Source organism: Verrucosispora sp. WMMD573, from assembly GCF_027497175.1.
GTDB lineage: Bacteria > Actinomycetota > Actinomycetes > Mycobacteriales > Micromonosporaceae > Micromonospora.
In genome coordinates this window covers 915338-1028899 of sequence record NZ_CP114901.1, presented here as the reverse complement: position 1 = coordinate 1028899, position 113562 = coordinate 915338, and the positions used below count along the sequence as shown (strand labels likewise).

The window sequence follows — 113562 nt, the reverse complement described above, 5'->3', positions numbered from 1 at the left end:
GGCATGGGTGGCGGCCACGACGAACGCGAGCAGACCCTGAACCAGCTCCTCGTCGAGATGGACGGCTTCGACGTCAAGGGCGGCGTCATCCTGATCGCCGCCACCAACCGGCCGGACATCCTCGACCCGGCGCTGCTGCGTCCGGGCCGGTTCGACCGGCAGATCCCGGTCGACGCGCCCGACATGGAGGGCCGCAAGGCCATCCTGCGGGTGCACGCCAAGGGCAAGCCGTTCACGCCCGACGTCGACCTCGACTCGGTCGCCAAGCGGACGCCGGGCTTCAGCGGCGCCGACCTCGCCAACGTGATCAACGAGGCGGCCCTGCTGACCGCCCGGAAGGACCAGCGGGCCATCTCCAACGACTCGCTTGAGGAGTCGATCGACCGGGTGATCGCCGGCCCGCAGCGGCGTACCCGGGTGATGAGTGACCAGGAGAAGAAGATCACCGCGTACCACGAGGGTGGTCACGCACTTGTCGCCTGGGCGCTGCCGCACGCCGCGCCGGTGCACAAGGTGACGATCCTGTCCCGGGGTCGCTCGCTGGGCCACACCCTGGTGCTGCCCACGGAGGACAAGTACACCCAGACTCGCGCCGAGATGGTCGACACCCTGGCGTACGCGCTGGGGGGCCGGGCGGCCGAGGAACTCGTCTTCCACGAGCCCACCACCGGCGCCGGCAACGACATCGAGAAGGCCACCCAGCTGGCCCGGGCAATGATCACGCAGTACGGAATGAGTTCCAAGCTCGGCGCGATCAAGTACGGCACCAGCGGCGACGAGCCGTTCCTCGGCCGCAACATGGGCCACGAGCGGGACTACTCCGACGCGGTCGCCGCCGAGATCGACGGCGAGATGCGGGCACTGATCGAACTGGCCCACGACGAGGCCTGGGAGATCCTGGTCGAGTACCGGGACGTGCTGGACAACATCGTGCTCGAGCTGATGGAGAAGGAGACGCTCTCCACCGCCGACATGGCCCGGATCTGTGCCCGGGTGGTCAAGCGGCCGCCGATGGCCCCGTACAACGGCTTCGGCAAGCGGCAGCCCTCCACCGAGCCGCCCGTACTCACCCCGGCGGAGAAGGACGCGCTGAAGGTGCAGGCGGAAGCCGACGGCGCAGAGGCGACCGTGGGTGGCGGCAGCTCCAACAACTCCTCGGACGGTTCGCACTGAGCACCGACGACACGGCGGCCAGTTCCCCGCAGGGGGGACTGGCCGCCTCCGCGACCGAACCCGACACCGACCGCCTCGACTACATCGCCGCGCGGCTGATCAACGGCCGGCTCACCGGTCGTCCCGTCGAGGACACCATGGACCTCGGCCGGATCGAGAAGGCCGTCCGCGAGATCCTCATCGCGGTCGGGGAGGATCCCGACCGTGACGGACTCCAGCAGACCCCGGCCCGGGTCGCCCGGGCGTACGCGGAACTCTTCGCCGGCCTGCGCGTCGATCCGGCCACGGTGCTCACCACCACCTTCGAGGCCAACCACGAGGAACTGGTGCTGGTCCGGGACATCGACGTGATGAGCCTCTGCGAGCATCACCTGCTGCCGTTCCGGGGCAGTGCCCACATCGGCTACATCCCCGGCCCCGACGGCCGGATCACCGGCCTGTCCAAGTTGGCCCGGCTGGTCGAGGTCTTCGCCCGGCGGCCCCAGGTGCAGGAGCGGCTCACCTCGCAGATCGCGGACCTGCTGATGACGCGGCTGGAGCCGCGCGGCGTGGTCGTCGTGCTCGAATGCGAACACATGTGCATGGCGATGCGAGGCATCCAGAAATCCGGTGCCAAGACGATCACGTCCGCGGTGCGGGGCACCCTGCAACACGACGCCAAGTCCCGGGCCGAGGCGATGGCTCTGATCATCCCCCGCTGACCGGCGGTCAATCGTTCAGGACGACAGCATCCCCAGCACGACTCCCGCGTTGGCCACCACCGCGGGGATTAGGCAGACCAGCGCGCCGAACCGGGGCGTACGGTCCACCCGCCCTCCCGGCCCGGGCGGAAAGCAACGGCCCACCGCGAACCATCCCAGGGCGAACGCGACCGCCGGCGCCGGCAGCCCCATCAGCACCGCGAACGCGGTCACCGCACCGGTGCCGGCCAGCAGATACACCATCACCAGCAGCACCGGAACGAACAGCCCCAGCGGCCCGTACACCAGGAGGTTGCGGGCGCGGGACGGCCAGTGCGCGACCCGGGACAGACCACGTGCGGCGAGCGTGTCGTCCGCTCCGACCGCCCACCGGCGAGCATCCCGCAACGCGGTCAACACCGCCGCCGGGCCGCCGTTCATCGATCGGGTCGCCTCCGCCACCTCCGGAGGTGTCGGCACCAGCGAGATCGCTGGCACACCCAGTGCACGCAGCCGGCTCTCCTGCGGCGCCAGCCGGGTGCGTACGCCCGCGAGTTCCTCCCGGGCGGCCTGGACCGCGCGGGCCTGCTCGCCCGCAGCGGTCGCCGCGCCCCGGCGTACCCCGTCGAGCTGCCGGGCCGCGGCGAGATAGTCCGCCCACGCGGCCCGGACCGGATCCCCCGGTGCGCCGGCCGGGCGCTGTCGAACCGGCTCGGCAGCGGTGACCGGCGAGTGATCGAGAGTCATCCGGGCTCTCCCTGCACGCCGCCGGGCACGTCGTATGGAACCAGCACCACGCCGCGCTCTGCCGGCCCGTCCCAGAGCACCACCCGGTCGGGCCGGGGTCGCCACTCCACCGAGCGGCCGAAGACCGGCGTGAGCTGAGCCCCCGGCACCCCTGCCACCGCCACGGCGGTCAGTTTGTCCACCGTCTCGCCCGGTTCCATAAGCGTCGCGAACGACGGCACCGTGCGCCACCAGCCGAGCAGATGCTGCCCGGCCGGGGGCCCGTCGCGCAGCAGGGCCCGCAGTCTGGCCGGTGGCAGTTGCTCGGGCGGCGCCACATCCAGCCCGAAGACAACCAGGTACGCCGGCTCACCGGAGTCCGCCACGGCGATCAGCCCGGCGAGATCCACCCGGTCGACGTCATGACGTTCGGCCAACTCCGCGACGAGAGCGTCGGCCAGGTGTCCAGCCTCCGCGTCCGGCACGGCGACCACGAACCGCGCCGTACCCGCCGGGTGGTGGGCCGCCGTGCTGTGCGCGGCCGTCGCCAGGAGGCGACACGCGGCAGGCCGTGGTCCGAGAACCGCGAGGTTGCGACCCGCCGCCGGGCCGAACGGCACGGCGGCGGTGCTACGCGCGACATCCACCGCCCGCCCGAGCAACGCGGCCGGGGTCGTCGACTTGCCTGCGACGGCTGCCCGATAACGGGGATCGTTGTGCAGCAGCGGGCGCGCATACCCGGCGAAGACGACGGGCGGTGCCGCGTCCGGCGGGCGGGCCGTCCAGATCCGGTGGCGCAGCGCCGCCACCGTCTCCGGCTCGTCTGCCGGGTCGGGGTACCGGACCATCCGCTCATGACCTCGGATCGCTCCGCGGGGACCGCCGAGACCGCCGGCGGTGTTCACCACCGCGCTGCCCACCGGCAGGCCGGCTGCTGCGTCGTTGGTGGGTGCCAGCACCGCCCCGCCGCCCGGCAGCGCCACCCGCACCGGGAACTGCCCCAGCAGCGAATCCCGCTGCCCGCCGTCCGATCGGGTGCCCAGGCCGAGGTCGCCCTCGCCGGCCAGCACCAGATGCACACCGTACGTCCGCCCGGTCCTGGCCAACGCGTCCAGCCTTACGGCCACCTCGGCGGACAGGCGGTCCCGCTCGGCGAAGAGCACCGGCAGGCTCTCCAGCACACAGACCACCCGAGGCAGCGGGCGATGTTCTCGCAACTCGGCGAAGCGCTGCCCACCCGCGCGGGCGGACGCCTCCGCGCGCCGGTGCACCTCGGCCGTCAACTGGTCCAACAGATCCAGTACGTACTCCCGGTCGGCGGCCATCGCGGCCGCCCGGACCTGCGGGACCCAGGTCCGGTCCCGCTCCGTCTGCAGGAACTCCGCAAAGGACTCGCCGTCGCCGAGGTCCACCAGGTACAGCGACAACTCGTCCGGGGCGTAGCGCGCGACGAGTCCGAGCAACGCGGTGGTGAGGAAGGTGGACCGGCAGCCCCGCGACCGGCCGCTCACCAGCCAGTGCGGGGTCAGCTCGGTGAAGCCGAGCGAGACCGGCCGCCCACCCGCATCGCCGACGGTGCTGCTGAGCCCGTCGGACCCGGTCCCCTGCCACAGATCTTCCGGGGGCGGCAGCAGGTGCGCCAGGGAGAGCCGGCTGCCGGCCTCGATCTGGGCCGCGATCCGGCGGCACACCCCATCGAGCAACTCGGCCGACGGATCAGGGTCGACGAAGACCGGAGAGTTCAGCCCTCCGTCGGTGCCGCCACCGGCGAACGCCGCGCCCGGCGGATCGCCGAGCAACGCGTAGGCCGTCCGCATCGCCATCGGCGTAGCCCTGGGCAGTGCGGCCCGGCCGGTCGGCGGCCACCCCGCCACCACCAGGTGCAGCCCGGCCTCCGGCCCCCGCTCGGCAAGCGCCTCGATCCGTGCGAGGTCACCCGGCCGGTGCGGTTCGGGCAGCGTGGCCAGCACCAGCAGCAGCGCGCGGTCGTGCCGGCGCGGACCGGAGGCGTCCGGCGCCACCCACCGCTCCGCCTCCGCCAGCACGGCCTCCAGACCTTCGGCGTCCGTGGCCGGCGGGGCAAGCACCCCGGCGTCACCGAGCGCCGCGAACGGCGCCAGCGCGACACCCGTGGCGTCCACCGCCCGTACCAGCAGCGCCCCGGCCGGTGTCGCCGCCAGCATCCGCAGCAGTACGGATCGCAGCAGCCCGGCGACCCGTGCATCGTGCGCGTCGGTGTCCACCACGAGGTGGCCGCTGCCGAACACCGGCACCAGAGCCGGGAAACGCGCGTCGTCCAACGGGGCGGCGGTGCCCACCCGAACGAACGGCGGTGGCCCCTCCCCGGCGGGATGAGCCGGTTCGACCGCGTCCAGGGTGGACCCGGCCCAGCCGGGGGCGAGGACGGTGGCCGCCTCGCGCAGCCGCTCGGCCAGTGCATACTGGCGGCGCTGGTCGGCCGGCACGGGACGGGTCTCGTCGAGAACATTCGTCGCCGCCGTGACCGTCGCGGCGGCCCGGCGGTGCAGCGCGGCGGCGCGGAGCGTCCGCGCCTTCGGACCGCCCACCGTGTCCACCCCCTTCGCCCGAGGTCGGCACCCACTCTCCGGGCAGGAACGACGGTATCCCAGCGATGGCTCCACCTCCGGGATGCGCGTCGGCGCTGCGCCGGTGTTGTCAGGGATCTCACCCATCGGCAGGGTTCGGTCACGATCTGCCAAATCTGGGGCATTGGGTCCGGGGCCGCCAGCCGATAGCCTCAGGGGGTGGAATCAGTGCCGCCCCCCGCCGGTTCCCAGGTCTCCCGCGTACCGGCGCAGAGGACACCGCCGGAGGAACTGGCACCGCCCGCGGTCGCGCCGGCTCCGCGTCAGCCCCGGCGACGACTGCGTACGGTACTGACCGTGGTCGCCGGGGTGGTCGCGGTGCTCTGCCTGACCGGCGGGGTCGTCGGCTATTTCGTCTACGACCGCGCCACCACCCCCGACCGCAGCGCCCCGACGATCGTGGTTGACAGCTACCTGCGAGCTTTCCTCGTTGACCGCAACGATGTACGAGCCAAACTCTTCACGTGCGAAGGCGGCAGCGACTTAAAGCAGCTCGACGCGTTTAGATCCGATCTTGCGGCTCGCGAGGAGCAGTTTGGCACGAACATGTCGATCAGCTGGGGGAATGTGCTGGCGGAACAACGTGGCAAGGAGGCGGAGGTGCGAGTCGAACTGGTGCTATCAGCTCGAATCGATGGAATTAGGCAATACGACCGGCAACCATGGACATTTACTGCACGGCTGGGCGAGGACTGGCGGGTCTGCTCAGCCACGGCCGGCTGACCTCACTCCACCCAGAGCACGTGGACCGGCACCTCCAGGGTGGTCGGTGACTGGCCGCGCCAGGCCCAGCGGTACCACTCCATCTCGGGTGTCACCCGTACGCAGATGTCGCCCTCGGCGCCCGAGTAGGTCTCGGTGACGGCGCGCAGATCGCGGTGCTCGACCGAACCGGCCATGTGCACGACCCGCCGCCCGGCGACGGAATCTGTCTCGAAGACCGGCGTAGGTGCCGGGTGGGCCGGGGCGTCCAGCGACACGAGTCGCAGGCCGCCGTCCGTCGTCGGCGTGCTCGCTCGGCCGACCGTCTCGACCCAGACGCGTTCGACCGGCACCAACGGGGCGAACACCTCGACCTGGTCGGACTCGGCGCGATACCAGTCGTGTTCCGGGATGACCGGGACGTAGGTGCGGCTGTTCTGCACCACCCGTTCGTCGGCCCGCAGGTCGGCCCGCCATCCCAGACCGGGCAGTCCGACCAGCACCCGCCGTCCGCGCAGTTCGACGCTTCCGGCGGCGGGGACGATCTGGATCGGACGGGGCGGCTGAGGAGCCCAGTCGGGCTGGTCGGCGAACGGGTCCGGAAGCGGTTCGGTCATGACGGCCCGTCGTTCACCCGGCACCCTTCAACGGCGCGCCCCTCGACCGCATGAACGGAACCGGGTCGATGGCGCCCCGACTGCTCCGATCGCCGTCGACGTGCACCTCGAAGTGCAGGTGCGGTCCGGAGGAGTTGCCGCTGCTGCCCACATCGCCGATCACGTCACCGGCCCGCACCGTGTCGCCCACGGCGACCAGGGGACGATTCACCAGATGACAGTAGCGGGTGATGACGCCCTGGGCGTGCAGCACGTCGACGAACCAGCCGCAGCCCCCCTTGCCGGGCCAGCCGTCCTCGTCACAGCTGAGCCGTCCTCTCCGGTCGGGGTCACAGCGAGAGACCAGCACCCGGCCGGTCGCCGCAACCCTGATATCGGTGCCCTTCGGCGCGGCGATGTCCACACCGTTGTGCCCAGGCCGACTGCGGGTCTGGAATCCGGAGCCGACGCCGCCCGGGACGGGTGCGGTCCAACCGGAGGCGGCGATCTCGCCGCCCGCTGCGGCGTCACAGACCTCCTGTCCCGCGATCAGCGCGGTTCGTGCCGCGCCCCCGGCCAGCGCGTCCACGATGCGGGCGGCGAGTTCCTCGTGCTTGGCGTACGCGTCCGGAAAGGCGCTGATCTGAACTCGTTGGGCGGCCACGGTCAGCGGCAGCTTCTCCCAGTCGGCTACGTCGACCAACTTCTCGTAGAACTTGCGGGACGCGTACTCCGGGTTCATCCGCTGGGCGACCGTGCCCCACGAGGGTCGTTGCTGGAAGAGACCGACGGAGTCGTGGTCGGCCCCGATCCCCTCGTTCGGGATGTCTCGTGACTCGCCGACCGTGCTGTTGGCCAGGTTGAGCAGCCGCGACTCCTGCATGGCTGTCGCCACCGCGATCACCCAGCCGCGCGGCGGCACCTTCATCTCCTGGCCGACCTTGATGATCACTGCGGCGTTGCGCAGCTGGCGTTCCCCGTACTCGGCGAAGCGCGGCATCTTGCCCGTGACATCGACGTCGAAATCGCCTGTGCACTCCATGCTGGCCGGGGTCAGCTGCTCGGCGGCGTCGCCACCGAGCTCGGTGAGGAAGAACGCGCCCGCGCCACCGGTGCAGCAGAGCAGCACCAGCGCCGCGGTGAGCGCGGCGGCGAGGGCACCGGCCCGGACCGGTCGGCGGGAAGAAATCTGCTCACTCATCCCGGCTCCAGTCCACCACGTCCACCAACCATCGTCCGTCGGGTGCCAGCAGTTCGAGCCGGAGTTGCCCGCCGTCGAGCGGGATCGTCGCCTCCACGAAGGTCTCACCGCGGGGGCGGAGGGTCACCTCGCCGGTGACCGCGGTGGCGGGCACTTCGTTCGGGTCGGCGCCGGAGAGCTTCTCGGCGAGACTGGTGGTCGAGAGTGGGCGCAGCGCGTCGTGCCAGCCCTCGGCGGTCTGGCCCGGGCGGCCGAGCCAGGCGGCGGCGAAGCGTTCGGCGACCAGTTCCGGTGCCGGTTGGCCCGGCCGGGTGACCGGGGACGGCGTGGTGGTCGTGGAGATCGCGCCGTCGTCCCCGGTGGTCGGGTGCACCGTGCTGATCGGGTCGGCCGGCCGGTTGCTCAGCCCGGTCGACGGGTCGGTGGGACCGGCCACCAACCTGGCCGCCCCGACCACCCCGAGTACCAGTACGGCGATGCCGAGTGCCACCCCAAGCCGGGACCGCAGCAGCCTCAGGAACAGGAACTCGATCGCGCGGCGCACGACGGTCACCGCGCCTCGGAGCGGACCCGCGGCGCCGGCTTCTCGGGAGCCCGTTCGGCCGAACCGGGACGGTAGATGACGTAGGAGGGGTTCTCGTCCGGCACGTCCGGCTCCGTCCAGGAGGCCGGCTGCCGGCGACGGGGCTTGGGCGCGACCGACCCCTTGGCGGGTCGCTCCCGGTTCTGGTCGTCGGTGCCGCCGGATTCGCGGTCGTCCGGCCGCTTCACGGCCGCGGGTGCGCCGCTGGGGACCGGGTCCGGACGAGCCTCCGGACGCACCTTCGGCGGCTCCGGTGCGATTGCCCGGCGTCGTCCGACGGTGGGCTCGGCGGTGCCGCCGGGCTCGGCGACGTCGAGGCGGGCAGCGGTGCGCATGTCCCGGAAGAATCGGCGGTGCCAGGAGCCCGCCGAGCTGACCGCCTCGCTGTTGTCCTTGCCGCCGAGTTGGGTGATCCGGCGGTAGGGGCGCAGCAGCAGCCAGCCGACCACCCCGCAGAGCCAGACCAGCACCACCTGCAGCCAGCCGGGGAGGGTCGCCGTGCTCATGATGAGGTCGACCGCGAAGAGGTAGATGGCGGCGCCGGTGCCGAAGATCGCGATGTTGAACAGCGCCGCCACCACCGCGTTGCCCAGCCGCCGCAGGCCGGCGCTGGCCGGACGGAGCAGGCCGATGGTGCCCAGGATCGGCGCCGCGATCACCGCCCACCGGAAGATCAGAAATCCGAGCAGCACCAGCAGCGACGCGGTCAGATCGAACATCGCGAAGAGCAGGGCGGCGAGCACCGCGATGAACCCGGCACCCACGCGGTCCATGTCCCGGACGCCCTGCAGGTACTCGTAGGCCTCCGGATCCTCCCGCTCGACCTGCGCGGCGACAGTCATCCACTGCTGCTTCTTGGCACTGATGGTGGCTTCGCGGAGTTCTGGACTGGTCCGGATCTTCTCGGCTTCGTCCCAGGACAGCGACTTGGCGTCGTAGAGCGCCTCGCCGTACTTCTTGGCGGTTTCGCTGTCGGCCGAGCCGAGCGCGCCGCGCAGCCAGTTCCGGTAGAGCATCGCCTCGGCGGCCGTGTCGCTGGCCCGAACCGCCGGCGGGCGCTTGTCCGTGCAGGCGTCCGGGTTCGGCATCGCGCACCGGCCCGGCGGCACGTCCTTGGCGGCCGGGCCCACGGCGTCGTGCACGACGCCCAGCGTGGAGACGAGGGCGCCGTCGGCCAGGTTCGCGGACTTGACCGGCCAGGCGGCCAGCGCGGTGACCGCCACCATCACCACCAACGCCCAGCCCGCCGTGGTCATCGCGCTGCTCATGTCGGACTGGCGCGAGCGCCAGAGCAGGTAGAGCCCGACCACGCAGAGGGTGACGATGCCGAAGACGCTGAACACCTTCTGGTAGATCGCTTTGGTGGCCTGGTCCACCAGCGGGTCGGCCCAGCCCCACATGGTGCCCGGCTCCCACGCGCGTTCGCGCAGGGCGTTCGAGGCACCGATGATCGCCGTCGCCATCATGAACTCGCCGTTGGCGATGGTGTTGGTGAACTTGTAGTCCGGGTGCAGCAGGGTGGTCGCGCACCCAGATTCGATCTTGTAGGTGCTGTAGCTGTAGCCGGCGTAGCCGTAATTCGTGTAGTAGCCCTTCGGACCTCTTAACTTCGATGCCTCCGGACGGGAGGCGAACCAGCCGGCGATGCCGGAGTCGGGGGCAGTCGGGGTCGGAGGGTTGAGGCAGGTCGCCTCCGATTCCGCCACCTGCTGAAGCTTGGCGACGCAGGCGCGGAAATCGACCTGCCATTCCTCGGTCGAGCAGAGTTCGGCGGCAGCGGCCTGGTACGCCACCGGAGCCGCGTACGCCGGTGTGGCGGTGAGCCCGGGCCAGCTGATCGTGGCTGCGGCGAGGACGCCGAGTGCCAGGAGGAGCGCCGTGATCCGTGCCCGGGCCCTCGCCATGTCACGCCTCCATGTCTGGCAGCACGGTCGGCAGCACCCCTGCGGCGGCGGCGATGGCGGCGGGGGTGGTGTCGAGGTGGTCCAGTAGGCCATCCACGTAGGAGACGTCGACCCGGACCTTCTGGACCCGGCCGTCGACGTCGCGCATCACGAACTCCCGGAAACCGAGCCGGCTGGCGGAGGTCGCGTCGGCGGTGGAGAGAGAGGCGAGGGTGGCCTCGTAGCCGTCGTCGACCGGCACCCGCAGCAGCCGCAGCGCCTCGGAGGCGATCTCGGCGTCCTCGGCGATCCGGCCGACGAAGACGGTGGAGACGAGGTTCTGTACGTCGAGACCGAGGATGTCACGTGGGTTCTGCGAGGCGACCAGCGCGGCGAGGTTCCACTTGCGGGAGTCGCGGGCGAGTCGGACGAGGAATGACCGGCCGGAACGCCACCCCTCCATGAAGTGCGCCTCGTCCAGGCCGACCAGCTTTCGGGAGGCCATCGAGCCGCCGTAGCACCGGCGGACCGCCAGCCGATGCGCGGTGTGCAGCATCGGTAGGGCGAGCGCCTCCTCGGCCGACCAGTACTCGCGTTCGATCTTCAGGTCGGGCAGCCGCAGGCCGGCCATGGTGATCACGGTGAGCGCGGCGTCCGGCCCGAGCAGACCCTCCGGCGGGCGGCCGAAGAAGAGCATCGCCAGCGGCATCTCGGCGGTGTCGAGCAGCAGGTTGGCCAGTTCCCGGCCGGCGTGGTCATCCAGCTGGCCGAGACAGGTGACCACGTCGTCCAGCGTGGAGGTCTCCTCGGCCGGGACCTGGCGTACGGCGTGCCGGAACAGGGTGGCGGTGGAGGACTCCCGGGCCACCTGCGGTGGCACCAGCATCATGCAGATGTCCTGTACCAGCATCCGGCGTTCGGCCCGCGCGTTGGAGACCGCGATCTCGAACTCCCGGTCACCGGCGGCGCCGGTGGCGAACTCGGTGCGCAGCGGGGTCGGGATCAGCGCGTACGGCGCCAGCGTGCCGTGTTCGGAGCCGGTCAGGTTCAGCACCCGCGAGTATGGCCGGAGCTCCGGCATCGCACAGAGCCGGGCCAGCGGGCCGGAGGGGTCGAGCAGGGTCACCTGAACGCCGCGGCGAGCGGCCAGATAGCCCAGCGCGCCGAGCAGCGTGGACTTGCCGCCGCCCGGCTCGGCCACGAAGACCGCCAGACCGGATCGCTCCCGCACCTCCATGGGAAAGTGCAGGTCGAGGAAGACCGGGCGGCGGCAGGTGCCGGCGGTACGCCCGATCAGGTCGCCACGTCGGTCACCCACCGTGGAGGCGGCCTGTGGCAGCGCCGCCGCGAGCAGGTTGACGGGCATCCTGCGTACGTAGCCGGTGTTGGCGATCGGCTCGCCGGGGATGAACTCGCGGGCCAGCCAGTCCTGGTTCTTCGGGTGTTGCAGGGAGATGCGCAGCTCGCGGGAGTAGAGCTGGATGAGCCGGCGGGCCCGTTCCAGGCACTCCTCCCGGGTACGGCCGCCGACTGCGATCCGGTGCCAGCCGTGGGCGCGGGCGGAGTCGACCGGCAGCCCGGTGGTCATCTCGTCGCCGATGACCAGGGCCCGCTTGGCGAGTCGCTCCAACTCGGGTGGGGCGTCGATGCCGTGTTCCGCGTAGTCCAGCTGCTGTGACCGGATCATCCGGAGCCGGTGTTCCAGGTTGCGGAAGGAGTCGCCGGAACCGAGGATGTCGACCCGGGTGGAGAGTTCCATCGGCCAGGGCAGTCGCTCATGGAAGTGCAGCCAGGGCTCGTGTCGCTCGGGGATCTCGAGCGGTTCCATCCGACCCACGGCGAGCACCGCCACGTGTCGTTCCTCGCCGGTCATCCGGTGGACCAGCTTGACCGTGGAGCCGTACGGCGTGCGGTAGCGCTCGACCTGTTCGGTGAGCGCGAGCAGGTCACCGCGTTCCCAGCGTCCGTCGGTGATGGGCGAGAGCGTGCCGGGAGGCGCCATGCAGAGCGCCACCGACCGGTAGAGCAGCCATTCCAGTTCGTGCGCGGTGACCCGCCGTCCGCGCATGCCGAAGGCGCCGAGCACCTCGTCGAACTGTTCGACGGTACGACCGAGCTTGCGCCGCTCGCCATCGGCGACGCCGCGGCCGAAGGTGCGCAGCAGCCGCTCGGTGAGCGAGTCACCGAGGGACCGGCGGGCGAAGGTGACGCCGAGGTAGGTCTGGCCCTCGGCGTGATTGACCGAGAGCAGGTGTCGTTGGGCGGCGACCAGGTGCTCGGCCCAGCCGGGTGTGCCGGAGACGTCGGGCAGCGGCGCGGCGGTGTTGGCGTCGATGGTGCGGGCCCACTCGTCAGCCGGGAAGGGTCGGGTGGTCCGGCGCAGGTGCAGCCGGAAGCCGGCCAGGCCGGCGTACTGCTCGGAGATGGCCGCGAGCAACGCCTCGCGCTCGGCGTCGGGGCGGAAGGCCCAGCGCACCTCGGGCAACCAGTACCAGGCGGTGACCGTGTTGGGGGTGAAGGTCAGGTGGCCGGCGATCTCGGTGATGGCCAGTTCGACCGCGGGATCCCGATCGCCGAACTTGATCTTCGGTGGCCGGACGCGGACCGGCTTGACCGGCCGGTCCCGGTGGTCGACGGACCGCTGCCGGGGTGCCGGGCGGTTGGTCGGGGGCGCGATCCGGCGTGGCGTCCGGGTCTCGGCGTCGGCGGAGGCCGGATCGTTGTCGCGGACGCGGCGGTCCTCCCGGACCGGACGCTCGTTTCCGGTGGGACGGTCGTCGGCGGGTGGCCGGGCGTTCGGCAGCCGATCTCCGGGGGTTGGCGTCACCCGGGCGGGGGCCGGCGGCAGGCTCGTGGCTGCCACCGCATCGTCGACAACGTGGACGGGCGACGCGGCCGGCGGGGATCCGGGCGGTCGCGGGGGTGCCGGAGCCGCCCGCTGAGCTGCCGGTGCGGGCCCGGCGGCGGGCGGCGGCGCGGGGTGCGGCTGCTGCGGCAGGGCCCGCGCGGGGAGCCCGTTGCCCCGCTGGGCGGAACCGCCGCGAGGGTATGCGCCACCGAAGAGATCGAGGAACGGAGAGTCGATGTCGGCGCCGTCCCGGCTGGCCGGGGCCGGGTCGGCCGGAACCGCCCGGCGCTGCGGCGGGCGAGGTGCCTGGAACACGCCGACGCTGCCGTGACCCGGGGTCGTGGCGAGCGCCGGATCCAGCGAGGTCTCGTCCCGCTCGTCGGATTCCGGGTAGTCGAACGAACGCGCACGGTTACCGTGTGGTGCGGCCGGACGTCCGGCCGGGGATCCCGGCGTGGCGGAGCGGCTCATGCGATCGCCCTGCCCGTGTCCTCGTTCGGCCCGTACGGCGTGCAGCCGGTCATGCCAGTTCCTCCCGGATTCTGATCCTGCTGCCGACCAGGCGCGGATCGCGCTGCTCGGCGGCCGGCTCCCGGGTGCGTCGCCAGTCGGTCAGCGCGGTACGGATCACCATGCGCGCCGGACGGTCCGGGTCGACGTACCGGAAGACGAACGAGGTGGTCACGATGGCGAGGGCGATCTCCCACGCGGGAAAGAGCTCGACCTGCAGCGTGAACAGCCAGTGGATGAACATGTAGAGGGGAACGAGCAGCATGAACAGCCCGTACTGGGCGTACGGCAGGTGGACCGGAAGGGTGTAGCCGGGCGGGCCGAGATAGACCAGGCGAGCCCGGTAGATGTCGTCGTCGGTGCGCAGCCGCATCTCGTGCCCGCGCCTATTCGAAGATCAGGTTGATCAGGAAGTCGCCGATGAAGAAGAGGGTGGCAGCTCCGGCGATGAAGGCCAGCCCGACGATCGCGATGGCCGAACTGGTCAGCACCTTGGAGATCTCGCCTCGGCTGGCGCGGCCGATGAAGATGACGCCCAGCACGGCCAGCAGGATCGGAGCGATCTTGCTGGCGAAGAAGGTGACGACGCCTTCGGTGTCGATCCCCTTCGGCTCCTCGGCGGCGAACGGAATCGACGACGCCAGGGTGGAGAGCAGGTGGGCGGCGCTGGTGGACGCCGTTTCCATCAGCTCGATGGCGATCACTGAAACCTCCCCAAGTCGCGGCCGGCGGTGCCGCGGTGGTGCAGTAGGCAAGCCTGGCGGGATCGGTGCTCAATGTGCGCAGCGCCCGAGACCCTGCGTACGACAACCGCCACAAAGGGTGGCGATTTTTGGGCGGGTTGTCCCGTTTCGGCCCTCCCTCCAACCGTCGCCATCTCGATGCTGGGCAATTTCACAGCGTACGGGCCGCCCCCCTTTGCGACAAGCCGCGAAGATACTGCCCGAACCGGCCCGGACGACCGATCGTACACCTGTTCCAATTGCCATGTCAGGGGTGCCGATGGGGCGGTCTGCGACGGGCTGCGGTACCGGTACCGTCCTACTCGTGACCGATCTGGTGCGGGCCCCGGCCCCGGTGGTGATGGGCGTCCTGAACGTCACGCCCGACTCTTTCTCCGACGGCGGACGCTACGCCGACGTCGGGGCCGCTGTCGCACACGGCGTCCGGCTACGAGCCGAAGGAGCGGGGTTGGTGGACGTCGGTGGTGAGTCGACCAGACCCGGCGCCGATCGGGTCGACGCGGAGACCGAGGCCGCTCGCGTGGTACCGGTGATCCGGGAACTCGCCTCGGCCGGTGTCCCGGTCAGCATCGACACCACCCGCGCCCGGGTGGCCGTGGCGGCGCTGCACGCCGGCGCGGTCGTTGTCAACGACGTCTCGGGAGGGCTCGCCGACACCGACATGGCCCGGGTGGTCAGCGACGCCGGCTGCCCCTGGGTGCTGATGCACTGGCGCGGCCACTCCCGCCGGATGAGTGAGCTGGCCAGCTACGGCGACGTGGTGGCCGACGTCCGTGCCGAACTCGGCCAGCGGGTGGACGCGGCGCTTGCCGCCGGAGTCGACCCGGATCGCATCATCATCGATCCGGGCCTCGGCTTCGCCAAGAACGCGGCCCACAACTGGCAGCTCAGCGCCCGGCTGCCCGAACTCGTCGAACTCGGCTATCCCCTGCTGTTCGGTGCGAGCCGCAAGTCCTATCTGGGACAACTGCTGGCCGGCCCGGACGGCCTGCCCCGACCAACCGACGGGCGGGCGGCGGCCACCGTGGCCACCAGCCTGCTCGCGGTCGCCGCGGGCGCCTGGGGGGTGCGCGTGCACGAGGTACGCGCCACCGTCGACGCCCTCGCCGTCTGGCAGGCCACCGGCCGTCCCCGGCTGGCGGCCGCGCCGGCCGCCGACACCGTCTCGTCGACCGACGCCGGGCCGGGGGTACGTGACGTCGGGCGGCCGGGCCCCGTCGGGGAGCCGGCAGTGGAGGGGCGGGGACGACGATGACCGACCGGATCGAGCTGACCGGCCTGCGGGCGCACGGCCGGCACGGGATGTACGACTTCGAACGCGCCAACGGTCAGGAGTTCGTCGTCGACGCGGTGCTCGAACTCGATCTGGGCCCGGCCGCCCGGTCCGACGACGTGCGGGACACCGTGCACTACGGCGAGCTGGCCGAACAGCTGGTCGAGGTGATCACCGGCGAGCCGGTCAATCTGATCGAGACCCTCGCCGTTCGGCTGATCGAGGTCTGCCTGGCGGATCCGCGGGTGTCCGGCGTGACGGTGACGGTGCACAAGCCCGAGGCGCCGGTTCCGCACGCCTTCACCGACGTGGCCGTGACGATGCGCCGGACGCGTACCCGATGACCCGTGCCGTGCTTTCCCTCGGCAGCAACCTCGGTGACCGGCTGGGTCACCTGCGCACCGCGCTGACCGTCCTCGGTGACAGTGTGCTGGTGGTCTCCGGGGTCTATGAGACCCCGCCGTGGGGCGACACCGACCAGCCGGCGTACCTGAATGCCGTGCTGCTGGCTGCGGACCCGGACGCCGGACCCTACGACTGGTTGGCGCGGGCGCGGGCCGCGGAGGCCGCCGCCGGCCGGATCCGGGACCCGGAGCGGCGCCTCGGTCCCCGCACGCTCGACGTCGACATCGTGGCGGTGTGGACCGACGACGACCGCCCGGTGTTGAGCGCCGACCCCGAGCTGACGCTGCCGCATCCCCGGGCACATCTGCGGGCCTTCGTGCTGCGACCGTGGATCGACATCCAGCCCTACGGCCAACTGCCGGGGCATGGTTCGTTGACCGACCTGCTCACCACCGGCCCGCTCGCCGTCGAGGTGCCGGAACTGAGCCCCCGGCCCGATCTGAGGTTAGAGTCGACGGCATGAGCGAGCGCACCGAGGGGACCATCAGGCTCAGCGCGACGGTTTCTCCTGGCGGCGCGACGTGCAGCGGGGTGCCGGCATGAGCGTGTCCCCGCCGCCGGACGGGTCGCGGATGGGGCCCACCCGCATCTCGACGTTGGTGGTGGCTGCCCTCGCCGCCGCCGCGGTCGCCTGGTTGTTGATCAGCGGCATCTACTACGAGCGGCTGCCGCCGCTGCCCTGGTTGCCGGTGGTGACGTTGGCCGGGCTGGCCGTGCTGGAGGCGTACGCCGCGATCAACACCCGGGGTCGGATCGACCGCCGACCGGGCCGCGACCCGGTCAATCCGTTGGTGGTGGCTCGGTTCGTCGTGCTGGCCAAGGCGTCCGCGCTGGTCGGTGCCATCTTCGCCGGAGGGTACGCGGGGCTGACAGGTTGGTTGTTCGTACAGCCGACGCGGGCGGCCGCCGACGACCGCCCGGCTGCCATCGCCGGCCTGCTGGCCGCGACCGCCCTGGTGGCCGCTGCGCTCTGGCTGGAGCGGGCGTGTCGCGTTCCGGAGCGGCCCGACGACGAGCAGGAGCCGGACGACTGGGAGAGCCACCCGGGCCACCGCTAGCCTGGTGCGGCGTCCGACGCCACCGGCCGTCGGTCGGGTCCGACGCCTCCGGCTAGCGTTGCTGGACACCGCACACGGCCCTGGTGCACGAGACCCGCCCGGTCGGCAAGCTCCGCACGACGCGGTCCGGGTCGTCGATCACCCGCCCGGGCAGGGGGTTACGTCCGCTCTCGCGCGCGGGTACGGTGCCTGCGACCGAAGCGCCGCTGGTCCGCCCCTGCGTCGGTGGAGTCCGGGCGACCGCTGGGAGGCAGGAATCATGGGGTACGACGAGCCGGGCCGTGATGGACCGCCGGAGCCCACTTCGGCCGGTCCCGCGACCGGGGCGGAGGCCGTTGTCGACGATCCCGACGCCGAGCCGGGCCGGGACCGTTTCGGCGTCTACATCGTCTGGGAGACGCTACTGCTGCTCGGCTTCGGCGCACTGGTCTACCTGGTGTGGCGGGAGGATCCGGCCCTGCTGCGCGGCAGCGGACTGCGGGACCTCATCGTCGACGTGGTCGGCCTGGGTCTGCTCGCCCTGGCCGTCGGGCTGACGCTGCGTACCGCCGCGGTGAACCTCGCTGTCGGGCCGGTGGCCGTGGCGGCCGGGCTGCACTTCGCCGAACAGGGTGACCGCGGGCTGCTCGGCACGGTCGGCACGACCACCGCGGTGGCCGCGATCGGTGGACTGTTGCTCGGACTGGTGGTCGCGCTGCTGCACGTGCCCGGTTGGGCGGCGAGCCTCGGCGGTGCGGCCGGTGTCGTCGTCTACATCGAGCAGCGCTCCGCGCCCGTACTGGTGCAGGGGGATTACGACCCGCAGGGGACCGCCGGACAACTCTTCGTGGGTTTCGCCGCGATCGCGGTGTTCGGTGGCCTCTTCGGAGCGGTGAGCCCGATCCGTCGGCTGGTCGGCCGGTTCCGTCCGGTCGCCGACCCGGCTCGGCGGCGGGGAGCGCCGGCCGCTCTCGTGGTCACCACTGGATACGTCTTCTCCACCGTGCTCGCGAGCCTCGGCGGAGTGCTGGTCGCCGCGGAGGAGGGGACGGTGACACCGGCGGCGGGGTTGGACTGGACGGTGCTGGCGGTGGGCGCGACGCTGCTCGCCGGCACCAGCGCGTTCGGGCTGCGCGGCGGCGTCTTCGGAACGCTGCTGACGGCCGGCGCGATCGGGCTGTTCCTGGCGTACGCGGGTGCGCGCGGCTGGACGGTCAGCTACTGGGCGATCGGTGGTGCGGCGCTGGCCGTCGGGCTCATCGTCACGCGCCTGGTCGAGAGGTACGGAGCTCCGCTGCCGGTCCTCGGAGCACTGCCCCCGCCGCCCAGCGAACCGGCCACCGGGGCGGGATGGAGTGTGACGCAGCCGCAACCGGTCGGTGACTGGCCGCCCGTGCTGCCGGCGCAACCCACCGTGAGCGGCACCGACCCGTGGGGGGCCCGGCGTTGGGAGACGGGCCCGCCAGCCTGGGAGGCCGACGACCGGTGACGGTTCGGCACCTCGTCGGCGCGCCGAGCGTGATCTCGACGGTTAGGCTCGGCACATGACCGACACATCATCGATCTCCGGCGGCCGGTCGTTCGAGGAGTTGGACGTCCTCTCCACCGAGGAGCTGCGTGAACGGGCGTTCACCCTTGCTCGGGAGCGCCGCGACGTACGGTTCTTCTGGTCGGTGCTGCGGCACCTGCCGAATGCGGACGAGGCTGCCGCGCTGGACGGCGCGCCCAACTCGGTGGGGCCGACGGTCGATGAGGCGGTGGCTCTCTGGCGCGAGATGACCGGGCACGGCTACGAGGAGTCGGCACCGCTGTTGCGCGCCGCGTTCATCGACTACCTGATGAAGCACTAGGCGTCATCAAAAGCGCGTACCACCATAAATGACGCCTCACGTTTGCCTGCGTCGATCCGCTGGGAAATAGCGGGGCCATGGCTCTCACCAATCGTTACAAGTCCGCACCGGGCGCCGGCACGCTCGCCGCGCTCATCCTGGTCCTGGTCTTCGGTAGTCCCTGGTACGTCGACTGGGCCAGGGACAACACCGATCCGGACAGCGCCGGCGGGTGGTTCCTCAGACTGCTCGCCTGGCCGGCCTGGCGATTCGACTCCTCCGACTCCATCCAGGAGATCTTCGCCGACGACCTGAGGGCGATCCTCGTGGTCGTCCTCACCTTCCTCTTCCTCTACCTGCTGCCGGGCTCCCAGCTCGCCCGTGCCCGGGGCACCATCAGCCAGTTCTTCGCCGGCTGGGCGGCGTTCGTCTTCGCCGGGGCCTTCGCGGCCCTGTTCACCACGCTGATCCGGACCAACCCGTCGCTGTTGGGCGCCTTCCAGGCCGCGGGGGACGGCGCGGAGTACGGCCTTTTCGTCGGCTGGATCATCGGCATCGCCACCCTGGGCGGGTACCGGGGCCGGCGCTGACCGTACGGCCGGGTCCGTCATGCCGACGGACCCGGCCGACCTTCGGTGCCTGACGTCAGACCCCGCGCCGCCCACCGGTCGGCCGGCGACGCCGACGTGGCACTCAGCCGGCCGGCTCCGTCAGTGTCAGGATGCGTTCCCGGCTGAGCGTCCCGACCGGTTGCCCGTCCTCGGTGACCACGGCCTGGCCGCCGGCGGAAGTGAGCAGCAAGGCCAGTGCGTCGTACGCCGACCCGCCCAGCGGCACCGCCGGCAGGCCCGCACCGCCGTCGACCGGCAGCGGACCGAGCACCTCCCGGGTCACCGGGGTGACGGCCAGCCGGCGGATGCCACGGTCGGCCCCGACGAACTCGCGGACGAAACCGGTGGCGGGAGCGCCGAGCAGCGTCGCCGGGTTGTCGTACTGCTCCAACCGGCCGCCCTCGGAGAGCACCGCGATCCGGTCACCGAGCCGGACGGCCTCGTCCAGGTCATGGGTGACCAGGACGATGGTCTTGCGTACCTCCGCCTGTAACCGCAGGAACTCCTCCTGAAGCCGGGTACGCACGATCGGGTCCACGGCGGAGAAGGGCTCGTCCATCAGCAGCACCACCGGGTCGGCGGCGAGGGCCCGGGCCACGCCGACCCGCTGCCGCTGGCCGCCGGAGAGTTCGTGGGGGTAACGGCGGCCGAACTGGGCCGGATCGAGACCGACAAGTTCCAGCAGTTCCTCGACCCGGCGCTTGACGGAGCCGGTGGCCCAGCCGAGCAGCCTGGGCACGGTGGCGACGTTGGCGGCCACCGTCTGATGCGGGAAGAGCCCGACGTTCTGGATGACGTAGCCGATCTTGCGGCGCAGTTTCACCGGGTCGACCCGGGTGACGTCGGAGCCGCCGAGCAGTATCCGGCCGGCGGTTGGCTCGATCAGCCGGTTGATCATCCGCAGCACGGTCGACTTGCCACAGCCGGACGGGCCGATCAGCACGACCAGTTCGCCCTCGTCGACATGCAGGCTGAGCTCCCGCACCGCCTCGGTGCCATCCAGGTAGCGCTTGCCGATGCCGTCGAGGGTGATCGACGCGGCACGTCGATCACCCTCGGCTCCCGGGGTAAGTTCCACGTATGTCCTTCCGCCTGAGCTACCGGGCTGATCCGGGTAACCCGTGGTTCTCCTGGCAGTACGTGCGGGACAACTCCGAAACGGTGCTCAACGCCCTGCGTGAGCACACCACGCTGACCCTCCGGGCGGTGCTCATCGCCGCGTTGATCGCCGTCCCGCTGGCGGTGGTGGCTTACTGGTTCCGGCCGCTCACCGGGCCGATTCTCGCACTGACCGGGGTGCTCTACACGGTTCCCTCCCTGGCCCTGTTCGCATTCGTCGCACCCTATCTGGGCATCGGCGTCGCGACCGTGCTGAGCGTGGTGGTGCTGTACGCGCTGCTGGTGATCGTCCGTAACACCGTGGCCGGGCTCAACCAGGTGCCGGCGGAGGTCCGCGAGGCGGCCGAGGGCATGGGTTACGGCCGCTGGGGACGACTGTGGCGGATCGAGTTGCCGCTCGCCCTACCCGGCATCCTGACCGGGCTGCGGTTGGCCACGGTGTCCACGGTCGCCCTGGTGACCGTCGGTGTGGTGATCGGGCGGGGCGGGCTCGGGCAGATCATCTTCGCCGGTTTCCAGAACAACCTCTACAAGGCCCAGATCATGACCGGCACGCTGCTCTGCGTCCTGCTGGCGCTGGTGCTCGACCTGCTTCTGGTGGGGGCCGGTCGGCTGCTCACCCCATGGCTTCGCGGGCGCACCGGATGAGCGCCGCGACGAATCCGGTGTCCCAGGCGGTGGTCTGGCTCAACGACCCGCTGAACTGGACGAACCCGGGCGGCATCCTGGACCGGCTCGGCGAGCACGTAAGCATCTCGGCCGCCGCGGTGCTGGTCGGCTGCCTGGTGGCCTGGCCGCTGGGTCTGTGGCTGGGACACACCGGCCGGGGCGGCGGGCTGGTGGTACTCGTCTCCAACCTGACCCTGGCGGTGCCCACGCTGGCCCTGCTCACCATCCTCCCGCTGACCTTCCTCGGCTTCGGCCGGCCGGCGGTGGTGGTGGCGCTGGCCGTGTTCGCCGTGCCGCCGCTGTTGGCGAACGCGTACACGGGGGTGCGGCAGGTCGATCCGCAGACCCGGGAGGCGGCCCGTGGCATGGGCATGACCGGAGCGCAGGTGTTACGTCGGGTGGAACTGCCGCTCGCGGTGCCCTACCTCGCGGCCGGGTTTCGCACCGCCGCCGTCCAGGTGGTCGCCACCGCAGCGCTCGCGACCTTCGTCAACGGGGGTGGCCTGGGCGAGATCATCCGGTTCGGTTTCGGCCTGAGCATCGCGGTCGGTGGTGGCCAGATCCTGGCCGGCGGGCTACTGGTCGCCGGGCTCGCGGTCAGCGTCGAACTGCTCTTCGCGTTTGTCGAACGGCTGGTCACTCCCCGCCCGCTGCGCCGCGCCCGGCGTCGTGCCGGGCGACGCGCGGCGGACGCCGTCGCCGGCTCCTGACCAGGAGAATCCACGTTCGAAGAGCACGGCACGGAACATTGGGCCCACCGTGCCGGACGGGCGATCGACGCTGTCGGTGGAGCTGCCGGCCCGCGCCCGATGACCCCAATGGGTGACGTTCCGGTGACGAACGCCTCCTCGGGTTGTCGGGGGGTGGCATCAGGATGTTGGGTGGTAACGCGGGCGGCCGGAGGGCGGACGCCCGTCGGACACGCGGCCGGCCCGAACGGGCCGCGCCGGGACACGGAAGGCGGGCTGATGCGCGCAGGTAGAAGACTGTCCATCGCGGTCGTGGGGGCTGTCGCGGCGGCGGTGGTCCTGGCGGGTTGCGGCGACGCCGGTTCGTCCGGCACCGATGCGCCCGAGCAGGGTGCCTCGGGCGAGGGTTGTGCGCCGGTGGCCGGTGAGCAGTTGATCGCACTCGAAGACGACAAGTCACTGCAGAACGCCGACAACATCATTCCGGCGGTCAACAGCGAGGTGGCGACCCCGCAGCTGATCGCCGCGCTCGACAAGGTCTCCGCAGCGCTCGACACGCCGAAGCTGGTACAGCTCAACAAGGCGGTCGACGTGGACCGCAAGAGCGCCCAGGCTGCGGCCAAGGAGTTCGCCGACGCCAACTCGCTGACCGACGGTGTGGAGCAGGGACCGGGCGGGCAGATCACGGTGGGGGCGGGCAACTTCACCGAGAGCGAGATCATCGCCGAGCTCTACAAGATCCAGCTGGCCGCCGCGGGCTACCAGGTCACCGTGCAGCAGATCGGTAACCGGGAGTTGTACGAGCCGGCGCTGGAGAAGGGCGAGATCCAGGTCGTCCCCGAGTACGCGGCCACCCTCGCCGAGTTCCTCAACGGCAAGGTGAACAGCGGTGGCCAGCCGGTCTCCTCGCCGGACGTCGAGAAGACCGTCACCGCGCTGCGCGACCTGGGCGAGAAGGTGGGTCTGACCTTCGGCGCGCCGGCAGCGGCTCAGACCCAGAACGCCTTCGCGGTGACCCAGGAGTTCTCCGAGAAGTACGGCGTGCGGACCCTCTCCGAGCTGGCCGAGAAGTGCTCGGGTACGGCGACGGTGCTGGGTGGCCCGCCGGAGTGCCAGGAGCGCCCGTTCTGCAAGCCCGGCCTGGAGCAGACCTACGGGTTGACGGTCGGGTCGTTCTCCTCGCTCGACGGCGGCGGCCCGCTGACCAAGACGGGCCTGCGCAACGGCACGATCAGCGTCGGCCTGGTCTTCTCGACCGACGCGGCGTACGCGCAGAACTGAGCAGCCGCGCCACCCGCGATGGCGCCCCGGCCGAGTCGGCCGGGGCGCCTTACCGTTTGCCGGCGTCTACCGCTCGGCGGTTCTCGCAACGGAGACCTGCCGTCAAGCCGTTCCCACGTGACGCAACTCTCGGTAGGCTGCGGACCCATGCCCGCCCCGGTGCCCGCCGATACGCGCAAGCTGCTCACCGTGCTCTTCTGGGGCGGTGTGGCCCTGGCTCCCGTCGCGGTGCTGATCCTGTTGGTCGCTGACGGCAACGGGCCCCTTCGGTTCGCCGCGGTGCTGGCCATCCTGGCCGTGGTGCTGATCGGGCTCTCCATCACGCTGCGTGTCGACGGCGGCGGACAGCACGCCGAGGAACTTCGGGCGGAGGTCGACGGGCTGCGGCGGGAGTTACGCGGTGAGATCGTCGCTGCCGCCCAGCGCGGCAACCAGGCGCTCGACGAGGTCCAGCGGGTGCACGAGGCGTTGGCCGGGGTGCGTCGGCGGATCGACGCGGGTGGCGCCGAGACGGTGACGAACGACGAGCCGTCCGGCCCCGGGCGGGCCCGGGTGCAGACCCCGGAGGCCCCGCCACGGCAGCCCGAACGACCGGCCGCGCAGGCCGGGGTCTATGGCGCCGCCCAGCCCGGTCACGGCCCGGTCGGTGGGTACGGCGGGGAACGTTCCCGGCCCGGCAACGATCGACCGGCCAGCGGCTCAGCCGGTGTCTACGGTTCGCCGACCCGTCCGGAACAGGACAGCCGACCGGACGAGGCGGGGCGGAGGCCGCTCGGGGTGGTCCGGCACACCGAGACGGTGCATGTGACCACCCGGCACACCATCGTGGGCGAGTCCGGCGGCCGGTATGGCGGATACGCGTCGGCGTGGTCGGGAGGGCAGCCCGGGGAGCACGGGCAGGGGCGCGGCAGTGACCGGGACGACCACTCGTGGTCCGACGGCGAGGACCGTTCCCGCCGGGACGACGGCCGCCGCTGGTCCGGTGCGGAGCGGCAGGACGGACGTTCGTGGTCCGGGGCGGCCCAGGAGGAGGAGCGCCCCTGGTCCGGTTCGCCCCACGACGATGAACGCTCCTGGTCCCCACCGCAGGAGCAGGGTCGCTGGTCCGCCGCACACGACGACTGGTCCACCGCCCGCGACGGCGGCTCCGGCTATCCGCACGCGCCCGCGGCGGACCGGGACGGCGGCGACTGGGGCCCGCGCGATGACCGGGGCTGGGACGCGGGTGACCAGCACTGGGAGACCCCTGCCGACCCGGTGCCGACGGCCCGGGGACACCGGGCGGACGACACCGGGGAGTACTGGGCGCAGTTGCGGGCCGGGGACCGGTGGGCGGCGGTACGCGACGACGACCGGGGCCGCGAGCTGCGCGTCGGCGAGCGCCGGGCCGAGCTGCACGCCGATCCGGCCGGCACCGAATACCGGATGGAGGACCGCTGGGCGAGCGTCCGTCGCGACGAGTCACGCCGGGAGGCGGCGAGCGACGACGCGTGGCGGGACGGCTGGGGTGAGCCGGCGAGCCGTCCGGCGCTTCCCGCCGGTGGGGTGCCGGTGCCGCAGGAGTGGCGACCGCCCCGTCAGCGCGGTCACCAGCCTGAGCAAGCGAGCGGCTACCAGCCCGAGCCGGCGTACGGGTACCAGCCCGAACCCCCGCGCGCACCGCGTGCGGGCGGGGAGCAGTACGGCCGCCGGCACCGCGTGGAGGAGCCCGACCACGGCCCGGCCGCGTACGAGAGCGGCGCTGGCCGCTGGCGCTGACCCCGGGACTCGCCGCCACCCGTCGGTGGCGCCGGGAAGGGGCCGTCACTTGTCGATGTCGCCGACCACGAAGAACATCGAGCCGAGGATGGCGATCAGATCCGGCACCAGACAGCCGGGCAGCAGGGTGGCCAGGGCCTGCACGTTGGCGTACGAGGCGGTACGCAACTTGAGTCGCCACGGCGTCTTCTCGCCCCGGGAGACCAGGTAGTACCCGTTGATGCCGAGTGGGTTCTCCGTCCAGGCGTAGGTGTGTCCCTCCGGTGCCTTGAGCACCTTCGGCAGCCTGGTGTTGATCGGTCCGGTGAGCCGGTCGACCCGGTCCAGGCACTGCTCCGCCAGATCGAGCGAGGTGTAAACCTGGTCGAGCAGCACCTCGAAGCGGGCGTGGCAGTCGCCGGCCGTCTTCGTCACCACCGGCACGTCGAGCTGGTCGTAGGCCAGATACGGCTCGTCCCGGCGCAGGTCCAGGTCGAGCCCGGAGGCCCGGGCGACCGGACCGGAGGCACCGAACGCCGCCGCGTCGGCCGCCGACAGCACCCCCACGCCGACGGTACGGGCCAGGAAGATCTCGTTCCTGCGGATCAGGTTGTCCAGGTCCGGCATCCGGCGGCGTACCTCACCGATGGCGACCCGGGCCCGTCCGGTCCAGCCGGCCGGCACCTCCTCCTTCAGGCCGCCGACCCGGTTGAACATGTAGTGGATCCGCCCGCCGGAGACCTCCTCCAGCACCGTCTGGAGCGTCTCCCGTTCTCGGAAGGCGTAGAACATCGGAGTGATCGCCCCGATCTCGAGTGGATACGAACCGAGGAACATCAGGTGGTTGAGTACCCGGTTCAACTCGGCGAGCGCCATCCGCAGCCAGGTGGCCCGCTCGGGCACCTCCATGCCCATCAGCCGTTCCACCGCGAGCACCACGCCCAGCTCGTTGGCGAACGCCGAGAGCCAGTCGTGCCGGTTGGCCAGCACGATGATCTGCCGGTAATCGCGTACCTCGAACAGCTTCTCGGCACCCCGGTGCATGTAACCGACGACCGGTTCGGCGGCGAGCACCCGCTCGCCGTCGAGCACGAGCTTGAGTCGTAGCACGCCGTGCGTGGAGGGGTGCTGCGGTCCGATGTTCAGCACCATGTCCGCGCCGAGCTGCTCGCCGCCGGTGCCGGCCACCAGCCCGGCGCCGGTGCCAACGGTCAGCTCGCGCAGCTCTCCCGTGGTCATGCCCGCCATCGTGCCATGAACCGCCGGGACTGGCGGTGGTCGCCCATCAGCCGCGCCGCCCGTCGGCACCGTCGGTCAGGGCCGCGAGAGACGGCAGCTGATCGGCGCGCAGTCCCACCGGCTGCCACAGCCACCAGTGGCCGCCGAGGCCGGCCGGGTCGGTCAACTCGGCCGCCGCCGACGCGGTGGCCAGCGCCCGCAGGTAGCCGGCCGGGTCGCTGGAGGCCAGGCTCAACGCCGGTCGTCCGCCGTCGGCCCCGAGCGCTCGCAACGCCTCCCGCTGCGAGGTCAGCACGTACGCGCACCGGGCGACCCGCGCACCGGAGGAGGCGACCGAGTCCATGGCGACGTGTGCGGTGACGTCGCAGGAGCCGTCCGGCACCGGCGGCACCTGCCGCCCAGCCCGGTACCCGGTGAGCGTCCCGTCGATCGGCCGCTCCGCACGCAGGTGTCCATAGTCCACCGCCAACGCCAGCCCCCGGTCGACGCGCCTCAGGGCGTCAGCCCATGCCTCGTCCCTGGTCCGCCCGATCTCCGCCCGCCCCATTGGCGGTATGCGGTCCGTGGGAGTGCGCTCTGTGGGCGTGCCGTCCGTGGGGGTTTCCGGGCAGCCCGGCCGGCTCCGGGCGGTCAGGCTTGATCCCTGCGCCGGCCGGGCTGCCCGGAAACGCGACGTGGTCGGGCCCGAACCGTCCGTTTCGGTGTGCGGAGGGAGGTTCGGGTCGTCGGTGGGATTCTGCGTGCCGGGGGGCTGGTGGGTCTGGGAGGGCCACCAAGTGGTCAGCCAGTCTGTGTCGTCTCGACTGATCGGTTCGCCTGTCGTTTCGGTGCCGGTGGTGGGGTCGACGAGGAGGTAGTGCCAGTTGTGGTCGGTGCGGGTGGCGAGGTCGAGGGGGACGTTGTCGAGCCACTCGGTGGCCAGCAGCAGGCCGGTGATGGCGGTGGGGGTCTCGTTCGTCCAGGCGATCTGGTCTGGGAGATCGGCAGGGCGCGGGGCGAGTTCGACGGCGGTGAACCGTACCCGCCGAGCCAGCGGAACCGGCGCGGACGGCAACGACTCGACGGATCCGGATGAGGTGTCAGCCGGCGTGGTACCGGCGGCGGCTGTGGTGGTCCGGGCGGGCTCCCCGGAAACCCCAACGGTGACCGCCGCGGAGAGAGCGCTGAGGAGTTCACCCCGCCCCGCCCCTACATCCACCACGTCGAACGGGTCGGGGAAGCCCAGCGTGGCGTCGAGCTGGTGGATCAGGCGGAGCAGCGCCGAGGTGAAGATCGGGGAAGCGTGGACGCTGGTCCGGAAATGGGCTGCGGGTCCGGTGCCGGAGACGAAGAAGCCTGCGGGTCCGTAGAGCGCTTGCCGCATCGCCTCCCGCCAGCGCATCGACATGGGGCCCTCCTCACACCGGTGAACGATTTCACACATCCTTGTTTCAGATCCGCGTCAGCGACGCATACTTGCCCCGACCGGTACCCGTCTCGAGGACTGGATCGTGACATGAGCGCACCGCTGCGCACCGACTCGGCCGCCCGTCGGCGGCCCGCGACCGTGGCATCGGCCCAGGTCGCCACCACTTCCGTGCTCACCGTCGGCGTCCTCGGCGCCGGGCGGGTGGGTGCCACCCTGGGCGCCGCGCTGGCCGCTGCGGGTCATCGGGTGGTCGCCGCCAGCGGGGCGTCCGGTGCCTCCCGGGCCCGCCTGGCACTGCTGCTGCCGACCGTCCCGCGCCGCTCCGCCACCGAGGTCGCTCGGGCTGCCATCGACCTGCTCCTGGTCGCCGTGCCGGACGACGCGTTGGCCGAGGTGGTGACCGGTCTGGCTGCCGCCGGCGCGCTGTGCCCCGGCCAGGTGATCGCGCACACGTCGGGGGCGCACGGCCTGGCGGTGCTGGCGCCGGCCAGCGCGGCTGGCGCCCGTCCGCTGGCGTTGCATCCCGCGATGACCTTCGCCGGTACGCCCGACGACCTCGGCCGACTGCCCGGCGTCTCGTACGGGGTGACCGCGCCGGCCGACCTGCGCCCGCTGGCGGCCCGGCTGGTGGTCGACCTCGGCGGGGTGCCCGAGTGGATCGCCGAGGCGGACCGACCGCTGTACCACGCGGCGCTGGCACACGGCGCCAACCACCTGGTGACCCTGGTCAACGAGGCGGCCGACCGGCTGCGTGACGCCGGGGTGGGTCAGCCCGAGAAGGTGCTCGCCCCGTTGCTGCACGCGGCGCTGGAGAACGCGTTGCGCCTCGGTGACGACGCGTTGACCGGCCCGGTCTCCCGTGGCGACGCCGGCACGGTGCGGCGGCACCTGGCGCGGCTCGCCGCCACCGCGCCAGAGTCGGTCGAGCCCTACCTCGTGCTGGCGCGCCGCACCGCCGATCGGGCCGTCGCGGCTGGTCGGCTGCGTCCGGGCGACGCGGCGTCACTGTTCGGCGTCCTGGACGACCACCGGAGCGGGGTGGCGGCGTGATCATCGGCGAGGGACAGGTGTCGAGCGAGGTGGATCACGTGACGGAGCTGGTGCACACCCGCGCCGACCTGGCCAGGGCGCGAGCCGCCCGGACCGGGACGGTGGGAGTGGTGATGACCATGGGCGCGCTGCACGAGGGGCACGAGACGCTGCTGCGGGAGGCCCGGGCACGCGCCGACCACGTTATCGTGACGATCTTCGTGAATCCGCTGCAGTTCGGGCCGAACGAGGACTTCGACCGCTATCCGCGTACTCTCGAATCTGATCTTGAAGTCTGCCGGCGGGCCGGTGCCGACCTGGTCTTCGCTCCCTCCCTGGAGGAGATGTACCCCGGCGGCGAGCCGGCGGTCCGGGTCAATCCGGGGCCGCTCGGTGAGGATCTGGAGGGGGCGAGCAGACCCGGCTTCTTCCACGGTGTGCTCACCGTGGTGCTGAAGCTGCTCCAACTCACCCGCGCGGACCTGACCTTCTTCGGTGAGAAGGACTACCAGCAGTTGACCCTGGTCCGGCGGATGTGCCGGGACCTGGACGTGCCGGTCGAGGTGATCGGGGTACCCACGGTCCGGGAGCCGGACGGCCTCGCCCTGTCCAGCCGCAACCGCTACCTCTCGCCGGCCGAGCGCTCGGTGGCGCTGAACCTGTCCCGGGCGTTGCGGGCCGGCGCGGAGGCTGCCGCGGTCGGTCGTGACGCCGCGGCGGTGCTGACCGCCGCGCACGTCGCCTTCGGTGCCGGCGAGTCCGGAGCACGGCTCGACTACCTGGTGCTCACCGATCCGGATCTGGAGCCCGGGCCGGTGCGCGGCCCGGCCCGACTGCTCGTGGCGGCCTGGGTGGGCACCACCCGACTGATCGACAACGCTCCGATCCGACTCGACCCGGCTTCCTGACCACACGTACCCGCGAAAGGCGTCCCGATGTTCCGCACGATGCTCAAGTCCAAGATCCACAGGGCCACGGTGACCCAGGCGGATCTGCACTACGTCGGCTCGGTGACCGTCGACGAGGATCTGCTCGACGCGGCCGACCTGCTTCCAGGTGAGCAGGTGGCGATCGTCGACATCACCAACGGGGCCCGGCTGGAGACGTACGTCATCCCGGGCCGGCGGGGCAGCGGCGTGATCGGCATCAACGGTGCCGCAGCCCGCCTGGTGCAGCCGGGTGACCTGGTCATCCTCATCTCGTACGGGCAGATGGACGATGCCGAGGCTCGCACGTACCGCCCCCGGGTGGTGCACGTGGACGCGGACAACAGGGTCGTCGACCTCGGTGCCGACCCGTCGACCGCCGCGCCCGGCACCGCCGGCACCCCGGTGCCGAACCCGCTGTCGGTGTAGCGGGTCCGCTCGGCGGCCGGGATCCGTCGCGCGGGCGGGCCTTTCGGACCGGCGGCGACAATCGCGCCGCGATTCCGGTCTGTCACCGGAAGGTCATTTCTGGTTACCCTGAAGGCGCCGTCGGGGGACGGCCGCTGACTGGGGGAGGCGGCGCCATGCAGCATGCGACGAGGACCCTGGTCGCGGCCTTCATCGCGGCGGCGTTGCTGGCCGGTTGCGGGTCGACAGGTGGGCTGGACGGCAACCTGGTGGACGACTGGGCCGCCCTGCCGCCGCCCGGGCCCTTCACCCCGGTCGCCGGGGTCTGTCACGAGGCCGACTTCGCCGAGGTGGTGCCGCTGGGCGCGTACGCCCCGGTGGACTGCGCCGCGCCGCACCGGGTCGAGACGGTGCACGTCGGCGCCTTTCCCACCCGGGACGAACCGCCGGCCACCGGCTCGGCGGAACTGCGTACCGCCTTCGCCGAGTGTGACAACCGGGCCAACGGCTACGTCGGTGACAACTGGCGGGCCGGGCGGCTCCGGTTGGCGGTCGCGGTGCCGTCCGGGCCGGGCTGGGCGGCCGGTTCGCGCTGGTACCGCTGCGACCTGATGGAGGTAGACACGGTGGAGGCGGGTGCCAAGGTCGTGCTGCGGACCGGCTCGCTGCGCGACGTGCTACGGACGACGTCGCCGCTGCGACTGGGGTGTCAGCAGACGCGCACCGGCGGTGGCGGTGTGGTGCAGACCCTGGTTCCGGTGCCGTGCACCGAGCGCCACGACGCCGAGTTCGCCGGGGTCTGGCCCGCCCCGGACCGCGCGTATCCGACCCGCAGCGCGCAGTGGGCGCCCTTCTACACGGGCTGCCGCTCGGTCCTCGCCCGCTTCGCCGGTCTGCCGGCCGACGAGGACCTGGCCTTCCGTACCGACGTGGTGGTGCGTCCGCCCAGCGCCGGTCGGTGGCGGGTGGGCGACCGGGGGATCCGCTGTTACCTGTGGCTCAGCGACCGCCGGGTGACCGGGACGCTCAAGGGGGCCGGCCCGGCTGAGCTTCCGGTCCGGACGAAGTAGCCGGAACCACTCGTCCCGCCCCCGCCACACGAGGCGAAAGCCATTCGGGTTGACTGTGGGCATGGACCTACCGACCGTCGGCCTGCCGGCGCTGCCGAGCCGGCTGGCCGCCCCGGCGCCCGGCTGGGTGGAGACCACCGACGTGATCGTGGTCGGCTCCGGGGTGGCCGGGCTGACCGCCGCGCTGCATCTGCGCGAGGCGGGCCTGCACGTCACCGTGGTCACCAAGGTCGACATCGACGAGGGATCGACCCGGTGGGCGCAGGGCGGCATCGCCGCGGTGCTCGACCCCGCCGACACCCCGGCCATGCACGCCTCCGACACCGAGATCGCCGGCGTTGGCCTGTGCGACCCGGCGGCGGTCCGCGTACTGGTGGAGGAGGGGCCGACCCGGCTGCGGGAACTGATGCGCCTCGGTGCCGAGTTCGACCGCAACGCCGACGGCTCGTTGATGCTCACCCGGGAGGGCGGGCACCGCGCCGACCGGATCGTGCATGCGGGAGGCGACGCGACGGGTGCGGAGGTGCAGCGGGCGCTGCACGAGGCGGTACGCCGCGACCCGTGGATCAGGCTCGTCGAGCACGCGCTGGTGCTGGATCTGCTCCGGGCCCCCGGCGACGGCCCGGGCGGGCTGGGCGCGGCGTGCGGGATGACGCTGCACGTGCTCGGCGAGGGCAGCGAGGACGGTGTCGGTGCCCTGCTGGCCCGCGCGGTCGTGCTGGCCACCGGCGGCATGGGGCAGATCTTCGCGGCCACCACCAACCCGGCGGTCTCCACCGGCGACGGGGTCGCCCTGGCCATGCGGGCCGGTGCGGCGGTCACCGATGTGGAGTTCGTGCAGTTCCATCCGACCGCGCTGATCGTGCCGGAGCACTCCCGGGTGCCCGGTGCCGGCCACGCTCAGCAGCCGCTGGTCTCCGAGGCGTTGCGGGGCGAGGGCGCGTACCTGGTGGACGCCGACGGTAAACGCTTCATGCTGGGCCAGCACGAACTTGCCGAACTGGCGCCACGGGACGTGGTCGCCAAGGGCATCCACCGGGTGCTGCGGGCCACCGGTGCCGACCACGTCCACCTCGACGCCCGTCATCTCGGCGGTGATTTCCTGGCCCGCCGGTTTCCCACGATCGTCGCATCGTGCCTGGCCATCGGCGTCGACCCGGGAACCGACCTGATCCCGGTGGCGCCGGCCGCGCACTACGCCTCCGGTGGGGTCCGCACCGACCTGCACGGCCGGACCTCGATTCCCGGTCTGTACGCCTGCGGCGAGGTCGCCTGCACCGGTGTGCACGGCGCGAACCGGCTGGCCAGCAACTCGCTGCTGGAAGGGCTGGTCTTCTCCCGACGGATCGCCGACGACATCGCCGCCGGTCTGCCCGAGCAGGCCCGCCCGGCGGACACCGGGGCGTGGCACGGCGAGGGCGGCTGGGTGCTGCCCGCCGGTGCGACGCCGGTGTTGCAACGGGCGATGACCCGGGGCGCCGGCGTGCTCCGCTCGGCCGCGACACTCACCGCGACCGCCGCCGAACTTGTCGAGTTGGGCGCCGCTCGCGGCACGCCGCGTACCGCGGACTGGGAGGCGACGAACCTGCTCACGGTGGCCGCCACGCTTGTCGCTGCGGCGTACGCCCGCCGGGAGACCCGGGGTTGCCACTGGCGGGAGGACTTCCCGGTGGCCGACGAGCGGTGGCACGGCCACCTGGTCGGCGCCGTCGGCGGACAGGGACGGTTGACCACCCGGTGGGAGGAGACGCGATGACCAGCGAGACGGTGCGGCTGCTGCGCGCAGCCGGGCTGGACCCGGACCAGGTGCGCCGGATCGTCGAGAACGCGCTGATCGAGGATCTCGGCCCGGACGGGCTCGACGTGACCAGCGTGGCCACCATCCCGGCGACCCAGACGGACACCGCCGACGTGGTGGCCCGCGCCGATGGTGTGGTGGCCGGGCTGGCGGTCGCCGCCGCCGTGTTCGAACTGGCCGCGCAGGCCACCGGGATCGGGCGTGCCGTCGAGGTGTCGCTAGTGGCCCGCGACGGTGAGCGGGTGGCGCGGGGGGACGTGCTGGCCACGGTGACCGGCCCCACCCGGGTGCTGCTCACCGCCGAGCGGACCGCCCTCAACCTGCTCAGCCGGATGTCCGGGGTGGCCACCCACACCCGGGCCTGGGCGGACGCGCTGGCCGGCAGCAAGGCGATGGTCCTGGACACCCGCAAGACCACCCCGGGACTGCGGACCCTGGAGAAGTACGCGGTCCGGGCCGGCGGCGGCACGAACAAGCGGATGGGCCTGCACGACGTCGCCATGGTCAAGGACAACCACAAGCTCGCGGCGGGCGGCGTCGCCGCCGCGTACCTGCGGGTCCGGGAGGCGTTCCCGGACGTGCCGGTGCAGGTGGAGGTGGACACCCTCGCCGAGGCGATGGAGGCGGTCGAGGCCGGCGTCGACTTTCTTCTGCTGGACAACATGTCCCCGGTCGTGCTCGCCGAGGTGGTCGCCGCCGTCGGCGACCGGGCCGAGTTGGAAGCGACCGGCGGGCTGACCCTCGCCGACGCGGCGGCGGTGGGCGCCACCGGCGTCGACTACCTCTCGGTCGGCGCGCTCACCCACTCCTCACCGATCCTGGACATCGCCCTGGACCTGCGCACCGGGTGAACCCGTCTAGGCTGCGTGCGTGCTGCTCTGCATCGACATCGGGAACACCAACACCGTGCTGGCGACCTTTGACGGCGACAAGCTGGTGCACTCCTGGCGGATCAAGACCGACGCCCGCTCGACCGCCGACGAGCTGGGGCTGATGTTCCGGGGGCTGCTCGCCGGTGACGCCGTCGAGATCACCGGGGTAGCGGCCTGCTCGACGGTCCCGGCGGCCCTGCGCTCGCTGCGGACCATGCTCACCCGCTACTACAGTGAGCTGCCGAGCGTCATCGTCGAGCCCGGCGTACGTACCGGGGTGCAGCTCGCCATCGACAATCCGAAGGAGGTCGGCGCGGACCGGGTGGTGAACACGCTGGCCGCGTACACTCTCTACGGCGGCCCGTCCATCGTCGTCGACTTCGGCACCACCACCAACTTCGACGTGATCAGCGGCCGAGGCGAGTTCCTCGGCGGTGCGTTCGCCCCGGGCATCGAGATCTCCTTCGACGCGCTCGCCGCCCGCGCCGCCCAGCTGCGCAAGGTCGAGGCGACCCGGCCCCGCTCGGTGATCGGCAAGAACACCGTCGAGTGCCTACAGGCGGGCCTCTACTTCGGCTTCGCCGGTCAGGTGGACCGGATCGTGGAGCGGATGGCCGCCGAGCTGGGCGAGCTGAAGGCGGTGATCGCGACCGGCGGGCTGGCCTCGCTGGTGCTGAACGAATGCCGGACGATCACGCATCACGAACCGATGATCACGTTGATCGGGTTGCGCATGGTGTACGAGCGGAACCTCTGACGCTTGGGGCTGGCGTTGTGGTTGCGGTGGGGCTTTCCGGCGGTGGTTGCGGTGGTTTCCGGCGTGGTCGCAGTGGGGTTTCCGGGCAGCCCGACCGGCTTCGGGCGGCGGTCGTATAGGGCGGCGGCGGTGCCGAAGGAGAGGGCCTGGGTGGGGCCGGTCATGACCGGCAGGCTATCCAGTAACGGTCCCCGGGGCGTTTGAGTACGCTCGGGGCTTGACCCCGCCCGAATTCTCCCGCTGAGGAAGCGTGCCGTGACCCAACAGAGCCCCGTGCCAGTCGACCCCGCCGACGACCTTCCCGAGCAGATGAAGGTCCGCCGGGAGAAGCGGGACCGGATGCTCGCCGACGGTGTGCCGCCCTATCCGGTCGGCTACCCGCGCACCAGCACGCTGAGCCAGCTGCGCGAGCGATACGCGGAGCTGCCCACGGACACCGCCACCGGCGACCGGGTCTCGGTCACCGGCCGGGTGATTTTCGTGCGGAACACCGGCAAGCTCTGTTTCGCCACCCTGCGTGACGGCGACGGCACCGAACTCCAGGCCATGCTGTCGCTGGACCGGGTCGGCGCGGATCGGCTGGAGGCATGGAAGCGTTTGGTCGATCTCGGCGACCACGTCGGGGTCACCGGAGAGGTGATCACCAGCCGCCGGGGTGAGTTGTCGGTGCTGGCCGAGCAGTGGGCGGTCACCGCCAAGGCGTTGCGCCCGCTGCCGGTGGCGCACAAGCCGCTCAGCGAGGAGGCCCGCGTCCGGCAGCGCTACGTCGATCTGGTCGTCCGGCCGCAGGCGCGGCAGATGGTGCGTACCCGAGCGGCGGCGTTGCGCAGCCTGCGCGATTCGTTGCACGGCGAGGGTTACCTGGAGGTGGAAACCCCGATGTTGCAGTTGCTGCATGGGGGTGCGGCGGCCCGACCGTTCGTGACCCACAGCAATGCACTCAACACCGATCTGTATCTGCGAATCGCGCCGGAACTGTTTTTGAAGCGCGCCGTCGTCGGCGGCGTCGAGCGGGTCTTCGAGATCAACCGCAACTTCCGTAATGAGGGTATCGACTCTTCGCACTCGCCCGAGTTCGCCATGCTGGAGGCGTACGAGGCGTACGGCGACTACAACACGATGGCCGAGTTGACCCGCAATCTCGTCCAGCGGGCGGCGATCGCGGTCTCCGGATCGACGGTGGTCACCCACGCTGACGGTCGGGAGTTCGACCTCGGCGGCGAGTGGCGTTCGGTCACCCTCTTCGGCGTGCTTTCCGAGGCGCTCGGTGAGGAGGTCACGGTGCACACCGACCGGGCGCGCCTGGTCGAGTACGCCGACAAGGTGGGCCTGGCCGTCGACCCGAAGTGGGGGCCGGGCAAGCTCGTCGAGGAACTGTTCGAGGAACTCGTCGTACCCGGTCTGGAGGCGCCCACCTTCGTGCGGGACTACCCGGAGGAGACGAGTCCGCTGACCCGCTCCCATCGCAGCGAGCCGGGCCTGGCGGAGAAGTGGGACCTGTACGTGCTCGGTTTCGAGCTGGGCACCGCGTACTCCGAGCTGGTCGACCCGGTGGTGCAGCGGGAACGTCTGATGGCCCAGGCGCAGCTGGCCGCCCGGGGCGACGACGAGGCGATGCGACTGGACGAGGACTTTCTCCGGGCGATGGAGTACGGAATGCCGCCGGCCGGTGGCATGGGAATGGGAATCGACCGCCTCCTGATGGCGCTGACCGGCCTGGGAATTCGGGAAACCATCCTCTTCCCCTTGGTTCGCGCCGAGTAGTCGTACGAAAACTTACCGCCTCGTTACCGCATCCTATTGACGCGGCAAGCATCTGACGGGTTATTGTGCTTGTGCAGTTGGCAGGATCAGCCCTGCTCGAAAGGAATGTGGCATGGCCAAGCAGATCATTCACAAGCTGGTCGATGACCTGGACGGCGGGGACGCGGACGAGACCGTCAAGTTCGCGCTCGACGGTGTTCAGTACGAGATCGACCTGTCAGGTTCGAACGCAGAGAAATTGCGCGAGGTATTCGCCCAGTACATCGCCCACGGCACCAAGGTCGGTCGCGGCGGTGTGGTCGTCGGTGGTCGGGCCGCCCGTGGTCGCGGTGGCGCCACCGCCGACCGTGAGCAGAACAAGGCCATCCGGGCCTGGGCCCGCAAGGCCGGCAAGGACATCTCGGACCGGGGCCGCATCCCCCAGGAGATCGTCGACGAGTACCACTCGAAGGCCGGTCACTGAGACCAGTTGCCACGAGCGGCCACGACGCCGGCCCGGAGAGCTTCTCCGGGCCGGCGTCGGCGTCGGCGGGACTATTCGGGGTGGGTCGCGCGTTGTCCACAACCGGTGGATGTCTTGTCCACAACCTGTGGATGGCGCCGTGGCGGTGCCGTCCCCGGGCCGGGGCGCCCCCGTGCGGCGTTCCCGGAGGTCCCGGCCACCGGGCCGAATTTCGCTCTGCGCGTACACAGACCACGCCCGGAACACCCGTTGAGCGTGGAGGGTTGTGCAAAACGACGCGTACCGGGCCTACGACGCAGACACACGAGGTCAGCCGAGTCGGCTCGCGGCGATAGAGTAATGAGGCGCGGACGCCCGTCCCGGGCGCTCGCGTATCCGGCCCCGCCGAGAGTCTTGACCACCAAGATCGAGTGCGCACGGCACGTGAGGAGCACGAGGGCATGTTCGAGCGGTTCACCGACCGAGCGCGACGGGTTGTCGTCCTGGCCCAGGAAGAGGCCCGGATGCTCAATCACAACTACATCGGTACGGAGCACATCCTGTTGGGTCTGATCCATGAGGGTGAGGGCGTTGCGGCGAAGGCTCTGGAGAGTTTGGGGATCTCTCTGGAGGGCGTCCGTCAGCAGGTGGAGGAGATCATTGGGCAGGGTCAGCAGGCGCCGAGCGGGCATATTCCGTTCACGCCGCGGGCCAAGAAGGTGTTGGAGTTGTCGCTGCGGGAGGCGTTGCAGCTCGGCCACAACTACATCGGTACGGAGCACATCCTGTTGGGCCTGATCCGTGAGGGTGAGGGTGTCGCTGCTCAGGTTTTGGTGAAGCTGGGCGCGGATCTGAACCGGGTTCGTCAGCAGGTGATTCAGTTGCTTTCCGGTTACCAGGGTAAGGAGCCGGCCGCGGCTGGTGCCGCGCCGGGTGAGGCTGCGCCGTCGACCAGTTTGGTGTTGGATCAGTTCGGTCGGAACCTGACCCAGGCTGCTCGGGAGGGCAAGCTGGATCCGGTGATCGGGCGGGAGAAGGAGATCGAGCGGGTGATGCAGGTGCTCTCCCGCCGTACGAAGAACAACCCGGTGTTGATCGGTGAGCCGGGTGTTGGTAAGACGGCTGTGGTGGAGGGTCTGTCTCAGAAGATCATCAAGGGTGAGGTGCCGGAGACGCTCAAGGACAAGCAGTTGTACACGCTTGACCTGGGTGCGTTGGTGGCTGGCTCTCGGTACCGCGGTGATTTCGAGGAGCGTTTGAAGAAGGTGCTCAAGGAGATCCGTACCCGTGGTGACATCATCCTGTTCATTGATGAGATCCACACTTTGGTGGGTGCGGGTGCGGCCGAGGGTGCGATCGACGCCGCGAGTATCTTGAAGCCGATGTTGGCTCGTGGTGAGCTGCAGACCATTGGCGCGACGACGCTCGATGAGTACCGCAAGCATCTGGAGAAGGATGCCGCGTTGGAGCGGCGTTTCCAGCCGATCCAGGTGGGTGAGCCGTCGTTGGCGCACACCATCGAGATTCTCAAGGGTCTGCGGGACCGTTACGAGGCGCATCACCGTGTCTCGATCACCGACGCTGCTCTGGTCGCGGCCGCGACCCTGGCTGATCGGTACATCTCGGATCGGTTCCTGCCGGACAAGGCGATCGACCTGATCGATGAGGCGGGCGCCCGGATGCGGATCCGTCGGATGACCGCGCCGCCGGATCTGCGGGACTTCGATGAGCGGATCGCGCAGGTGCGTCGGGACAAGGAGTCCGCGATCGACGCGCAGGACTTCGAGCGGGCGGCGCAGTTGCGCGACACCGAGAAGCAGTTGTTGGGTCAGAAGGCGCAGCGGGAGAAGGAGTGGAAGGCCGGGGACCTCGACGTCGTCAGTGAGGTCGATGACGAGCAGATCGCCGAGGTGCTCGGCAACTGGACGGGTATCCCGGTCTACAAGCTGACCGAGGAGGAGACCTCGCGTCTGCTGCGTATGGAGGACGAGCTCCACAAGCGCGTCATCGGTCAGGAGGACGCGGTCAAGGCCGTGTCGAAGGCGATCCGGCGTACCCGGGCCGGGTTGAAGGACCCGAAGCGGCCGTCGGGGTCGTTCATCTTCGCCGGCCCGTCCGGCGTGGGTAAGACCGAGCTGTCCAAGGCCCTCGCCGAGTTCCTGTTCGGGTCCGAGGACGCCCTCATCCAGCTGGACATGTCCGAGTTCCACGACCGGTACACGGTGTCCCGGCTCGTCGGCGCCCCGCCCGGCTACGTCGGCTACGACGAGGGTGGGCAGCTGACCGAGAAGGTACGTCGTCGGCCGTTCAGCGTGGTCCTGTTCGACGAGATCGAGAAGGCCCACCCGGACGTGTTCAACACGCTGCTGCAGATCCTGGAAGACGGTCGACTCACCGACGGTCAGGGCCGCATCGTGGACTTCAAGAACACGGTCATCATCCTGACCACCAACCTGGGCACCCGCGACGTCGCCAAAGCGGTGTCGCTGGGCTTCCAGGCCTCGGAGGACTCGGAGTCCAACTACGACCGCATGAAGCAGAAGGTCAACGACGAACTCAAGCAGCACTTCCGACCCGAGTTCCTCAACCGCATCGACGACACCATCGTCTTCCACCAACTGCGTCAGGCCGAGATCCTGTCGATCGTCGACATCATGATCTCCCGCATCGAAACCCAACTACGCAACAAGGACATGGGCCTGGAACTGACCGACAACGCGAAGAAGTACCTCGCCGCGAAGGGCTTCGACCCAGTACTAGGAGCACGTCCACTACGCCGCACCATCCAGCGCGACATCGAGGACAACCTGTCCGAACGGATCCTGTTCAACGAACTCACCCCCGGCCAGATCGTGGTCGTGGACTGCGAAGGCGACCCCAACGACATCGACAAATCCAAGCTCGTCTTCAAGGGCTCCGACCGCCCGGTGGAGGTGCCGGACGCCGTGCCGGCCGACCTCGGCGGCAGGACGGCTCCCGCAGGCGCTGACGAGTAAGGTCGTCAGCCGAAGCAACGGCGGCCCGGTGGCGAATGCCACCGGGCCGCCGCCGTCTGTGGGGTCGAGGGCGTGAGCGGGCCACTGCAAGCCGTTTGTCCGCTTTGGGGCGGATTGTCGTGACGGTGGTCACGGTTTGCCGGGGCATGGACCGGTCCGGAGAGCCGTTGTACCGGGAGTAACCGCGACGGCCGCCCGGTCGGCCAACCCGCAGATGATCGGGGACCGAGGCCGTCGCAGACCTGGAGCAGGCGCGCGCGTGCCGCTCCCATCCGACGCGGTATCGCATCCTCCCATCTCCTGGTGTCGTGTCGATCCCCCGAGACGGAAGGCAACGATCATGACTAGTCCGATCCGCAAGGCTGCCCTGACCGCCGCCGGTGCCGTCTGCGCCGGCGGGATGATCGCCGGTCCGGTGAGCGCGGCCGCCGCCCCGCCGAGTTCCGACCCGCTGGCCGCCGTGACCGAGCGGGGGCACGGCAAGGGTGAGCGGCAGTTGAAGCTGCGCTACGAAGCCCAGCCGAATTTCTATTACTGCGGCCCGGCCGCGGTGCGCAACACCCTGAGCATTCTGAACAAGGACGTCTCCCAGGACGACCTGGCCCGCGAGATGGGCACCACTGAGCAGGGCACCGACTCGGCCTTCCTGATCACCGAGGCCCTCAACCGGAAGGCCGGCAAGGACGTCTACCGCACGGTGGAGATCCCCGGTCAGGCCGCCAGCCGGGGCGAGACCGACCGGCTGCGGGAAGACGTCGTCCGCGCAGTCGACGACGGCCGAGGCGTGGTGGCGAACGTCGTGGGTACCGCCACCGACCTCGACGGTGGCAGCCACACCTTCGATGGCGGGCACTACATCGCGGTGACCGGCTACCGCGACGGTGGCGACCAGATGAAGATCGCCGACTCGGCCGACGCCGCCCGAGCCGAGTACTGGATCAGCACCGACGCGCTGGCCGACTGGATCGCCAGCCGTGGCTATTCCGCCTGATCCACCCGCAGAGATCGAATGTTGAGGGCCGGTCCCGTTCGGGGCCGGCCCTCAGCCGGTCGCCGTTTTGGCGGCCCGTCGACGGTGACCGGTACTCAGCCAGGCACCGGTGCCGGCGGGCCGTCGCCGATCAACCGGAACGATGTTTCACCGACCGGCTCCACCAGGCCGTCGTCGACGAGTCCGGCGAGGGCCCGAGCGCGCTGCACGTCGTCCGCCCACACCTGGTCCAGGCGTTGGTGCGGCACCGGGCTGGTGGCCTCCCGGAGCACCCCCAGCAGCAGGCCGCGTACCTGGCGGTCGGTGCCCGCGTACCGCTGGGGACGGCGGGTCGGACCGGCTGGAGCGGGGCGTCCCGAGGCCCGCCAGGCGCAGGTCGACTCGACCGGGCACGCCTCGCAGCGGGGCGACCGGGCGGTGCAGACCACCGCCCCCAACTCCATGATGGCGGCGCTGGCCAGGGCCGCCTCGGCTGGTTCGGTTGGCAGCAGTTCCTCGGTGGCGACCAGATCGGCGGGGCGGGTGGTCGGACCGGCATCCGGTTCTCCGGCCACCGCCCGACAGACCACCCGACGTACGTTCGTGTCGACCACCGGGTGACGCTGGCCGTACGCGAAGGCGGCGACCGCCCGGGCGGTGTACGTGCCGACCCCGGGCAGGGCGAGCAGATGCTCCAGCCGGTCCGGCACCGCACCGCCGTGCCGTTCCACGATGGCGACCGCGCACTCGTGCAGCCGGACCGCCCGGCGGGGATAGCCGAGCCGTCCCCACATGCGGATCGCCTCGGCGGGGCCGGACCCGGCCAGGGCGGCCGGCGTCGGCCAGCGCTCCAGCCACGCCTGCCAGGCGGGCAGCACCCGGACGACCGGCGTCTGCTGGAGCATGACCTCGCTGACCAGGATCGCCCAGGGACTCGTCGCGGGCCGGCGCCAAGGCAGGTCCCGCGCGTGCTGCTCGTACCACCGGCTGACCCGGCCGGCGAAAGTGGGTTCTGTCATCGCGTCGCCGATGATGTCACGCGCGCCGATCCCGTCGTTCGGACGGTCGGGCGGGCCGACGCCGACGGCGCGCGACGGTCGGGCAGAATGCCCGGATGAACGAGCTTGCGATCACCGTCATCGGCCGGGACCGGCCCGGCATCGTGGCTGACGTCGCCGAGGTGCTCGCCCGGCTCGGCGCCAACCTCACCGACAGCACAATGACCCGTCTGCGGGGACACTTCGCGATGACCCTGATCTGCGTCGGCCCGGCCGCCGCCGAGGTCGAGACCGCGCTGGCGCCGCTGGCCGCCGACGGTCAACTGCTGGCGACGGTACGCGCGGTGACGCCCGACGGCGAGGCTTCGCCGGCCGGCGAACCATACGTGATGGCGGTGCACGGTGCCGACCGGATGGGCATCGTGGCGGCGATGACCCGGGCGCTGGCCGAGGCCGGCGGCAACGTCACCGACCTGAGCACCCGCCTGGCGGGGACGCTCTACGTGGTGGTGGCCGAGGTGGAACTGCCCATCGGCACCGCCGACGCGCTCGGCGGCCGGCTGGCAGAGGCAGCCGCCGGTCTCGGCGTCGAGGTGACCCTCCGGCCCGCCGAACCGGATGTGCTGTGAGCGGCGCACCGGACGTATCGAAGTCGGACCCGCAGGCCGACGCGTATGTGGGTCTCGGTGACTGGGTCCCCGAGGCGCTGGGCACCGGCCGGGTCATCCCGGTGGTCTCCGCCCCGGATCCGGTGCTCAGCCGGCCGGGCGGGCAAATCGATCCGACCGCCGAGGAGACCGTGCGGCTGGCCGCCGACCTGATCGCCACCATGCGGGTGTCGCCCGGCTGCGTGGGCCTGGCCGCGCCGCAGGTCGGGGTGAGCGCCCAGATCTTCGCGGTGGACGTCACCGGGCATCCCAAGACCGTCACCGGGCACGGCGTCTTCGTGCTGTGCAACGCCCGGGTCGTCGAGGCCACCCGGTGGAAGGCGGGTCGGGAAGGGTGCATGTCGGTGCCGGACCTGACCGGTGACGTGAAGCGCGCGAGCCGGCTGGTGGTGGAGGGGGCGCTGCCCGGCAGCGGTGAGACCGTACGCCTGGTGACGGACGGTTTCGAGGCGCGTGCCCTGCAACACGAGATCGACCACTGTGCTGGCCTGCTCTTTCTGGACCGGGTGGCCGGCGCGCACGCGATCTACCAGCGGAAGAACTACCTCTGATTCGACCCGTACGGTCGCACTGAGTGACCGTCGCCGGGCGTACTGTCGTGAATGGAGGGTCGGAGCGGATGGGACGGGGGAGCCACGGCGCGTCGCTGCCGTCCGCCGCACGCACCGCCGCTACGGTGGGGACATCATGCGTCTGACGGTCGGCCCCCTGCCTCCCACCGTGTACTGGCGGCGTCGCGCCGTCGTGCTCGGTGCGGTGCTGCTGTTCCTGATTGTCCTGTTCTACTCGTGTAACGGGCCTACCGGAGGCAACGACGCGACCGGCGACGGCCAGCCCGACTCGGGCGTGGCGACCGGCACGCCGAATCCGACCGGTTCGGTGCTGACACCACAGACGGGCTCGCCGCCGTCAGGTGATGCCGGGGCCGACCCCGCCGATCCAGGGGACGGGGCCGACCCATCCGCCCCGGGGAACGAGCCGAGCCTCAGCAACGATCCGCCAGCGGTCGATCCGGTCGCGGACGCGGGCAACTGCGCGGACGCCGAACTCTCGGTGACCGCTGCGGCGCTGCCGACGCAGGCCGCCTCCGGAGCCCACGTCGACCTGAACCTGAAGGTCCGTAACAGGTCCGACCGGACGTGCAGCCGGGACGTCGGCGCGACCGCGCAGGAGCTGTACATCAAGTCCGGTGCCGAGGTGGTCTGGTCCTCGGACACCTGTGGCACGGCCGCCGGTTCGGACGTGCAGTCCTTCACTCCCGGCTTCGAACGCTCCTACCAGGTCAACTGGAACGGCAGGGACAGCAGCCGGTGCGCCGACGGCGTGGCGAACGGACCGGCCGTGCCCGCCGGGACGTACGAGGTCTTCGCCCGGGTGGGCACCAAGCTGAGTCAGCCCGCGAAACTGATCCTCAGGTAGGTCGGCGCTGGGGCCGCTCGGCCGGGCCTTGGCCCGGCTGCGGCGCGCCTCAGACGTAGCGTTCCAGGATGGATGCCTCGGCCAGCCGCGACAGCCCTTCGCGTACGCCCCGGGCCCGGGCGTCACCGACGCCGTCGACCGCTTGCAGATCCTCCACCGTGGCACCGAGCAGCCGTTGCAGGCTGCCGAAGTGCACCACCAGCCGGTCGACCACGGCCACCGGAAGTCGGGGCACCTTGGCCAGCAGCCGGAAGCCGCGCGGGCTGACCGCCGCGTCCAGCGCGTCCGAGGCGGCCGGGTAGCCGATCGCCTTGGCGACCGAGACCAGATCGATCAGCTCGGTGGCGCTGAGCAGATCCAGCTCGACCAGCGCCTCGTCCAGGGTCCGGGGTTTGCGGCCGATGGGCAGGTAGTCCCGGATGACCAGGGTGCGGTCGGCGTCGACGCCGGCCATCAACTCGTCCAGCTGAAGGGCGAGCAACCGCCCGTCGGTGCCCAGCTCGACCACGTAGCCGGCGATCTCGTCGGCGATCCGGCGGACCATCTCCAGCCGCTGCACCACGGCCACCGCGTCGCGCACGGTGACCAAGTCCTCGATCTCCAGGGCGGACAGGGTGCCGGAGACCTCGTCGAGGCGGAGTTTGTACCGCTCCAAGGTGGCCAGCGCCTGGTTCGCGCGGGAGAGGATCGCCGCCGAGTCGTCAAGCACATGTCGCTGACCGTTGACGTAGAGGCTGATGATGCGCATGGACTGGCTGACCGAGATGACCGGGTAGCCGGTCTGCCGGGCGACCCGCTCCGCGGTGCGGTGCCGGGTGCCGGACTCCTCGGTCGGGATGGTCGGATCGGGCATCAGGTGGACCGCCGCCCGGACGATCCGGGTGCCGTCGCTGGAGAGCACGACTGCGCCGTCCATCTTGCACAGCTCCCGGACCCGGGTCGCGGAGAACTCGACGTCCAGCGGGAAGCCACCCGTGCAGAGCCCTTCGACCACCTTGTCGTAGCCCAGGACGATAAGCGCGCCCGTCCGACCCCGCAGGATCCGCTCCAACCCGTCACGGAGTGCGGTGCCCGGTGCCATCAGGGCAAGGTTGGCGCGCAGCGGGTCGCCGACGACGCCGCCCCCGGTGACGCTCACGCTGATGGGGCGGGCGGGCGAGCCCACGGCAGCGGTGCGGGCATGGGGCGTCGCGCCAGCTGGCTTGGTGGTATCGCGGTCGATCGGCACGGGCACAGTCTACGGACTGCCGTGCGGTGGGTGCTCTCGCGGTTACTGTGATGTGTCACGATTCGGCCCGCCCTGCCCGACCCGACCGGTGGACGATTCACTCCGCCGACGCCCGCGCGGCGGCCTGCAACGCCGAGCGGACATCGGTGACCTCGATCACGCGCATCTGCTCCGGACCGGCGCCGGTGCTGGTGGGCCCGCAGCCGGGCGGCACGAGGGCCAGCCGGAAGCCGAGCCGGGCGGCCTCGGCCAAGCGGCGCGGCACCGCGCCCACCCGGCGTACCTCGCCGGTGAGGCCGACCTCGCCGATCGCCACCAGGTGTGGTGCGATCGCCAGGTTGAGCCCTCCGGAGGCGACGGCGAGGGCGACCGCGAGGTCGGCCGCCGGCTCCACCACCCGGATGCCGCCGACGGTTGCCGCGAAGACCTCCCGGTCGTGCAGCGTGAGCCGCTCGGTACGGCGCTGGAGCACCGCCAGCACCATCGCCAGCCGGGCGGAGTCCAGCCCGGAGACGGTACGCCGGGGCGAGCCGGCCACGGTGGCACCGATCAGCGCCTGCACCTCGGTGAGCAGTGCCCGCCGACCCTCCATCGCCACCGTCACGCAGGTGCCCGGGACCGGCTCGGAGTAACGGGTCAGGAACAGCCCGGAGGGGTCGGCGAGGCTGCTGATGCCGCCCTCGTGCATCTCGAAGCAGCCGACCTCGTCGGCGGCGCCGAACCGGTTCTTGACCCCGCGCACCATCCGCAGCGACGAGTGCTTGTCGCCTTCGAAATGCAGCACCACGTCGACCAGGTGCTCAAGCACCCGAGGGCCGGCGACCTGGCCGTCCTTGGTCACGTGGCCGACCAGCACGGTGGCGACCCCGCGTTCCTTGGCGACCGCGACCAGGGCGGCGGTGACCGCCCGGACCTGGGTCACCCCGCCCGGTACGCCCTCGGTGCCCGTGGTGGAGATGGTCTGCACCGAGTCGAGCACGAGCAGGCCGGGCTTGACCGCGTCCAGATGACCGAGCACCGCCGCGAGGTCGCTCTCGGCGGCCAGGAAGAGCTGGTCGTGCAGGGTGCCCATGCGCTCCGCCCGCAGCCGCACCTGGCTCACCGACTCCTCACCGCTGACCACCAGCGACGGACTGCCCGCTCCGGCGGCCCACTGCTGGGCGACGTCGAGCAGCAGAGTCGACTTGCCCACCCCCGGCTCACCGGCGAGCAGCACCACGGCACCGGGGACCAGGCCGCCGCCGAGGACGCGGTCCAACTCGCCGACCCCGGTGGGTCGGGCCCGGGCCGGTGCCGCGCTGATGGTGGCGATGGGCCGGGCCGGCTCGGCGGGCATCCGGGAACTCACCACCCGACCCGAGACGGTCGGACCGGTGATCGTGCATTCGACCACCGAGCCCCATTCGCCGCACTCGGGACAGCGGCCCACCCACTTCGGCGGCTGATGCCCGCAGGCGTCGCACTCGTACGCGGGTCGCGGCTCGCGGGTGGCGGTGCGGCCGCGCGAGCCGGTGCCCGCCCGGGACGGGGTCGATCGGGAGATGCTCACCCGACCGACGCTAACCCCCGGGTACGACGACGGCACCGTCGGCATGGCCGCACCACGCCGACGGTGCCGTCGGGACGTTACCTGGACCGGCTCGGTCTGCGTGGCCGGTCCGCCGTGCTCAGTGGCCGCCTTCGCCCTCGTACTCGGTGTGCCGCTCGATGACCGGTGACGGCTGCGGCAGCGGCGTGAGCGGCACGGCGATCGGCGCCGGGCTGGTGACCGTCTCGCCGCCGAAGTCGAAGGTCAGCGTGACGCTCTGGCCGGCGAGCAGGGTCTCGTTCAGCCCGAGCAGCTGAAGCACCTGCTCACCCTCGGTGTTCAGCTGCACGTAGCTCAGCGGAGGGATCTCGATCCGCGCCGGGCCGGAGGTAGGTGACTCGGTGGGGCTGGGTGACGGGGAGTCGCCCGGCGAGGGGGAGTTGTCCGGCGAGGGGGAACCCTCGGGAGACTGCTCCGGCGTGGGGGAGGTGGTCGGCGACGGCGAGCCGGTGGGTGACGGGCTGGTCGCGGCGGCGACCGTGGTGAGCACCACCTCTCGGGCGTCCGACGAGGTGACCGTCACCGTGACCGGATCCGGCGAGTCGTTGTAGAGGACGACATTGAGCAGCGCGTTGTCGCCAGCCTGATAGCCCTCGACACCAGGGTAGTCCAGCGCGGCCGCGCGTACGGCGTACCGCCCGTCGCCGGTCTGGAGGTTGACGCCCTGGATCGACGGCACCTTGTTGGCCGTCTCGGAGATCTGGCCGGCGCCGCATCCGGACAGCAGCAGCCCGGCTGCCGCCGCGATCCCGGGCAGCAGCACGGCAGCCCGCCGGGAACCCCTGATCGAGCGCCTCACGTCGGTCCTCCTCGTCACGATCACATCCGGTTTGCCCGCCGGAACCGCTGGCCATGCCCGCGCAGACCGAACTCCAGGGTAGTTGGAGCTGATCGTGGCCCGCACGCCGACCCGGTGCGGCCAGCCATCGGGGTGGAACTCAGACCAACCGACCGTTCGTGACCAGCAGTACGACGTCGATCAGGGCGACCAGCAGCACCGCCCGGAAGGCGGCCACCGGCCGGGCGCCGGCGTGCTCGCCGGTCCGGCCCGCGTACCAGGCCACGGTGAAGATCACGACGGTGGCGCCGACCGCCGCGAGGCCCACGCCCGTCGGCGGCCCGGGCGGCCCGAGCACCAGCGTGACGGTCGCCGCGATCAACAGCCCGACGGCGGCCGCCCGACTGCCCGGGGCGCCGAGCCGGTGCGGCAGCCCACGGACCCCGGTCCGGGCGTCGTCGGCGAAGTCGGGCAGCACGTTGGCGAAGTGGGCACCCGCGCCGAGCAGGGCCGCCGCGACCACCAGCCAGGCCGGGGGCGGCGGGGCGTCGGGCAGTGCCAGCACCACGAAGGCGGGCAGGGCGCCGAAGGAGATCGCGTACGGCAGCACCGAGATCGGGGTGGACTTCAGCGGCCAGTCGTAGAGCAGCGCCGAGACCAGAGCGACGGTGGCGCAGATCGCCGCCGTCGGGTTGGTGGTCAGGGCAAACGCGACGGTCGCGGCGGCGGCCACGGCGGCGGCCACCGCGACGGTACGCCGGCTCAGCATGCCGGAGGCCAACGGCTTGTCGGTACGCCCGACCGCGGCATCGCGGTCCACGTCGAGCAGGTCGTTGGTCCACCCGACGGTGAACTGGCTGGCAGCCACGGTGAGCACCACCGCGACGACGCCGCCGGGTGGGTGCCCGACACCGACGGCGAGCAGACCAGCCACTGTGGTGACCGCCGCGGTCGGCTCCGGATGGCTCGCTCTGACCAGCCCTAACACCGTCGACGACATAACGGAAGTCTGGTCGTTACCGGGGAGTCGTGCCACGCTCGTTGCCATGCGTGACGCCGGCCGCGTGCTGCCCCGCAACGATCCGCGCCAGTACGACGACCTGGCGGACGAGTGGTGGCGGCCAGACGGCGTCTTCGCCATGCTGCACTGGCTGGCCCGGGCGCGGGCCGCGCTGGTGCCCCCGGCGACGCGACCGGGCGCGCTCCTGGTCGACCTGGGCTGCGGGGCGGGGCTGCTCGCCCCACACCTGACCGGGAAGGGCTACCGACACGTCGGCGTGGACCTGACCCGCTCCGCACTGGCGCAGGCGGCGGCGCACGGCGTGACGGCGGTCAACGGCGACGCCACGGCGGTACCGCTGGCGGACGGCTGCGCCGATGTGGTCGCCGCCGGCGAGTTGCTGGAGCACGTCCCGGACTGGCGTGCGGCGGTGGCCGAGGCGTGTCGCCTGCTGCGCCCCGGCGGCCTGCTGGTGCTGGACACCCTCAACGACACGGCGCTGGCCCGGTTGGTCGCCGTCCGAATCGCCGAACGTCTGCCCACCGTGCCGCGTGGTATCCACGATCCGCGGTTGTTCGTGGACGATCGCGAACTGGTCGCCGAGTGCGCCCGACGCGGTGTCGACCTGCGGGTCCGTGGTGTCCGGCCGGCGGTGCCGGGGTTGCTGCGGTGGCTGTTCCGGCAGGCGACGGGTGCCGCGACGCCGGCCGGTCAGGTACCGCGCATCGTGCCGACCGGGTCGAGGGCGGTGCTCTACCAGGGCCATGGGGTACGCGACGGATAGCTGATCCAGGTGAGGGTATGGCAATGGCCGAAGAGGGGGTTCCATCCATGACCGAGCGCAGTGGAGTGGCGGCGGCCCGGCGGCTGGCGCCCCGGCTGGCGGCGCGGGCCGCCACGCACGACCGGGACGGCTCGTTTCCCGTCGACGACTTCACCGACCTGCGCGAGGCGGGACTGTTCGGGCTGATGGTCCCCGCCGAGCTGGGTGGCGCCGGCGCCACCTTCGCGGCGTACGCGGCCGTCGCCACCGAACTGGCCCGGGGCAACGGTGCCACCGCGCTGGTGTTCAACATGCACGCCTCGGTCACCGGGGCACTCGGTGCGGTCACCGAGGAACTGGTCGAGGCGCTCGGCGTACCGGCGGAGGCGCTGGCCGCCCGCGACCGCCTGCTGCGGGCGGCGGCCGACGGTGCGTGGTACGCGGTCGCGATGAGCGAGCGCGGCGCGGGTGCCCGGCTGTCCCAGCTCGCCACGGTCTACGAGCCGGTCGACGGCGGCTGGCGGATCAAGGGCAGCAAGACCTTCTGTTCCGGTGCCGGTCATGCCGACGGCTACCTGGTGGCGGCCCGCAACGCCGCCGACCCGTCAGTGGTCTCGCAGTTCCTGGTTCCGGCCGGGGAGGGTCTTACCGTCGAGCCGACCTGGGACGCCCTCGGCATGCGCGCCACCGCCTCGCACGACCTGCACCTCGATGTGACAGTCGACAGCGACCGGCTGCTCGGCGGGGTCGAAGGGCTGGCCCTGGTGGTGGCCCAGCTCATGCCGCACTGGCTGGTGGCCAGCTACGCGGCCGTGTACGTGGGGGTGGCCCGGGCGGCGATCGATGCGGCCGTGGAACATCTCAACGCCCGCAACCTCGCCGGGCTGCCGGCGGTACGCGCCCGCCTGGGTCGCGCCGACGCCGCCGTGGCGGCGGCGGAGCTGGTGGTCGCCGAGGCGGCCCGGCGGGTGGACGAGGTACCGGGCGACGCGGAGACCAACCGGTGGGTGTGGCGGGCCAAGTTGCTGGCCGGCACCACCGCGGCGGACGTGGCCGCGTCCATGCTGGAGGCGGCCGGCACCTCCGCCACCCGACGGGGTCATCCGCTGGAACGCCTGTACCGCGACGCCCGCTGCGGGTCGCTGCACCCGGCCACCTCCGACGTCTGCGCCGACTGGCTCGGCATCGCCACACTCGGCGGTGACCCGGACCGTGACGGATCGACGCCTCGTTGGTGACCGTGAGGAGCGGGCTTGCGGGCCACGCAGCCGCGAACGGGGACAGGGCCCGGGAGAAGTCAGCGTACGAGAGGAAGGTGGGACCGTGTCCGTACCGGTGATCGCGGGCCTGGGCACGGCCCATCCGCCCTCGGCTGACCAGCAGGAGTTGTGGGAGAAGTTTTTCTCCCAGCACTTCTCCGGCTCCACCCGTGCGCTGGCCGAGCGGATCTTCGCGCACTCGGGAGTGACCCGGCGGCAGGCAGCGGTCAATCCGTTGCTCGAGGACGTCTCCGACTGGCCGACCGAGCGACGGATGCTTCGCTACCAGGTCGAGGCGTTGCCGCTGGGTAAGGAGGCGGTCGGCCGGGCGTTGACCGCCGCCGGGCTGGATGCCCGCGACGTCGGTCTCTTCGTGGTGTGCTCGTGCACCGGGTACGCCACACCGGGGCTGGACATCCTGCTCGCCCGGGATCTGGGCATGGCCGCGACGACCCAGCGGATGTTCGTCGGTCACATGGGCTGCTACGCGGCGCTGCCTGGGTTGGGCGCCGTGGGTGACTTCGTCACCGCGCGGGGGCGTCCCGCGCTGCTGCTCTGCGCCGAGCTGACCAGCCTGCACCTGCAGCCCTCCTCGGCGCGGATGGACACCCAGCAGATCGTCTCTCACGCGCTCTTCTCCGACGCCGCCGTCGCCGCGGCTGTCGTTCCCGGCGGGCGGGGGTACGCCGTACGCGAGGTCGCCTCGGTGACCGACACCTCCACCGCCGATCACATGACCTGGGAGGTGACCGACACCGGTTTCCGGATGGGCCTCTCGCCGAAGGTGCCGCAGGTGCTGTCGGCGCACGTCCGAGGGCTGGTGGACGAGGTGCTGGCCCGGCACGGTACCCGCCGGTCGGAGGTGGATGGCTGGGCCGTGCACCCGGGCGGCCCACGCATCCTCAACGTGGTGGAGCGTGAGTTGGAGCTGGCGCCGACAGCGTTGGCGGCGTCCCGGGAGACGCTCAACGAACACGGCAACTGCTCCTCGCCGACGGTGTTGTTGATCCTCGACCGTCTGTTCCGGTCGGCACCGGCACCGCGCCGGGTGGTGATGCTGGCCTTCGGCCCCGGCCTGACCCTCTACGCCGCTCTACTGGAACGGCACGCCTGACCATTCGACAGAGCTACCCTTCAGGCATGGACGTCGATGCCATTCATCGGCTGCGCGGGGCACTGCTGGCCGGCGTCGCGGTGGCGGTGCTGGCCCTCGGCGGCTGGTGGTGGCGGGCAGAGGCGCCGCAGGCGCAGACCGGCGTCGGCCTCGCGCCGGGCGGATCGTCGGCCGCCCCGGACTGGCGGCAGAACCCGGTCACCGGGGCCGTGGTGCCCGAGCCGACCTCCCGCATCGTGATCGACCCGGGTACCGGAGCGGTGATCGCACCGGCGGACGGCACCGTCACGAGTTCCGGCGTCGCGGACGGTTGGCGGAGCGCCAATGACCTGGTCTGGACCGAGTCGGCGCGGCTCAGCTCCGGCGGCGCGGTGGTTCGGCAGACCTTGTTGGAGCGCGGTGAGCGGCACCTGTTGTGGCTGCGCTGCACCGGCCCGGGTGAGCTGTTGGTGGCCGTCAGCGGGGCCCGGTCTGCGGCCCCGATGACGGTGGGCTGCGACGGTGGGCAGGTTCTGATGGAACTCACCGGCACCGGCGCCGCGGCCCGGTTGTCGTTCTCGCCGGCCGGGTCGCAGCCGGTCCAGATCGAGGCCCGGCTCGTCGCCCTGACCTGAGCGGTCTCCCCGGGGCTCTGCGCGCGGGGTGGAATCAATCGGCCAGTCGGGACAGTTCGGCGTGGTGGTCGGCGATCGAGGTGACCTCGGGTACCACCAGCGTGATCCGGCCGGTGCGGTCGGCGAGCAGCGCGGTCACGCCGTCCTGGCTGGCCGGCACGTGCAGGAAGGCGCGCAGGCCGCCGGCCGGGTCGGCGAGCGAGCGTACCCCCGGTGGCGCTGCCGGGGGCCGGGCGGTGGCCACGCTGACCACGGTCACCCCGGCCGGTGCCGTCGCCGCCGCCTCGGCCACCTGCTCCGGGCAGGCACAACCGTCCACCAGTAGCACCACCACCGGCAACAGCCCGCGCAGCGGCACCGGTGCCTGCCCGCCGTCGACCAGGTCGAGCGCGGGCAGGGGGCGACCGGTCAGTTGCGCCGGTGCCGGGTCGGGCGTGCTGGTGTCCGCTCCGGTCCGGCTGGTCCTGGGCCAGGTGACGGCGGCCAGACCGGCGAGGGTGGTCAGGACCGCGACGATCAGCACGATCACCGGTACGGCGGGCGGACGCCAGCGGCGTTGGTCGGCCGCTGCCCGGCGCAGCTCGCGACGGACCTGTTCAGCCTCGTCGGCCAGGGCGGCTATGTCGTCCGGGACGACCACCCGACCCCATTCCGGCGGCAGGTCGGGCAGCCCGGGACCATCAGCGTCAGCCTTGCCCATTACGACCCCCTGGAACCTCACGGGTGTGCGGACGCGGCACCTCTCAAGCGTCCCGCACCGGGCCGGGTACCGCTACCGCTGCCCGCGTCGGACCGCGGCGGGATATCATGGAACGGGTGCGTAGCCCTTGATCTCCAGCGGGTGTGTTGCAGGGCCTCGGCGCTTGTCCTCCCGGATCTCCACGTCCATGGCAGTGGTGTCCGGGGGTCATTCCAAGGTTACGCAACGTGGTCGAATCATCGTCTGGATGGTCTGTCAAGCCGAAGAAATACCTCTCACAGGGCCCCTGAGCTGCGCCAACGGTCAGGACAGCGGTGAGACATCGGTGCCTGAGCGTGTTACCCTAGACACAGCGAAAGGGGTTTCGAACCTATGGTTTTCAGTGTCGGCGAGACCGTTGTTTACCCCCACCACGGGGCCGCACTCATCGAGGCAATCGAGACTCGGGTCATCAAGGGCGAGCCCAAGCAGTACCTCGTCCTGAGGGTCGCGCAGGGTGACCTGACGGTCCGGGTGCCGGCCGAGAACGCCGAGATCGTGGGTGTGCGCGAGGTGGTTGGCGAAGAGGGCCTCGGTAAGGTCTTCGACGTTCTCCGGGCTCCGCACACCGAGGAGCCGACCAACTGGTCGCGGCGTTACAAGGCGAATTTGGAGAAGCTGGCTTCCGGTAACCCGCTGAAGGTGGCCGAGGTCGTTCGTGACCTGTGGCGGCGCGAGCGGGAGCGGGGGCTGTCCGCGGGCGAGAAGCGCATGCTCGCCAAGGCTCGCGACATCCTGGTCGGCGAGGTCGCGCTGGCCGAGAAAAGCACGAAGGACGAGGCGGAGACGCTGCTCGACAAGGTGCTGACGGAGGCCTAGTCGGCACAGCATCGTCGTACCCGAATCGTAGCGAACAAACCGTCGAGGACCGCGACGTGACCGCGCAGCTCAATCCGCGCGGTGACGTCGCGGTCCTCGTGCCTGCGGCCGGTGCCGGCGTACGCCTCGGGCCCGGTCGCCCGAAGGCACTTCGGCTGCTGGCCGGTGAGCCGCTGCTGGTGCACGCGGTCCGTCGGCTGGCCGCAGCCCCCTCGGTGCACAGCATCGTGGTGGCCGCTCCGGTCGCCGAGGTGGCGGCCGTGGGTGAGCTGCTCGCACCGATCGCCCCGGTGGTCGTGGTCCCCGGTGGTGCGGAACGACAGGCGTCGGTGGCCGCCGCGCTCGCCGCGGTACCCGCCGGTCCCGAGATCGTCCTGGTGCACGACGCGGCTCGCGCACTCACCCCGCCCGCGCTCGTGGAATCGGTGGCCGCGGCGGTCCGGGCGGGCCATGACGCGGTGATCCCGGTGCTGCCGGTCGTCGACACGATCAAGGAGGTCGACGCGGACGAGAAGGTGCTCGGCACCGTCGACCGGGCCGCGTTGCGCGCCGTGCAGACCCCACAGGGATTCCGCCGAACGGTGCTGGCCGCCGCCCACGCCGCTGCCGCCGACGCCCTCACCGACGACGCCGGGCTGGTGGAGAAGCAGGGGGTGCCGGTGCGCTGCGTACCCGGGTCGGAGCACGCTCTGAAGATCACCAGGCCGTTCGACCTCGCGCTGGCCGAGCATCTGCTGGCGACCGGACGGTAGCGCGTACCCTCGGCTCATGATCGTTCCTCGGGTGGCCATCGGGACCGACGTGCACGCCTTCGAGTCCGGTCGACCCTGCTGGGTGGCCGGTCTGTACTGGCCGGAGCAGGACGGCCTGGCCGGGCACTCGGATGCGGACGTGGCCGCCCACGCCGCCTGCAACGCGCTGCTCTCCGCCGCGGGTCTGGGTGACCTCGGCGCCAACTTCGGGGTGGGACAGCCCGAGTGGGCGGGGGCCAGCGGGGTGGCGCTGCTCGTCGAGACGGCCCGCCGGGTACGCGCCGCCGGGTTCGCCATCGGCAACGTGTCCGTGCAGGTGGTTGGGCTCCGGCCGAAGATCGGCCCCCGCCGGGACGAGGCTCAGCGGGTGCTGTCGGAGGCCGTCGGGGCACCGGTCACCGTCTCCGCCGCCACCACCGACGGCCTGGGCTTCACCGGGCGCGGTGAGGGGCTCGCCGGGATCGCGGTCGCCCTGGTGTACGAGCAGCCGAGCGCCTAGGCTCGCCGCGATGTCCGCCGACGTCCCCACCGATCCGCCCGCCGACGGCTACCTCGAACGCGCCACGCTCCTCGCCGAGCTGGGCCGCTACGACGAGGCCGTGGCCGAACTCGGCTTCGCGCTGGCCCTCGACCCGGCCGCCGCCAGCGTGTCGACCATGCTGGCCCGGGTGCACCTGGCCGCCGGCCGACCGACCGAGGCGCTCGCCGCCGCCGAGGCCGCGGTGGCCGCCGCGCCGGGACAGGTGCCCCCGCTCGTCGTCCGTGGGCTGGCCCTCGGTGACCTCGAACGGTATGCCGAGGCCGCCCGTACCGCCGACGAGATCCTGGTCCTGGGGCCGGAGGACGCGTACGCCCAGCGCAGCGCGGCGGCGATCCTGGCCGGCTCCCGCAACGGCCAGCCGGCGTTGAACGCGGCCTGGCGCGGAGTGGAGCTGGCCCCCGATGAACCGCAGGGCCACCTGGTGCTGGGTCTGGTCGCGGCCAACATGCGGATGTACGACCTGGCGGAGCGGGCCTACCGGGAGGCGCTGCGGCTGGACCCGCGCCTGGCGGAGACCGGCGACGACGTCGGGGTACTGCGGCTGGAGCAGCGCCGGTGGACCGCCACGCTGGAGCGACTTGCCGAAGCGGCGGTGGCGGATCTGCCGCCGGATCGACGCCTGGCCGGCGAGGTGCCGGACGAATCGGCCCGGCCGGACCCGGCCAGCGACGATCCGGACCGGCCCGGACATGACCCGAACGAGTCGGGGCGTTCGGCTGCTGGCGACGTCGACGCCAGCCGTCCCGCCGGACCGGAGGAGCGCCCGAGCTGGCCGGTGCCGGGCGGAGACGTACCCACCGGCGGGCCGGTGACCGGCCCCACCGGAGAGCCGGAGCGGGGGCGTGCCGAAGCCTGGCCGTCCGGGCCGGACCACCTCGGCGCCGGGCCGGTCGTGGCACGCCAGCCGGTGCCGGCGGCACTGCGACAGTTCGTGCTCTGGGGCGCCGGCTGGTCGGCGGTGGCCGCCCTCGTGGTCGCCTGTTCGACCGCGACCGGCTCCGGATTCTCCCGGCTGCTGGCGGTGGTGGCGGCCGCTGGCGGCGGCATCGTGCTCTGGCAGCAGGCGTCCCGGCTGCCCGGACTGACCCGGACCGTGCTGCCCGTGCTGCGGCGTACCGACCGTCCGCTCGCCCTGGCCGTGTACGCCGCCGCAGCGGCACCGGTGCTGATCCTGCTCTACGCCCTGTTCGGCAGCCCGTGGCCGCTGGTCCTGGCCATCGCGATCGCCACCGCCGCCCGGCTGGCGATCGTCGGCCGGCCGGTGGTCTGACCCCAGGGCGCGTCTGTCCCGGCAGACCCGCCAGCTTGACACCAAATTGCGTGGGATGTCTGTCCGCAGGGAGAGAAACGAGGCGTTTGCGGGGGCGGCCGACGCCTGCGGGCGGGCCACGGCCACGCCGTCGAGCAGCCGGACCAGTTGGCGGGTGTCGGAGTCCTGGCCCGGGGTCAGGTGGCTGGTCAGGTTCCGTCCCCGATCGTGTGGATCTTCGTGGTCCATCCCAGGTCCCGTCCTCCTGCCAGCGGGCGAACCGCTTGTGCAGCGTCTTCCACGGCCCGTACCGCGTAGGAACGTCCCGCCACGGCACCCCGGTGCGCACCCTGAACACGATCCGGTTGATCACCTGCCGGTGATCACGCCACCGCCCACCATGCTGCGGTGTCATCGCCGGCAGCAACGGCGCGATCCGCGCGTACTCGACCTCGGTCAGCTCAAACCGCCCACTCACGCCAGACGTGAACAGCCGATCCACATCCCAAGATCCAGGAGACACGCCCCTTCCTGGAGTCAACCTTGGTCGTCATCGTGCGAGCGCGCTCGGGTGGGAGCTGCTGCCTTCCGTCGGGTCGGCAGGCGGCGGATCGGTCGGCATCGCGACCGGACGGCGCTGCGGGCCGCGTACGAGGACGTAGCCGAACAGGACCACCATGACGACGAAGCCCGCCCACATGGCTGTCCGCCATCCGTCGACGAAGGACTCTTGGGCTACCCGGACCACCTCGTCTGCCCGGGGGCCGGCCAGGTCTGCGGCGTCGATGGCGTTGGCGACGCCGGCTCGGGCGGCGTCGGCGGCCGGGACCGGGACTCCGTCGAGGCGGGAGTCTATGGCGTTGCGGTAGCCGGCGGACAGTACCGCGCCGAGCAGGGCGACGCCGAGTGCGGTCCCGAACTCCCTGGTCACGTCGTTGAGGGCGGACGCGACGCCTTGACGCTCACGCGGAAGCGCGGTGGTGATGGCCTCGGTGGACGGGGTCATCGAAAGACCCATGCCGAGTCCCATGATCAGCATGCCGGGCAGCACCGACCGGTACCCGCCCTCGACGGAGACGAGGGTGGCCAGGAGCGCCAGCCCGGCTCCGGCGAGGAAGATGCCGAACGCCATGGTGGCCCGGCTGCCGATGCGGGCCGCCAGCCGGGGCGCGAGGGCGGAGGCGAGCATCATCAGCAGCGCCATCGGCATCAACGCCAGCGTGGAGCGCAGGCCGGACCAACCGAGCACAGCCTGGAAGTACGGAAAGAGCACCACGAAGATGCCTGCCAGCACCCCGAACACCGTCAGCAGCGAGATGGAGCCGCTGGCCAGGCCGCGCTCGCGGAAGAGTCGCACGTCGAGGAGGGGGGCCGTCTGACGCGACTCCCACACCACGAAACCGACCGTGGCGGCGACGCCGACGAGCAGGCTCAGCAGCGTGGCGGGTGCGGTCCAGCCCTGCTCGGCGCCCTCGTGGAGGACGACGATGAGTCCGAGTACGGCGACCACGGAGGTCAGCGAGCCGACGATGTCGAACCTGTGTGGCGACCGCTCGCGGGAGTTCGGGACCGACCGGAGTGTCAGGATGGCGGCGGCGAGCACCAGCGCGACCGGCAGGGCGAACAACCACCGCCAGTTGGCCAGGTCGACCAGGAGCGCCGACAGGTACATCCCGAGGATGCCGCCCCCGCCGGCGACGCCGCTCCAGACGCCGATCGCCTTGGATCTCTCGGCGTCGGGGAAGGTCGAGGTGATGACGGCGAGGGTGACCGGCATGATCATCGCCGCGCCCACTCCACCGAGGAAGCGTGCGGCGAGCATGGCCTCGGCGGAGGGGGCCAGACCCGCCGCTGCGCTCGCCACCCCGAAGACGGCGAGGCCGGCGAGGAGGATCGGCCTGCGGCCGACACGGTCGCCGATGGCGCCGAGCGGAAGCAGCAGTGCCGCGAGGCTTATGGCGTAACTGTTGATGATCCACAGGACGGTGCTCTGCGAGACGTCGAATTCGATGGCGAGCTGCGGCTGGGCGACGTTCAGGCCGGACACCGAGGCGATAACGGCCATCAGGGCGACGCAGACCGCGATCAGGATCACACGACGGTGGCGTGAGTCCTCGATGATTGGAGCGGCCTCGCCAGCCTGGGCGGACAGATCCGTACGCACGGGTTTTCCTTTCTGGTGGTTAAGGGGCCTGCGCCGGGCGGGAACCGGCACCGACGGTGGGCGAACCGGCTAGCGCCGTGTGGCCCGAACGACGACGTCGTGCAGGGCGATCCCGGCGCCCCCGGGACCGACGAGGGTCCGGTGCCGTTGCGTGGCGGTGACGACTTCCCAGGCCGTCTCGCCCAGGCGGGCCGTGATGGCCTCGGCGGTGACCGACGCCTCGGCGGGCGGCTGGTGTGCGCAGCCGTCGCCGTTCCCGTGGGGTTGGCCGTGTGGCTGGCCGTGGCCGTGGCCGTGGCCGTGGGCGTGGCCGTGGGCGGCACCGTGCCGGTTGGGGTGGAGGTGGCCGACGATCAGCAGGGTGCCGCCGGGCGCGACCCAGCCGGCGATGCGGTCATAGAACTGCAGCTGCGGTATTGCCGGGTGGGCGTAGTGGGTCATGACAAGGTCGAATCGCGCGTCCGGGTGCCAGACGCTCAGATCCGCCTCGACCCATCGCAGACCCTCGGAGACGCCTTCCGCCGCCGCGCGACGGGCGGCGCGGGCGAGCGCCTCCGCCGAGATGTCGGCGGCGGTCACCTGCCATCCGCGCGCGGCGAGCCAGATCGCCTCGGCGCCGGCACCGCAGCCCGCGTCAAGTGCCGTGCCCGGCGGCAGCCCGCTGATCTCCGAGGCGAGGTACGGATTCGGCGGGTGCCCGCCCATCGAACCGGGCGCGATACCGGCCGCGCGCCAGTGCTGCTCCCAGTAGTCCCTGTCGAAGTCGTGCGTCATCGGTCGTCCTTCCGGCTCGTGCCCAGTGGCCCGGCCAGCGTGACAACCCGGACGCTGAACTGGCAAAGCCTGTTGCCGAATGGCAAACTGGAGGGATGGACCCGGCGGAAGACCGCACACTCGACGCCGTCGGCGCGCGGCTGAAACAGCTACGCCAGCGCCGCGACATCACCCTGGCCGACCTCGCCCGGCAGACCGGGATCTCCACCAGCACGCTCTCCCGGCTCGAAGCCGGCCTGCGGCGGCCTACGCTCGAACAACTCCTGCCTCTGGCCCGCGCCCACGGAGTGACCCTCGACGAACTCGTGGACGCGCCGCCCACCGGCAACCCTCGGATCAACCTGCGGCCCATCACCTGCAGCGACGGGTCGACGATCCTGCCGTTGACCCGTCACCCCGGCGGCATCCAGGCCTACAAGTTCATACTCCCGACCGGGGATGACCACGCCGAGCCCGACCTGCGCACCCACGAGGGCTACGACTGGGTCTATGTGCTCAACGGCGCACTGCGGCTGGTTCTGGGCGAACACGACCTCATCCTCAAGCCCGGCGAGGCCGCAGAGTTCGGCACCCTCACCCCGCACTGGTTCGGCGCGACCAGCAGTGGACCGGTCGAGTACCTCAGCCTCGTCGGCAAACAGGGCGAACGCGCGCACGTCCGCGCTGCGCCCAGGAACCGACCGTCCGGGTAGCCGACGGCCGTCGACCGGAAACGGCGGGTTTCCGCGACTTCCGAACCGAAGTCGAGCATGGCGTTCGTCGGTCCTGCCAGGGCCGCCCGCCCGTACACGTGTCGGCAGGTGGGCGTTGCCCGGACATCGTCAGCAGTGGCGATCCACGGCCGGTACTGCGGTTCGGTTGCTGGCTATGACGTGATCACATCGCCACGCCTACTGAAACTGTTAACCCTGTGCAATAGGTGATCGACGTCGATCGCTCACCCCTCATCACCTCACGGCGGGTACGGGATCCTGAATGGAACGGCCCGCCCGGCCCTTCGCTGCGGCCGCGCGGGCTGCTAGGGCGTGCCTCCTGGATCATCACTTGGGGCGGTCCGGTTTCGCGCGTAGCCAGATGAGGATGTCGGCGAACTGCACGGTGGCGCGGTAGTGGCAGGCGAGTCGTAGCGGGTGGCCAAGGCGCGGAACTGTTTGCGCCGGTTCATCAGCCGTTCGATGGTGTTGCGCTGCCGGTAACGCTGCGGGCGGGCGGAACGTGGGCGGTCGGGCACGCGTGATCCTCGCCGGGCCCGGTTGGCCTTCTGGTCGTCTTTGTCCGGAATGTCGTGAAGATGCGCCGGGCCCGCAGCGCCGCCACGCGGGCACCCACGGTTACCTCAACGCTGGTGGGATGGTGGACCGAGTCCTTTCATGAGGTCGCGGCGTGATCGTGGCGGGCCCGCCAACTCGACCTTGAGCTACACGGCGGTCGAAGTATCGAAGGAGTAGCCGCCCGAGGCGCGCAACGACTCCTCGCGATGACCGCCGCGATCTGGCACAACCGGACACCGGCCAGCCCGTAACCAGATCCCTGATCGCCTACGACCACTGAACCGCTTGGATTCACTCGTCTAGGGGCGGCGGGCCCAGGTCCAGGCGTATCCGTCGTCCTCGCACTCGGTCGCGGCGTCGCAGAGGTCGAGCGGGCGGAAGGTGTCGACCATGACCGCCAGCTCGTCGAAGAAGTCCACCCCGATGGCGCGTTCCGCCGCGCCGGGCTGCGGTCCGTGCGTGAAGCCGGACGGGTGCAGCGAGATGGAGCCCTGCTCGATGCCGGAGCCGCGCCGCGCCTCGTAGTTGCCCCCGGTGTAGAAGAGCATCTCGTCGGAGTCCACGTTGTGGTGGTGGTACGGCACCGGGATGGCGTCCGGGTGGTAGTCGACCTTGCGGGGCACGAACGAGCAGATCACGAAGTTCGGGCCGGCGAAGGTCTGGTGCACCGGTGGCGGCTGGTGGATCCGGCCGGTGATCGGCTCGAAGTCGTGGATGGAGAACGCCCACGGGTAGAGGTGCCCGTCCCACCCGACCACGTCGAACGGGTGGTTGGCGTAGACGTGCCGAGTCCATCCCCGACGATGGCGGACCAGCACCTCGACGTCGGTGCCGTCGACCAGCAGCGGGGTGTCCGGCCCTCGGACGTCGCGCTCGCAGTACGGCGAGTGTTCCAGGAACTGACCGCGTACGGAGAGGTAGCGCTTGGGTGGGCCGATGTGCCCGGACGCCTCCACGGCGAGCAGGCGGGTCGGAGCGCCGCCGGTGGGCACCAGGCGGTGCACCGTCGAGGTCGGGATGACCACATAGTCGCCGGCCACCGCGTCGAGCACGCCGAACGTCGACTCGACCCGCAGCGTCCCCGCCTCGACGTAGAGGCAGTGATCGCCGGTGGCGTCGCGAAACAGCGGCGAGGGGCGGTCGGCCAGGACGTAGGCGACCCGCACGTCGTCGTTGGCGAGCAGGTACCGCCGGCCGAGGACCGGATCCGCGCCGGTCCCGTCGAGCTTGTGGGTACGCAGGTGCCGGGGCTTGAGCGGCAGGTTCGGCACCCGGGTGATGGCCGGCGGGGTGAACTCCTCGGCGGCGACGATCGCGGTCGGGGCGTACCGGTGGTAGAGCAGGGACGAGTCGGAGGAGAAGCCCTCCTGGCCCATCAGCTCCTCGGTGTAGAGGCTGCCGTCCGGCTGCCGGAACTGGGTGTGGCGCTTGCGTGGCAGCTCGCCGACGCTGCGGTAGTACGGCATCTCGCCCTCCCGATCCGCCCGCGTCCGATAATCGGACGCTGTTGTCCGCTTCTTGAAGCGTCCCGTACATTGTTGTCTCGTGTCAACGCAGCTGCCCACTCTCGTCGCCGGCCTGGTCGACGACGCCGCAGTCTTCCCGCCGGGCAACGCGCCGCTGTCCGACGCTATGGCTGCCCACCGGTTGCACCGCGCCGCGTGGTACGCCGACCTGGTCGGCCCGTTGCTGCTGCCGGCCTCCACGATCACCACGGGTGACCTGAGTCCGCTGGTCGACCCTGAGGAGAGCTTCGCCATCGGGGTGATCGGTGACACCGGTATCGACCGGCTACCCTTCGCGCTGTCGTTCCTGCCGCCGCTCGGGGTGACCGCACGACAGGTCGAGGTTCCCGTCGCGCGACGGGGCGAGGACCCGCAACCCGGACTGACCGAGCTGGTGAAGCTCGCCGAGCGGCTGGACGGCCTCCCCGTCTACGCCGAGATCCCGCTCACCTTCGGGCTGATGGCGGCCCTGGACGCGCTCGCCGACTCGCGTGCCCAGGGGGTCCCGGTCGCCGCCAAGTTCCGTACCGGTGGGCTGGCCGCCGAACTGTTCCCGACCCCCGCCGAGCTGGCCGCGGTGATCTGCGCCTGCCGGGACCGGGACCTGCCGTTCAAGCTGACCGCCGGGCTGCACCACGCGGTGCGGCACCTGGATCCGGAGACCGGCTTCACCCACCACGGCTTCGGCAACGTGCTCGCCGCGACCCTGGCCGCCGCCGAAGGCGCGTCCGTCGGTGCCGTCGCCGAGCTGCTCACCGTGCGCGACGAGCGCCCGCTGGTGCAGGCGACCGACGGCCGGCATGACGCGGCGCGTCCGCTGTGGGTGGGGTTCGGCTCGTGCAGCATCGTGGAACCACTTACCGATCTGATCCGGCTCGGGCTGGTGAACGGAGGCTTCGAGGCATGAGCGAGAGTCAGCCGGCGAGCTGGGTGCCGGGTGCGGCGGGTTCCGGGTACGGGGTGCATCACCTGCCGTACGGGGTGTTCCGGGTGGGCGACGACGAGCCGCGCATCGGCGTACGCATCGGAGATCTTGTCCTGGACCTGGCCGGCGCGGAGGCCGCCGACCTGGTGCTGGCCGGTGGCGCGCTGTGCCGGCCGACGTTGAACGCGTTCCTGGCACTGGGCCGCCCGCAGTGGACCGCCGTGCGGGATCGGATCACCGAGCTGCTCACCGACCCGGCGCACCGGGCGGCGGTGGAGCCGCTGCTGGTGCCCGTGGCCGAGGTACGGATGGAGTTGCCCTTCGAGGTGGCCGACTACGTCGACTTCTACTCGTCGGAACACCACGCCTCGAACGTCGGCCTGATCTTCCGCCCCGGGCAGCCGCCGCTGCTGCCGAACTGGAAACACCTGCCGATCGGCTATCACGGCCGCGCCGGCACGGTGGTGGTCTCCGGCACCCCGGTGGTGCGCCCGCAGGGGCAGCGGACCAGCTCAGAAGGTCCGACCTTCGGCCCGTCGGCGCGCCTGGACATCGAGGCCGAGGTCGGCTTCGTGGTCGGCGTGCCGAGCCCGCTCGGCCGGCCGGTGGCCGCTGCGGACTTCGCCGACCACGTCTTCGGTGTGGTGCTGGTCAACGACTGGTCGGCGCGAGACATCCAGGCATGGGAGTATCAGCCGCTCGGACCGTTCCTGGGCAAGTCGTTCGCCACGTCGATCGCCGCCTGGGTCACCCCGCTCGACGCGCTGCGCGAGGCGTTCGTCGCCGGCCCGGCGCAGGATCCGCCGGTGGCCGACTACCTGCGCGACGAGCCGCACCTGGGGCTTGACCTCCGGCTGCGGGTGCTCTGGAACGGGCAGTCGGTAAGCGAGCCGCCGTTCGCCGGCATGTACTGGACCCCGGCCCAGCAGTTGGCGCACCTGACCGTCAACGGTGCCTCCCTGCGTACCGGCGACCTGTACGCCTCCGGCACCGTCTCGGGCCCTCGGCGCGACCAGGTCGGCTCGTTCCTGGAACTCAGCTGGGGCGGCACCGAACCGGTCACCGTGGGCGGGACGGAACGCACCTTCCTGGCCGACGGTGACACGGTGACGATCACCGCCACCGCACCCGGGCCGGACGGCACCACCCTCACGTTGGGCGAGGTCACGGGCGGCATCCTGCCGTCGAACTGACCTGAACCCGACAGCAATCCTTGATCGCACAGCGGGTGCGATCAAGGAACGTCACCGTCTTCGTTGATCGCCTCGGAATTCCGTTGCCATGCCGCGCCGGGCCGGCCGGTGTCCCCCTTTTTCCGGTCGGCCGTGTCTCGGCTGGCGGAACGTCGAGAACTGAGGGAGATGACGACCATGCACGATCTCGTGGACGCGGTCTGGCGTACCAGCAGCCGTTCCAACGACCAGGGCCTCTGCGTGGAGGTGGCCGACAATCTGGCCGCAGTCCACGGTGTGGTGGGCATCCGTGACTCAAAGGACCAGGCCGGACCGGTGCTCGTGGTGAGCCCGCCGGGCTGGACCGCATTCCTCGGCGCGATCCGGGACGGTCGTTTCGTCGACTGATGCCCGTAGGGGGTCTCCGGCGGGGAATCTCCGCTCGGGGACCCCGCGCCACGCTCACGCCGCGTACCGTCGGTGCCACGGGAGGTGGCATGTCGACCGTTGCGGTGAACGGATTGGTCGCGTCATCCGCAGCCGATCTGTGGCGGGTGCTCACCGACCTGTCCCGGTCCAGGTGCGGTGATCGGCCCGTCCAGCTGCTGACGCCGGGAACGTTCGGCCCGGGTACGAGCTGGCGGGAGATCCGGACGCGACCGGGCGGCGGCAGGGTGGCCGAGGAGTTCGTCGTGTTGGCCGCCGAGCCGCCCCGGCGGCTGGTCCTCGGCTCGCCCGGTGACGGCGTCGACTACCGGATCACCTGGACGCTACGGGACATGCGCCGTCGCGGGTGTCGTCACGCCTCCGTGACGGTGACGGTGTGGGCTCAGCCGGCCGAGACAACCGGCCGGGCCCTCGCAGTGCTGCTCGGCGGCCTGGCGGTGCGAGCAGCGGAGAAGGTACTGCGGCAGGACATCGCCGCCCTGGCCGCCGCAGCCGGTGCCCGCCACGCCGAGGTCGCCTGACCCGGCGCCCCGCACGCCTAGGCCCGGCCGCGCGCGGGTGTTCCCGCGAGTTGCGGCAAACAGTGGCATCACGCCCATCACGAGACCGCAGCATGCCGCATGTCGCGACGGGCCGGCCGCGAGTTCGGCTCGACGGGTTCGGTGGGCGGGCTCGACGGCTGGTCGGGTTTGCGGGGCGGCTCGGGGGCGGGGGCGGGTCCGTAGCCGGCTGGGTAGGGTGCCGTGCGGAGGTGCGGCATGGGGTGGGCGGCGGGTCGGCGGCGGATCGTGGCGGCGGTGATTGCGGTGGGCGTCGCCGCGACGGTCGGGGTCATCGCGTACCGGGTCCTGGCGCCGGTAGAGGTGAGCACCCCAGCCCGGGACGATTACCCGGCGCTGAGCACGCCGGTCCCCGGAGTGACCGGCCGCCTGCCGGTAGCCCCGCTGATCGTCGACGGCCGGCTGCGGGTGTACGCCGGGCCTCGGCAGGTCTACGCCGACCAACCTGTCGACAGCCGCAGCCGGCGCACCCCGTACTGGTCCCACCGGCGCTGGCCGGCGAGCCTGGACGCGGTGGTGGCGAGCGGGACGACAGTGGTGAGTCGCTGGTCGGACGGGCAGCTCGTGGCGATCGACGCGCGTACCGGTCGGGTCGCCTGGCGGGCGGACGGGCCGGAGCCGGCGGCGGAGCGGGTGACGCGACGTACCGGCACGGCCGTCGTCTGGCGGCCGAGCGGGCTCTCGGTGAGCCGGACCGACGACGACCGCCACGTGGTCGTCAGCTCCGGCGACGGTGAGGTCCAAGCGCTCGACCTGACCGATGGCGGGCAGCTGTGGCGGGCGGCGGTGGGTTCCGGTTGCCGCGAGCCGGTGGGCAGCGGCACCGGTGGTCGGCTGCTGACCGTGGACGACTGCGACGGACCGGCGGTGGTCGAGTTTCGGGACACCGCGACCGGCGTGGTGACGGCCAGGTGGCGACCCCCGAACGCCGGTGACAGATTGACGGCCACGCTGCTCGGTTGCGGCCCGGACCGCGTCGACTGTGCCGCGCTGCGGACCGCTGGGCCCGGGGACGCGCCGGCCCAAGGCTGGTTGCTCGGCTCGGAAGCGCCGGTGCAGGCACCGGCGCTGGACGGTCCGGGTATCGAGCTGGTCGACGGCACAGCGGTCGACCTGGCGGATGGGATACTCGTCGGCCGAGCCGTACCCGGTGGCGAGGAACGTTGGCGGGCCGAAGTCGGGCCGGGTCGGGTGATCGCGGTCCAGCCCGGCCGGGTGCACGTGCTGACCGAGGCGAACGAGCTTGTCACGGTGGATCCGGCCACCGGTGCGCGACTGTCCGGCTTCGTTCTCGACATCGGCTCCGATGGCACCGGATGGGCGCCGGGCGACGCGTACGCGGCCGACGACTACGTGGTGGTGGAGCGGCTGCGCCGGCCGGTCGATCCCGACGGGGACGACCAGCGGTACTACCTCACCGCCGAGTCGTTGATCATCGCCGCGACGTGAGGACGGGCGACGAGCATCAGCTCGACAAAACGGACATAGGTTACTTATAGTTACACTGTGCGTGTTTGGCAGCCGTGGCGGGCGTGATCGTCGTCTCTTGTCGCCGATCGTCGCCGCCGACGTGCCAACGGTGGCAAGCGCGCTCGACCTGGCCAGCGGCTGGACCAAGCGCAGCGCCAGCGGCACGGTCAGCTTCGGCGGTACGACCGTCCCAATGGCGGCCAGCGCCGACCGGTCGAGCACGGTGTTGGCCGGCGGACTTGTCGCCTCAGGGTTGGTGCTGGCGCTGCTGTTCGGCTTCGCTTATCGGCGGCGGTCGCAGCAGCGGGAGCCAGTGCCGCAGGAGTAGCAGACTCGGGCCGGTCCGCTGGGGGATGGCGGACCGGCCCGGCAGCTCCTCGGTGCGTCCGGGCGTCAGGCCAGGGCGGCCTCGGCCGCCGCCAGGAAGGCGTCGTTCTCGGCCGGCGTGCCGATGGTGACCCGCACCCCGTCGCCGGGGAACGGACGGACGATCACGCCCCGCGACTCGCACGCCTTGCCGAACTCCACCGACCGGTCACCCAGTGGCAGCCAGACGAAGTTCGCCTGGCTGGCCGGCACGCCGGGGACGAGCTTGGTCAACGCCTCGCCGACGCGCTCGCGGTCGGCCACCACCAGCGCGCACCGCCGACGCACCTCGTCGGCCTGGGCCAACGCGGCCAACGCCCCCGCCTGGGCGGCCATGCTTGTGGAGAACGGCGTGACGACCTTACGGACCGCCGCCGCCACCTGCGGCTGCGCGACCAGGAAGCCGATTCGCAGGCCGGCCAGCCCCCACGCCTTGGACAGGGTGCGCAGCACCGCCACGTTCGGCCGGTCGGCGTAGGTCAGCCCGTCCGGCACCTCCGGGTCGGTGACGAACTCGCGGTACGCCTCGTCGATCACCACAAGCACGTCGTCGGGTACGGCGTCGAGGAAGCGGTCCAGCTCGGCCCGGCGTACCGCGGTGCCGGTCGGATTGTTGGGGTTGCAGACCAGGATCATCCGGGTGCGGTCGGTCACCGCCGCGGCCATCGCCGCCAGGTCGTGCCCGTGCCCGGCGTCGTTGGGCACCTGCACGCTTGTCGCGCCGCTGGTCGCCGCGATGATCGGGTACGCCTCGAACGAGCGCCACGAGTAGACGAGTTCGTCGCCGGGCAGGCAGGTGGCGCGGACCAGGTGCTCGGCGAGCGCCACCGAGCCGCAGCCGGTCGCCACCCGGTCGGCGTCCACCCCGTACCGCTCGGCGAGCGCCTGGCGGAGCGCGACGACACCCATGTCCGGGTAGCGGTGCGCCCCGGCGACGGCCTCGGCGACCGCCTCCACCACACCGGGCAGCGGGCCGTACGGCACCTCGTTGCTGGCCAGTTTGATGGCCTCGGGCAGGCCCAGTTCCCGGGCCAGGTCGGCCGGGCTGCGTCCGGGCACGTAGTTGGGCAGCGCGTCGAGGTCGGCGCGGGTCAGTCGCACCGCCGCCTGGTGTCGTCCGTCGGTCATGGGGTCTCTCCCGGAGAGTTGGCGCGGTCGTCGGGGGTACGCGGAAGCTGAACCACCACGGTCTGCGCCCGCTTGTCGTGCAGCGCCTGCCGTAACGGGTGGTCGAAGAGCGGTGAGAGCGCGTCGATCAGTTGGAGCAGCAGGCCGAGGCCGCAGCAGTACCAGAGCAGCGTGGGCAGGCCGAGGGTGTTCCAACGACGCAGCGCCCGGCCGAAGCCCAGTGGCGCGTCCGCCTCGACCGGTACCGCCCGGACCCGCAGCAGTCGCTTGCCGAGGGTCTGCCCGCCGGCGGCCATCGACGGCACCTCGTACGCCAGCCAGAGCGAGGTGGCGATGAGCAGGATCGTCACGACCAGCGCACCGGCTTGGTCACCGGCGGCGGGCAACGGCTCGGTGGTCCGGTCCTGAGCCTGCACCCGGCGCCAGAACTCGTCGAGTGGGGCCGAGAGTTCCTGGAGGTAGCGCCAGACGAACCAGCCGTTGACCAGGGCGTTGAGTAGGAAGACGATGCCGAAGTCGATCAGCCGGGCGGTCAGCCGCGCACCGAACGAGGCCAGCGGCATTCCGTGCGGGCGGGGGGCCGGCGGGCGTCCGGGCCAGGTCGGGTACGGCCAGCCGGGCGGCGGCCCCTGGGGCGTGTCACCTGTCGGCCAGGCCGGCGGCGCGCCCGGAGATCCCTGACCGCCGGGCCAACCCGGTGGCGTTCCGCCGCCCGGCTGTCCTGTCGGCTGGCCCTGCGGCCAGGTGGCCGGTGGGGTGCCGCCGGACGGCAGGGCGGCTGCGGGCGGTGCCGAGGCGGACGCCGGGGGGGTGGGCTCCGGCGCGGGCTCGGGCTCGGGCGGGGGTGGGCCCTCGGGCGGCGTGACGTCCACCGGGATGGGCGCGCCGATCCAGCCCTCACCGTCCCAGTACCTGCGGGTATCCGGGTCGGCGGGGTCGACGTACCAACCGGGTGCCACGCTCACGTCACGGCCTCGCTGCGCTCGTTCACCTCGACACCTTAACGACGACCGTCCCGGCGAACGTGGCCCGTGGGCGGCACGACACCGCCGGCCGAGGGCTCGCCGGCCGGCGGTGTCGGGTGCGTGGGTGGCTGGGTCACGCTCGACAGTGTCACAGGTTGCCGCGCTTTTCCTGCTCTCGCTCGATGGCCTCGAAGAGCGCCTTGAAGTTTCCCTTGCCGAAGCCGAGCGAGCCGTGCCGCTCGATCAGCTCGAAGAAGACGGTCGGACGATCCTGCACCGGCTTGGTGAAGATCTGGAGCAGGTAGCCGTCCTCGTCCCGGTCGACCAGGATCTTGCGGGACTTGAGCTCCTCGATCGGTACGCGAACCTCGCCGATGCGGGCGCGCAACTCCGGGTCGTCGTAGTACGAGTCCGGGGTCTCCAGGAAGTCGACGCCGGCCGCGCGCATCGCGTCCACGCTGGCCAGGATGTCGTTGGTGGCCACGGCGATGTGCTGGGCGCCCGGGCCCTGGTAGAACTCCAGGTACTCGTCGATCTGCGACTTCTTCTTCGCGACGGCCGGCTCGTTGAGCGGGAACTTCACCTTGCGGGTGCCGTTCGCGACGACCTTGCTCATCAGCGCCGAGTAGTCGGTGGCGATGTCGTCGCCGACGAACTCGGCCATGTTGGTGAAGCCCATGACCCGGCGGTAGAACTCGACCCACTCGTCCATCCGGCCCAGCTCGACGTTGCCGACCACGTGGTCGACCGCCTGGAAGAAGCGCTTCGGCTGGACCCCGGCGTCGATCATCGGCTGCCGGTCCACGATCGGGCCGCGGGCGACGAAGCCGGGTAGGAACGGACCGGTGTAGCGGGACCGGTCGACGAGCGTGTGCCGGGTGTCGCCGTACGCGTCGATGACCGCGAAGCGGACCGTGCCGTGCTCGTCGGTCATGTCGGTCGGCTCGGTCCGGCCGTTGGCGCCCTGCTGGACGGCGTGCGAGTAGGCCGCATCCACGTCCGGCACCTCCAGCGCGATGTCGATCACGCCGTCGCTGTGCTTCGTCACGTGTTCGGCGCCGGGTGCATCGGGGCGTACCGCGCCGGTCAGGACGAAGCGGGCGGAACCGCTGGTCAGCACGTACTCGGCGTAGTCCCGGTAGCCCTGCTCCGGCCCCCGGTACGCCACGCAGGTCATGCCGAACGCGGTGGAGTAGTAGTGCGCCGCCTGCTTGGCGTTGCCCACCATGAAATGCACGTAGTCGAGACCCTTGACCGGGAACGGGTCCTTGCTGGTGTCGTGGTCGACGGCGCCGACGAGAGCGTCGGCGTCCACCTCCTCGGTCGGCTGGGGTCGGTCGATCGCCTGGGTCATGGTGGCCTCCCTCGCGTACCGGCCGGCCTGGTGGGCCGACGGGATCGTGTGCTGTCTGCCGAGCATCGCGGTGACCGGACGCACTGGGCAACCCTCACGACGTACGCTGGTCAGGTTGCACAAACGGTATGGTCTTCACGCATGAACACTGGTCAGATTGCTCAGCTCGACGAGCTGGACGTGCGACTCATCGAACTGCTCGCCGAGGAACCCCGGATCGGCGTCCTGGAGTGCTCGCGCCGGCTCCACGTCGCCCGGGGGACCGTTCAGGCGCGGCTCGACAAGCTGGTCGGGCGGGGGGTCATCGCCGGGTTCGGACCGGATCTCGGCCCGGCCGCGCTCGGCTTCACGGTGACCAGCTTCGTCACCCTGGAGATCAGTCAGCGGCACGGGCACGACCCGGTCACCCGGCATCTGGCGGCCATCCCCGAGGTGTTGGAGGCGCACACCATCACCGGCTCGGGCGACCTGCTCTGCCGGATCGTGGCCCGCTCGAACACCGACCTGCAGCGGGTGATCGACCAGATCGTGGCGTACGAGGGGATCACCCGCGCCTCGACGATCATCGCGCTCGCCGAGCAGATCCCCTACCGCGCCCTTCCGCTGCTGCGCTCGGCGGTGCAGTGAAGGAGAGGCGGCGGGATCAGTCGGCGGTGAGGGCGTCGCCGAGCGGGGTGCGGCGGTACCGCACGGACCGCCCGGAGCGGATCCGGGTGATCAGGCCCGCGTCGCGCAGTACGGACAGGTGGTCGCCGACGCCGCCCAGACTCATTCCGAGTTGCACGACGAGCTGGCTGGTCGTGGCGGGTAGGGCGAGTGCCCGCAGCACCGCCGCGCGGGAGCGCCCGACCAGCCGGTCCAGCGCGTCCTCGGGGCGGCCCGGGTCGGGCGGTCCGAGTAACTCGGCCACCCCGGAGGCCCGGTAGACGATCGCGAACGGCCACGGCGACTCCACGTAGTTGATCATCATGCCGAAGACCGTCGGGATGAAGAGCAGGCCCCGGCCGTCCAGCGAGTAGCTGCGGGAGTCACGGTCGGCCACCTCGATCGCGCCGAGCCCGCCGCCGGAGACCCAGCGCAGCCTCGGGTCCAGGTCCGCCACGGCGGCCCCCCAGCCGTACGCGAGCAGCCGGCCCGCACGATGGACCAGGTCCCGTTCCAGCACCGCCCGCAGTCGCGGCCAGTCCGGCTGTACCAGGGCCGTCCAGGACGCCTCGATCGCGTCGGCCAGTTGGTCCACGACGTCCGGCGCGTCGTAGATCCGGCGGGCGTACGCCGGTGGGGTGCGCAGTCCGACGAGGTTGCGGGACAGCTCGTCGCGGGCCTGCCCGAGCGGCGTGGCCCGGACGACGGCCAGCTCGTCGGCGAAGGAGCGGCCGATGCCGTCGGGTGGCGGCTGGATGAAGTCGGCGTTGTAGCCGCCCCGGCGCAGCAGCGCCATCAGCGCGCCCACCGCCGGGTAGTCCCGGCGCAGCCGATCGAACACCGAGCGGGTGCGGGTCACCCAGGGCGCCAGCCCCGGCACGGCGTGCTGGCCGGCGTGCACGCGCAGCGCCCAGACCGCCTCGCCCAGTGGCGAGATGGCGTAGCGGCTGGCCGCCACGTCCGCCGGGGTGACCTCGATCCGCATCGCCCGACCTTTCGTTCTCCAGCGAAAGGATAGAGCGGTCCGGTGCGCGCCACCAGGCTGATCGGCGTGAACAACACCAGCATGAACGCGCCGAAGGTGGCCGACCGGCACGCCACCTTCCGGGACGTCTTCGCCGTCGCCGAGTTCCGGGTGATCTTCGCCAGTTACGGGATCTTCATGATCGGCGAGACGGTGAAGATGCTCGCCCTCTCCGTGCTGGTCTACGAGCGCACCGGCTCCGGTCTGCTGGCCGCACTCGCGTACGTCACCGGGTTCCTGCCGCACGCGCTGGGTGGGCTGTTCCTGCTGGCCCTGGCCGACCGATGGCCGGCCCGCGCCCTGATCGTCGGCTACGACGTGGTGCGGCTGGCCATGGTCGCGGTGCTCGCCACGGGTGCGCTCTCCCCGTCGGCGATGCTCGGCCTGGTCGCCGTCGTGGCTCTCTTCGGTCCGGTGAGCAGCGCGTCGCGTACCGCGCTGCTGCCCGAGATGCTGCACGGCGACCGGTACGTGCTGGGCCGTTCGCTGCTCACCGTGGCCGCCGGGGGTACGCAGGTGGCCGGTTTCGCCGTCGGTGGTCTGCTGCTGGGGCTGGTCGGCCCGTACGGCGCGCTCTGGCTGACCGCGGCGACCTGTGGCCTCTCCGCGTTGCTGGTGCGGTTCGGGCTGGCCTCTCGTCCGGCGCGCGCCGGCCGGGCGGTTACCGGCCCCGGCGCCGGTGCGATCCGGGAGACCCTGCGGGTGAACCGGCAGCTACTGGCCGACCGTCGCATCCGTGGCCTGCTGCTCGCCCAGTGGCTGCCCGGGTCGCTGCTGGTCGGTGCCGAGGGGGTGGCGGTGCCGTACGCGGCCGGGCTCGGGCCGGGCGCCAACGCCGGCATCCTGCTGATGGCCGGCGCGGGCGGCATGCTTGTCGGCGACCTGCTGGTGGGCCGGTTCGTGGCGCCCGCCCGGCGGGAACGCTGGACGCCGTGGCTGGCCCTGCTGCTGGGCGTACCCATGCTGGCCTTTCTGGCCCGGCCGGTGCTGCTGCCCGCGGCGGCCCTGTTCGCCGTGGCGACCGCGGGTTTCGCCTACCAGCTCGGGCTGGCCCGACGGTTCCTCGACGCGGTCCCCGAGGCACGTCGAGGGCAGGCTTTCGGCCTGGTCAGCACCGGCATGATGGCGGCGCAGGGGCTGGCCGCCGCCGGGGCCGGCGCGCTGAGCGAGGTGCTCGCGCCGGGTGTGGTGATGGCCGGCGCCGGAGCTGCTTCGATCATCGCGACGATGCTGCTCTGGCCGGTCCTCACCCCCGTCGGCCGACGCTCACCCGCGCCTCCGGCGCAGCCCACGCCGGCTCCGGTGGGCTCCGCTGACCGCTGAGTCGACCACCGTGCTCGCGGTGCCGCCCACGCGATCTTTCATTCGCGACACGCGGGGTGGTGCGGGCGGTGGCGAGCGCGGATGGCTACCGTGTCCCGGTGGCGAAGGGGAGCGGCCTCGGCGTACGTAGCTGGCTGCTGCTCGGCCTGATCACGGTGGTGGTGCTCGCCGCTACCGGAGTCTGGAACCCGTTCCCCACCATGTGGGACTGGGTGAACCGCCCGCAGCCGATCTCCCAGCCGGACGTGGTCTGGCAGCAGCGTATCGGGGGCACCCCGCGCAGCGTCACCATCGCCGGGGAGAGCGTCGTGATCGAACAGCGCACCCGGGTGGAGTCCCGCAGCCTGGCCACCGGCACGCAGCTCTGGGAACGCAAGGCCGACTGGAGCGCGGTCACCGGCGCCGGGCGGGAAGCCGTCGTCGTCGTGGGCAAGCTGCTGGTCAAGGGGTACGAGGTGCTCGACCCCACCACCGGGGTGACCCGCCGCCGCGACGATGACGCGGTAGCGGTGTGGACGTACCGCAACCTGCTGCTGGACGCCCGTTGCGTGGAGGCCACCGACTGCACGTTGAGCGCCTGGGACCCGCGCGGCACCGCTCCGCTGTGGACCGCCTTCCTGCCCGGGGTCAGCACCGGCCTGCTCGCGGACAACCCGAATCTGCTCGACAGCCGGCGGCTCACCAGCAACCGGATCGACGGCGAGGCGGCCGGCCCGGAGGCGGTACCGCCGCTGCTCGGCTTCCCGGTCGACGGCCGGGTGCACGTGGTGGACACCGCCACCGGCCGGGTGCTGCAGAACGTCGAGCCCGGCCGGGAGGAGCGGCTCGCCGTGATCGGTGGACGCCTGCTGCGCATCACCGCCCGTTCTCAGGACGGCAGCTGCTACTACGCCATCTCCGGCCGGGACTCGGCGACCGGGCAGGAGGCTTGGCAGCAGTCGGGGCTCAACCTCCGCACCGCCGACAGCGCCGGTTGCGTGCAGCGGGAGGACCCGTACGGCGCCCGGAACGTGGTGCTCGCCGTTTCGCCGGACGGTCGGGAGGCGGTCCTCGACGGGTACGACGGGCGGCTGTTGCTGGTCACCGCCGACGCCGAACGGGTACTCGCCGTCGACGACCGGTACGCGCTGGTGCGCACCGCCGACGGCGGTGCCGTCTCCGCCCGCGAACTCGGTGCCGGGCGGACCCGATGGAACAAGCCGGCGGGGAGGAAGGCGGGTGCGGCCCTCACCCCGTACGCGGCGATCGTCGCCGACGAGAAGCCCAACCGGCTGGTCGCGCTGGATCCGCGTACCGGGCGGGAACTGGCCGTGCTGCGCACCTCGGCGAACGCCCTCGCCGTGGGGCCTGCCGGCATGGTGATCGGGGAGGGCCGGGAGATCGGGTACGTCCGGTTCGGCACGGCGGCCGGCGGCACGCCGGGCGAGGCCGACGGGGCGAACCCCGGGCCCGCCGGCAGCGGCGCGGTGCCGCAGCCCCAGGACAGTTGTGGTCCGAAGAACGAGCTGTGCGCTGCCCCTGACCCCGGTAAATGATCCTGCCCCCCGGCGGGTGGGACGGACCCAACCTTCTGCCCTAGGCTTTGCCGTCATGAGCGAGCGGCAGCGAGCGAATCTTCAGCCCAGTGCGGTGGTGCCTCACGGCGGCACGGAGCGAAGCGGAGTGCCGTCGTGAGTGGCGCCGACTTCGCGTACGCCCCGCTGCTGCCGACGGGTCCGGACCAGACGGACTACCGCCTGGTCACCGACGAGGGCGTCGACGTGGTAAACGGCCCGGGTGGTCGCCGGTTCCTGACGGTCGAGCCGGCCGCGCTTACCGCGCTGACCGCCGAGGCGATGCACGACATCGCGCATTTCCTGCGCCCCGCGCACCTCGCCCAGCTGCGGTCGATCATCGATGACCCGGCGGCCTCCCCGAACGACCGGTTCGTCGCGCTGGACCTGCTGCGCAACGCCAACATCGCCGCCGGTGGGGTGCTGCCGATGTGCCAGGACACCGGCACCGCGATCGTGATGGGTAAGCGCGGCCGGCACGTGCTCACCGACGGTACCGACGCCGAGGCGATCTCGCGGGGGGTCTGGCAGGCGTACACCCGGTTGAACCTGCGCTACTCGCAACTGGCCCCGCTCACCATGTGGGAGGAGCGCAACACCGGCAGCAACCTGCCCGCCCAGGTCGAGCTGTACGCGGAGGACCCGGACGGGCACCCGGATGCGTACAAGTTCCTCTTCATGGCCAAGGGCGGCGGCTCGGCCAACAAGTCGTACCTCTACCAGGAGACCAAGGCACTGTTGAATCCGACCCGGATGATGCAGTTCCTGGAGGAGAAGCTGCGGCTGATCGGCACCTCCGCTTGCCCGCCGTACCACCTGGCGGTGGTGATCGGCGGCACCAGCGCCGAGTACGCCCTCAAGACCGCCAAGTACGCCTCCGCGAAGTATCTGGACGCCCTGCCGACCTCCGGTTCGATGACCGCGCACGGCTTCCGGGATCTGGAGCTGGAGGCCGAGGTGTTGGAGTTGACCCGCAACTTCGGCATCGGTGCGCAGTTCGGCGGTCGCTACTTCTGCCACGACGTGCGGGTGGTGCGGCTGCCCCGGCACGGCGCGTCCTGCCCGGTGGCCATCGCCGTGTCCTGCTCGGCCGACCGGCAGGCGGTTGCCAAGATCACCCCGTCGGGTGTGTGGCTGGAACGACTCGAAACCGACCCGGCCCGCTTCCTGCCCGACGTCACCGAGGCGCAGCTGGACGCGACCGAGGTGGTACGCGTCGACCTCAACCGGCCGATGGATGAGATCCGCGCCGAGCTGTCCAAGTACCCGGTGAAGACCCGGCTGTCGCTGAGCGGCCCGTTGGTGGTGGCCCGGGACATCGCCCACGCGAAGATCGCCGAGCGGCTGGACGCGGGCGAGCCGATGCCGCAGTACCTTCGTGACCACGCGGTCTACTACGCCGGCCCGGCCAAGACCCCGGAGGGCTACGCCTCCGGCTCGTTCGGCCCGACCACGGCCGGCCGGATGGACGCGTACGTGGCGCAGTTCCAGGCCGCCGGCGGTTCGATGGTGATGCTCGCCAAGGGAAACCGGTCGGCCCAGGTCACCCGCTCCTGCGAGCAGCACGGCGGCTTCTACCTCGGCTCGATCGGCGGCCCCGCGGCCCGACTCGCCCAGGACTGCATCAAGCACGTCGAGGTCCTGGAGTACGCCGAGCTGGGCATGGAGGCGGTCTGGAAGATCGAGGTGGAGGACTTCCCCGCCTTCATCGTGGTCGACGACAAGGGCAACGACTTCTTCGCCGAGGTCACCAAGCCGGTCCTCACCATCGGTAGCCGCTGAAATCAGCTGGACAATCACCCACCCGTTCTCTAGAGTTTCTGGAGATCGAGTGGGTGGCTCGCGGCCGCCCTCGTCGGACATGGCTGTGCCCCGGGCCGCGTGCTGAGCAGAGGCGAACACCGGGGCTTACGCCTACAACGATACCCCATTGGTGGTGAAACCCCAGTGGTCGTTCCCTATGAAGCGTCAGGGTTGGCATCTCGGAACTCCGGCTCGCGCCCTACGTAGCGGCTGAAGGGGGCGATCTCGGCAGGGCTCTTCGTCTCTACGCGTGAGACGTTGAGGTTTCCGGGGCCTTTCTCGGCATCCTGCACCTCCTGGAGATCCGCCTACGCAACGCGCTGGACGAGCAGTTGTGCCGGATGTATCAGCGGCAGGACTGGTGGGACGCGCCGGACCTGCGGATCCATCACATTGGCCGGCGCGCGGTCGTCAGGGCGTCCCAAGTCGTCAGCGCCCGTTCAGGCGTGATCACCCATGGCCACATGGTGGCTGAACTGTCCTTTGGGTTTTGGGTCGGCCTGTTGGGGAGGGGCGGATCGTGCGACTACGAAACTCGTCTCTGGCGCCCGGCACTCCGTCACGCGTTCCCGCACTACCGAGGCAGACGACAACCCCTCTATACGGACCTCGACCACATCCGGACATTCCGGAACCACGTCGCGCATCACGAGCCGATTCATGATAGGCACCTTGCCGCCGACCGGTTGACGATCTTTCGACTGCTCGGTTGGATCTGCCCGGACTTCGCGGACTGGGTGACTCCCCTCGACCGAGTGCCGGAGGTGCTCAGTCGACGGCAGGATGTTGTAGAGGGTCGACTCGCGCCACGCTTCTGACAGTTCGGGATCGTGGGTTTTGGAGGGGCGATGCCAGTTATAGAAATCGATCATGATACTGACCGCTACCTGGAGTTTGCAGCGAAGATCGCTGGGCTTTCGAAAGGGGCAGTGGTTGCGCGGCTGGTCGAGATCCACCGGCGTGGCCAGGAAGACGGACCCTCGCCCGAGGACTTGCCCGAGATCCGGGTCCACGCTGACTACGCGGGTCAACGTGTCTGGGCTACCTTCGTTCCCGGCCCAGGTAGGACGACGATCACCAGCTCGCCGGTGGAGGGAAAGACGTTCCGCACCCCGAGCGAGGCCGCCCGCGCGGTGGTGAGCGCGCTACGTCCGGGCGTCAGCCCACAACGTAACGGTTGGACCTTCTGGATCATCACCGAGACCGGTCAGCCGCTACAGACCGTCCGGCACACCTATCGATAGCAGACCCTGTCGGTAGGGAGATTGCTCGCCCGATCATCTGCACGTCGTCGCGGCGCGCGGCAGGATGGTATGTGTGACGACTCCAGAGGCGACCGGCTACCGGATCGAACGCGACTCGATGGGCGAGGTGGAGGTGCCCGCCGAGGCGTTGTGGCGAGCCCAGACGCAGCGGGCGGTGCAGAACTTCCCGATCTCCGGCCGAGGCATCGAGCCGGCCCAGATCCGGGCGCTGGCCCAGATCAAGGGGGCGGCGGCAGAGGTCAACGGCGACCTGGGGGTGATCGACGCGAACGTGGCCGCCGCGATCGCGGCCGCCGCGGCGCACGTGGCCGACGGCGGGTACGACGACCAGTTCCCGGTGGACGTGTTCCAGACCGGCTCCGGTACCTCATCGAACATGAACACCAACGAGGTGATCGCCACCCTGGCCGGGCGGGAACTGGGCAGCAGCGTTCATCCCAACGACGACGTCAACGCCTCGCAGTCCAGCAACGACGTCTTCCCCTCGTCGATCCACCTCGCGGCCACCGAGGCCGTCGTACGGGATCTGCTGCCGGCGCTGAACCACCTGGCCGCCGCGCTGGAGGCGAAGGCGTCGGAGTTCGAGACCGTCGTGAAGGCCGGGCGTACGCACCTGATGGACGCCACCCCGGTGACGCTCGGGCAGGAGTTCGGCGGGTACGCAGCCCAGGTTCGCTACGGCATCGAACGCATCGAGGCCGCGTTGCCCCGGCTGGCTGAGCTGCCGCTGGGCGGTACGGCGGTCGGCACCGGCATCAACACCCCGCTCGGCTTCGCCGCCCGGGTGATCGAGAAGCTGCGCGCCTCGACCGGGCTGCCATTGACCGAGGCGCGCAACCATTTCGAGGCGCAGGGCGCCCGGGACGCCCTGGTCGAGACGTCGGGGCAGCTGCGTACCGTCGCGGTCGGGCTCTACAAGATCGCCAACGACATCCGCTGGATGGGCTCCGGCCCGCGCGCCGGCCTCCGTGAACTGCGTATCCCGGACCTTCAACCGGGCTCGTCGATCATGCCCGGCAAGGTCAACCCGGTGGTCTGTGAGGCCGTCCGGCAGGTCTGCGCGCAGGTGATAGGCAACGACGCGACCGTGGCCTTCGCCGGCTCGCAGGGCGACTTCGAACTGAACGTCATGCTGCCGGTGATGGGCCGCAACATCCTGGAGTCGATCCGGCTGATCGCCGCGTCGAGCCGCCTGCTCGCCGACCGGTGCGTGGTCGGCCTGGTCGCGGACGCCGAGGTCTGCCTGTCGTACGCCGAGGGTTCGCCGTCGATCGTCACACCGCTCAACCGTCACCTCGGCTACGACGAGGCCGCCTCGATCGCCAAGGAGGCGCTGGCGAAGCAGATCTCCATCAAGGAGGTGGTGATTTCGCGGGGCCACCTCGACTCCGGCAAGCTCTCGGAGACCCAGTTGGAGGAGGCGCTCGACCTGCTCCGCATGACCCACCCCTGACCCGAGCCACCGCCCGCGCCCGCCCAGGCACGCCCGCCCGCGCGTCGGTCCGTGCCCGCGCCTGCCGGTCGGGCTGGCTTGATCGACTCCGGTTGCGGCATCTCGGCGTATCCGGGCGGCTGATGGCCGCAAGATGCCGCAACCGGAGTCGATCAGCCATCGGCCATTCGATGCCTGGGCACCCAGGCGAGGAAGCGGGCGAAGAGCGCCGCTGGATCCGGACCGTCCTGCGGGTTCAGGCGGTACAGGTCGGCGGCAGCCTCGTGCAGTACCGCGCAGAGGTAGATGCTGAGCGCGACCCGGTCGTGGGCGTACTCGGTTACAAGATCGAGCCGTGCGGCGGCGCAGGGCCACGGTGCGGCGCAGACCCGGCAGAGCCAGAGCGGACGCAACGGCAGGTGCGTCCGGGGCGATGCGCCCATGCCCCTCACCCTCGGCCGCCGCCGTGCCGGTCGGTTCGGGGTGCGCTTCGGTACCCGGCTCGGGAGGTGGTTCGACGGGCATTCCACGGCGCGGTGCGACGGGCAGTTCGGGACATGGGACAGCCTCCTGCCGAGCTGAGTCTTTTGCGTAAATCGCCCCGGCGGTGGGACCGCCCGGCCGGGGGAGCGGACGGTCCCACCTCGACGCCGTGCTCGGGGGATGAGCGGCGAGCGTCGCGCTTCACAGTCTGCTGAGGACGCCCCTACGCTCGGAAGTGTTTGTGCCTGCTGTCCGAGAGCCACTGCCGGTGGCCGGGCTGCCGGTGGCGTGGCGCTGGAGTCGATCGACCGGTTGCTGGAGGGCGGTTGGAGATGGCGGGTGGACAGCTGACGGCGGCGGCGTTCCTGGTTGCGGAGCTGCGCCGGGCTCGGGTCCGACGGGGATGGAGTCAGGAGGAGTTGGCCAGGGCCGTCAACTACTCGCCGTCGATGGTCAGCGCGGTCGAGCTGGGCCAGCAACCGCCCACCCCGAAGTACCTGGACCTGGCCGACAAGGCCCTCGACACCGGCGGCATCTTCGGTCGCATGCTCACCGACCTGGTAGCCCTCGACAAAGCCCAGGTCTGGCAACGTGGCTGGCGCGCCATCGTCGAACAGGCGACAAAATTGCGTTGGTTTGAACCGGTATACGTCCCTGGCCTGCTGCAGACGGAGGCTTATGCGCGGGCGGTCTTCGAGTCTGGGGATCTGTTACCGGCCGAGGAGGTGACGAGTCGGCTGACGGATCGGATGGACTCACAGAGGGTCTTGTATGGCGATAGGCCGCCCCGGCTGATTGCGATCCTTGACGAGGGCGTGCTGCGGCGTCAGGTCGGGAGTCCCAAAGTGATGGCTGAGCAGGCAGCGCACCTTGCGCGCATCGCAACCGAGCATCCCAGGGTGACTGTGCACGTCGTCTCGCGCTCCCGCGAGGAATACCCCGCGCTCGGTGGTGGCTTTGTGGTTGCGACACTTCCGGACGGCAGCGAACTCGGCTGCCTCGGTGGCCAGGTCAAGACGCACGAGTTGCACGAGGCGGCAGCCCTCGATCGACTGCATGTCGTCTGGGAAGCTACGTTGGGCTTGGCGCTGCCTCCGCAGGAATCCGTCAACCTGACGAGAGGGGTGGCCGAATCATGGGCCTGAACAGTGAACCTTGGCGCAGGAGCAGCCGCAGCTCCCAGGCCAACGAGTGCGTCGAAGTGGCGGTCGGGCATTCCGGGGTGGGGGTGCGGGACAGCAAGGATCCGGCTGGGCCGGTGCTGAGCTTTGACGCGTACGCCTGGCGGGTTTTTGTCGCGGCACCGCCGCGCCGGACGTGACCACCTCGCCCGGCGCGGAGGTGTCGGAGCGGCTGGCGCGGGAGCGGGTCGTGTGGATCTGCACGCTGCGGCCGGACGGCTCGCCGCATCTGACGCCGGTCTGGTTCCACTATGTCGAGGGTGAGTGGTGGATCGCCTCCGGTGAGCGCAACCGGAAGGTTCGCAACATCGCTGCCGACCCCCGGGTGTCGCTGGCGCTGCCCGACGGAGATGCGCCGGTCGTCGCGGAGGGCGAGGCGAGCATCGTCCGCCGGCCCTTCCCGCCCGACGTGGTCGAGGCGCTTCGTCGCCGGTACGGCGGTTGGGACGTCACGGTTGACGGCCCGGACGGCCGCTACGTGCTGCTCCGGGTCGTGGTGACCCGCTGGCTGATGGCCGGCCGTGCCCGCTGAGCTGTGTCGGTCGCCTCGGATTGGCCGCACACCTGCGCTCAGGAGTGGGCGGCGGCCCGGCGTGCGCGGTAGGCGCTGACGGCCGCCCGGTTACCGCAGCCGGCTTCGCAGAACCGGCGGGAGCGGTTCTTGGAGAGGTCGACCAGCACGTTGTCGCAGTCGGGGTGCTCGCAGATGCGCAGCCGGCGCAGTTCGCCGCCGCGTACCACGTCCGCGATCGCCATCGCCGCCTCGACCGCGATCCGGGTGGCGAGCGGGGCGTCCCGGGGTACGGCGTGCAGATGGTACGGCTCGGTGTCGTGCGTGATGAGCTGGGGCAGCGCACGGTGCTCGCGGAGCAGGGCGTTGACGATCGACACGATCTCGTCCACCTCGGCGTGCCAGATCCGGCGGAGACGGGGGCGCAGGGCGCGCACCGCCCGTAGCTCGGTGTCGGTGTGCTCGTGCCGGCCGCTGTAGGAGTGACTGGTGAAGAAGGCGTCCAGGGCGGCGACATCCGGGAGGCCCTCTCCGCCGGATCCGGCGGTGTTGACCAGCGCCGCGGCGGCGATCAGGGAGCACTCAGTGTCATGGGCGAAAAGCAACTTGACTCCTGTCGTGGCTCGACCTAACGTCATCGGCGTAACCTATTTTGCCCATGGCGGGCAGTCGTGCCAAGGAGAGCCCCATGCGTCAACCGCCCGCCGCAGGTACCGGTCTCGCGCTGGCCCTGCTCTCCGCGATCACCTTCGCCACCTCGGGCACCTTCGCCCGATCCCTGATCGACGCCGGCTGGTCGGCCGAGGCGGTCGTCATCGCCCGGGTCGGCGTCGCCGCCCTGATCCTGATGATGCCCGCCGTGCTCGTCCTGCGAGGGCGCTGGCCGGTATTGCGCCGCAACCTCGCCTCGATCGGCGTCTTCGGGCTGCTCGGGGTCGCGGTCGCGCAGGCGTGCTTCTTCAACGCCGTGCGGTACCTGCCGGTCGGCGTCGCGTTGCTGCTGGAATACCTCGGCATCATTCTCGTCGTCGGATGGACCTGGCTGGTGCAGGGCCAGCGTCCCCGGCGGCTGACCGTCGCCGGCTCGGTGGCGGCCATGGTCGGGCTGATCTTCGTGCTCGACGTGACCGGGACGGGCCGGCTCGACGTGGTCGGCGTCCTCTGGGGACTCGGTGCCGCGGTCGGGCTGGCCGGATACTTCGTGCTCGCCGGCCGGGTCGACCCGGCCCTGCCGTCGACGGTCATGGCCAGTGGCGGGATGGCCGCCGGTGCCGGTGTGCTGTTGCTGCTCGGCCTGAGTGGCGCGTTGCCGTTGCGGGCCACCTTCGACACCGTGCAGTTCGCCGGCACGCAGACCAGTTGGCTGGTGCCGATCGCCGGTCTGACGCTGGTGGCCGCAGTGGTGGCCTATCTGGTGGGGATCGCCGCGGTGCGGGCGCTCGGCTCCCGGATGGCCTCGTTCGTCGGGCTGACCGAGGTGATGTTCGCGGTCCTGATCGCCTGGCTGGTCCTGGGAGAGCTGCCGACGGTGGTGCAACTGTTCGGCGGACTGCTGATCGTCGCGGGTGTGGCGCTGGTCCGCCTCGACGAGCTGCGGATCCCCGTCCAGCCGGCTCCGCTGAAGGCGACGGAGCCCGCCCTGCGGTGACATGCTGAACGGCATGCTGAGCACGGTGGTGTTCGATGCCGACGAAACCCTGGTCGATCTGCGTCCGGCCGTCACCGGGGGACTGGAAGCCGTGCTGGCGCAGATGCGGCGGCTGACCCCGGTCGCGGCCGGCGTCACGCTCGCTGACCTGGAATCGGACTGGGGCGCGGTCTTCGGTGACCTGGCCGCCGCGCCGGTGGCCGAGATCCGGCGTGCCGCCCTGGCCCGGTCCCTGGATCGGGCCGGGCTCGGTGCGCACCTGGACGAGATCAGCGAGCTTTTCTTCGCCCGCCGCTTCGCGCTGACCCGGCCGTTCGTCGACACGCTGCCGGCACTGGCGGCTCTGCGTCAACGATGGACGCTGGGCTTCGCCACCAACGGCAACAGCCGCGCCGAACGCTGCGGCCTCGTCGGCGAGTTCGCCTTCGAGGTGTACGCCCATTGCGACGGAGTGCCGAAGAAACCGGCCCCGGATTTCTACGCGGCCGTGTGCGCCGCCGCCGGAGTCGATCCGGCTCAAGTGGTACATGTCGGTGACAACCCGGCCCATGACGTGGTCGGAGCACAGCAGGCTGGCCTGCGGGCCGTGTGGCTGAACCGCCGAGGCGAGCGGTTGCCGGCCGATGTGGTGCCGGATGCCGTGGTCTCGACCCTGGCCGAGCTGCCAAGCGTGCTGGCCGATCTTTCCGGCGAAGCGGATCTTCCGCCGTTAATCCGGCGCTGCTCTGGCGAAACCTCACGCATTGATGTCTGATGACGCCACGTCCCTCAACGAGAGGATCCGATGTGGTGAGCAAGCGCTTCACCGTCGGTGCCGTCGCAACCGCGACGGCACTGACACTCACGGTCACAGGTCTGGGAGTGCCCGCCAGCGCCGAGCCGGCGGAACTGCGGACCTTCACCGTGGTCGCCGAGGACGGCGTCTCCACCGACGCGGCGACTGCCGCGATCCGGTCGGCGGGCGGGACCGTGGTGTCCCGCAGCGACGAGGTCGGTGTCTACCAGGTGACCACCGACCGGGCCGACTTCGCGACGAAGGCGACCTCCGCCGCTGCCCTGATCGGTGCGGCAGAGGAGAAGGCGATCGGGCGCAAACCGCGCCTCGACCGGGTCGAGCAGGAACACCTGCTGGCCGCGGCGGCTGCCAAGGGCGCCGGTAAGCAGCGGGGCAAGAAGATGGACCCGCTGGACGACAAGCTCTGGGGTCTGGAGATGATCCGGGCCGACAAGGCGCGCAAGGTGGAGCCCGGCGACCGCCGGGTGACCGTCGGTGTCCTTGACACCGGCGTGGACGCCGGTCACCCCGACATCGCCCCCAACTTCGACTGGGCACTGTCGCGCAACTTCGCCCCCGACATTCCCGAGATCGACGGGGAGTGCGAGGTGGCGAGCTGCCTCGACCCGGTAGGCACCGACGACGGTGGTCACGGTACCCATGTCGCCGGCACGATCGGCGCTGCCGCCAACGGCTTCGGTCTCTCCGGTGTCGCGCCGAAGGTGTCCCTGGTCAACCTCAAGGGTGGCCAGGACTCCGGCTACTTCTTCCTCAACCCGGTCGTCAACGCCCTGTTGCATGCGGGCAGGTCGGGGCTCGACGTGGTCAACATGTCCTTCTACGTCGACCCGTGGCTCTACAACTGCACGGCCAACCCGGCTGACTCGCCCGAGGCGCAGGCGGCCCAGCGGGCCACCATCAAGGCAATGCGGCGGGCGCTTACCTTCGCCCACAACCGGGGCGTGACTCTCGTGGGTGCCCTTGGCAACAACCACGAGGATCTGGGCGACCCGCGTACCGACGTCTCCAGCCCCAACTACGGTGACGTCGCGCCGTACCCGCGCGAGATCGACAACGACAGCTGCTGGGACCTGCCCACGGAGGGACCGCACGTCATCAGCGTCTCCGCCGTCGGCCCGTCCGGTAAGAAGTCCGACTTCTCGAACTACGGCACCGAGCAGACCGCTGTCGCCGCTCCCGGTGGCTGGTTCCGCGACGGCTTCGGCACGGACACCTTCCGTACCGACGCCAACATGATCCTCTCCACCTACCCGAAGCATGTCCTCCAGGAGGAGGGCGCGGTCGACGAGGACGGCAACATCGTGCCCGGCGCCGAGACCTTCGTGTTCAAGGACTGCAAGCGCAACGGCGAGTGCGGGTACTACACCTACCTCCAGGGCACCTCGATGGCGGCACCGCACGCCTCCGGGGTGGCCGCGCTCATCGTGAGCCGCTACGGCAAGCAGCAGGGCCGCAACGGCTACGGCATGGCGCCAGACCGGGTCGAGCAGCAGCTTCTTCGGACCGCCGCCGCGACGGCCTGCCCGGAGCCGCGGCTGTTCAGCTACGCCAACGAAGGTCGCCCGGCCGAGTTCGACGCCTACTGCGACGGCTCGCGAAGCTTCAACGGCTTCTACGGGCACGGCATCATCGACGCGTACGCGGCGGTGACGGTAAAGCCGCGCGGATAGCACCCCTCTGATCGAAGGCACGATGGCCGGGCTGGAACTCTCAGCCCGGCCATCTGCCGTCATCGGCGCCACCCCCGGTCGAGAAGCGCGGCGCGGACTTCCCGGACGATCGCGGGGAAGTCCTGGTGGAGACGGCGACTGGTCACGTGCAACACCAGCCAGCCGGCACCGACGAGACGGTTGAGTCGCTGTCGGTCCCGATGGAGCTGCTCGTGGTCCGAATGCCAGTGCCCGTCGTATTCCACCGCCACGCGGAAGGCGGGCCAGGCGAGGTCCGGATGCAGGATCAGACCACCGGACGCCTGCACCGGATGCTGAACGACCGGTCGAGGCAGACCGGCCAACACCAGGCGGATGCGCAGCTGCGACTCGGCCGGCGACTGAGCCGCCGGCTCAGCCAGATCGAACAGCCAGCTCGCCCGGCGGATCCCGGGACGGCGGTCGTGTCGGGCCGCGAACTGGGTGAGAGCTGCCCGTGTGGTGAGTCCCCGGCCGAGCAGGGTGTCGATGATCGCGATCGCGTGGGTCGGCTGCAGCCAGACGGCGCTCTCCCACGCTGCTCGGGTCGGGTCGCTGCGGCGGAGCCTGCTCGTGCCGATGCCGTGGAGCCAAGGTTCCTCCGAAATCGTGTGCACTTGCAGGCCGGGTTGGCTGCGCAGCCCGGCTGGCGCCGGCACGAGCACGTGAACCTTGTCGGCGAAGCCTGCGGCATGCTCGACCCCGTGCAGGTACGCCGCCGACGGGCCGGCGAAGGCTGCCGCGACCGGCAGTTGCAACGCCACGGCGCGGCAGGCCAATTCGTGATCGCGGTCGAGCCGGGCATCGGCGTAAATGTCCCGCCGTAGTCGAGCCCAGGCGGAACTGCGAAGCTGGTGCGTGGTGAGTAGGCCCTGGCGGACGGCCTCCGAGCCGCGGAAGACCTGCCACGCAAGGGCGCTCGGTCGGCGTGCTTGAGCTGGCATGAACGAGAGCCTGCGCGTCGTGTGGTCGCCTCGGCAGCCCCTGTGGACAACCGCCGGCAGGGCCTCGGTCGTCCCCTGTGGATAACCCTCCCAGCCCTCGCTGGTGTGCTATAGGCGTCACTGCTGCCCTGCCCGTGCTGCCCTGCCCGTGCTGGGCTGGCCGCGCGCGCCCGGCCTGACTGCCCAGGCCCGTGCCGCAACTTGCGGCAAGTTGGGCTTTCGAGCTGTGGTTTCGGCGCGACTTGCCGCAAGTCGGGTCGGGCAGGGCCGGTCCTTGCCGGGGCAGGGCCGGTCTTGTCGTGCAGGGCCGGTGTTGCCGGGCGGTTCGGCAGGGCTGGGCCGGTCAGGTCAGGGGAACGGGGCGGGCGCTAGGGCCAGCGGAAGGGGCGGGCGGTCAGGTGAGGGCGGTGGTGATGGCGGTGGCGGCGGCCAGCACCTGTGCGCCGACGGCCTCGGCGTCCAGCGGGGCCAGGGCCACCACCCCGACGCTCGCCTCCAGGCCGGGCACCCCGAGTACCGGCGCGGCCACCCCGTACGCGCCGGATTGCAGCTCGCCGGCGGTGCTCACCGGGCCGGTGTCGCCCGACCGGCCCGCCAGGATGGCCCGCCCGGCGGCACCCCGCTCAAGCGGGTGTCGGGCCCCGGTCCGGTACGCGACGTGGAACGACGTCCAACTCGGCTCGACGACCGCCAGCGCGACACCCTCGCCACCTTCCACCACCGTGAGGTGGGCGGTGGCTCCGGCCTGTTCGGCGAGCCGCCGCAGCGCGGGCAGTGCTCCCTCGGCGAGCAGCGGTTGGGCCCGTCGGGCCAGGTGCAGCACCCCGGCGCCGAGGCGCAGCCGGCCGTCGGTGTCACGGCGCAGCATGCCGTGTCCGGCCAGCGGCCCGACCAGCCGATAGACGGCGGCTCGACCGATGCCCAACCGGGTCGCGGCCTCGGTGACGGTCAACCCACCCGGGACGTCCGCCACCAGGTGCAGCAGCCGCAGCCCTCGGTCCAGGGTCTGCGACGCCTCGCCACCCCGCACGGCCGATCCGCTCGACGCCGGCCCGCTCGACGCCGGCCCGCTCGACGCCGATCCGCTCGACGCCGGCCCGCCGGATCTCAGCTCACCGGCAAGTGCTGAGCCGTTCGGCATTCGGCCGCCCGGCGTCGGGCTGTCCGGCGGCGGTACGGCAGCGCCGGGCGTCGCTGGAGTGCTCACGACCAGCAGCGTACGGCCAGCGGGTGGTCATCGGCAGGCGCGGAGCGGTCGGGTGCTACCAGGCTCCGGCCGGGCAGGCAACAGCGGACGGCTACCCTTGTACGGTGACGCTACGCCTGTATGACACCGCCGCCCGATCGGTGCGGGACTTCGTCCCGCGGGAAGCCGGCAAGGTGGGGGTCTACCTGTGTGGTCTCACCCTTCAAGCGCCGCCGCACATCGGCCACCTTCGCTCCGGGGTCAACTACGACGTGTTGCGTCGCTGGCTGGCGGTTGCCGACTTCGAGGTCACCTTCATCCGCAACGTGACCGACATCGACGACAAGATCCTGGTCAAGGCGCAGGAGCAGGAGCGCCCCTTCTGGTCGATCGCGTACGCCAACGAGTTGAAGCTCGCCGAGGCGTACCGGGCGTTGAACGTGCTGCCGCCCACCTACGAGCCACGCGCCACCGGTCACATCCCCGAGATGCACGACCTGATCGCGTTGCTTATCGAACGCGGGCACGCCTACCCGGCCACCGACGGCTCCGGCGACGTGTACTTCGACGTGTGCTCGTGGCCGTCGTACGGTGCGTTGTCCAACCAGTTGCCCGACGACATGCAGTCCGCCGGTGACGCGCCGGACCGGGGTAAGCGTGACCCGCGTGACTTCGCCCTCTGGAAGGGTGCCAAGCCGGATGAGCCGGCGGATGCCTACTGGCCGTCGCCGTGGGGGCGGGGCCGGCCCGGCTGGCACATCGAGTGCTCGGCGATGTGCTGGCGCTATCTGGGCGCGGAGTTCGACATCCACGGCGGCGGGCTCGACCTGACCTTCCCGCACCACGAGAACGAGCTGGCCCAGTCCCAGGCCGCCGGCCTGCCCTTCGCCCGGTACTGGGTGCATCACGGCCTGCTCGGCATCGGCGGGACGAAGATGGGCAAGTCGCTGGGGAACGCCCTCGACCTGGACTACGTCGCCTCTCTCGGGGTGCGCCCGGTCGAGCTGCGCTACTACTACGTGGCCGCTCACTACCGGTCCCGGATCGACTACTCCGAGGAGGCGTTGCGCGAGGCGGCCGTCGCGTACCGGCGGATCGAGGGCTTCGTGACCCGGGCCCTGGAACGGGTCGGTGCGGGTGGGCTCGGCGAGCTGCCGGCCGCGTTCGTCGCCGCGATGGACGACGACCTGAACACCTCGGCCGCGCTGGCGGCGTTGCACGAGGTGCTGCGGGACGGCAACAACGCGCTGGCCGGCGGGGAGGATGTGACCGTCCGCACCACGCTCGCCAGCGTCCGCGCGATGCTGGATATCCTCGGAGTCGACCCCCTCGACCCGGCCTGGACCGGCGGAGCCCGGGCGAGCGACCTCCGTGGTGTGGTGGACTCCCTGATCGCCCTGGCACTGGAACAGCGCGCGCAGGCCCGGGTCCGCAAGGACTGGGCCGCCGCCGACGCGCTGCGGGATCAACTCAAGCGGGCTGGAGTGGTGGTCGAGGACACCCCACAGGGGCCGCGTTGGACTATTGGAGAGCAGGACTGATGGCCGGCAATTCCCAGCGCCGTGGTCGGCGGGTGGCGTCGAAGGCCAGTGCCCCGAAGGGGTCCGGCGGAAAGAACCGGGACTCCCTCGCCGGACGCGGCCGGACGTTGCCGGCCGACGAGCGGCCCTGGCACAAGGCGTACTCCGGCACCGAGAAGCTGCCGCAGCGCACCGCCTGGAAGCAGGAGAAGGAGCGCCGCGCGGCGGCCGAGGAGGGGCGGGCGCCAAAGATCGGCAAGCCCGGCAGCAAGGACACCACCTGGGGCAAGGGCGGGGGCCGGGGCACGGCCACCAGCAAGCCGGGCCGCGCCAAGCAGCCCGCCGGACGGGGCGGTCCCCGGGTCGCGCCGGGACGCAAGTCGAACCCGGCGAAGGACGCCCCGGAGCTGCTGGTCGGTCGCAACCCGGTGCTGGAGGCGCTGCGTGCCCAGGTGCCGGCGACCGCGCTCTACACGGCGCAGGGCATCGACATCGACGACCGCGTCAAGGAGATCGTCCGTACCGCCGCCGACCGGGGCATCGCGATCCTTGAGGTGAGCCGCGCCGAGCTGGACCGGATGACCGGGGGCGTGCTGCACCAGGGCGTCGGTCTCCAGGTGCCGCCGTTCGCGTACGAGCCGTTCGAGGATCTGGTCGCCGCGGCTTTGGAACAGCCGGCACCGCTGCTGGTGGCGCTGGACGGGGTCACCGATCCGCGTAACCTCGGCGCGGTCATCCGCTCCGCCGCGGCGTTCGGCGCGCAGGGTGTCTTCGTACCGGAGCGGCGGGCCGCCGGGATCACCGCGACGGCCTGGCGGACCAGCGCGGGCGCGGCGGCCCGGGTGCCGGTGGCCCAGGTGACCAACCTGACCCGATCGCTGAAAGCCTGCCAGGACGCCGGGTTCGTGGTGGTCGGCCTGGACGCCGACGGGGAGACGGACCTGTACGACCTGGAGGCCGCCGTCGGTCCGCTGGTCGTGGTGGTCGGCTCGGAGGGGCGGGGGTTGTCCCGCCTGGTCGGGCAGACCTGCGACCTCACCGTCAGCATCCCGATGATCTCCGAGGTGGAGTCACTGAACGCGAGCGTGGCCGCCGCGGTCACGCTGGCCGAGGTGGCGCGCCGCCGGGCCGTCGACGGCTGAGAATCGCAGAGCGTACGCGCAAAGGGGCGGCCCGCCATCGGCGGACCGCCCCTTTCCGGTTGCTACCTCAGATGCGCTGACCGGTGGCGGAGTGGAAGACGTGGCTCTGGCCGGTACGCGGCTTCACGAAGATCGTGTCGCCGAGCTTCGGCATGGTCCGACGGTCCGTGCGCACCACGAACCGCTCGGAGGCACCGTCGAGCGCGGCGTGGCCGTAGACGTTGGCGTCGGAGCCCAGGTCCTCGACCAGCTCGACCACCACCGGCATGCCACCCTCGGTCGCGCTGACGATGTCGCAGTCCTCCGGGCGGAAGCCCACGGTGACCTTGCCGTCGCCGCCCTCGGCGTTGGCCGCCTCGACCTGCTCGCGGGTCAGCGGCACGGACATCTCGGCGAACAACGCGCCCTGCTCGCTGAACGGCACGGTCTTGATGTTCATGGCGGGCGAGCCGATGAAGCCGGCGACGAAGACGTTGGCCGGAGTGTCGTAGAGCGTCCGCGGGGTGTCGACCTGCTGGAGCACGCCGTCGAGCATGACCGCGACCCGGTGGCCCATGGTCATGGCCTCGACCTGGTCGTGGGTGACGTAGACGGTGGTGATGCCGAGCTTGGCCTGCAGCGACGCGATCTGCGTACGGGTCTGCACCCGCAGCTTGGCGTCGAGGTTCGACAGCGGCTCGTCCATCAGGAAGACCTGCGGCTCCCGGACGATGGCCCGGCCCATCGCGACCCGCTGGCGCTGACCACCGGAGAGCGCCTTGGGCTTACGGCTGAGGTACTCCTCCAGCTGGAGCAGCGCCGCCGCCTCCTTGACCCGCCGGTCGATCTCGGACTTGGAGGTCTTGCGCAGCTTGAGCGCGAACGCCATGTTCTCGTACACCGTCATGTGCGGGTAGAGGGCGTAGTTCTGGAAGACCATCGCGATGTCGCGGGCCTTCGGCGGCAGGTGGGTGACGTCCCGGTCGTCGATGTAGATCGCGCCGTCGTCGACGTCCTCCAAGCCCGCGAGCATGCGCAGGCTGGTGGACTTACCACAACCCGAGGGGCCGACGAGGACGAGGAACTCGCCGTCGCCGATCTGGAGGTCGAGCTGGTTGACCGCGGGGCGTTCGGTGCCCGGGTAGATCCGGGACGCCTTCGCGTAGGTGACCGTAGCCATGAGGGGGACGCTTCCTTTCACCGGCAGGAACGTGCCGGACGATCCGAGTGAAGGAGCGACCGGCACGGATGCCCGTACCGGCGCCACGGCCGCAGCGGGGCGGGCCCGTGTCGGCCGTGTCACTGCACGGTAAACGGCTTTCGCCGCAATGCCAAGGTCGACCGGTGAGCGGTACTTCCGAAGCATTCGCATTCCGGTCACTCGGGCACGGTCGGACACGAATCGACGTCCACGGGTCGGGATGTTGACGTTTCCCATGCTCGGGACCCCTGCCGAGCAGGTAAACCGGACGTCGGTCGCTATGCTGGCCGGGACACAACGCCCCTGTAGCTCAGCTGGCCAGAGCACCCGCCTTGTAAGCGGGATGTCGCCGGTTCGATCCCGGCCGGGGGCTCCATCCGTATCACGCATGGCACACCGGGTGGACATCTCGGCGTGGCCGGGTGTTCAGACGGGCCGTTTAGGCTCCGCCTCCACCCGTCACGCCGTGACCCGTCACCACGACCAGGGGCGCCCGCCACCGTGCACCATGCCAACCACTACTACGGGCACTCCCACGTGCTGGCCCGCTACTGCGGGCTCGACGACCGGGATCCGCCCCGCATCCACGGCTACCTCCAGCACGGATGGAACATCGGCGACGGCATGGCGTACGACCACGAGTTCGTGCCGGGCGTACCGCTGTTCCTGTGGTCGGAGCGGACCCGGCGGCGAGCCTGGTCCCTCGGCCGCCGACAGACGTACGTGGTCGGTTCCCCGTGGGCGTACCTGTTGGCGATGGAACCGGACGACCCGCCACGGCGGGAGGGCACCATCTGGTACCCCTTCCACGGTTGGGAGGGGCAGCAGATCGTCGGCGACCACGACCGGCTGATCGAGGAGATCCGAGCCGTCGAACCGGGGCCGGTCACGGTCTGTCTCTACTGGCAGGAATACCGATCGGCCCGGGTACGCCAGCATTACGAGCGGGCCGGCTTCCGGGTGATCTGCCACGGCTACCGGGGTGGCCGGTGGCGTGACCTCGACCCGGGTTTCCTGCACCGGCAACTGGCCGAGCTGCGCCGGCATCGCCGGGTCGCCTCGAACCGGCTGTGCAGTGCCGTCTTCTACGGCATCCTGGCCGGCTGTGAACCGGCCGTCTACGGCGATCCGATGCAGCTGGCCGGCGAGGCGCCGATCTGGGGCGGCCAACCACGGATCCGCCGCCAGTGGGCGGCCCTGCACGGTCCGCAGGTCGATCCGGACAGCGCCCGTGCCCTGGCCGTCGCCGAGCTGGGTGCGGACCGGCTGCTGCCACCGGCCGAGCTGCGCCGGCTGTTCCGCTGGCCCGAGCCCGCCGACCGGCACCGGGCCACTGCCACTGCCACTGCGCCCCGACCCGGCGGCGAGCAGCACGGTGGGACCGGCAACGGCCAGCACGGCGGGGTTACCGGCGGAGAGACGACGGGGTCCGCTCCGACCTCGCGGCACGGCACGGAGGTTGGTCGATGAGCGAGGTGCACCTGTTCGGTGACGAGATGCTCGGCTGGTCGGATCTCGACGGCGCGCACGGCCGGGGACCGGTACGCGGGCCGGGGCTGGCGGCCCTGCTGCTGTCCGTCGCGGCCGGCCGCACACTTGTGGTGGGGCCGCACGATTCCCGCCTGCTCGACGCGCTGCCCTCGGCCGACCTGACCGTGCTGGTGCGGGGACTGCCCGACGCCGAGACGCTGGCCTCCCGCTACGCCGACCGCGCCGGGGTGCGGGTGTGCTGCGGCGGCCCGGAGAAGCTCGCTGGGACGCCTCCGTACGACACCGTGGTCGCCCTGGACGGGCTGGACCGCCTCGACTCGGTGGAGGGGGCGCAGCTGACCTGGGGCGAGACCTTCGACCTGCTGGTGTCGGTGCTGCGGCCCGGCGGGCGGCTGCTGCTCGGGGTCGAGAATCCACTCGGGCTGCACCGCATGCTGACGTCGCCGCCGCCGAGTGCCGACTCCGACTGGTCGGCACTCGGCGAGTACGACGACACCCGTCCCGCCGGCCCGGCACGGCTGCGGGCCCGGCTGACCGCGTCGGGGCTGCGGATCGGCGGCACCTGGGCGGTCTTCCCGTCCCCCGTCGCGCCGGCCGCCCTGATCGACCCCGAACTGCTGGCCGACCCGGAGGTGACCGGGTTCCTCCAGGCCGTGCTCAGCGACGCCGTCGTCGGTGACCGGGCCGTGCTCAGCGACGCCGTCGTCGGTGACCGGGCCGTCGTCGGCTACGGCCGGGGCGGGACGCATGACCCGGCCGCCGGACGCGATGACCCGGTGCCGGCCGCACCGCTGCTGGCCGATCCGGCTCGGCTGGCCGGGGCCGCTGTCCGGAACGGAATCGCCGTGGAACTCGCGCCGGCCTGGGTGCTGCTCGGCGAGCGCCTGCCGGATCCGGTGACCCCGGCGGATCAGTCCGTCGCGCGCGCCCGCCCTGGGGCCGATTGGACCGGGGCGCCGCCCGCGGCACTGCTGGTGCGGGACGGTCGGCTCCGGGAGGTGCGCCGGGATCCGGTGGGCCGGTGGCGGTTCGCCGACGGCGGGGCCGTTCCGTCGGGGCGTACCGTCGAGGATCTGGTGGTGGCCGCGACGTTGCGCCGGGACCTGCCGGCGGTGCGGGCGCTGCTCACCGCCTGGCAGTCAAGTGCGGAGGCGGGGATTCCGGCGGACGCCGTGGTCGTCGCCCCGGCCGGCACCTGGCACGGGCTGGCCGAGGCCACCGAGCCGACGCTGGCGCTGCGGCGGCTGGCCGCCCGGCTGATCGACACCGGGATCGCCGACCTCTGGCCGGCCGGTGAGCTGACCGGCATGCTGACCACGATGTCCGGTCGGGAGCCGGGGGCGTCGCAGGGCCAGGTGGCGGGTGCGGCTACCGGCGGGTGGCGGGAACTGCTGTTGGACCGCGACCGACTGGCCCGCGAGCTGTCCGAGGCGCGCGCGCTCCAAGACTGGTACGAACGGACGCTTACCGAACGTGACGACGAGTTGAAACGGCTGCGTCGAATCGTCTCACTGCTGCACGGCACCCCCACCGCACGAGCCGGCCGCCTTCTGCTGGCCGGTGCCCGCACCGCCCGCCGCACCGCCCGTTCCGCCGTCCACCGCCTCCGCCCCACCGACTAACAGCCCCACCCCCCCCACCCCGCGATCATGCAGTTATGGCGGCAACACAACGGCATGAAAGGGACGTATCGGCGACCACAACTGCATGATCGCCGGATGCGGTGGGGCTCGGCGGGCGGGGGCAGGGTGGGGGCAGGGTGGGGGTGGCGGGGTCAGGGTGGGGGGAGGAGGGAGTTGTAGAGGGCTTCGAGGCGACGGGTCTGCTGATGCAGGTCGAAGTCGGTCTCGGCGCGGTGGCGGGCGGCCTTGCCGAGGTGGCCGCGCAGCGGAGCGTCGGTGAGCAGGCGACGGAGGTTGGCCGCCAGGGCCGGCCGGTCGCCTTCCGCGCAGAGCAGGCCGTTCGACTCGTGGGTGACCGCCTCGGGGATGCCACTGTGGTAGGTCGCGACGACCGGCACGCCGAGACTGAACGCCTCAAGGATCGTGGTGGGCAGTCCCTCGGTGTCGCCGTCCGTCGCGGTACGCGACGGCGCGGCGAGCAGCCGGGCCTCGGCGATGTGCCGCATCACCTCGGACGGCGGCAGCGCGCCGGGAAACGTGGCGTCCACGCCCAACTGTGCGGCACGGACGCGTACCCGCTCGCGCAGCGGCCCGGTGCCGACGAACAGCACGCGGGGACGCAGTTCGGAGAGCATGCCCAGCGCCTCGACGAGATCCTCGACGCCCTTCTTCTCGACGAACCGGCCGACGAACACGACGTCCCACCGCTTCGGCCCGGTGACCGGCTCCGGTGGTACCGGGACACCGGTGTGGTGGACGCGGATCTTCGCCGGATCCGCTCCCAGCGCCACCGCCCGGTCCCGGATCGCCCCGGAGACGGCCAGGATCAGCGCGGCCCGACCGAACATGGTCCGCAGGTTCCGCCGATGCCGAGCGCCGCGCGGACCGGGTGCCGCCGCCTGCCGGGTGACGTCGAGACCGTGCAGGGTGACGACCAGCGGGATGCCCAGCTGTTCGGCGGTACGGCTGACCAACCAGCCGTCCCCGCCGAAGTGCGCGTGCACCAACCCGGGGCGTAGCCGGGCCAGCAGCCGACGCAGCCGGGGTGAGCCGCCGGTCAGCCGCAACCGCAGCCATTCGCGGCGGCCACGCGGCGTGGCCGGGCACAACACCACGTCGCTGTCTCGGGACAGCGGTGAGGCCACCCGGACGGCACCCAGGTAGACCGGACGCCAGGTGGACAGCGCGTCGGCCTGGTTGCGGATGAAGGTCTCCGAGCCGGGTAGCAGGCAGCTGCGCCAGATCACGGCGACCCTATCGCCGGACATCGGCCCCGATCCCCGCCGCCCCGGCGGCGCCGGCCGTCCCCGTCTTACCGGCGGCGCCGGCCGTCCCCGTCTCACCGGCGGCGCCGGCCGTCCCCGTCGACGTCCCGGCGTCGGCCGTCGCGCCACCCGGCGGTCGTCGCCCGGCATCGACGCCGGGTTCGGTGCTCGCGGGCTCCTCCGGCAAGGCCGGACCTCCGTGCCGGCCACGGCCGAGGATCCGGTCACGTATCCGGTGCCGCAGCTGCGGCGGGAGCAGCCAGATCTGCCCGAACGTCAGGTAGTCGACGAGGCCCGGCCGTCCGTGCCGGCGAGCCTCGGCGAGCAGCAGCCGGAAGATCCGGAAACTGCGCGTAGGCGCGGCCATCGAGCTGATGATGCTCATCGTGATGGCCGCGTAAGCCCGTGGCGTGATCAGTGGTCGGATCCCGCGCAGCCACTCCAGCTGGGCCTCCCATGGCGAGCTGAGGCTGATCCGTGGCCGGTCCTCGTCCTGGTGCCAGAGCACCAGCGGCTCGGCTGCGATGAGCAACTCGACGTCCGGGTGGCTGGTCGCGCGTACGGTCCAGTCCAGCTCCTGCTGCCGGCGCAACCCGACGGTGAACGGCACCCGGCGCAGCAGCTCGGTAGGCGCCATGATGGTCGAGGTCTGGATGAACCCGTCGCCGTGGAACAGCCCGCGCCGCAGGGTGAGGTACTCGCAGATCGGCTCGCCCGGCTCCGGCAGCCGCCGGGGCATCACGAACTGTGCCCGGGGCGTCTTGTTGATCAGCCGGCTGGCGAGGATCGGGCTGCTCACCGTGGCGCTGCCGGCCAGCTCCAGCTGCGTGGCGAGCTTGGTGGGGAGCCACTCGTCGTCGTCATCGAGCAGGGCGGTCCAGGGGGCGCGCGCCTCGCGTACGCCGGTGTTGCGGGCGTTGGGTGCGCCACCCTTGCCGGGCAACTCGACCACGCGTAGCCGGGGGTCGCCGATCTCGGCGAGGGCCTTGCCGGTCTCCTCGTCCGGACCGTCCACCACGACGATCACCTCGATGTCGGTGACGGTCTGCGCGAGGGCGCTGCGCACCGCACGGCTCACCAGCTCCGGTCGGGCGAAGGTGGGGATGACCACGCTTACCTTGGGTGGGGATGGCATGACCACCTGCTCACTCGTGTCGGCTACGACGTGCGCGCACGGTGACGTTAGGAGGCGCGAGCGGCCCTGAGGTGAATGCCGGGCTGCGATCAGGCGTACAGCGGCGGTCCTCGGGTGGCCCACCCGGCCGACGGTGCGGCAGACGTCGCTAGGGTCGCCGCAGGTGACGTACGGCGTGGTGCGGCGGAGGGACGGTGCGGTGGTGGACGCGGACCTGGTGGTCGAGGTCGCGGGTGCGGTGGCCACGGTGGTGATCCACAACCCGGGCCGGCGTAACGCGATGACCCCGGCCATGTGGCGGCGGCTGCCGGTGCTGCTCGACGGTCTGGAGTCCGACCCGGCGGTACGCGTCGTGGTGCTCACCGGTGCCGACGGCACCTTCTGCGCCGGTGCCGACCTGGGCGATCTGGACGAGTTGCTGGCCGCCGGTGACGGCAGCATCGCCGTCGCGGCGGAGGAGCGGCTGGCCACCTTCGCCAAGCCGACCGTGGCCGCCGTGCGGGGTGCCTGCGTCGGGGGCGGCTGCCAGTTGGCGGTCGCCTGTGACCTGCGGATAGCCGGGGCCGATGCGCGGTTCGGCGTACCGCCGGCCCGGCTGGGGCTGGTCTACCCGGCGCCCACCACCCACCGGCTGGCCCGACTGATCGGCCCGGCGGCGGCGAAGCACCTGCTCTTTACCGGCGAGTTGGTGACCGCCGACCGGGCGCTGCGGATCGGCCTGGTCGACGAGGTGCTGCCCGATGTCGATCTGGCCGCCCGGGTCGACAACCTCACCGGCGTGATCGCCGAGCGTTCGCAGCTCAGCGTCGTCGCCGCCAAGGAGATCGTGGACGGACGGGCGGACGAGGCTCGGATGGCCTGGTGGCACGGGCAGGTACGGATGAGCGGCGAGGCCCGGGAGGGCGTGGCGGCCTTCCATGAGCGCCGTGCGCCGCACTTCGGCTGGGTGCCGCCCGCCGCCCGCTGAACCAGTCAACCGGGTCGACCTCGAAGCAGCCGGCGACGCCCGGGCCGGCGGGAGGGGCCGGCGGGCGCGGCGCCGATGTGCAACGCCGCCCCCTGTGCCCGCCGGCCGGCCCGGATCTGGCGAATCCCGCAACGGCGGTTGACCCTGCGCGATTACGGTAGGTGTGGTCGAGGTGAGGCGGCAACGCATTTCGATGGCCGGCTCGGCACTGAACGTCGCCCCGAGGTCAGCGTCGGGCGAGCAGACCACGCGGCCGGATCGAGTCGAGCGGCTCGGCGGCACCGCCCTCGACGCGCAGGATGTGGTTCGCCGCGAGGATTCCGGTGGCCGCCGCCCGTTCCATGAGTGCGCTGGGGAAGTCGGTGCCGATGCCGTCGCCGGCCAGGTAGAGGCCGGCGGCGTCGGTGCGCACCCCCGGGCGTCCCGCGTGGCTGCCCGGTGTGAAGGCCGGTGCCTTCGCCTCGACCCGGGCGCGCAGCTCCCGTACCCGTAGTCGGTTCGTCTCCGGCCAGAGCACGGCCAGCTCGGCGCGCATCCGTTCGGCCAGCTCGGTGGCGGGCACGTCCGGCTCGCAGGCGTACGCGTGCAACTCGATCACCGAGCCGCCGGTCCGCTCGGCCCAGTGGCGAGATTCGCGCTCCAGCCGGTGGTACAGCGTCACCGAGTCCAACGTGGCCTGTCGGGACACCCCACTGAAGATCGCCCGCCCGGTGTCGACATCCCCGTCGCACCAGTAGCGGGCGACCGCGTACGGAGGGCCGGGCCGGCCGTACGCGGGCAGCGCCGCCGCCAGCGCCGGGGCCTGCTCGGTCAGCGACGGCGAGCCCTCGACCAGGGTGGCGAGTGCGGGCGGGTCGACGGCGAGCACGACGTGTCCGGCGCGGTACGTGCCGTGCGTGCTGTGCACCTGCCAGCCATCGGGGTCGCGGTGCAGACCGGTGACCGGCTCCCCGGTGCGGATCCGGCCGCCTTGCCGCTCGACGTGCCGGCCCAACGGCCCCCAGATCGACGTGGCGTAGTCCTCGTCGGGGCAGTCGAAGGCCAGTCCTTCCGGGTTGCCGAGCAGGTAGAAGTGGAACTGCGCGATCATCTCGGCGGCCGACATCTCCGCTTCGTGATTGAAGAACGAGTGGGAGAAGACCTCGAAGAGCATCGCCCTGGCCCGGTCGGGCAGCCGCAACGAGTCGAGCAGCTCGTCGGCGGTGCGGTGGTCGAACTCGGCGTAGGTGCGTACCGGGTCGTACGTCAGCAGGGGCAGGGCCGCGTCCCGGTCCATTCCACGCAGGTCCCGCAGGCGCAGGCTGGGGCTGCGGGCGAGCAGGGTGAGCAGGTTCGCCGGTGGCGCGGGGGGCAGCCGCCCGAACTCCTCGGTCGGCCACTCGGCGCTGAGCACCGGATAGCCGGGGACGGCCCGCAGGAAACGCAGCGTCGGGTCGACCCGACGCAGGATGTTCCGCCAGTTGTAGTACTGCCGGAAGAAGGCGTGGAAGCCGTGTTCGTCGACCTGGCGGGTGCCGTCGGCGAGGGTTTCCGGCCAGGCACCGAGCCGGCCGCCGAGGGTGGGTGCGGCCTCCAGCACGGTCACCTCGACACCCCGTTCGGCGAGCACCACCGCCGCGGACATGCCGGCGATGCCGCCGCCGACGACCACGGCGGTGACCGGATGCGGCACGCGGGAGGCACCACCTCCGCCGGGGTCGACGCGGTGCCGGCGTACGCCGATGAACCGTCCGGCCAACTGCGACAGCGTCACGCTAACCTCCCCGGTCGACCCTGCACAGTGTGCGCTGCCGCTCACCCTGGGCAGCGGCCGGGGCGGCCGGAGCTCGGCCAGACGTAGTCCAGGTCGTCGGGGACGTCGTCGCCGAAGATGGGGCGGTAGTGCGCCGGGTCCTTGCGGAGCAGCGACGAACGGTGGCTCAGGTGAACGTCGGTCCGGCCGAGCCACGGTGGCAGCTCCCCGGCGAGGGCGAGTTCCTGCTGGGTGCGGACCTGCTCGACGCCGCAGGCGGCGGCCAGGTCGACGGTCAACGTGGTGGCGCAGGTGTCGGCCCGGCCGGCCGCGCACCAGACGGAACAGATGTCCAGCCCGTACCGGGTCAGGGCCTCCTCGTACCCGGTCCACATCTTCACCGCCGGATGGTTGCGCCAGCCGTACGTGGGCCAGGTCAGCCCGCGCAGCACCTGGATCGCCTCCACCCGCTGCTTGCCGAGCCGTCGTTGGTCCAGCGCCCGGGCGCTGGCCAGAAAGTCCGGGTACGGCAGGAAGGTCTGCATGCCGCTGCCCTACCCGCCGCCAGGCAGGACATGCCGCGTCGGGGCTGCCACGATCATGACGGGCTGCGCGGGCTGCGACCGGCTGACTACCATGCGGGGCATGGCGGAGCCGCTGCTCGATCGGGCCCTGCGGGCCAGCCGCCGGTTGCGGGTCAACGGGGAGTCCCGGGCGCACTACGTGATCTGCGGGCAGGATCCGCTCGCCTACTGGGTGGTGCGGACGATGCTGGCCGGCGAGACACAGGCCGGCCGGGTAAGGATCACCCTGATCGTGCCGGAGCGTCGGCGCTCTCCCGGGCCGGACGGCCGTGACCTGCCGGGCATCGAGGTGATCCGGGCCGACCGGCTGGACGAGGTCACCTTCCGCCGGGCGGGGCTGGCCGATGCCGCGGGGCTGGCCCTGCTGCACCAGGACGACGTGGGCAACATGCATGCCGCCCTCTGCGCCCAGGAGGTGGAGCCTCGGCTGCGCCTGGTGGTGCGGATGTTCAACACCGGCCTGGCCAACGGCGTACGGCAGATCTTCCCCGACTCGGCGGTGCTCTCGGACGCGTCGATGGCCGCGCCGGCCTTCGTGGCCGCCGCGCTCGGCGAGATCGCGCCGACGCACTTCCGGCACGGTGGACGCACCCTCTATGTGGCCCGCCGCGACGACGTACGCCCGAGCGAGATCGTCTGCGGGGTGGCCGACACCCGCGACGCCCAGCAGGATCTGGTGCTGCCGGCCGACGACCGGGATGCCGACGTGGTGCTCGCCGAGGCGGTCGGCCGGCCGGCCGGCACCGAACTGGCCGCGCGGCGGCTGGTCCGGGCGAGGCGGCGGCGTCGGCCGGTGGCGGTGGTGCTCCGCGCGATCCGCAGCTTCGCCACCCGGAAGATCGGGATCGCGGTGCTGGTGCTGCTCGCCATGGTGGCCGCCCTGGGCGGGCTGTACGCCAACGCGGCGCACGTCGGCTGGGGCGACGCGCTCTACCTGACGCTCGTCACCACCCTGACCGGGCAGGATCCGGACACTGCCAAGTCGGCCGCCGAGCAGGTCATGCAGGTGGTGCTGAACCTCGCCGGGCTGGCGCTGATCCCGCTGATCACGGCGGTGGTGGTCGACGGGGTGGTGAACGCCCGGCTGGCCCTGCACACCGGGCGGATCCTGCCCGAGCGCTCCGGGCACGTCGTGGTGGTCGGGCTCGGCAACATCGGCACCCGGGTGATGGCCCAGCTCAACGACTTCGGCGTCGAGGTGGTGGCGATCGACAAGAGCGCCGACGCGCGTGGTGCCGGGCTGGCCCGGCGGCTCGGCGTACCGCTGGTGGTGGGCGACGCGGGGCAGGAGGAGACGCTGCGGGCCGCCTCGGTGGCGACCTGCCAGGCGCTGGTGGTGGTCTCCACCGACGACGGGGCCAACCTGCGGGCCGCGCTGAACGCCCGTGCCCTCGACGACCAACTCCGCGTGGTGCTGCGACTCTTCGACGGCGACTTCGCCGAACGCGTCCAGCGGGCCTTCGGCATCGGCACCTCGCGCAGCGTCTCCTACCTGGCGGCGCCGTCGTTCGCCGCCGCCCTGCTGGACCGGGCGGTGATCGCCACCATCCCGGTGGGCCGGCACGCGTTGCTGGTCACCGAGGTGCCGGTGGCCGCCGGCTCGGACCTCGACGGTCGTACGCTCGCCACCGTCGGGCGGGCCGGCAGCGTCCGCCTGCTCGCCCACGCCCGGGCCGGGCAGCGCCTGGACTGGTCGCCGGACCCGCGCATGGTGATCGTGGCGGGTGACCGGCTGACCGTGGTGGCCCGCCGCGCCGGTCTGAACGCGTTGCTCCGTGAGGTCGCCCCGCCGGAGCCGGCACCGCCTTCCGGCACACCGCTACCGCGCGAGGCGGCAGAGTGACCTCGTCAGCGGTGGGCGGGGCGGAGGGCGTACCAGGCGGCGCCGAGGGCGAGCACGCCGAAGCCGGCGAGCACGCTGGACAGCGGCAGGTTGACGGCGAGCAGCACGCTGCCGACCAGCCCCGCCACGGCGAGTGCCTGCACCGGCAGTCTCCGCTCCGGCTCCCGTCCCAGGGTCAACGCCGCCGCGTTGGTGATGGCGTAGTAGACAAGCACCGTGCAGGCGGAGAAGCCGATCGCCTCCCGCACGTCGCCGAGCACCACGACCAGGATCACCACGGCGGCCACCGCCAGCTCGGCCCGGTGCGGCACCCGGTACCGGGGGTGCACCGCGGCCAGCCCGGCCGGTAGATCCCGCTGGCGGGCCATCGCCAGCGTGGTGCGACCCACCCCGGCCAGCAGGGAGAGCAGCACCCCGGTCACCGCGACGGTCGCGCCGGCCCGGACCAGCCACTCCAGGCCGGGCAGCCCGACCGCACCCACCACGTCGGCCAGCGGCGCGGCGGACGCGGCCAGCCGGTCCGCGCCGAGCACGCCTACCGCGACCACGCCCAGGACCAGGTAGATCACCAGCACCAGACCGAGCGCCAGCGGCACCGCCCGGGGAATGGTGCGCTGCGGATCGCGTACCTCCTCGCCGAGGGTGGCGATCCGGGCGTACCCGGCGAAGGCGAAGAAGAGCAGCCCGGCAGCGGTGAACACGCCCCGGACGGTGCCGCCGGGCTGGTCGATCCGGTCGACGGAGACGCTCGTCGCGCCGGCCACCGCGACGAGCGCGAGCACGGCGAGCACCAGGACCACGAGGATCCGGGTGGCGGCGACGGTCTTGCCGATGCCGCGCAGGTTCACCGCCGTCACCGCGACCACCGCCAGCACCGCGACGAGCCGGGCCTGCCCCGGCCAGAGGTACGCCCCGATGGTCAGCGCCATCGCCGCGCAACTGGCCGTCTTGCCGATCACGAAACCCCACCCGGCGAGGAACCCGGCGAACGGGTTCAGCCGCTCCCGACCGTAGACGTAGGTGCCGCCGGACTCGGGATAGCGGGCGGCCAGCCGGGCGGAACTCGTCGCGTTGCAGAACGCGATGAACCCGGCCAGGGCCAGGGCGACCAGCAGACCGGTGCCACCGGCCGCCGCGGCGGCCGGTGCGAAGACCACGAAGATGCCCGCGCCGAGCATCGACCCGAGACCGATGACGACGGCGTCCGGCACCCCCAGCCGGCGCGCGAGTCGCTCCACGGCGGCACCCTACCGGTACCGGATGAACGGCCCGTCCCACTGCCGTAGGCGACCGGGCAGCGGCAGGTCGTCCCAGGGCACCCGGTGCAGCAGCCGGTCCAGCAGCAACCCCAGCAGCAGTGCGGCCAGCCCGTCGGTGAGCCAGTGGAAGTTGAGGTAGGTGGTGGTGACCAGCAGGATTCCCGGCGGCGCGTACCGCACCAGCCGGTACAGACCGGACGGCAGCCGACCGACGGTCAGCGACACCAGCAGCAGGGCGATCACGCCGTACCAGACGATCGCGTTGGCCACGTGCCCGGACGGGTACGACATCGAGTAGGCGCCGGCCGGCAGGTGGTTGAAGACCTGAACGGCCTCCTCGGGAGCCAGGAACGGTTCCTTGACCGAGGCGGTGGGTGCCGCCCGGTCGGTCCAGAGCTTGAGCGGTCCGATGGTCACCATGGTCACCAGGAGGGCACCCGCGACCAGCAAGAACGGCCGGATCGTCCGTCGTCGCCAGGCCACCGCCACCGCCAGCGCGCCGGAGAGCGGCAACAGCAACCCGCCGCCCTGACCGAGCAGGTTGAACGCCCGGGCGGTCCAGTACAGCGGGGCCGGGTCGTGAGTGAAGGCCCACTCGCTGACGGCGAGGTCGAGATCGAGCAGTTGTCCGCGGGTGAGCGCGGCGGTCAGCGCCACGAACCCCGCCAGCAGGAAGGCGTCGAACCACCAGCCGGCCGGGCGTACCGGTGCCGGGCGGATGTTCCGGCGTACCGATGTCGTCTCCCGCACCCCGATCACGCTACCGGCCCGCGCGGCGCCTCCGGTGGACGGCGACTGTGGGGCGAGCCACGTAGGGAGGCGTTCCGGCGGAGGAAGCGTCAAACTTGACGCCGTGCGGATCACCTCGGCCCTCGTCGACCCGGCGTTGCTCGACCTTCCCTGGTCGACACCGCTGGAGCAGTGGCCGGCCGAGCACCTGGTCGCGCTGCCGCAGGGCATCTCCCGGCACGTGGTGCGGTTCGTGCAGTTGGGCGGACACGTCTACGCGGTCAAGGAGACCGGCGAGCGGGTGGCCGAGCGGGAGTACGACCTGCTGCGTGCCCTGGAACGGATCGACTTTCCGTCGGTGAAGGCGGTGGCGATCGTCGCCGACCGGAAGTCCGACGCGGGTGAGCCGTTGGATCCGGTGCTGATCACCCGTCATCTCCAGTTCTCCCTGCCGTACCGGGCGCTGTTCTCCCACACGCTGCGGCCACCCACGATGGGGCGGCTGCTCGACGCGCTCGCCGCGCTGCTGGTCCGGATGCACCTGACCGGCTTCTTCTGGGGCGACTGCTCGCTGTCGAACACGCTGTTCCGGCGCGACGCGGGTGCCTTCGCCGCGTATCTGGTCGACGCCGAGACCGGCGCGCTGCGCAGCGCGCTCTCCAACGGCCAGCGTGGCGAGGACCTGGAGATCGCCCGGGTCAACATCTTCGGCGAGGCGCTCGACCTTCAGGCGGCCGGCCTGCTGCACGACTCGATCGACCCCGAGGTGGTCTGCGAGGAGGTGGTGCAGCGCTACGAGCGGCTCTGGCACGAGATCACCTACGAGCAGCAGGTCGAGCGCGCGGCCCGGCACGACATCGAGGGGCGCATCCGCCGGCTCAACGAGCTGGGCTTCGACGTGGCGGAGGTGGCCATGTCGAGCATCGACAACGGCCGGTACCTGATCCGGCCGAAGGTGGTCGACGCCGGGTACCACCATCGTCGGCTGCTCCGCCTCACCGGGCTGGACGCCGAGGAGAACCAGGCCCGCAAGCTGCTCAACGACCTCGACGCGTACCGGGCGGAGAGCGACCTGACCGACGAGCAGCAGGCCGCGCACCGCTGGCTGACCGAGGTGTTCGAGCCGGTGGTTCGGGCGGTGCCGGCACACCTGCGGCGCAAGCTGGAGCCGCAGGAAGTGTTCGCCCAGATCATCGAGCACAAGTGGCTGCTCTCCGAACAGGCGGGTCGGGACGTGGGGATGCGTCACGCGGTGCAGTCGTTCCTGTCGGACGTGCTGGTGCACCGTCCCGACGAGCAGGCCGTCCTCGGCGTGGAGATCTCCGCAGGCTGACCTGGCGGCTGCCGGGTCACTCCACCCAGGCGCCGGCCCGCATCACCCGGACGATCTCCAGGTCGTCGTTGAGCACCACCAGGTCGGCGCGGAGCCCGGTCTGGAGAGTGCCCACCTCATCGCCGAGGCCGACGGCGAGGGCCGGCGTGGTGGACGCCATGCGTACCGCGTCGGGGACCGAGACCCCGGCGGCGACCGCACGACGCAGCGCCGCGTCCATGGTCAGCGTGCTTCCCGCGATCACCCCGTCGCGGGAGAGCCGGGCCACCCCGTCGGTCACGGTCACCGTCTGGCCGCCCAGCTCGTACTCGCCGTCCGGCATCCCGGCGGCGGCCATCGCGTCGGTGACCAGCGCACAGCGTTCCGGTCCGGCGGTGGAGGTGGCGAAGGTGAGCGTCCCCTCGTGCAGGTGCACCCCGTCGGCGACCAGCTCGCAGATCACGTTCGGCGCGCCGAGCAGCGCCACCACGGGGCCGGGCTCGCGGTGGTGGACCGGGCGCATCCCGTTGAACAGGTGGGTGCCGACGGTCGCGCCGGCCGCGACGGCGGCGCGGGTCTGGTCGTACGTGCCGTCGGTGTGGCCGACGGCGGCGACCACCCCGTGCCGGGTGAGCAGCTCCACGGCCTCCAGCGCGCCCGCACGCTCGGGGGCGAGGGTGACCATCCGGACCGCGCCGTCCCCGATCTTGATGAGTTCGGTCAGCTCCTCGGTGGACGGGTCCCGCAGGAACTCCGGGTTCTGCGCGCCGCACCGGGCGGCGGAGAGGTAGGGCCCCTCGAAGTGGATGCCGCCCAGCACGCCGTCGCGGACCAGGGGCGCGAAGGCGGCGGTGGCCGAGCGCATCAGCTCGAACGGGGAGCTGACCAGGCTGGCCAGCAGGCTGGTGGTGCCGTGCCCCAGGTGGAACGCCGCAGCGGCCCGTGCCTGGTCGGCGTCGCCGGTGGTGAAGGTGTGCCCGCCGCCGCCATGGCTGTGGATGTCCACGAACCCGGGCACGATCCAGTGTCCGTCGCGCACCGACGGGTACTCGGCGACCGCACTGATCCGGTCACCTCTGACCTCGACGCATCCCTGCCAGATCACCCCGCCGGGGGTCACCACCTTGCCGTTCACCCGTACGGTCATGGCGTCTCCAACTGGTCGAGGGCGAGCAGGGCGGCGCCGAGGCAGCCCGCCTCGTCGCCGAGGACGGCCGGGACCAGGTGCGGCTCCCGGTGGAAGGTCAGCCGGTCCCGCAGCGCGGCACGCAGCGGGTCGAACAGTCCGGCGCCGGCCTGGGCCAGGCCGCCGCCCAGGATGATGGTTGCCACGTCGTACAGAGCCTGGGCGGTGGCGAGGCCGTCGGCGAGTGCCTCGACAGTCTCTCGCCAGACCTGGGCGGCCAGTTCCTCGCCGGCCGCGGCTCGGGACGCCACCTGGGCGGCGGTCACCATGGTCCGCCCCGGGGCCGGTCCGGCGGCGGACCCGTCGTCCGACGCGCTACCGGTGCGCGGGGTCGTGCCCGTGCCGGTGGTGTCGGCGGCCGTGCCGGTCGCGGTGAGCTCGGCGTAGCGGCGGGCGACGGCGGAGGCGGAGGCGACGGCCTCCAGGCAGCCCGGCCGGCCGCAGCCGCAGACCGGTCCGTCGGGACGGACCAGAATGTGACCGAGTTCCCCGGCGGCACCGTGCGCCCCGGTGGCGGCCGAGCCGGCCACCACGTGCGCGGCGGCGATGCCGGTGCCGATCGCCACGAAAAGCACGTGCCCGGCGTTCCGGCCGGCACCCAACCGCGCCTCGGCGAGGCCACCGGCGCGCACGTCGTGGCCGAGCGCCGTGGGCAGCCCGAGCCGCGCGGACGCCAGCTCGCGCAGCGGTACGTCCCGGAAGCCGACGTTCGCCGACCAGACCGCGACGCCGCGCGCCTCGTCCACGACGCCCGGCACCACGATGCCGAGCGCGGTCGGCGTGAGCCCGTCCGCCCGCGCCTTGCCGGCCAGCCCTTCGGCCACCGTGAGGATCGTCTCGATCACGGCGTCGGGTCCGCGCCCGGCGTCGGTGGGGTGTCGTTCGGCGTACCGTACGGCACCGTCCACGCCGACCAGCGCGCACTTCATCCCGGTGCCACCCACGTCCAACGCGACGGCAACCTCTCCGATCACGTGAGTACCACGGACCGGCTCAGGTGCCGGGGCGCGTCGGGGTCGAGGCCGCGACTGGTGGCCAGCGCGACGGCGAAGCGCTGGGCCAGGATCAGGTCGGCCATCGGGTCGACCGGGGTACGCCCGGCAGCCCAGCGGCCGAGCGCCGTGCGGTAGCCGTGGGTGCGGCTGTGTGCGAAGGATGCGCCGGTGGCCGCGACGTCCTCGGGCAGTCCGTCGGGCAACTCGCCGAAGGCCCAGACCAGCCGGCCGGGAGCGGCCACCGAGATGGGGCCGTGCCGGTAGTCCATCGCGGGGTACGCCTCGGCCCAGAAGGTCGCCGCCTCGCGGCACTTCAGCGCGGCCTCCTGGGCCAGCCCGATCGTCCAGCCCCGACCGAGGAAGGTGGCCTGCTCGATCAGGCTCGGGTCGATCGGCAGTGGGGCCCGGACGGCGACCTCCGCGTCGGCGACCAGCGCGGTCATGTTGTCGCCGAGGTGAGCGCGGAGCAGCGCCAGCGAGGTGGTGGCGAAGCGGGTCTGCACCACTGAACGTTCGTCGGCGAACGGCAGGGTGACGGCGGCGTCTGCGATCTCCACCACCGGTGAGCCGGGATCGCCGACCAGCACCGTGGTAGGTGTCCGGCCGCGCAGCGTGGCGAGCAGGTCCAGCACCTCCGTGGTGGTGCCGGAGCGGGTGATCGCCAACAGCCGGTCGTAGCGGCGGCCGACGGGGAACTCGCTGGCCTGAAAGGCGTCGGTCTCGCCCTGACCGGCTGCCTCGCGGCGGGCCGCGTACGCCATGGCCATGAACCATGACGTGCCGCAGCCGACGACGGCGACCCGCTCACCGGGGCGGGGGAGGCGGTCGAGCATCGCCGGGGCCAGTTCGCTCGCCTGGCGCCAGCAATCCGGCTGGCTCGCGATCTCCGCGTGGACGTACGCCATGAGAACTCCTCGCAGGGCAGAGCCTTGCGCATTACGGCTCGTTAATCCCGTCTTTCGCGCGCCATTCTGCGTGAAACTCACCGGAAATCGCAACCACGCACGCGATCGCGCAGAGGTGGTTTTTGCCTCTTCGTAGTTTCGAGCACTACTGTGCACGCAACCAATCACCGATCGTGCAGACACGGGAGGCCCGGGGTGGACCGCTACGCGAGATGGAACGCCCTGCTCGAAATGCTTACCGACTCGGGCCGGGTCACCGTGGAGGAGGCCGCCGGGCGGCTCGACGTCTCGCAGGCGACCATCCGGCGCGACTTCGACCAGCTCGCGCAGCAGCAGATGATCACGCGTACCCGAGGCGGGGCGGTCGCCAACGGGGTCTCGTACGACCTGCCGCTGCGCTACAAGACCGCCAAGCACTCGGCGGAGAAACAGCGCATCGGGGCGGCGGCAGCCGCGCTCGTCTCGCCCGGCACAGTGGTCGGCCTCAACGGCGGCACCACAAGTACCGAGGTGGCCCGGGCGCTGGCGGTGCGTCCGGACCTCAACACCAACGCCGAGGGCGCGCAGCTGACCGTGGTCACCAACGCCCTGAACATCGCCAACGAGCTGCTCGTCCGATCCCGGATGAAGGTGGTGGTGGCCGGCGGCGTGGTGCGGCCCAAGTCCTTCGAACTGGTCGGCCCGCTGGGTGGGGCGCTGCTGCGTGAGGTCACCCTGGACGTGGCGCTGCTCGGGGTGGACGCCATCGACCCGCTGCTCGGTGCGGCGGCCCATCACGAGGGTGAGGCGGCGATGAACAACCTCATGGTGGCGCGGGCCAAGCGGGTCGTGATTATTGCGGACTCGTCCAAGCTGGGCGGTCACGCCTTCGCGCGCATCTGTCCGGTCGACCGGGTCGAGACGCTGGTCACCGATTCCGGGGCCGCGCCCGACGTGGTCGACGCCTTCCGTGTCGCCGGGGTCCACGTCATCTGCGCCTGAGCGCCCCGTCCCGACGGTTGACGTGGCGTCGCCTCGTCGACGCTCACGGTATTGAAAATCTCCCGTTTCGGCGTGGCGCTGCATACCGGGTATTGCCTGCGGCTGCATACCGCGTATGGTGTCGTCGTCGCCCACACACCAACGGGGGAGGTGCAGCTTGCCAGCTGTCCTGGAAATCGAAGGTCTACGAAAGACGTACCGAAGCCGACGCCGCGGCACCCGCAACGCCCTGGACGGCTTCGACATGCGGGTCGAGGCGGGCCAGGTGCACGGCTTCCTCGGCCCCAACGGGTCCGGCAAGACCACCACGCTGCGTACGCTGCTGGGCCTGATCCGGCCGGACGGCGGCCGGATGGCGATCCTCGGGCACGAGGTGCCCGGGACGCTGGACCAGGTCGCCCCGCAGGTGGGCGCGATCGTGGAGAGCCCGCAGTTCTTCCCGCACTTCACCGCCCGGGACACCCTGTCGTTGCTGGCCGGTGCCGGCGACCTGCCCGAGCAGCGGGTCGACGAGGTGTTGGAGCTGGTCGGTCTGCGCGACCGGGCCGGTGAGCGGGTCAGGACGTACTCGCTCGGCATGAAGCAGCGGCTCGCGGTCGCCTCGGCGCTGCTCAAGAACCCGCGGCTGCTGATCCTGGACGAGCCGGCCAACGGTCTCGACCCGGGCGGCATCCGGGAGATGCGCACGCTGATGCGCAACCTCTCCGAGTCCGGCATGACGGTGGTGCTGTCCAGCCACATCCTCGGCGAGATCCAGCTGATCTGCGACTCGGTCACCATCATCTCGCTGGGCCGGCGGGTCGCCTTCGGCCCGGTCAACGAGGTGCTGGCCCAGCACTCCTCCGGCGGGGTTCGGATGCGGCTGGAGGCGGTCACCGATCTTCCGGTCGCCGCCACGGCGCTGACCAGGGCGGGCGTCCGCGTCACCACCAACGACGACCACCTGATGCTCGCCGGGGTGGACAAGCCGGCCACGGTCACCCGACTCCTGGCCGAACAGGGCCTCTACGTCAGCGAACTCGCGCCGATCGCGGTCGACCTGGAGAGCGTCTTCCTCGAACTGACCGCCACCGCGCCGGTACCCGGCCAGCACCGGCAGGTCGACCAGTCCGTACGAGTCGACGGGACGGCGCCGTCCGCGTCCGCCGGAGGAGGTTGGGGCGCGTGAGTCTCTTCCGTACCGAACTACGCCGGCTGGGCAAGCGGCGCTTCGCCCGTTGGATGACCGCCGGTGGCCTGCTGGTGCTGGTCCTGGTGGCGGCCGGCATGTTCCTGAGCAACCAGAAGATCGGCCCGGACCAGCTCGCCGAGGCGCGGCGGGCCGCCGACCAGCAGCATCAGGATCAGGTCCGCTGGGCCGAACAGGAACGCGCGAACTGCGAGCGGGCCAAGGCGGCGGGTGAGAACGTCGACTACTACCCGGCCGACTGCGCCGAGATCACGCCGCCGCCTCGGGAGTCGATCGAGGAAGAGTGGTTCCTGCCCTCGACCTTCGACTTCCGAAAGAGCTTCGGGGAGATGCTGATCCCGCTCGCCGGGATTCTGGCCCTGGTCGGGTTCGTGGTCGGTGCCTCGTTCGTGGGTGCCGAGTGGAACACCGGCGGGATGATGAACCTGCTGCTCTGGCGGCCGAAGCGGCTGACCGTCCTGCTGACCAAGCTGGGCGCGTTGCTCACCGGGCTGCTCGCGTTGGCGCTGCCCGCCACGGCGGCCTGGTTCGGCAGCATGTGGCTGGTAGCCAACCTGCGCGGCACCACCGAGGGGATGACCTCAGGGACCTGGCAGTCGTTCCTCATCGGTGGGCTGCGCGGCATCGTGCTGGCGCTGGTCGCGGCGACTGTGGGTTTCGCCCTGGCCTCGCTCGGTCGGCACACCGCGATGGCGCTCGGTGGGGCGATCGCGGTCATGGTGGTCGGCCAGATCGGGCTCGGCATCCTGCTCTCCATGGCGCAGGTGCGTTTCCCCGAGGCATGGCTGCTGCCCACCTACGCCATCGCCTGGATGACCAAGACGGTCACGCTCCAGGACTGGCAGGCGTGCAACGCCACCTACACCGGCGAGTGCCAGCCGGCCACCCTCGACATCACCTGGCAGCACTCGTCGGTGCTGTTCACCGTCGGGATCGTGCTCTTCCTCGGCGCGGCGCTGTGGACGATGCGTCGGCGCGACATCACCTGAGCCGGCCGGTGGCGGATCGTCCCGTACGGGCGGTCCGCCACCGCCCCTCTTTGTCGCGGTGGCCCGCCGGCTGGTGGGATGCGGCAGGTGACGGCCCTCGTTAGGCTGATGGGCCAGGTTGGCCTTGCCGTGCCGGCCGCCCCCGGATGAGGAGCACGATGCAGCCCGCCGACGCCACCCCGGCAGCGCAGACCGGTCCGGACGCCGTCACGGTGCCACCGCCGAGATCCGCCCCCGAGGTCGAGTCGACGTCACCGGACCCTGAGGAGTCACCTGCCGACGCAGGTGGGGAAGCGGCCACGGCCAGCGGGCTCGACGAGCGGGAACGGGAGATGCTCGCCTTCGAGCGGCAGTGGTGGCGGCACGCCGGTGCGAAGGAGCAGGCCATCCGCGACCGGTTCGGGCTCTCGGCCACCCGTTACTACCAACTGCTGAACGCGCTGCTGGACAATCCGGCGGCCCTGGCCGCCGACCCGGTGCTGGTGGGACGGCTGGTGCGGCTGCGCGCCTCCCGAGCCCGCAACCGCCGCCGCTAGGCCGGCTATCTCGACGTGTCGTCCGATGCTGAGTGGGTAGCCGGGGGCGCGGGGAGGTGGCGATGAGCGGTGGGGGGCCGAGACAGCCGGGACGGATCGCGCATCCGACAACCGGCGTGCCCGAGGCGGCCCCGGACGAGCGCCGCCGGGGTGCGGTGGTCGGGACCGCACCGATGATGCGGGTACGCTCCGCGTCCGCCCCACCACCCGGGCGGGCGGTCAACGAGGACCTGGTGTTCCGGTTCGGGCCGCTGGTCGGGGTGCTCGACGGGGCCACCGTGCCGGACGGCTTCGACACCGGCTGCGTGCACGGGCCGCAGTGGTACGTCCGGCACCTGGCCGCCCGACTCGGCCTGGCGGAGGCCGCCCGCCCGGCCGCCACGCTGGTGAGCAACCTGGCCGCGGCGATCCTCGCGGTCCGTGCCGACCATGGCGAGCAGTGCGACCTCGACCACCCCGGCACCCCGTCGAGCACGGTGTGCCTGCTCCGCGACGGCGGCGACCAGGTCGACTATCTGGTGCTCTGTGACAGCCCGCTGGTGCTCGACACCGGTGATCGCGTCGACGTGGTGGTCGACGACCGGCTCGCGGCCTCGGTGGCCAACCTGCGTGAGACCGTCGACCTGCTACCCGAGCCGACCGACTGGGCGACCCGGTTCCGGCGCGCTGTCACCGTGCAGCGGGAGCGGATGAACCGTACCCACGGTTACTGGGTCGCCGCCGCCGACCCGGACGCCGCCTATCACGCGGTGGTGGGCAGCGTGCCACGGCACGGGCCGGCGGCGTTGCGCCGCGCCGTGCTGCTCTCCGACGGCGCCTCAGCCGTGGTCGAGGAATTCGGGCTGCTCGACTGGTCCGGCCTGTTGAACGTGGTGGCCGCGCAGGGCCCGGACGGGCTGATCGACCTGGTCCGCGCCGCCGAACGGGATCACCCCGACCGGCGACGCCGGCACAAGGCGGCCGACGACGCCTCCGCCGTCTACTGCGAGTTCGCCCGGCCGGACGATCGCGGAGCGTGACCCGGGAGGTGACTCGACCCGACCGGCCGGTCCGCCTCCGCCGGAGGGACCGCTCGTCGCCAACCGGGTGGACGCATCGCGCCCGGCGCGAAAGACTGCGGCACGTGACAGGTGCGGTCCGGTTGGAGCCGGTGGACGAGCGGAACCTCGAGTCGTTGCTCTCGGTGGCGGTGGCCGAGGCGGAGCCGGCCGACGTGATGCCGCCGGTCGAGGCGCCGGCCGGCTGGTCGAACGCGCGGCGGGAGGCGTTCCGTGAGTTCCACCGAGCGAGCTTCGGAGGGCTCGACGC

The 113562-nt window shown here is 71.6% G+C and carries 107 protein-coding genes, 1 tRNA gene and 4 pseudogenes (2 of these 112 only partly in view); 70 read left to right on the top strand and 42 right to left on the bottom strand.

The window, feature by feature from the left end; translation table 11 throughout:
• Both ftsH and folE read left to right on the top strand, forming a co-directional pair.
• Window positions 1-1173: the 3' portion of an ATP-dependent zinc metalloprotease FtsH gene (ftsH, locus tag O7601_RS04815; protein WP_093409891.1), read on the top strand. Its footprint begins 846 nt before the window's first position; only the last 1173 of its 2019 coding nucleotides appear in the window; its start codon lies beyond the left edge, outside the window; the stop codon is at window positions 1171-1173.
• Between the two features lie 38 nt (window positions 1174-1211).
• Window positions 1212-1874 carry a GTP cyclohydrolase I FolE gene (gene folE, locus O7601_RS04810; RefSeq protein ID WP_210939236.1) on the top strand — a complete coding sequence of 221 codons (663 nt, stop codon included), beginning with the start codon at window positions 1212-1214 and terminating at the stop codon, window positions 1872-1874.
• Between the two features lie 15 nt (window positions 1875-1889).
• On the opposite strand, the gene O7601_RS04805 is transcribed toward folE, so the two are convergent.
• Complete coding sequence (locus O7601_RS04805; RefSeq protein WP_281565049.1) at window positions 1890-2600, bottom strand: hypothetical protein; 711 nt, start codon at window positions 2598-2600, stop codon at window positions 1890-1892.
• A complete protein-coding gene (locus O7601_RS04800) occupies window positions 2597-5155 on the bottom strand; it encodes an FtsK/SpoIIIE domain-containing protein (RefSeq protein WP_281566796.1) in 2559 nt (852 codons plus the stop codon). The genes O7601_RS04805 and O7601_RS04800 overlap by 4 nt, the downstream gene beginning before the upstream one ends.
• 198 nt (window positions 5156-5353) lie before the next feature.
• Here O7601_RS04800 and O7601_RS04795 point away from each other — a divergent pair, with 198 nt between their 5' ends.
• Window positions 5354-5908, top strand: a complete 555-nt coding sequence (locus O7601_RS04795; RefSeq protein WP_281566795.1) for a hypothetical protein — start codon at window positions 5354-5356, stop codon at window positions 5906-5908.
• Window positions 5909-5910: 2 nt separating this feature from the next.
• On the opposite strand, the gene O7601_RS04790 is transcribed toward O7601_RS04795, so the two are convergent.
• The 7 genes from O7601_RS04790 to O7601_RS04760 are packed head-to-tail and all read right to left on the bottom strand — an operon-like array spanning window position 5911 to window position 14212.
• Window positions 5911-6504, bottom strand: a complete 594-nt coding sequence (locus O7601_RS04790) for a hypothetical protein (protein ID WP_281565048.1) — start codon at window positions 6502-6504, stop codon at window positions 5911-5913.
• Window positions 6505-6517: 13 nt separating this feature from the next.
• On the bottom strand, window positions 6518-7684 hold the full coding sequence (locus O7601_RS04785; RefSeq protein ID WP_281565047.1) for a M23 family metallopeptidase: 1167 nt from the start codon (window positions 7682-7684) through the stop codon (window positions 6518-6520).
• Window positions 7677-8237, bottom strand: a complete 561-nt coding sequence (locus tag O7601_RS04780; protein WP_281565046.1) for a hypothetical protein — start codon at window positions 8235-8237, stop codon at window positions 7677-7679. Before O7601_RS04780 ends, O7601_RS04785 begins: the two co-directional genes overlap by 8 nt.
• Window positions 8234-10171 (bottom strand): MFS transporter, encoded by a 1938-nt coding sequence (locus tag O7601_RS04775; RefSeq protein WP_281565045.1) that lies wholly within the window; start codon window positions 10169-10171, stop codon window positions 8234-8236. The genes O7601_RS04780 and O7601_RS04775 overlap by 4 nt, the downstream gene beginning before the upstream one ends.
• 1 nt (window position 10172) lies before the next feature.
• Window positions 10173-13469, bottom strand: a complete 3297-nt coding sequence (locus O7601_RS04770) for an ATP-binding protein (protein WP_281565044.1) — start codon at window positions 13467-13469, stop codon at window positions 10173-10175.
• A 49-nt stretch (window positions 13470-13518) separates the two neighbouring features.
• Window positions 13519-13881: a hypothetical protein gene (locus tag O7601_RS04765; protein ID WP_093409867.1), complete on the bottom strand. Its 363-nt coding sequence runs from the start codon at window positions 13879-13881 to the stop codon at window positions 13519-13521.
• A 13-nt stretch (window positions 13882-13894) separates the two neighbouring features.
• Complete coding sequence (locus tag O7601_RS04760) at window positions 13895-14212, bottom strand: hypothetical protein (RefSeq protein WP_093409864.1); 318 nt, start codon at window positions 14210-14212, stop codon at window positions 13895-13897.
• Window positions 14213-14555: 343 nt separating this feature from the next.
• Here O7601_RS04760 and folP point away from each other — a divergent pair, with 343 nt between their 5' ends.
• The 7 genes from folP (at window position 14556) to O7601_RS04725 (ending at window position 19385) form a co-directional block, all read left to right on the top strand.
• Window positions 14556-15506: a dihydropteroate synthase gene (folP, locus tag O7601_RS04755; RefSeq protein WP_281565043.1), complete on the top strand. Its 951-nt coding sequence runs from the start codon at window positions 14556-14558 to the stop codon at window positions 15504-15506.
• Window positions 15503-15868 (top strand): dihydroneopterin aldolase, encoded by a 366-nt coding sequence (folB, locus tag O7601_RS04750; RefSeq protein ID WP_281565042.1) that lies wholly within the window; start codon window positions 15503-15505, stop codon window positions 15866-15868. The genes folP and folB overlap by 4 nt, the downstream gene beginning before the upstream one ends.
• Entirely contained in the window at window positions 15865-16392 is a 528-nt protein-coding gene (gene folK / locus O7601_RS04745) for a 2-amino-4-hydroxy-6-hydroxymethyldihydropteridine diphosphokinase (RefSeq protein WP_281565041.1), read from the top strand. The genes folB and folK overlap by 4 nt, the downstream gene beginning before the upstream one ends.
• Window positions 16393-16501: 109 nt before the next feature.
• Complete coding sequence (locus tag O7601_RS04740) at window positions 16502-16987, top strand: DUF3180 domain-containing protein (RefSeq protein WP_281566794.1); 486 nt, start codon at window positions 16502-16504, stop codon at window positions 16985-16987.
• A 259-nt stretch (window positions 16988-17246) separates the two neighbouring features.
• On the top strand, window positions 17247-18455 hold the full coding sequence (locus O7601_RS04735; protein ID WP_281565040.1) for an ABC transporter permease: 1209 nt from the start codon (window positions 17247-17249) through the stop codon (window positions 18453-18455).
• Between the two features lie 55 nt (window positions 18456-18510).
• Complete coding sequence (locus O7601_RS04730) at window positions 18511-18816, top strand: hypothetical protein (RefSeq protein WP_093409856.1); 306 nt, start codon at window positions 18511-18513, stop codon at window positions 18814-18816.
• A 77-nt stretch (window positions 18817-18893) separates the two neighbouring features.
• Window positions 18894-19385: a hypothetical protein gene (locus tag O7601_RS04725; RefSeq protein ID WP_093409853.1), complete on the top strand. Its 492-nt coding sequence runs from the start codon at window positions 18894-18896 to the stop codon at window positions 19383-19385.
• 103 nt (window positions 19386-19488) lie between these two features.
• Here O7601_RS04725 and O7601_RS04720 read toward each other — a convergent pair whose 3' ends face one another.
• Window positions 19489-20484, bottom strand: coding sequence for an ABC transporter ATP-binding protein (locus tag O7601_RS04720; RefSeq protein WP_281565039.1), 996 nt, complete (start codon window positions 20482-20484; stop codon window positions 19489-19491).
• A gap of 2 nt (window positions 20485-20486) precedes the next feature.
• Here O7601_RS04720 and O7601_RS04715 point away from each other — a divergent pair, with 2 nt between their 5' ends.
• From O7601_RS04715 to O7601_RS04700, 4 genes and pseudogenes are all read left to right on the top strand, one after another.
• Window positions 20487-21173 carry an ABC transporter permease gene (locus O7601_RS04715; protein WP_281565038.1) on the top strand — a complete coding sequence of 229 codons (687 nt, stop codon included), beginning with the start codon at window positions 20487-20489 and terminating at the stop codon, window positions 21171-21173.
• A complete protein-coding gene (locus O7601_RS04710; protein ID WP_281565037.1) occupies window positions 21170-21904 on the top strand; it encodes an ABC transporter permease in 735 nt (244 codons plus the stop codon). Before O7601_RS04715 ends, O7601_RS04710 begins: the two co-directional genes overlap by 4 nt.
• A 108-nt stretch (window positions 21905-22012) precedes the next feature.
• A pseudogene (locus O7601_RS04705) lies at window positions 22013-23164 on the top strand (glycine betaine ABC transporter substrate-binding protein).
• Between the two features lie 147 nt (window positions 23165-23311).
• Entirely contained in the window at window positions 23312-24922 is a 1611-nt protein-coding gene (locus O7601_RS04700; RefSeq protein ID WP_281565035.1) for a hypothetical protein, read from the top strand.
• A 45-nt stretch (window positions 24923-24967) separates the two neighbouring features.
• Here the strand turns inward: O7601_RS04700 and O7601_RS04695 are convergent, their stop codons facing one another.
• The gene (locus tag O7601_RS04695; protein ID WP_281565034.1) at window positions 24968-26149 is read right to left on the bottom strand and encodes an NADH-quinone oxidoreductase subunit D; all 1182 of its coding nucleotides are present in this window, start codon (window positions 26147-26149) and stop codon (window positions 24968-24970) included.
• Window positions 26150-26186: 37 nt separating this feature from the next.
• Window positions 26187-27527, bottom strand: coding sequence for an SAM-dependent methyltransferase (locus tag O7601_RS04690; protein ID WP_281565033.1), 1341 nt, complete (start codon window positions 27525-27527; stop codon window positions 26187-26189).
• 108 nt (window positions 27528-27635) lie between these two features.
• Here O7601_RS04690 and O7601_RS04685 point away from each other — a divergent pair, with 108 nt between their 5' ends.
• The 7 genes from O7601_RS04685 to O7601_RS04655 all read left to right on the top strand — a co-directional run bounded on the left by O7601_RS04685 (window position 27636) and on the right by O7601_RS04655 (window position 34408).
• Window positions 27636-28598, top strand: a complete 963-nt coding sequence (locus tag O7601_RS04685; protein WP_281565032.1) for a Rossmann-like and DUF2520 domain-containing protein — start codon at window positions 27636-27638, stop codon at window positions 28596-28598.
• A 38-nt stretch (window positions 28599-28636) separates the two neighbouring features.
• The gene (panC, locus tag O7601_RS04680; RefSeq protein WP_281566793.1) at window positions 28637-29485 is read left to right on the top strand and encodes a pantoate--beta-alanine ligase; all 849 of its coding nucleotides are present in this window, start codon (window positions 28637-28639) and stop codon (window positions 29483-29485) included.
• A gap of 27 nt (window positions 29486-29512) precedes the next feature.
• Complete coding sequence (gene panD, locus O7601_RS04675; RefSeq protein WP_281565031.1) at window positions 29513-29932, top strand: aspartate 1-decarboxylase; 420 nt, start codon at window positions 29513-29515, stop codon at window positions 29930-29932.
• A gap of 155 nt (window positions 29933-30087) precedes the next feature.
• Entirely contained in the window at window positions 30088-30981 is an 894-nt protein-coding gene (locus O7601_RS04670) for a septum formation family protein (protein ID WP_281565030.1), read from the top strand.
• Window positions 30982-31042: 61 nt separating this feature from the next.
• Window positions 31043-32737 (top strand): L-aspartate oxidase, encoded by a 1695-nt coding sequence (locus O7601_RS04665; RefSeq protein ID WP_281565029.1) that lies wholly within the window; start codon window positions 31043-31045, stop codon window positions 32735-32737.
• Window positions 32734-33630: a carboxylating nicotinate-nucleotide diphosphorylase gene (nadC, locus tag O7601_RS04660; RefSeq protein WP_281565028.1), complete on the top strand. Its 897-nt coding sequence runs from the start codon at window positions 32734-32736 to the stop codon at window positions 33628-33630. Before O7601_RS04665 ends, nadC begins: the two co-directional genes overlap by 4 nt.
• 19 nt (window positions 33631-33649) lie before the next feature.
• Window positions 33650-34408: a type III pantothenate kinase gene (locus O7601_RS04655; RefSeq protein ID WP_281565027.1), complete on the top strand. Its 759-nt coding sequence runs from the start codon at window positions 33650-33652 to the stop codon at window positions 34406-34408.
• On the opposite strand, the gene O7601_RS04650 is transcribed toward O7601_RS04655, so the two are convergent.
• Window positions 34351-34572: a hypothetical protein gene (locus O7601_RS04650; RefSeq protein ID WP_281565026.1), complete on the bottom strand. Its 222-nt coding sequence runs from the start codon at window positions 34570-34572 to the stop codon at window positions 34351-34353. The two genes, O7601_RS04655 and O7601_RS04650, sit on opposite strands and share 58 nt — an antisense overlap.
• Before the next feature lie 91 nt (window positions 34573-34663).
• On the opposite strand from O7601_RS04650, the gene lysS reads away from it, so the two are divergent.
• The 4 genes from lysS to O7601_RS04630 all read left to right on the top strand — a co-directional run bounded on the left by lysS (window position 34664) and on the right by O7601_RS04630 (window position 40601).
• Entirely contained in the window at window positions 34664-36172 is a 1509-nt protein-coding gene (gene lysS, locus O7601_RS04645; protein ID WP_281565025.1) for a lysine--tRNA ligase, read from the top strand.
• A gap of 112 nt (window positions 36173-36284) precedes the next feature.
• Window positions 36285-36635, top strand: a complete 351-nt coding sequence (locus tag O7601_RS04640) for an Lsr2 family protein (RefSeq protein WP_281565024.1) — start codon at window positions 36285-36287, stop codon at window positions 36633-36635.
• A 440-nt stretch (window positions 36636-37075) separates the two neighbouring features.
• Window positions 37076-39610: an ATP-dependent Clp protease ATP-binding subunit gene (locus O7601_RS04635; protein ID WP_281566792.1), complete on the top strand. Its 2535-nt coding sequence runs from the start codon at window positions 37076-37078 to the stop codon at window positions 39608-39610.
• Between the two features lie 337 nt (window positions 39611-39947).
• Window positions 39948-40601, top strand: a complete 654-nt coding sequence (locus O7601_RS04630; protein ID WP_281566791.1) for a C39 family peptidase — start codon at window positions 39948-39950, stop codon at window positions 40599-40601.
• A 95-nt stretch (window positions 40602-40696) separates the two neighbouring features.
• Here O7601_RS04630 and O7601_RS04625 read toward each other — a convergent pair whose 3' ends face one another.
• Window positions 40697-41599 carry an A/G-specific adenine glycosylase gene (locus O7601_RS04625; RefSeq protein ID WP_281565023.1) on the bottom strand — a complete coding sequence of 301 codons (903 nt, stop codon included), beginning with the start codon at window positions 41597-41599 and terminating at the stop codon, window positions 40697-40699.
• A gap of 95 nt (window positions 41600-41694) precedes the next feature.
• On the opposite strand from O7601_RS04625, the gene O7601_RS04620 reads away from it, so the two are divergent.
• From O7601_RS04620 to O7601_RS04610, 3 genes are all read left to right on the top strand, one after another.
• Window positions 41695-42207 (top strand): ACT domain-containing protein, encoded by a 513-nt coding sequence (locus tag O7601_RS04620; protein ID WP_281565022.1) that lies wholly within the window; start codon window positions 41695-41697, stop codon window positions 42205-42207.
• Window positions 42204-42797, top strand: coding sequence for a peptide deformylase (locus O7601_RS04615; protein WP_281565021.1), 594 nt, complete (start codon window positions 42204-42206; stop codon window positions 42795-42797). The genes O7601_RS04620 and O7601_RS04615 overlap by 4 nt, the downstream gene beginning before the upstream one ends.
• 136 nt (window positions 42798-42933) lie before the next feature.
• Window positions 42934-43665 (top strand): hypothetical protein, encoded by a 732-nt coding sequence (locus O7601_RS04610; protein ID WP_281565020.1) that lies wholly within the window; start codon window positions 42934-42936, stop codon window positions 43663-43665.
• A gap of 49 nt (window positions 43666-43714) precedes the next feature.
• On the opposite strand, the gene disA is transcribed toward O7601_RS04610, so the two are convergent.
• From disA to O7601_RS04590, 4 genes are all read right to left on the bottom strand, one after another.
• Window positions 43715-44893: a DNA integrity scanning diadenylate cyclase DisA gene (disA, locus tag O7601_RS04605; protein WP_281565019.1), complete on the bottom strand. Its 1179-nt coding sequence runs from the start codon at window positions 44891-44893 to the stop codon at window positions 43715-43717.
• Between the two features lie 97 nt (window positions 44894-44990).
• Window positions 44991-46436, bottom strand: a complete 1446-nt coding sequence (gene radA / locus O7601_RS04600; RefSeq protein WP_281566790.1) for a DNA repair protein RadA — start codon at window positions 46434-46436, stop codon at window positions 44991-44993.
• 124 nt (window positions 46437-46560) lie between these two features.
• Complete coding sequence (locus O7601_RS04595; protein WP_281565018.1) at window positions 46561-47280, bottom strand: hypothetical protein; 720 nt, start codon at window positions 47278-47280, stop codon at window positions 46561-46563.
• A gap of 139 nt (window positions 47281-47419) precedes the next feature.
• Window positions 47420-48307: a UbiA family prenyltransferase gene (locus tag O7601_RS04590; protein ID WP_281565017.1), complete on the bottom strand. Its 888-nt coding sequence runs from the start codon at window positions 48305-48307 to the stop codon at window positions 47420-47422.
• On the opposite strand from O7601_RS04590, the gene O7601_RS04585 reads away from it, so the two are divergent.
• From O7601_RS04585 to O7601_RS04570, 4 genes are all read left to right on the top strand, one after another.
• Entirely contained in the window at window positions 48306-49043 is a 738-nt protein-coding gene (locus O7601_RS04585; RefSeq protein ID WP_281565016.1) for a methyltransferase domain-containing protein, read from the top strand. The genes O7601_RS04590 and O7601_RS04585 overlap by 2 nt on opposite strands.
• Window positions 49044-49090: 47 nt before the next feature.
• Window positions 49091-50260 (top strand): acyl-CoA dehydrogenase family protein, encoded by a 1170-nt coding sequence (locus tag O7601_RS04580; protein ID WP_281565015.1) that lies wholly within the window; start codon window positions 49091-49093, stop codon window positions 50258-50260.
• Window positions 50261-50345: 85 nt separating this feature from the next.
• A complete protein-coding gene (locus tag O7601_RS04575) occupies window positions 50346-51395 on the top strand; it encodes a type III polyketide synthase (protein WP_281565014.1) in 1050 nt (349 codons plus the stop codon).
• Window positions 51396-51421: 26 nt separating this feature from the next.
• A complete protein-coding gene (locus O7601_RS04570; protein ID WP_281565013.1) occupies window positions 51422-52009 on the top strand; it encodes a hypothetical protein in 588 nt (195 codons plus the stop codon).
• Between the two features lie 34 nt (window positions 52010-52043).
• Here the strand turns inward: O7601_RS04570 and O7601_RS04565 are convergent, their stop codons facing one another.
• Window positions 52044-52709, bottom strand: coding sequence for a hypothetical protein (locus O7601_RS04565; RefSeq protein WP_281565012.1), 666 nt, complete (start codon window positions 52707-52709; stop codon window positions 52044-52046).
• 372 nt (window positions 52710-53081) lie between these two features.
• On the opposite strand from O7601_RS04565, the gene O7601_RS04560 reads away from it, so the two are divergent.
• From O7601_RS04560 to O7601_RS04545, 4 genes and pseudogenes are all read left to right on the top strand, one after another.
• Window positions 53082-53567 (top strand): CarD family transcriptional regulator, encoded by a 486-nt coding sequence (locus O7601_RS04560; protein ID WP_007073334.1) that lies wholly within the window; start codon window positions 53082-53084, stop codon window positions 53565-53567.
• Between the two features lie 56 nt (window positions 53568-53623).
• Window positions 53624-54319: a 2-C-methyl-D-erythritol 4-phosphate cytidylyltransferase gene (gene ispD / locus O7601_RS04555; RefSeq protein ID WP_281565011.1), complete on the top strand. Its 696-nt coding sequence runs from the start codon at window positions 53624-53626 to the stop codon at window positions 54317-54319.
• A 16-nt stretch (window positions 54320-54335) separates the two neighbouring features.
• Complete coding sequence (gene ispF, locus O7601_RS04550) at window positions 54336-54818, top strand: 2-C-methyl-D-erythritol 2,4-cyclodiphosphate synthase (RefSeq protein WP_281565010.1); 483 nt, start codon at window positions 54336-54338, stop codon at window positions 54816-54818.
• A gap of 10 nt (window positions 54819-54828) precedes the next feature.
• Window positions 54829-55452 (top strand): annotated as a pseudogene (locus O7601_RS04545) (tetratricopeptide repeat protein); the annotation flags it as partial.
• A gap of 904 nt (window positions 55453-56356) precedes the next feature.
• Here O7601_RS04545 and O7601_RS04540 read toward each other — a convergent pair.
• The 3 genes and pseudogenes from O7601_RS04540 to O7601_RS04530 form a co-directional block, all read right to left on the bottom strand.
• Window positions 56357-56587: pseudogene (locus tag O7601_RS04540) on the bottom strand (transposase); the annotation flags it as partial.
• A gap of 72 nt (window positions 56588-56659) precedes the next feature.
• Window positions 56660-58273, bottom strand: coding sequence for an MFS transporter (locus O7601_RS04535; protein ID WP_281565009.1), 1614 nt, complete (start codon window positions 58271-58273; stop codon window positions 56660-56662).
• 69 nt (window positions 58274-58342) lie between these two features.
• A complete protein-coding gene (locus O7601_RS04530; RefSeq protein ID WP_281565008.1) occupies window positions 58343-59047 on the bottom strand; it encodes a class I SAM-dependent methyltransferase in 705 nt (234 codons plus the stop codon).
• Between the two features lie 95 nt (window positions 59048-59142).
• Between O7601_RS04530 and O7601_RS04525 the strand changes: the two genes are divergently transcribed.
• Window positions 59143-59739, top strand: a complete 597-nt coding sequence (locus O7601_RS04525) for an XRE family transcriptional regulator (protein ID WP_281565007.1) — start codon at window positions 59143-59145, stop codon at window positions 59737-59739.
• Window positions 59740-60449: 710 nt separating this feature from the next.
• Window positions 60450-60598 (top strand): annotated as a pseudogene (locus O7601_RS04520) (IS982 family transposase); the annotation flags it as partial.
• Window positions 60599-60617: 19 nt separating this feature from the next.
• Here O7601_RS04520 and O7601_RS04515 read toward each other — a convergent pair.
• Window positions 60618-61784, bottom strand: a complete 1167-nt coding sequence (locus tag O7601_RS04515; RefSeq protein WP_281565006.1) for a homogentisate 1,2-dioxygenase domain-containing protein — start codon at window positions 61782-61784, stop codon at window positions 60618-60620.
• Window positions 61785-61863: 79 nt separating this feature from the next.
• Here O7601_RS04515 and O7601_RS04510 point away from each other — a divergent pair, with 79 nt between their 5' ends.
• From O7601_RS04510 to O7601_RS04485, 6 genes are all read left to right on the top strand, one after another.
• Window positions 61864-62730 carry a hypothetical protein gene (locus O7601_RS04510; RefSeq protein ID WP_281565005.1) on the top strand — a complete coding sequence of 289 codons (867 nt, stop codon included), beginning with the start codon at window positions 61864-61866 and terminating at the stop codon, window positions 62728-62730.
• On the top strand, window positions 62727-63941 hold the full coding sequence (gene fahA / locus O7601_RS04505) for a fumarylacetoacetase (protein ID WP_281565004.1): 1215 nt from the start codon (window positions 62727-62729) through the stop codon (window positions 63939-63941). Before O7601_RS04510 ends, fahA begins: the two co-directional genes overlap by 4 nt.
• Window positions 63942-64118: 177 nt before the next feature.
• Window positions 64119-64328, top strand: coding sequence for a DUF397 domain-containing protein (locus O7601_RS04500; RefSeq protein WP_281566789.1), 210 nt, complete (start codon window positions 64119-64121; stop codon window positions 64326-64328).
• A gap of 89 nt (window positions 64329-64417) precedes the next feature.
• Window positions 64418-64888: an SRPBCC family protein gene (locus O7601_RS04495; RefSeq protein ID WP_281565003.1), complete on the top strand. Its 471-nt coding sequence runs from the start codon at window positions 64418-64420 to the stop codon at window positions 64886-64888.
• Window positions 64889-65125: 237 nt separating this feature from the next.
• Window positions 65126-66376 carry a PQQ-binding-like beta-propeller repeat protein gene (locus O7601_RS04490; RefSeq protein ID WP_281565002.1) on the top strand — a complete coding sequence of 417 codons (1251 nt, stop codon included), beginning with the start codon at window positions 65126-65128 and terminating at the stop codon, window positions 66374-66376.
• Between the two features lie 97 nt (window positions 66377-66473).
• The gene (locus tag O7601_RS04485) at window positions 66474-66725 is read left to right on the top strand and encodes a hypothetical protein (protein ID WP_281565001.1); all 252 of its coding nucleotides are present in this window, start codon (window positions 66474-66476) and stop codon (window positions 66723-66725) included.
• Window positions 66726-66790: 65 nt separating this feature from the next.
• On the opposite strand, the gene hisC is transcribed toward O7601_RS04485, so the two are convergent.
• From hisC to hppD, 3 genes are all read right to left on the bottom strand, one after another.
• On the bottom strand, window positions 66791-67891 hold the full coding sequence (gene hisC / locus O7601_RS04480; RefSeq protein ID WP_281565000.1) for a histidinol-phosphate transaminase: 1101 nt from the start codon (window positions 67889-67891) through the stop codon (window positions 66791-66793).
• A complete protein-coding gene (locus O7601_RS04475) occupies window positions 67888-68856 on the bottom strand; it encodes an RDD family protein (RefSeq protein ID WP_281564999.1) in 969 nt (322 codons plus the stop codon). Before O7601_RS04475 ends, hisC begins: the two co-directional genes overlap by 4 nt.
• Window positions 68857-69004: 148 nt before the next feature.
• The gene (gene hppD, locus O7601_RS04470; RefSeq protein ID WP_281564998.1) at window positions 69005-70210 is read right to left on the bottom strand and encodes a 4-hydroxyphenylpyruvate dioxygenase; all 1206 of its coding nucleotides are present in this window, start codon (window positions 70208-70210) and stop codon (window positions 69005-69007) included.
• Between the two features lie 141 nt (window positions 70211-70351).
• On the opposite strand from hppD, the gene O7601_RS04465 reads away from it, so the two are divergent.
• Window positions 70352-70837 (top strand): Lrp/AsnC family transcriptional regulator, encoded by a 486-nt coding sequence (locus O7601_RS04465; RefSeq protein WP_281564997.1) that lies wholly within the window; start codon window positions 70352-70354, stop codon window positions 70835-70837.
• Window positions 70838-70853: 16 nt separating this feature from the next.
• Here the strand turns inward: O7601_RS04465 and O7601_RS04460 are convergent, their stop codons facing one another.
• Complete coding sequence (locus O7601_RS04460; RefSeq protein ID WP_281564996.1) at window positions 70854-71840, bottom strand: helix-turn-helix domain-containing protein; 987 nt, start codon at window positions 71838-71840, stop codon at window positions 70854-70856.
• Between the two features lie 81 nt (window positions 71841-71921).
• On the opposite strand from O7601_RS04460, the gene O7601_RS04455 reads away from it, so the two are divergent.
• The 3 genes from O7601_RS04455 (at window position 71922) to O7601_RS04445 (ending at window position 76537) form a co-directional block, all read left to right on the top strand.
• The gene (locus tag O7601_RS04455; RefSeq protein WP_281566788.1) at window positions 71922-73202 is read left to right on the top strand and encodes an MFS transporter; all 1281 of its coding nucleotides are present in this window, start codon (window positions 71922-71924) and stop codon (window positions 73200-73202) included.
• A gap of 98 nt (window positions 73203-73300) precedes the next feature.
• Window positions 73301-74737 (top strand): PQQ-binding-like beta-propeller repeat protein, encoded by a 1437-nt coding sequence (locus tag O7601_RS04450; protein ID WP_281564995.1) that lies wholly within the window; start codon window positions 73301-73303, stop codon window positions 74735-74737.
• Between the two features lie 135 nt (window positions 74738-74872).
• Window positions 74873-76537 carry a fumarate hydratase gene (locus tag O7601_RS04445; protein WP_281564994.1) on the top strand — a complete coding sequence of 555 codons (1665 nt, stop codon included), beginning with the start codon at window positions 74873-74875 and terminating at the stop codon, window positions 76535-76537.
• Window positions 76538-76998: 461 nt separating this feature from the next.
• Here the strand turns inward: O7601_RS04445 and O7601_RS04440 are convergent, their stop codons facing one another.
• The gene (locus tag O7601_RS04440) at window positions 76999-77589 is read right to left on the bottom strand and encodes a hypothetical protein (RefSeq protein WP_281564993.1); all 591 of its coding nucleotides are present in this window, start codon (window positions 77587-77589) and stop codon (window positions 76999-77001) included.
• Between the two features lie 57 nt (window positions 77590-77646).
• Between O7601_RS04440 and O7601_RS04435 the strand changes: the two genes are divergently transcribed.
• The gene (locus O7601_RS04435) at window positions 77647-77802 is read left to right on the top strand and encodes a hypothetical protein (RefSeq protein WP_281564992.1); all 156 of its coding nucleotides are present in this window, start codon (window positions 77647-77649) and stop codon (window positions 77800-77802) included.
• Between the two features lie 64 nt (window positions 77803-77866).
• On the top strand, window positions 77867-79276 hold the full coding sequence (locus O7601_RS04430; RefSeq protein WP_281564991.1) for a class II fumarate hydratase: 1410 nt from the start codon (window positions 77867-77869) through the stop codon (window positions 79274-79276).
• Between the two features lie 152 nt (window positions 79277-79428).
• On the opposite strand, the gene O7601_RS04425 is transcribed toward O7601_RS04430, so the two are convergent.
• On the bottom strand, window positions 79429-79698 hold the full coding sequence (locus O7601_RS04425) for a hypothetical protein (RefSeq protein ID WP_281564990.1): 270 nt from the start codon (window positions 79696-79698) through the stop codon (window positions 79429-79431).
• Between the two features lie 372 nt (window positions 79699-80070).
• On the opposite strand from O7601_RS04425, the gene O7601_RS04420 reads away from it, so the two are divergent.
• The 3 genes from O7601_RS04420 to O7601_RS04410 are packed head-to-tail and all read left to right on the top strand — an operon-like array spanning window position 80071 to window position 81451.
• Window positions 80071-80883 (top strand): helix-turn-helix transcriptional regulator, encoded by an 813-nt coding sequence (locus tag O7601_RS04420; protein WP_281566787.1) that lies wholly within the window; start codon window positions 80071-80073, stop codon window positions 80881-80883.
• Window positions 80874-81059, top strand: coding sequence for a DUF397 domain-containing protein (locus O7601_RS04415; protein WP_281564989.1), 186 nt, complete (start codon window positions 80874-80876; stop codon window positions 81057-81059). Before O7601_RS04420 ends, O7601_RS04415 begins: the two co-directional genes overlap by 10 nt.
• Complete coding sequence (locus O7601_RS04410; protein WP_281564988.1) at window positions 81056-81451, top strand: pyridoxamine 5'-phosphate oxidase family protein; 396 nt, start codon at window positions 81056-81058, stop codon at window positions 81449-81451. The genes O7601_RS04415 and O7601_RS04410 overlap by 4 nt, the downstream gene beginning before the upstream one ends.
• Before the next feature lie 38 nt (window positions 81452-81489).
• Here the strand turns inward: O7601_RS04410 and O7601_RS04405 are convergent, their stop codons facing one another.
• A complete protein-coding gene (locus O7601_RS04405) occupies window positions 81490-82035 on the bottom strand; it encodes a CGNR zinc finger domain-containing protein (RefSeq protein ID WP_281564987.1) in 546 nt (181 codons plus the stop codon).
• 83 nt (window positions 82036-82118) lie between these two features.
• On the opposite strand from O7601_RS04405, the gene O7601_RS04400 reads away from it, so the two are divergent.
• From O7601_RS04400 to O7601_RS04390, 3 genes are read left to right on the top strand one after another with little or no spacing between them, the layout of a single operon-like run.
• The gene (locus tag O7601_RS04400) at window positions 82119-83078 is read left to right on the top strand and encodes an EamA family transporter (RefSeq protein WP_281564986.1); all 960 of its coding nucleotides are present in this window, start codon (window positions 82119-82121) and stop codon (window positions 83076-83078) included.
• A 13-nt stretch (window positions 83079-83091) separates the two neighbouring features.
• Window positions 83092-83832 carry an HAD family hydrolase gene (locus O7601_RS04395; protein ID WP_281564985.1) on the top strand — a complete coding sequence of 247 codons (741 nt, stop codon included), beginning with the start codon at window positions 83092-83094 and terminating at the stop codon, window positions 83830-83832.
• 35 nt (window positions 83833-83867) lie between these two features.
• Complete coding sequence (locus O7601_RS04390) at window positions 83868-85544, top strand: S8 family serine peptidase (protein WP_281564984.1); 1677 nt, start codon at window positions 83868-83870, stop codon at window positions 85542-85544.
• Between the two features lie 59 nt (window positions 85545-85603).
• Here O7601_RS04390 and O7601_RS04385 read toward each other — a convergent pair whose 3' ends face one another.
• Both O7601_RS04385 and O7601_RS04380 read right to left on the bottom strand, forming a co-directional pair.
• The gene (locus O7601_RS04385) at window positions 85604-86506 is read right to left on the bottom strand and encodes a hypothetical protein (RefSeq protein WP_281564983.1); all 903 of its coding nucleotides are present in this window, start codon (window positions 86504-86506) and stop codon (window positions 85604-85606) included.
• A gap of 394 nt (window positions 86507-86900) precedes the next feature.
• A complete protein-coding gene (locus tag O7601_RS04380; RefSeq protein WP_281566786.1) occupies window positions 86901-87647 on the bottom strand; it encodes a helix-turn-helix domain-containing protein in 747 nt (248 codons plus the stop codon).
• Window positions 87648-87817: 170 nt separating this feature from the next.
• Between O7601_RS04380 and cysS the strand changes: the two genes are divergently transcribed.
• Together cysS and rlmB are read left to right on the top strand one after the other, a co-directional pair.
• Window positions 87818-89233, top strand: coding sequence for a cysteine--tRNA ligase (gene cysS, locus O7601_RS04375; RefSeq protein WP_281564982.1), 1416 nt, complete (start codon window positions 87818-87820; stop codon window positions 89231-89233).
• On the top strand, window positions 89233-90354 hold the full coding sequence (gene rlmB, locus O7601_RS04370) for a 23S rRNA (guanosine(2251)-2'-O)-methyltransferase RlmB (protein ID WP_281564981.1): 1122 nt from the start codon (window positions 89233-89235) through the stop codon (window positions 90352-90354). The genes cysS and rlmB overlap by 1 nt, the downstream gene beginning before the upstream one ends.
• A gap of 67 nt (window positions 90355-90421) precedes the next feature.
• On the opposite strand, the gene ugpC is transcribed toward rlmB, so the two are convergent.
• Window positions 90422-91513 (bottom strand): sn-glycerol-3-phosphate ABC transporter ATP-binding protein UgpC, encoded by a 1092-nt coding sequence (ugpC, locus tag O7601_RS04365; RefSeq protein ID WP_281564980.1) that lies wholly within the window; start codon window positions 91511-91513, stop codon window positions 90422-90424.
• Between the two features lie 320 nt (window positions 91514-91833).
• Here ugpC and O7601_RS04360 point away from each other — a divergent pair.
• From O7601_RS04360 to O7601_RS04350, 3 genes are all read left to right on the top strand, one after another.
• A tRNA-Thr gene (locus O7601_RS04360) sits at window positions 91834-91910 on the top strand.
• Window positions 91911-92035: 125 nt separating this feature from the next.
• Window positions 92036-93004, top strand: a complete 969-nt coding sequence (locus O7601_RS04355) for a hypothetical protein (RefSeq protein ID WP_281564979.1) — start codon at window positions 92036-92038, stop codon at window positions 93002-93004.
• A complete protein-coding gene (locus tag O7601_RS04350; protein ID WP_281564978.1) occupies window positions 93001-94647 on the top strand; it encodes a hypothetical protein in 1647 nt (548 codons plus the stop codon). Before O7601_RS04355 ends, O7601_RS04350 begins: the two co-directional genes overlap by 4 nt.
• Before the next feature lie 152 nt (window positions 94648-94799).
• Here O7601_RS04350 and O7601_RS04345 read toward each other — a convergent pair whose 3' ends face one another.
• Together O7601_RS04345 and O7601_RS04340 are read right to left on the bottom strand one after the other, a co-directional pair.
• A complete protein-coding gene (locus tag O7601_RS04345; protein ID WP_281564977.1) occupies window positions 94800-95915 on the bottom strand; it encodes a glycosyltransferase in 1116 nt (371 codons plus the stop codon).
• Complete coding sequence (locus O7601_RS04340) at window positions 95902-97047, bottom strand: glycosyltransferase family 2 protein (protein WP_281564976.1); 1146 nt, start codon at window positions 97045-97047, stop codon at window positions 95902-95904. Before O7601_RS04340 ends, O7601_RS04345 begins: the two co-directional genes overlap by 14 nt.
• 199 nt (window positions 97048-97246) lie before the next feature.
• Here O7601_RS04340 and O7601_RS04335 point away from each other — a divergent pair, with 199 nt between their 5' ends.
• Window positions 97247-98014: an enoyl-CoA hydratase/isomerase family protein gene (locus O7601_RS04335; protein WP_348650255.1), complete on the top strand. Its 768-nt coding sequence runs from the start codon at window positions 97247-97249 to the stop codon at window positions 98012-98014.
• A 226-nt stretch (window positions 98015-98240) separates the two neighbouring features.
• Here the strand turns inward: O7601_RS04335 and O7601_RS04330 are convergent, their stop codons facing one another.
• Complete coding sequence (locus O7601_RS04330) at window positions 98241-99767, bottom strand: FAD-dependent oxidoreductase (RefSeq protein ID WP_281564974.1); 1527 nt, start codon at window positions 99765-99767, stop codon at window positions 98241-98243.
• 41 nt (window positions 99768-99808) lie between these two features.
• On the bottom strand, window positions 99809-100291 hold the full coding sequence (locus tag O7601_RS04325; RefSeq protein WP_281564973.1) for an MSMEG_6728 family protein: 483 nt from the start codon (window positions 100289-100291) through the stop codon (window positions 99809-99811).
• Window positions 100292-100382: 91 nt separating this feature from the next.
• Here O7601_RS04325 and O7601_RS04320 point away from each other — a divergent pair, with 91 nt between their 5' ends.
• A complete protein-coding gene (locus tag O7601_RS04320; protein WP_281564972.1) occupies window positions 100383-102173 on the top strand; it encodes an NAD-binding protein in 1791 nt (596 codons plus the stop codon).
• A 5-nt stretch (window positions 102174-102178) separates the two neighbouring features.
• Here the strand turns inward: O7601_RS04320 and O7601_RS04315 are convergent, their stop codons facing one another.
• Together O7601_RS04315 and O7601_RS04310 are read right to left on the bottom strand one after the other, a co-directional pair.
• Window positions 102179-103411 carry an APC family permease gene (locus tag O7601_RS04315; RefSeq protein WP_281564971.1) on the bottom strand — a complete coding sequence of 411 codons (1233 nt, stop codon included), beginning with the start codon at window positions 103409-103411 and terminating at the stop codon, window positions 102179-102181.
• A 9-nt stretch (window positions 103412-103420) separates the two neighbouring features.
• A complete protein-coding gene (locus O7601_RS04310; RefSeq protein WP_281564970.1) occupies window positions 103421-104182 on the bottom strand; it encodes a phosphatase PAP2 family protein in 762 nt (253 codons plus the stop codon).
• Window positions 104183-104285: 103 nt separating this feature from the next.
• Between O7601_RS04310 and O7601_RS04305 the strand changes: the two genes are divergently transcribed.
• Entirely contained in the window at window positions 104286-105494 is a 1209-nt protein-coding gene (locus O7601_RS04305; protein WP_281564969.1) for a DUF4032 domain-containing protein, read from the top strand.
• 16 nt (window positions 105495-105510) lie between these two features.
• On the opposite strand, the gene nagA is transcribed toward O7601_RS04305, so the two are convergent.
• The 3 genes from nagA to O7601_RS04290 are packed head-to-tail and all read right to left on the bottom strand — an operon-like array spanning window position 105511 to window position 108559.
• Complete coding sequence (gene nagA / locus O7601_RS04300; protein WP_281564968.1) at window positions 105511-106620, bottom strand: N-acetylglucosamine-6-phosphate deacetylase; 1110 nt, start codon at window positions 106618-106620, stop codon at window positions 105511-105513.
• Window positions 106617-107633: an ROK family protein gene (locus tag O7601_RS04295; protein WP_281564967.1), complete on the bottom strand. Its 1017-nt coding sequence runs from the start codon at window positions 107631-107633 to the stop codon at window positions 106617-106619. The genes nagA and O7601_RS04295 overlap by 4 nt, the downstream gene beginning before the upstream one ends.
• Window positions 107630-108559, bottom strand: a complete 930-nt coding sequence (locus tag O7601_RS04290) for a sugar isomerase (RefSeq protein ID WP_281564966.1) — start codon at window positions 108557-108559, stop codon at window positions 107630-107632. Before O7601_RS04290 ends, O7601_RS04295 begins: the two co-directional genes overlap by 4 nt.
• A 195-nt stretch (window positions 108560-108754) precedes the next feature.
• Between O7601_RS04290 and O7601_RS04285 the strand changes: the two genes are divergently transcribed.
• The 6 genes from O7601_RS04285 to O7601_RS04260 form a co-directional block, all read left to right on the top strand.
• The gene (locus tag O7601_RS04285; RefSeq protein ID WP_281564965.1) at window positions 108755-109540 is read left to right on the top strand and encodes a DeoR/GlpR family DNA-binding transcription regulator; all 786 of its coding nucleotides are present in this window, start codon (window positions 108755-108757) and stop codon (window positions 109538-109540) included.
• A gap of 157 nt (window positions 109541-109697) precedes the next feature.
• Window positions 109698-110708 (top strand): ATP-binding cassette domain-containing protein, encoded by a 1011-nt coding sequence (locus O7601_RS04280; RefSeq protein WP_281564964.1) that lies wholly within the window; start codon window positions 109698-109700, stop codon window positions 110706-110708.
• Window positions 110705-111718 carry an ABC transporter permease subunit gene (locus O7601_RS04275; RefSeq protein WP_281564963.1) on the top strand — a complete coding sequence of 338 codons (1014 nt, stop codon included), beginning with the start codon at window positions 110705-110707 and terminating at the stop codon, window positions 111716-111718. Before O7601_RS04280 ends, O7601_RS04275 begins: the two co-directional genes overlap by 4 nt.
• Before the next feature lie 158 nt (window positions 111719-111876).
• Window positions 111877-112254 (top strand): DUF3263 domain-containing protein, encoded by a 378-nt coding sequence (locus O7601_RS04270; protein ID WP_281564962.1) that lies wholly within the window; start codon window positions 111877-111879, stop codon window positions 112252-112254.
• Window positions 112255-112316: 62 nt separating this feature from the next.
• Window positions 112317-113273, top strand: a complete 957-nt coding sequence (locus O7601_RS04265; RefSeq protein WP_281564961.1) for a hypothetical protein — start codon at window positions 112317-112319, stop codon at window positions 113271-113273.
• Between the two features lie 104 nt (window positions 113274-113377).
• Window positions 113378-113562: the 5' portion of a GNAT family N-acetyltransferase gene (locus O7601_RS04260; protein WP_281564960.1), read on the top strand. 322 nt of this gene lie beyond the right edge of the window; the window shows 185 of its 507 coding nt (coding positions 1-185); its start codon is at window positions 113378-113380; the stop codon falls past the right edge of the window.

Excerpts from the sequence above, each read along its gene's own strand:
- O7601_RS04790 (WP_281565048.1), bottom strand. The coding sequence starts at position 6,504 with ATGACCGAACCGCTTCCGGACCCGTTCGCCGACCAGCCCGACTGGGCT.
- ugpC (WP_281564980.1), bottom strand. The coding sequence starts at position 91,513 with ATGGCTACGGTCACCTACGCGAAGGCGTCCCGGATCTACCCGGGCACC.
- ispF (WP_281565010.1), top strand. The coding sequence starts at position 54,336 with ATGATCGTTCCTCGGGTGGCCATCGGGACCGACGTGCACGCCTTCGAG.
- O7601_RS04625 (WP_281565023.1), bottom strand. The coding sequence starts at position 41,599 with ATGACAGAACCCACTTTCGCCGGCCGGGTCAGCCGGTGGTACGAGCAG.
- O7601_RS04690 (WP_281565033.1), bottom strand. The coding sequence starts at position 27,527 with ATGTCGATGCGCTGGCGGGAGGCGATGCGGCAAGCGCTCTACGGACCC.
- O7601_RS04320 (WP_281564972.1), top strand. The coding sequence starts at position 100,383 with ATGCGGGGCATGGCGGAGCCGCTGCTCGATCGGGCCCTGCGGGCCAGC.
- hisC (WP_281565000.1), bottom strand. The coding sequence starts at position 67,891 with ATGACCGACGGACGACACCAGGCGGCGGTGCGACTGACCCGCGCCGAC.
- O7601_RS04385 (WP_281564983.1), bottom strand. The coding sequence starts at position 86,506 with ATGCCAGCTCAAGCACGCCGACCGAGCGCCCTTGCGTGGCAGGTCTTC.
- O7601_RS04270 (WP_281564962.1), top strand. The coding sequence starts at position 111,877 with ATGCAGCCCGCCGACGCCACCCCGGCAGCGCAGACCGGTCCGGACGCC.
- O7601_RS04700 (WP_281565035.1), top strand. The coding sequence starts at position 23,312 with ATGCCCGCCCCGGTGCCCGCCGATACGCGCAAGCTGCTCACCGTGCTC.
- O7601_RS04725 (WP_093409853.1), top strand. The coding sequence starts at position 18,894 with ATGGCTCTCACCAATCGTTACAAGTCCGCACCGGGCGCCGGCACGCTC.
- folB (WP_281565042.1), top strand. The coding sequence starts at position 15,503 with ATGACCGACCGGATCGAGCTGACCGGCCTGCGGGCGCACGGCCGGCAC.
- folK (WP_281565041.1), top strand. The coding sequence starts at position 15,865 with ATGACCCGTGCCGTGCTTTCCCTCGGCAGCAACCTCGGTGACCGGCTG.
- O7601_RS04460 (WP_281564996.1), bottom strand. The coding sequence starts at position 71,840 with ATGCGGATCGAGGTCACCCCGGCGGACGTGGCGGCCAGCCGCTACGCC.
- O7601_RS04465 (WP_281564997.1), top strand. The coding sequence starts at position 70,352 with ATGAACACTGGTCAGATTGCTCAGCTCGACGAGCTGGACGTGCGACTC.
- O7601_RS04290 (WP_281564966.1), bottom strand. The coding sequence starts at position 108,559 with ATGGCGTACGTCCACGCGGAGATCGCGAGCCAGCCGGATTGCTGGCGC.
- O7601_RS04490 (WP_281565002.1), top strand. The coding sequence starts at position 65,126 with ATGGGGTGGGCGGCGGGTCGGCGGCGGATCGTGGCGGCGGTGATTGCG.
- O7601_RS04670 (WP_281565030.1), top strand. The coding sequence starts at position 30,088 with ATGCAGCATGCGACGAGGACCCTGGTCGCGGCCTTCATCGCGGCGGCG.
- O7601_RS04650 (WP_281565026.1), bottom strand. The coding sequence starts at position 34,572 with ATGACCGGCCCCACCCAGGCCCTCTCCTTCGGCACCGCCGCCGCCCTA.
- nagA (WP_281564968.1), bottom strand. The coding sequence starts at position 106,620 with ATGACCGTACGGGTGAACGGCAAGGTGGTGACCCCCGGCGGGGTGATC.
- O7601_RS04590 (WP_281565017.1), bottom strand. The coding sequence starts at position 48,307 with ATGGCAACGAGCGTGGCACGACTCCCCGGTAACGACCAGACTTCCGTT.
- O7601_RS04530 (WP_281565008.1), bottom strand. The coding sequence starts at position 59,047 with ATGACGCACGACTTCGACAGGGACTACTGGGAGCAGCACTGGCGCGCG.
- O7601_RS04730 (WP_093409856.1), top strand. The coding sequence starts at position 18,511 with ATGACCGACACATCATCGATCTCCGGCGGCCGGTCGTTCGAGGAGTTG.
- O7601_RS04775 (WP_281565045.1), bottom strand. The coding sequence starts at position 10,171 with ATGGCGAGGGCCCGGGCACGGATCACGGCGCTCCTCCTGGCACTCGGC.
- O7601_RS04665 (WP_281565029.1), top strand. The coding sequence starts at position 31,043 with ATGGACCTACCGACCGTCGGCCTGCCGGCGCTGCCGAGCCGGCTGGCC.
- O7601_RS04525 (WP_281565007.1), top strand. The coding sequence starts at position 59,143 with ATGGACCCGGCGGAAGACCGCACACTCGACGCCGTCGGCGCGCGGCTG.
- O7601_RS04325 (WP_281564973.1), bottom strand. The coding sequence starts at position 100,291 with ATGCAGACCTTCCTGCCGTACCCGGACTTTCTGGCCAGCGCCCGGGCG.
- O7601_RS04785 (WP_281565047.1), bottom strand. The coding sequence starts at position 7,684 with ATGAGTGAGCAGATTTCTTCCCGCCGACCGGTCCGGGCCGGTGCCCTC.
- O7601_RS04400 (WP_281564986.1), top strand. The coding sequence starts at position 82,119 with ATGCGTCAACCGCCCGCCGCAGGTACCGGTCTCGCGCTGGCCCTGCTC.
- O7601_RS04340 (WP_281564976.1), bottom strand. The coding sequence starts at position 97,047 with ATGCCATCCCCACCCAAGGTAAGCGTGGTCATCCCCACCTTCGCCCGA.
- O7601_RS04425 (WP_281564990.1), bottom strand. The coding sequence starts at position 79,698 with ATGGGCGCATCGCCCCGGACGCACCTGCCGTTGCGTCCGCTCTGGCTC.
- O7601_RS04395 (WP_281564985.1), top strand. The coding sequence starts at position 83,092 with ATGCTGAGCACGGTGGTGTTCGATGCCGACGAAACCCTGGTCGATCTG.
- fahA (WP_281565004.1), top strand. The coding sequence starts at position 62,727 with ATGAGCGAGAGTCAGCCGGCGAGCTGGGTGCCGGGTGCGGCGGGTTCC.
- nadC (WP_281565028.1), top strand. The coding sequence starts at position 32,734 with ATGACCAGCGAGACGGTGCGGCTGCTGCGCGCAGCCGGGCTGGACCCG.
- O7601_RS04685 (WP_281565032.1), top strand. The coding sequence starts at position 27,636 with ATGAGCGCACCGCTGCGCACCGACTCGGCCGCCCGTCGGCGGCCCGCG.
- O7601_RS04695 (WP_281565034.1), bottom strand. The coding sequence starts at position 26,149 with ATGGCGGGCATGACCACGGGAGAGCTGCGCGAGCTGACCGTTGGCACC.
- O7601_RS04420 (WP_281566787.1), top strand. The coding sequence starts at position 80,071 with ATGGCGGGTGGACAGCTGACGGCGGCGGCGTTCCTGGTTGCGGAGCTG.
- O7601_RS04640 (WP_281565024.1), top strand. The coding sequence starts at position 36,285 with ATGGCCAAGCAGATCATTCACAAGCTGGTCGATGACCTGGACGGCGGG.
- O7601_RS04350 (WP_281564978.1), top strand. The coding sequence starts at position 93,001 with ATGAGCGAGGTGCACCTGTTCGGTGACGAGATGCTCGGCTGGTCGGAT.
- panD (WP_281565031.1), top strand. The coding sequence starts at position 29,513 with ATGTTCCGCACGATGCTCAAGTCCAAGATCCACAGGGCCACGGTGACC.
- O7601_RS04805 (WP_281565049.1), bottom strand. The coding sequence starts at position 2,600 with ATGACTCTCGATCACTCGCCGGTCACCGCTGCCGAGCCGGTTCGACAG.
- O7601_RS04770 (WP_281565044.1), bottom strand. The coding sequence starts at position 13,469 with ATGAGCCGCTCCGCCACGCCGGGATCCCCGGCCGGACGTCCGGCCGCA.
- rlmB (WP_281564981.1), top strand. The coding sequence starts at position 89,233 with ATGGCCGGCAATTCCCAGCGCCGTGGTCGGCGGGTGGCGTCGAAGGCC.
- O7601_RS04740 (WP_281566794.1), top strand. The coding sequence starts at position 16,502 with ATGGGGCCCACCCGCATCTCGACGTTGGTGGTGGCTGCCCTCGCCGCC.
- O7601_RS04455 (WP_281566788.1), top strand. The coding sequence starts at position 71,922 with ATGAACGCGCCGAAGGTGGCCGACCGGCACGCCACCTTCCGGGACGTC.
- O7601_RS04415 (WP_281564989.1), top strand. The coding sequence starts at position 80,874 with ATGGGCCTGAACAGTGAACCTTGGCGCAGGAGCAGCCGCAGCTCCCAG.
- O7601_RS04620 (WP_281565022.1), top strand. The coding sequence starts at position 41,695 with ATGAACGAGCTTGCGATCACCGTCATCGGCCGGGACCGGCCCGGCATC.
- O7601_RS04765 (WP_093409867.1), bottom strand. The coding sequence starts at position 13,881 with ATGCGGCTGCGCACCGACGACGACATCTACCGGGCTCGCCTGGTCTAT.
- O7601_RS04345 (WP_281564977.1), bottom strand. The coding sequence starts at position 95,915 with ATGTCCGGCGATAGGGTCGCCGTGATCTGGCGCAGCTGCCTGCTACCC.
- O7601_RS04500 (WP_281566789.1), top strand. The coding sequence starts at position 64,119 with ATGCACGATCTCGTGGACGCGGTCTGGCGTACCAGCAGCCGTTCCAAC.
- O7601_RS04380 (WP_281566786.1), bottom strand. The coding sequence starts at position 87,647 with ATGCCGAACGGCTCAGCACTTGCCGGTGAGCTGAGATCCGGCGGGCCG.
- O7601_RS04495 (WP_281565003.1), top strand. The coding sequence starts at position 64,418 with ATGTCGACCGTTGCGGTGAACGGATTGGTCGCGTCATCCGCAGCCGAT.
- O7601_RS04610 (WP_281565020.1), top strand. The coding sequence starts at position 42,934 with ATGCGTCTGACGGTCGGCCCCCTGCCTCCCACCGTGTACTGGCGGCGT.
- O7601_RS04265 (WP_281564961.1), top strand. The coding sequence starts at position 112,317 with ATGAGCGGTGGGGGGCCGAGACAGCCGGGACGGATCGCGCATCCGACA.
- hppD (WP_281564998.1), bottom strand. The coding sequence starts at position 70,210 with ATGACCCAGGCGATCGACCGACCCCAGCCGACCGAGGAGGTGGACGCC.
- O7601_RS04710 (WP_281565037.1), top strand. The coding sequence starts at position 21,170 with ATGAGCGCCGCGACGAATCCGGTGTCCCAGGCGGTGGTCTGGCTCAAC.
- O7601_RS04735 (WP_281565040.1), top strand. The coding sequence starts at position 17,247 with ATGGGGTACGACGAGCCGGGCCGTGATGGACCGCCGGAGCCCACTTCG.
- O7601_RS04560 (WP_007073334.1), top strand. The coding sequence starts at position 53,082 with ATGGTTTTCAGTGTCGGCGAGACCGTTGTTTACCCCCACCACGGGGCC.
- O7601_RS04430 (WP_281564991.1), top strand. The coding sequence starts at position 77,867 with ATGGTATGTGTGACGACTCCAGAGGCGACCGGCTACCGGATCGAACGC.
- O7601_RS04515 (WP_281565006.1), bottom strand. The coding sequence starts at position 61,784 with ATGCCGTACTACCGCAGCGTCGGCGAGCTGCCACGCAAGCGCCACACC.
- O7601_RS04570 (WP_281565013.1), top strand. The coding sequence starts at position 51,422 with ATGGACGTCGATGCCATTCATCGGCTGCGCGGGGCACTGCTGGCCGGC.
- O7601_RS04565 (WP_281565012.1), bottom strand. The coding sequence starts at position 52,709 with ATGGGCAAGGCTGACGCTGATGGTCCCGGGCTGCCCGACCTGCCGCCG.
- O7601_RS04635 (WP_281566792.1), top strand. The coding sequence starts at position 37,076 with ATGTTCGAGCGGTTCACCGACCGAGCGCGACGGGTTGTCGTCCTGGCC.
- O7601_RS04585 (WP_281565016.1), top strand. The coding sequence starts at position 48,306 with ATGCGTGACGCCGGCCGCGTGCTGCCCCGCAACGATCCGCGCCAGTAC.
- O7601_RS04715 (WP_281565038.1), top strand. The coding sequence starts at position 20,487 with ATGTCCTTCCGCCTGAGCTACCGGGCTGATCCGGGTAACCCGTGGTTC.
- O7601_RS04580 (WP_281565015.1), top strand. The coding sequence starts at position 49,091 with ATGACCGAGCGCAGTGGAGTGGCGGCGGCCCGGCGGCTGGCGCCCCGG.